Origin of the sequence: Streptococcus sp. HMSC076H09, assembly GCF_001811765.1 — a bacterium.
GTDB lineage: Bacteria > Bacillota > Bacilli > Lactobacillales > Streptococcaceae > Streptococcus > Streptococcus agalactiae.
The window spans coordinates 78679-184537 of record NZ_KV806601.1 but is presented as its reverse complement, the minus strand read 5'-3'; the positions used below and the strand labels follow the sequence as shown (position 1 = coordinate 184537).

95 protein-coding genes, 2 tRNA genes and 4 pseudogenes are annotated in these 105859 nt (G+C 35.5%); 23 read left to right on the top strand and 78 right to left on the bottom strand.

The features are described from left to right. Positions 1 to 49 precede the first annotated feature (49 nt). Positions 50 to 1090, bottom strand: a complete 1041-nt coding sequence (tsf, locus tag HMPREF2818_RS04560) for a translation elongation factor Ts (protein WP_000808080.1) — start codon at positions 1088 to 1090, stop codon at positions 50 to 52. Between the two features lie 93 nt (positions 1091 to 1183). Beyond that, the gene (gene rpsB, locus HMPREF2818_RS04555; RefSeq protein WP_000268454.1) at positions 1184 to 1954 is read right to left on the bottom strand and encodes a 30S ribosomal protein S2; all 771 of its coding nucleotides are present in this window, start codon (positions 1952 to 1954) and stop codon (positions 1184 to 1186) included. Between the two features lie 276 nt (positions 1955 to 2230). Here rpsB and ahpC point away from each other — a divergent pair, with 276 nt between their 5' ends. From ahpC to HMPREF2818_RS04540, 3 genes are all read left to right on the top strand, one after another. After that, positions 2231 to 2791 (top strand): alkyl hydroperoxide reductase subunit C, encoded by a 561-nt coding sequence (gene ahpC, locus HMPREF2818_RS04550; protein ID WP_000060536.1) that lies wholly within the window; start codon positions 2231 to 2233, stop codon positions 2789 to 2791. Positions 2792 to 2808: 17 nt separating this feature from the next. Beyond that, positions 2809 to 4341, top strand: coding sequence for an alkyl hydroperoxide reductase subunit F (gene ahpF / locus HMPREF2818_RS04545; protein WP_000242129.1), 1533 nt, complete (start codon positions 2809 to 2811; stop codon positions 4339 to 4341). Positions 4342 to 4475: 134 nt separating this feature from the next. Beyond that, positions 4476 to 4546, top strand: a tRNA-Cys gene (locus HMPREF2818_RS04540). Between the two features lie 71 nt (positions 4547 to 4617). On the opposite strand, the gene HMPREF2818_RS04535 is transcribed toward HMPREF2818_RS04540, so the two are convergent. Both HMPREF2818_RS04535 and HMPREF2818_RS04530 read right to left on the bottom strand, forming a co-directional pair. Beyond that, on the bottom strand, positions 4618 to 6687 hold the full coding sequence (locus tag HMPREF2818_RS04535) for a cation:proton antiporter (protein WP_000393084.1): 2070 nt from the start codon (positions 6685 to 6687) through the stop codon (positions 4618 to 4620). A gap of 1 nt (position 6688) precedes the next feature. Next, a pseudogene (locus HMPREF2818_RS04530) lies at positions 6689 to 6925 on the bottom strand (hypothetical protein). Between the two features lie 166 nt (positions 6926 to 7091). Between HMPREF2818_RS04530 and HMPREF2818_RS04525 the strand changes: the two are divergent. Continuing rightward, the gene (locus HMPREF2818_RS04525) at positions 7092 to 8045 is read left to right on the top strand and encodes a S66 family peptidase (protein ID WP_000737084.1); all 954 of its coding nucleotides are present in this window, start codon (positions 7092 to 7094) and stop codon (positions 8043 to 8045) included. Between the two features lie 49 nt (positions 8046 to 8094). On the opposite strand, the gene HMPREF2818_RS04520 is transcribed toward HMPREF2818_RS04525, so the two are convergent. Next, positions 8095 to 9990 (bottom strand): M13 family metallopeptidase, encoded by a 1896-nt coding sequence (locus HMPREF2818_RS04520; RefSeq protein WP_000599038.1) that lies wholly within the window; start codon positions 9988 to 9990, stop codon positions 8095 to 8097. Between the two features lie 147 nt (positions 9991 to 10137). Here HMPREF2818_RS04520 and HMPREF2818_RS04515 point away from each other — a divergent pair, with 147 nt between their 5' ends. After that, complete coding sequence (locus HMPREF2818_RS04515; RefSeq protein WP_000570859.1) at positions 10138 to 11121, top strand: Gfo/Idh/MocA family protein; 984 nt, start codon at positions 10138 to 10140, stop codon at positions 11119 to 11121. A 45-nt stretch (positions 11122 to 11166) separates the two neighbouring features. Here the strand turns inward: HMPREF2818_RS04515 and HMPREF2818_RS04510 are convergent, their stop codons facing one another. Further along, a complete protein-coding gene (locus HMPREF2818_RS04510) occupies positions 11167 to 12330 on the bottom strand; it encodes an MFS transporter (RefSeq protein ID WP_000689135.1) in 1164 nt (387 codons plus the stop codon). Between the two features lie 111 nt (positions 12331 to 12441). Between HMPREF2818_RS04510 and HMPREF2818_RS04505 the strand changes: the two genes are divergently transcribed. Continuing rightward, positions 12442 to 13086, top strand: coding sequence for a cyclic nucleotide-binding domain-containing protein (locus HMPREF2818_RS04505; protein ID WP_070508687.1), 645 nt, complete (start codon positions 12442 to 12444; stop codon positions 13084 to 13086). A gap of 65 nt (positions 13087 to 13151) precedes the next feature. Next, positions 13152 to 13766: a peptide deformylase gene (gene def / locus HMPREF2818_RS04500; RefSeq protein WP_001272875.1), complete on the top strand. Its 615-nt coding sequence runs from the start codon at positions 13152 to 13154 to the stop codon at positions 13764 to 13766. Positions 13767 to 13836: 70 nt separating this feature from the next. Here def and HMPREF2818_RS04495 read toward each other — a convergent pair whose 3' ends face one another. The 7 genes from HMPREF2818_RS04495 to HMPREF2818_RS04465 form a co-directional block, all read right to left on the bottom strand. Beyond that, positions 13837 to 14838 (bottom strand): LacI family DNA-binding transcriptional regulator, encoded by a 1002-nt coding sequence (locus HMPREF2818_RS04495; protein WP_000038821.1) that lies wholly within the window; start codon positions 14836 to 14838, stop codon positions 13837 to 13839. A 79-nt stretch (positions 14839 to 14917) separates the two neighbouring features. Further along, on the bottom strand, positions 14918 to 16822 hold the full coding sequence (locus HMPREF2818_RS04490) for a heparinase II/III domain-containing protein (RefSeq protein WP_000654953.1): 1905 nt from the start codon (positions 16820 to 16822) through the stop codon (positions 14918 to 14920). Between the two features lie 79 nt (positions 16823 to 16901). Then, positions 16902 to 17717 carry a PTS system mannose/fructose/sorbose family transporter subunit IID gene (locus HMPREF2818_RS04485; RefSeq protein ID WP_000147945.1) on the bottom strand — a complete coding sequence of 272 codons (816 nt, stop codon included), beginning with the start codon at positions 17715 to 17717 and terminating at the stop codon, positions 16902 to 16904. After that, entirely contained in the window at positions 17704 to 18570 is an 867-nt protein-coding gene (locus HMPREF2818_RS04480) for a PTS mannose/fructose/sorbose/N-acetylgalactosamine transporter subunit IIC (protein WP_000355267.1), read from the bottom strand. The genes HMPREF2818_RS04485 and HMPREF2818_RS04480 overlap by 14 nt, the downstream gene beginning before the upstream one ends. A gap of 35 nt (positions 18571 to 18605) precedes the next feature. Further along, positions 18606 to 19100, bottom strand: a complete 495-nt coding sequence (locus HMPREF2818_RS04475) for a PTS sugar transporter subunit IIB (protein ID WP_000718802.1) — start codon at positions 19098 to 19100, stop codon at positions 18606 to 18608. Positions 19101 to 19154: 54 nt separating this feature from the next. Continuing rightward, a complete protein-coding gene (locus tag HMPREF2818_RS04470; protein WP_000975716.1) occupies positions 19155 to 20351 on the bottom strand; it encodes a glycoside hydrolase family 88 protein in 1197 nt (398 codons plus the stop codon). Between the two features lie 2 nt (positions 20352 to 20353). Beyond that, the gene (locus HMPREF2818_RS04465) at positions 20354 to 20788 is read right to left on the bottom strand and encodes a PTS sugar transporter subunit IIA (protein ID WP_000590444.1); all 435 of its coding nucleotides are present in this window, start codon (positions 20786 to 20788) and stop codon (positions 20354 to 20356) included. Positions 20789 to 21065: 277 nt separating this feature from the next. On the opposite strand from HMPREF2818_RS04465, the gene dhuD reads away from it, so the two are divergent. From dhuD to HMPREF2818_RS04440, 5 genes are all read left to right on the top strand, one after another. Continuing rightward, positions 21066 to 21878, top strand: a complete 813-nt coding sequence (gene dhuD / locus HMPREF2818_RS04460) for a monomeric 2-dehydro-3-deoxy-D-gluconate 5-dehydrogenase DhuD (protein ID WP_000139169.1) — start codon at positions 21066 to 21068, stop codon at positions 21876 to 21878. Between the two features lie 16 nt (positions 21879 to 21894). Then, positions 21895 to 22533, top strand: a complete 639-nt coding sequence (gene dhuI, locus HMPREF2818_RS04455) for a 5-dehydro-4-deoxy-D-glucuronate isomerase DhuI (protein ID WP_000684791.1) — start codon at positions 21895 to 21897, stop codon at positions 22531 to 22533. Between the two features lie 25 nt (positions 22534 to 22558). Then, positions 22559 to 23566, top strand: coding sequence for a sugar kinase (locus HMPREF2818_RS04450; protein ID WP_000034943.1), 1008 nt, complete (start codon positions 22559 to 22561; stop codon positions 23564 to 23566). 11 nt (positions 23567 to 23577) lie between these two features. Beyond that, positions 23578 to 24216 (top strand): bifunctional 4-hydroxy-2-oxoglutarate aldolase/2-dehydro-3-deoxy-phosphogluconate aldolase, encoded by a 639-nt coding sequence (locus HMPREF2818_RS04445; RefSeq protein WP_000597408.1) that lies wholly within the window; start codon positions 23578 to 23580, stop codon positions 24214 to 24216. 1063 nt (positions 24217 to 25279) lie between these two features. Continuing rightward, positions 25280 to 26776 carry a hypothetical protein gene (locus HMPREF2818_RS04440; RefSeq protein ID WP_001034735.1) on the top strand — a complete coding sequence of 499 codons (1497 nt, stop codon included), beginning with the start codon at positions 25280 to 25282 and terminating at the stop codon, positions 26774 to 26776. 170 nt (positions 26777 to 26946) lie between these two features. On the opposite strand, the gene HMPREF2818_RS04435 is transcribed toward HMPREF2818_RS04440, so the two are convergent. From HMPREF2818_RS04435 to HMPREF2818_RS04380, 12 genes are all read right to left on the bottom strand, one after another. Further along, a complete protein-coding gene (locus tag HMPREF2818_RS04435; protein ID WP_000008878.1) occupies positions 26947 to 27561 on the bottom strand; it encodes a nitroreductase family protein in 615 nt (204 codons plus the stop codon). Positions 27562 to 27693: 132 nt separating this feature from the next. Continuing rightward, positions 27694 to 28119, bottom strand: a complete 426-nt coding sequence (locus HMPREF2818_RS04430; protein ID WP_000526288.1) for a MarR family winged helix-turn-helix transcriptional regulator — start codon at positions 28117 to 28119, stop codon at positions 27694 to 27696. Between the two features lie 126 nt (positions 28120 to 28245). Next, a complete protein-coding gene (locus tag HMPREF2818_RS04425) occupies positions 28246 to 32652 on the bottom strand; it encodes a PolC-type DNA polymerase III (protein WP_001292137.1) in 4407 nt (1468 codons plus the stop codon). A gap of 122 nt (positions 32653 to 32774) precedes the next feature. Continuing rightward, a complete protein-coding gene (locus HMPREF2818_RS04420; RefSeq protein ID WP_000842268.1) occupies positions 32775 to 33359 on the bottom strand; it encodes a glycoside hydrolase family 73 protein in 585 nt (194 codons plus the stop codon). 124 nt (positions 33360 to 33483) lie between these two features. Continuing rightward, positions 33484 to 35337 carry a proline--tRNA ligase gene (locus HMPREF2818_RS04415; protein ID WP_000814045.1) on the bottom strand — a complete coding sequence of 618 codons (1854 nt, stop codon included), beginning with the start codon at positions 35335 to 35337 and terminating at the stop codon, positions 33484 to 33486. A 91-nt stretch (positions 35338 to 35428) separates the two neighbouring features. Beyond that, positions 35429 to 36688, bottom strand: a complete 1260-nt coding sequence (gene rseP / locus HMPREF2818_RS04410) for an RIP metalloprotease RseP (RefSeq protein WP_000900647.1) — start codon at positions 36686 to 36688, stop codon at positions 35429 to 35431. A gap of 30 nt (positions 36689 to 36718) precedes the next feature. Further along, positions 36719 to 37513, bottom strand: a complete 795-nt coding sequence (locus HMPREF2818_RS04405; RefSeq protein ID WP_000664686.1) for a phosphatidate cytidylyltransferase — start codon at positions 37511 to 37513, stop codon at positions 36719 to 36721. Positions 37514 to 37527: 14 nt separating this feature from the next. Next, entirely contained in the window at positions 37528 to 38280 is a 753-nt protein-coding gene (locus HMPREF2818_RS04400; protein ID WP_000469562.1) for an isoprenyl transferase, read from the bottom strand. Between the two features lie 166 nt (positions 38281 to 38446). Continuing rightward, positions 38447 to 38788 carry a preprotein translocase subunit YajC gene (gene yajC, locus HMPREF2818_RS04395; RefSeq protein ID WP_000056607.1) on the bottom strand — a complete coding sequence of 114 codons (342 nt, stop codon included), beginning with the start codon at positions 38786 to 38788 and terminating at the stop codon, positions 38447 to 38449. Between the two features lie 76 nt (positions 38789 to 38864). Next, positions 38865 to 39209 carry a DUF6568 family protein gene (locus HMPREF2818_RS04390; protein ID WP_000286792.1) on the bottom strand — a complete coding sequence of 115 codons (345 nt, stop codon included), beginning with the start codon at positions 39207 to 39209 and terminating at the stop codon, positions 38865 to 38867. Between the two features lie 190 nt (positions 39210 to 39399). After that, positions 39400 to 40563 (bottom strand): NAD(P)-dependent malic enzyme, encoded by a 1164-nt coding sequence (locus HMPREF2818_RS04385; RefSeq protein WP_001293702.1) that lies wholly within the window; start codon positions 40561 to 40563, stop codon positions 39400 to 39402. A 24-nt stretch (positions 40564 to 40587) separates the two neighbouring features. Beyond that, complete coding sequence (locus HMPREF2818_RS04380) at positions 40588 to 41907, bottom strand: 2-hydroxycarboxylate transporter family protein (protein ID WP_306341182.1); 1320 nt, start codon at positions 41905 to 41907, stop codon at positions 40588 to 40590. A 223-nt stretch (positions 41908 to 42130) separates the two neighbouring features. Here HMPREF2818_RS04380 and HMPREF2818_RS04375 point away from each other — a divergent pair, with 223 nt between their 5' ends. Further along, on the top strand, positions 42131 to 43606 hold the full coding sequence (locus tag HMPREF2818_RS04375; RefSeq protein WP_046052134.1) for a cache domain-containing protein: 1476 nt from the start codon (positions 42131 to 42133) through the stop codon (positions 43604 to 43606). Between the two features lies 1 nt (position 43607). After that, entirely contained in the window at positions 43608 to 44297 is a 690-nt protein-coding gene (locus tag HMPREF2818_RS04370; RefSeq protein ID WP_000382775.1) for a response regulator, read from the top strand. A gap of 12 nt (positions 44298 to 44309) precedes the next feature. On the opposite strand, the gene galE is transcribed toward HMPREF2818_RS04370, so the two are convergent. The 13 genes from galE to HMPREF2818_RS04305 all read right to left on the bottom strand — a co-directional run bounded on the left by galE (position 44310) and on the right by HMPREF2818_RS04305 (position 58346). After that, the gene (galE, locus tag HMPREF2818_RS04365) at positions 44310 to 45305 is read right to left on the bottom strand and encodes a UDP-glucose 4-epimerase GalE (protein ID WP_000279626.1); all 996 of its coding nucleotides are present in this window, start codon (positions 45303 to 45305) and stop codon (positions 44310 to 44312) included. An 87-nt stretch (positions 45306 to 45392) separates the two neighbouring features. Further along, positions 45393 to 47000 (bottom strand): glycoside hydrolase family 13 protein, encoded by a 1608-nt coding sequence (locus HMPREF2818_RS04360; RefSeq protein WP_000716723.1) that lies wholly within the window; start codon positions 46998 to 47000, stop codon positions 45393 to 45395. Positions 47001 to 47127: 127 nt separating this feature from the next. Then, a complete protein-coding gene (locus HMPREF2818_RS04355) occupies positions 47128 to 48261 on the bottom strand; it encodes an ABC transporter ATP-binding protein (RefSeq protein WP_000229966.1) in 1134 nt (377 codons plus the stop codon). 100 nt (positions 48262 to 48361) lie between these two features. Continuing rightward, a complete protein-coding gene (locus HMPREF2818_RS04350) occupies positions 48362 to 49213 on the bottom strand; it encodes a helix-turn-helix domain-containing protein (protein WP_000345946.1) in 852 nt (283 codons plus the stop codon). Between the two features lie 94 nt (positions 49214 to 49307). After that, positions 49308 to 50204, bottom strand: coding sequence for an aldose 1-epimerase family protein (locus HMPREF2818_RS04345; RefSeq protein WP_001018631.1), 897 nt, complete (start codon positions 50202 to 50204; stop codon positions 49308 to 49310). Positions 50205 to 50257: 53 nt separating this feature from the next. Further along, entirely contained in the window at positions 50258 to 51235 is a 978-nt protein-coding gene (lacD, locus tag HMPREF2818_RS04340) for a tagatose-bisphosphate aldolase (RefSeq protein ID WP_000524689.1), read from the bottom strand. Position 51236: 1 nt separating this feature from the next. Further along, positions 51237 to 52169: a tagatose-6-phosphate kinase gene (locus HMPREF2818_RS04335; protein ID WP_070508684.1), complete on the bottom strand. Its 933-nt coding sequence runs from the start codon at positions 52167 to 52169 to the stop codon at positions 51237 to 51239. 10 nt (positions 52170 to 52179) lie between these two features. Next, positions 52180 to 52695, bottom strand: coding sequence for a galactose-6-phosphate isomerase subunit LacB (gene lacB, locus HMPREF2818_RS04330; protein ID WP_000686152.1), 516 nt, complete (start codon positions 52693 to 52695; stop codon positions 52180 to 52182). A gap of 20 nt (positions 52696 to 52715) precedes the next feature. Beyond that, positions 52716 to 53141: a galactose-6-phosphate isomerase subunit LacA gene (lacA, locus tag HMPREF2818_RS04325; RefSeq protein ID WP_000152527.1), complete on the bottom strand. Its 426-nt coding sequence runs from the start codon at positions 53139 to 53141 to the stop codon at positions 52716 to 52718. 247 nt (positions 53142 to 53388) lie between these two features. After that, positions 53389 to 55839: a sialidase family protein gene (locus HMPREF2818_RS04320; RefSeq protein ID WP_000176333.1), complete on the bottom strand. Its 2451-nt coding sequence runs from the start codon at positions 55837 to 55839 to the stop codon at positions 53389 to 53391. Between the two features lie 238 nt (positions 55840 to 56077). Beyond that, positions 56078 to 57526, bottom strand: coding sequence for a PTS transporter subunit IIC (locus HMPREF2818_RS04315; RefSeq protein ID WP_001195834.1), 1449 nt, complete (start codon positions 57524 to 57526; stop codon positions 56078 to 56080). Between the two features lie 39 nt (positions 57527 to 57565). Then, complete coding sequence (locus HMPREF2818_RS04310) at positions 57566 to 57871, bottom strand: PTS sugar transporter subunit IIB (RefSeq protein ID WP_000590543.1); 306 nt, start codon at positions 57869 to 57871, stop codon at positions 57566 to 57568. Position 57872: 1 nt separating this feature from the next. After that, positions 57873 to 58346: a PTS sugar transporter subunit IIA gene (locus HMPREF2818_RS04305; protein WP_000458431.1), complete on the bottom strand. Its 474-nt coding sequence runs from the start codon at positions 58344 to 58346 to the stop codon at positions 57873 to 57875. A 209-nt stretch (positions 58347 to 58555) separates the two neighbouring features. On the opposite strand from HMPREF2818_RS04305, the gene HMPREF2818_RS04300 reads away from it, so the two are divergent. Next, entirely contained in the window at positions 58556 to 59332 is a 777-nt protein-coding gene (locus HMPREF2818_RS04300; RefSeq protein WP_000919197.1) for a DeoR/GlpR family DNA-binding transcription regulator, read from the top strand. Positions 59333 to 59613: 281 nt separating this feature from the next. Here HMPREF2818_RS04300 and HMPREF2818_RS10130 read toward each other — a convergent pair. The 4 genes and pseudogenes from HMPREF2818_RS10130 to HMPREF2818_RS04275 form a co-directional block, all read right to left on the bottom strand. After that, a pseudogene (locus HMPREF2818_RS10130) lies at positions 59614 to 62195 on the bottom strand (pneumococcal-type histidine triad protein). A 26-nt stretch (positions 62196 to 62221) separates the two neighbouring features. Beyond that, positions 62222 to 63145, bottom strand: coding sequence for a metal ABC transporter solute-binding protein, Zn/Mn family (locus HMPREF2818_RS04285; RefSeq protein WP_000822457.1), 924 nt, complete (start codon positions 63143 to 63145; stop codon positions 62222 to 62224). A gap of 254 nt (positions 63146 to 63399) precedes the next feature. Beyond that, a complete protein-coding gene (gene dtd, locus HMPREF2818_RS04280; protein ID WP_000691430.1) occupies positions 63400 to 63843 on the bottom strand; it encodes a D-aminoacyl-tRNA deacylase in 444 nt (147 codons plus the stop codon). Between the two features lie 9 nt (positions 63844 to 63852). Continuing rightward, on the bottom strand, positions 63853 to 66069 hold the full coding sequence (locus tag HMPREF2818_RS04275; RefSeq protein ID WP_000237872.1) for a RelA/SpoT family protein: 2217 nt from the start codon (positions 66067 to 66069) through the stop codon (positions 63853 to 63855). A gap of 259 nt (positions 66070 to 66328) precedes the next feature. Here HMPREF2818_RS04275 and HMPREF2818_RS04270 point away from each other — a divergent pair, with 259 nt between their 5' ends. From HMPREF2818_RS04270 to HMPREF2818_RS04255, 4 genes are all read left to right on the top strand, one after another. Then, positions 66329 to 68731 (top strand): bifunctional 2',3'-cyclic-nucleotide 2'-phosphodiesterase/3'-nucleotidase, encoded by a 2403-nt coding sequence (locus tag HMPREF2818_RS04270; RefSeq protein WP_000033934.1) that lies wholly within the window; start codon positions 66329 to 66331, stop codon positions 68729 to 68731. Positions 68732 to 68887: 156 nt separating this feature from the next. Then, complete coding sequence (gene nrdI / locus HMPREF2818_RS04265; RefSeq protein ID WP_001125401.1) at positions 68888 to 69343, top strand: class Ib ribonucleoside-diphosphate reductase assembly flavoprotein NrdI; 456 nt, start codon at positions 68888 to 68890, stop codon at positions 69341 to 69343. A 10-nt stretch (positions 69344 to 69353) separates the two neighbouring features. Next, complete coding sequence (locus HMPREF2818_RS04260; protein WP_000450417.1) at positions 69354 to 70391, top strand: M42 family metallopeptidase; 1038 nt, start codon at positions 69354 to 69356, stop codon at positions 70389 to 70391. Continuing rightward, positions 70391 to 70888 carry a kinase gene (locus tag HMPREF2818_RS04255; RefSeq protein WP_000226648.1) on the top strand — a complete coding sequence of 166 codons (498 nt, stop codon included), beginning with the start codon at positions 70391 to 70393 and terminating at the stop codon, positions 70886 to 70888. Before HMPREF2818_RS04260 ends, HMPREF2818_RS04255 begins: the two co-directional genes overlap by 1 nt. A 221-nt stretch (positions 70889 to 71109) precedes the next feature. On the opposite strand, the gene HMPREF2818_RS04245 is transcribed toward HMPREF2818_RS04255, so the two are convergent. The 25 genes from HMPREF2818_RS04245 to HMPREF2818_RS04125 form a co-directional block, all read right to left on the bottom strand. Further along, complete coding sequence (locus HMPREF2818_RS04245) at positions 71110 to 72147, bottom strand: extracellular solute-binding protein (protein WP_000660662.1); 1038 nt, start codon at positions 72145 to 72147, stop codon at positions 71110 to 71112. A gap of 11 nt (positions 72148 to 72158) precedes the next feature. Beyond that, entirely contained in the window at positions 72159 to 72932 is a 774-nt protein-coding gene (locus HMPREF2818_RS04240; protein WP_000286068.1) for a response regulator transcription factor, read from the bottom strand. 3 nt (positions 72933 to 72935) lie between these two features. Then, positions 72936 to 74585 (bottom strand): sensor histidine kinase, encoded by a 1650-nt coding sequence (locus HMPREF2818_RS04235; protein WP_001215127.1) that lies wholly within the window; start codon positions 74583 to 74585, stop codon positions 72936 to 72938. 137 nt (positions 74586 to 74722) lie between these two features. Further along, complete coding sequence (locus HMPREF2818_RS04230) at positions 74723 to 75550, bottom strand: PTS system mannose/fructose/sorbose family transporter subunit IID (RefSeq protein ID WP_000841957.1); 828 nt, start codon at positions 75548 to 75550, stop codon at positions 74723 to 74725. Beyond that, positions 75547 to 76356 (bottom strand): PTS mannose/fructose/sorbose/N-acetylgalactosamine transporter subunit IIC, encoded by an 810-nt coding sequence (locus tag HMPREF2818_RS04225; protein ID WP_000605775.1) that lies wholly within the window; start codon positions 76354 to 76356, stop codon positions 75547 to 75549. The genes HMPREF2818_RS04230 and HMPREF2818_RS04225 overlap by 4 nt, the downstream gene beginning before the upstream one ends. Positions 76357 to 76371: 15 nt before the next feature. Then, the gene (locus HMPREF2818_RS04220; protein WP_000632643.1) at positions 76372 to 76863 is read right to left on the bottom strand and encodes a PTS sugar transporter subunit IIB; all 492 of its coding nucleotides are present in this window, start codon (positions 76861 to 76863) and stop codon (positions 76372 to 76374) included. 16 nt (positions 76864 to 76879) lie between these two features. Continuing rightward, positions 76880 to 77305, bottom strand: a complete 426-nt coding sequence (locus tag HMPREF2818_RS04215; protein ID WP_000823120.1) for a PTS sugar transporter subunit IIA domain-containing protein — start codon at positions 77303 to 77305, stop codon at positions 76880 to 76882. Positions 77306 to 77551: 246 nt separating this feature from the next. Then, the gene (locus tag HMPREF2818_RS04210; RefSeq protein ID WP_000369172.1) at positions 77552 to 78586 is read right to left on the bottom strand and encodes a hypothetical protein; all 1035 of its coding nucleotides are present in this window, start codon (positions 78584 to 78586) and stop codon (positions 77552 to 77554) included. Between the two features lie 228 nt (positions 78587 to 78814). Beyond that, positions 78815 to 79969, bottom strand: coding sequence for an ABC transporter permease subunit (locus HMPREF2818_RS04205; RefSeq protein ID WP_000623419.1), 1155 nt, complete (start codon positions 79967 to 79969; stop codon positions 78815 to 78817). A gap of 5 nt (positions 79970 to 79974) precedes the next feature. Continuing rightward, the gene (locus HMPREF2818_RS04200; RefSeq protein ID WP_000926588.1) at positions 79975 to 80823 is read right to left on the bottom strand and encodes an ABC transporter ATP-binding protein; all 849 of its coding nucleotides are present in this window, start codon (positions 80821 to 80823) and stop codon (positions 79975 to 79977) included. 122 nt (positions 80824 to 80945) lie between these two features. Beyond that, a complete protein-coding gene (locus HMPREF2818_RS04195; protein WP_000002567.1) occupies positions 80946 to 81245 on the bottom strand; it encodes a GHKL domain-containing protein in 300 nt (99 codons plus the stop codon). Positions 81246 to 81313: 68 nt separating this feature from the next. Continuing rightward, on the bottom strand, positions 81314 to 82066 hold the full coding sequence (locus HMPREF2818_RS04190; RefSeq protein ID WP_001019932.1) for a response regulator transcription factor: 753 nt from the start codon (positions 82064 to 82066) through the stop codon (positions 81314 to 81316). 276 nt (positions 82067 to 82342) lie between these two features. Beyond that, entirely contained in the window at positions 82343 to 83158 is an 816-nt protein-coding gene (locus tag HMPREF2818_RS04185) for an endonuclease/exonuclease/phosphatase family protein (RefSeq protein ID WP_001029868.1), read from the bottom strand. A gap of 53 nt (positions 83159 to 83211) precedes the next feature. After that, a complete protein-coding gene (locus tag HMPREF2818_RS04180; RefSeq protein WP_000795063.1) occupies positions 83212 to 85395 on the bottom strand; it encodes a PTS transporter subunit IIBC in 2184 nt (727 codons plus the stop codon). 157 nt (positions 85396 to 85552) lie between these two features. Then, entirely contained in the window at positions 85553 to 87208 is a 1656-nt protein-coding gene (locus HMPREF2818_RS04175) for a sensor histidine kinase (protein ID WP_000162279.1), read from the bottom strand. Then, positions 87201 to 87878 (bottom strand): winged helix-turn-helix domain-containing protein, encoded by a 678-nt coding sequence (locus HMPREF2818_RS04170; RefSeq protein ID WP_000638639.1) that lies wholly within the window; start codon positions 87876 to 87878, stop codon positions 87201 to 87203. The genes HMPREF2818_RS04175 and HMPREF2818_RS04170 overlap by 8 nt, the downstream gene beginning before the upstream one ends. Next, a complete protein-coding gene (gene phoU / locus HMPREF2818_RS04165) occupies positions 87878 to 88534 on the bottom strand; it encodes a phosphate signaling complex protein PhoU (RefSeq protein ID WP_000621376.1) in 657 nt (218 codons plus the stop codon). Before phoU ends, HMPREF2818_RS04170 begins: the two co-directional genes overlap by 1 nt. Next, entirely contained in the window at positions 88531 to 89280 is a 750-nt protein-coding gene (gene pstB / locus HMPREF2818_RS04160; protein ID WP_000041121.1) for a phosphate ABC transporter ATP-binding protein PstB, read from the bottom strand. Before pstB ends, phoU begins: the two co-directional genes overlap by 4 nt. Further along, positions 89273 to 90151, bottom strand: coding sequence for a phosphate ABC transporter permease PstA (gene pstA / locus HMPREF2818_RS04155; RefSeq protein ID WP_000427927.1), 879 nt, complete (start codon positions 90149 to 90151; stop codon positions 89273 to 89275). Before pstA ends, pstB begins: the two co-directional genes overlap by 8 nt. Position 90152: 1 nt before the next feature. Continuing rightward, positions 90153 to 90998, bottom strand: a complete 846-nt coding sequence (gene pstC / locus HMPREF2818_RS04150) for a phosphate ABC transporter permease subunit PstC (protein ID WP_000814831.1) — start codon at positions 90996 to 90998, stop codon at positions 90153 to 90155. 14 nt (positions 90999 to 91012) lie between these two features. Continuing rightward, on the bottom strand, positions 91013 to 91894 hold the full coding sequence (locus HMPREF2818_RS04145) for a substrate-binding domain-containing protein (protein WP_000716331.1): 882 nt from the start codon (positions 91892 to 91894) through the stop codon (positions 91013 to 91015). A gap of 200 nt (positions 91895 to 92094) precedes the next feature. Continuing rightward, positions 92095 to 92682 (bottom strand): AAA family ATPase, encoded by a 588-nt coding sequence (locus HMPREF2818_RS04140; protein WP_000582354.1) that lies wholly within the window; start codon positions 92680 to 92682, stop codon positions 92095 to 92097. Continuing rightward, positions 92679 to 93419 carry a 16S rRNA (uracil(1498)-N(3))-methyltransferase gene (locus HMPREF2818_RS04135; RefSeq protein ID WP_001188234.1) on the bottom strand — a complete coding sequence of 247 codons (741 nt, stop codon included), beginning with the start codon at positions 93417 to 93419 and terminating at the stop codon, positions 92679 to 92681. The genes HMPREF2818_RS04140 and HMPREF2818_RS04135 overlap by 4 nt, the downstream gene beginning before the upstream one ends. Further along, positions 93419 to 94372, bottom strand: a complete 954-nt coding sequence (prmA, locus tag HMPREF2818_RS04130; protein ID WP_001099294.1) for a 50S ribosomal protein L11 methyltransferase — start codon at positions 94370 to 94372, stop codon at positions 93419 to 93421. The genes HMPREF2818_RS04135 and prmA overlap by 1 nt, the downstream gene beginning before the upstream one ends. Next, the gene (locus HMPREF2818_RS04125) at positions 94369 to 94821 is read right to left on the bottom strand and encodes a MepB family protein (protein ID WP_223295891.1); all 453 of its coding nucleotides are present in this window, start codon (positions 94819 to 94821) and stop codon (positions 94369 to 94371) included. Before HMPREF2818_RS04125 ends, prmA begins: the two co-directional genes overlap by 4 nt. A 129-nt stretch (positions 94822 to 94950) precedes the next feature. On the opposite strand from HMPREF2818_RS04125, the gene HMPREF2818_RS04120 reads away from it, so the two are divergent. Then, positions 94951 to 95667: a MerR family transcriptional regulator gene (locus tag HMPREF2818_RS04120; RefSeq protein ID WP_000859572.1), complete on the top strand. Its 717-nt coding sequence runs from the start codon at positions 94951 to 94953 to the stop codon at positions 95665 to 95667. A gap of 38 nt (positions 95668 to 95705) precedes the next feature. Here HMPREF2818_RS04120 and HMPREF2818_RS04115 read toward each other — a convergent pair whose 3' ends face one another. The 3 genes from HMPREF2818_RS04115 to HMPREF2818_RS04105 all read right to left on the bottom strand — a co-directional run bounded on the left by HMPREF2818_RS04115 (position 95706) and on the right by HMPREF2818_RS04105 (position 97212). Then, on the bottom strand, positions 95706 to 96176 hold the full coding sequence (locus HMPREF2818_RS04115) for a GNAT family N-acetyltransferase (protein ID WP_000631752.1): 471 nt from the start codon (positions 96174 to 96176) through the stop codon (positions 95706 to 95708). Continuing rightward, positions 96148 to 96606, bottom strand: a complete 459-nt coding sequence (locus HMPREF2818_RS04110) for an NUDIX hydrolase (RefSeq protein WP_000350744.1) — start codon at positions 96604 to 96606, stop codon at positions 96148 to 96150. The genes HMPREF2818_RS04115 and HMPREF2818_RS04110 overlap by 29 nt, the downstream gene beginning before the upstream one ends. A 135-nt stretch (positions 96607 to 96741) precedes the next feature. Continuing rightward, complete coding sequence (locus HMPREF2818_RS04105) at positions 96742 to 97212, bottom strand: DUF3013 family protein (protein ID WP_001051348.1); 471 nt, start codon at positions 97210 to 97212, stop codon at positions 96742 to 96744. Between the two features lie 326 nt (positions 97213 to 97538). On the opposite strand from HMPREF2818_RS04105, the gene HMPREF2818_RS04100 reads away from it, so the two are divergent. The 3 genes from HMPREF2818_RS04100 (at position 97539) to HMPREF2818_RS04090 (ending at position 99645) form a co-directional block, all read left to right on the top strand. After that, a complete protein-coding gene (locus HMPREF2818_RS04100) occupies positions 97539 to 98030 on the top strand; it encodes a GNAT family N-acetyltransferase (RefSeq protein WP_000586891.1) in 492 nt (163 codons plus the stop codon). Beyond that, complete coding sequence (locus HMPREF2818_RS04095) at positions 98023 to 99291, top strand: replication-associated recombination protein A (RefSeq protein WP_000774761.1); 1269 nt, start codon at positions 98023 to 98025, stop codon at positions 99289 to 99291. The genes HMPREF2818_RS04100 and HMPREF2818_RS04095 overlap by 8 nt, the downstream gene beginning before the upstream one ends. A gap of 281 nt (positions 99292 to 99572) precedes the next feature. Further along, positions 99573 to 99645: transfer RNA gene (locus HMPREF2818_RS04090), tRNA-Lys, on the top strand. 100 nt (positions 99646 to 99745) lie between these two features. On the opposite strand, the gene HMPREF2818_RS04085 is transcribed toward HMPREF2818_RS04090, so the two are convergent. From HMPREF2818_RS04085 to HMPREF2818_RS10310, 8 genes and pseudogenes are all read right to left on the bottom strand, one after another. Then, complete coding sequence (locus HMPREF2818_RS04085) at positions 99746 to 100867, bottom strand: site-specific integrase (protein ID WP_000257254.1); 1122 nt, start codon at positions 100865 to 100867, stop codon at positions 99746 to 99748. A gap of 49 nt (positions 100868 to 100916) precedes the next feature. Further along, on the bottom strand, positions 100917 to 101243 hold the full coding sequence (locus HMPREF2818_RS04080; protein ID WP_001188031.1) for a DUF771 domain-containing protein: 327 nt from the start codon (positions 101241 to 101243) through the stop codon (positions 100917 to 100919). Between the two features lie 192 nt (positions 101244 to 101435). Beyond that, positions 101436 to 102068 carry a hypothetical protein gene (locus HMPREF2818_RS04075; RefSeq protein WP_000578744.1) on the bottom strand — a complete coding sequence of 211 codons (633 nt, stop codon included), beginning with the start codon at positions 102066 to 102068 and terminating at the stop codon, positions 101436 to 101438. A 75-nt stretch (positions 102069 to 102143) separates the two neighbouring features. Next, positions 102144 to 102687, bottom strand: a pseudogene (locus HMPREF2818_RS04070) (hypothetical protein). Positions 102688 to 102909: 222 nt separating this feature from the next. Beyond that, positions 102910 to 103038: pseudogene (locus tag HMPREF2818_RS10460) on the bottom strand (cell wall anchor protein); the annotation flags it as partial. A 134-nt stretch (positions 103039 to 103172) separates the two neighbouring features. Then, positions 103173 to 104489: a type II restriction enzyme gene (locus tag HMPREF2818_RS04060; RefSeq protein ID WP_000813279.1), complete on the bottom strand. Its 1317-nt coding sequence runs from the start codon at positions 104487 to 104489 to the stop codon at positions 103173 to 103175. 1 nt (position 104490) lies between these two features. Then, positions 104491 to 105360: a DNA adenine methylase gene (locus HMPREF2818_RS04055; protein ID WP_001168338.1), complete on the bottom strand. Its 870-nt coding sequence runs from the start codon at positions 105358 to 105360 to the stop codon at positions 104491 to 104493. A gap of 95 nt (positions 105361 to 105455) precedes the next feature. Then, on the bottom strand, positions 105456 to 105859 hold a 404-nt coding region (locus HMPREF2818_RS10310), incomplete at its 5' end, for an LPXTG cell wall anchor domain-containing protein (protein WP_257378949.1).

Here is a 105859-nt window from a genome sequence, read left to right as displayed (position 1 = left end):
TTGTACCATATTTTGTTTCGCAGGAAGTCTAATATAAAGCGAGTGTTAATTATTTTTCAAGTGCTGCTGCCATTGTAGCTGCAACTTCTGCTTCAAAGTCGTTAGAAGCTTTCTCAATACCTTCTCCAACTTCAAAACGTACGAAAGCAACTGCTTTAGCATTTACTGACTCAAGATAAGCTTCAACTGTTTTGCTATCATCCATGATGTAAACTTGAGCAAGGAGTGTGTACTCTTGGTCAACTTTAGTGTTGTCAAGCATGAAACGATCCATTTTACCTGGAACGATTTTATCCCAGATTTTTTCTGGTTTACCTTCTGCAGCTAATTCTGCTTTGATGTCTTCTTCTGCTTGGGCAATAACTTCATCAGTCAATTGAGCTTTTGATCCATATTTAAGGAATGGAAGAGCTGGTTTGTTAACCATAGCACGACTCTCGTTGTCTTGCTCAATTTTGTGGTTCAACTGTGCTAATTCATCATGAACAAATTGTGCATCAAGTTCAGTATATGAAAGAACAGTTGGCTTCATAGCTGCAACGTGCATTGATACTTGTTTAGCAAGTGCATCGTCGCCACCTTCAACAACAGTAATTACTCCGATACGTCCACCATTATGTTGGTATGCACCAAAATGTTGCTCATCAGTCTTTTCAACTAAAGCGAAGCGACGGAATGAAATTTTTTCACCAATTGTAGCAGTTGCAGTTACAAATGCTTGTTCTAAAGTTTCACCTGAAGGCATTGTTAAAGCAAGTGCTTCTTCATTGTTTGAAGGACGTCCTTCTGCAATAACTTTAGCAGTTTCATTAACTAATGTTACAAATTGGTCGTTTTTAGCAACAAAGTCAGTCTCAGCGTTAACTTCAATAACTGCTGCAACGTTACCATCAACATAAACACCTGTTAAACCTTCAGCAGCAACACGGTCTGCTTTTTTAGCTGCTTTAGCCATACCTTTTTCGCGAAGTAATTCAATCGCTTTATCAAGGTCACCATCAGTTTCTACTAATGCTTTTTTAGCGTCCATAACGCCTGCACCTGATTTTTCACGCAATTCTTTTACAAGTTTAGCTGTGATTTCTGCCATTTTCGTTCTCCTCTTAATTTCAAATAATGATTAAAAAAACGAGACAGAGCGGTTTGCATCTGCCCCGTTTTAGGATTTACAATAAATTAAATATTAGTCGTTGTTTGATCCTTCAACTACTTCAACGATTTCTTCAATTGAATCTGCTTGTGCTTCTTGAGCGAAGTCAACGTCAGCATCTTCACCTTGACGACCTTCAATAACTGCATCAGCTAATTTAGAAGTAATTAATTTAACGGCGCGAATAGCGTCATCGTTTGCTGGGATGATAACATCGATATCATCTGGATCAGCGTTAGTGTCAACCATAGCTACAACTGGAATACCAAGTTTTTTAGCTTCTTTAACAGCGATTTGCTCTTTATGTGGGTCAACAACATACATTACATCTGGGATGCGTGGCATATCTTCGATACCACCCAAGAATTTTTCAAGACGTGCACGTTGTTTGTTTAACAATGCAACTTCTTTCTTAGGAAGAAGTTCAAAAGTTCCTTCTTCTTCCATACGTTTGATTTCTTTCAAACGAGCAATACGTTTTTGGATAGTTCCCCAGTTAGTAAGAGTTCCACCTAACCAACGGTGGTTAATGAAGTATTGACCAGCACGTTTAGCTTCTTCAGCAACAGCTTCAGCTGCTTGTTTCTTAGTACCAACAAACAAGATAACTGCATCGTTTGCTGCAGCATCACGAACAAATTCGTAAGCTTGGTCAGCTAATTTTACAGTTTGTTGAAGGTCGATAACGTGGATACCATTACGTTCTGTGAAGATGTACTTAGCCATCTTAGGGTTCCAGCGACGAGTTTGGTGACCAAAGTGAACACCAGCCTCAAGAAGTTGTTTCATTGAAATTACTGCCATGAGTAAGTTCTCCTTTAAAAATGTTTTTTCCTCTCTCAGACTTCGACTTGCAGCCTAACCTTTCGGCAACAAGACCACAATTGATCTAAGATGAGTATTTGTCACTTTAAGCAACTATAATAGTTTATCAAAAAAAGTTAGATTTGACAAGCTATAAAATCTTCTACTCTATTAGAAAAATCATACTTTTCTTAGAAAAATGTAAACGTTTTTATTGGAGATTTAAAAGTATTTCGTTTATAATTAGGCTATTAAAAAATAAAGGAGGACATTATTATGTCATTAGTCGGAAAAGAAATTATTGAATTTTCAGCTCAAGCTTATCACGATGAAAAATTCATCACTGTTACAAATGAAGACGTTAAAGGAAAATGGGCAGTTTTTTGTTTCTACCCAGCAGACTTTTCATTTGTTTGCCCAACTGAACTTGGTGACCTTCAAGAGCAATACGAAACACTTAAATCTCTTGATGTAGAAGTTTATTCTGTCTCTACTGATACTCATTTTGTTCATAAAGCATGGCATGATGACTCAGATGTCGTTGGTACTATCACATATCCTATGATTGGTGACCCTTCACACCTTATTTCACAAGGTTTTGATGTCCTTGGACAAGATGGTCTAGCACAACGTGGTACATTTATCATTGATCCAGACGGTGTCATCCAAATGATGGAAATTAATGCTGATGGCATCGGACGTGATGCAAGTACTCTCATTGATAAAGTCCGTGCTGCTCAATACATCCGCCAACATACAGGTGAAGTTTGTCCAGCTAAATGGAAAGAAGGAGCTGAAACTTTAACTCCTAGTTTAGACCTTGTAGGTAAAATTTAATAACCAGGAGGTAATCCATGGTCTTAGATAAAGAAATCAAGGCTCAATTAGCGCAATATTTAGATTTGCTAGAATCTGATATTGTATTACAAGCTGATTTAGGAGATAACGATAATTCTCAAAAAGTAAAGGATTTTCTAGATGAAATTGTCGCTATGTCTGATCGCATCAGCCTTGAATCAACACATTTAAAACGTCAACCTAGTTTTGGAATTGCAAAAAAAGGGCATGAAAGTCGCGTTATTTTTTCAGGCTTGCCAATGGGGCATGAATTCACATCTTTCATTTTAGCTTTGTTGCAAGTCTCTGGTCGCGCACCAAAAGTTGATGAAGATATTATCAAACGAATTAAGGGGATTGAGAAAACTATCAATCTAGAAACTTATGTTTCATTAACTTGCCATAATTGTCCAGATGTCGTTCAAGCCTTTAATATAATGGCTGTTTTGAATCCGAATATCACTCATACTATGATTGAAGGAGGCATGTATCAAGACGAAGTCAAATCAAAAGGTATCATGTCTGTTCCTACTGTTTATAAGGACCAAGAAGAATTTACTTCTGGCCGTGCTACAATTGAACAGCTTTTAGAACAACTAGATGGACCTCTTGATGCTGAAGCATTTGCTGACAAAGGTGTCTATGATGTTCTAGTTATTGGTGGTGGTCCTGCAGGTAACAGTGCTGCAATTTATGCCGCCCGTAAAGGGTTAAAAACAGGTATTTTAGCAGAAACTTTTGGTGGACAAGTTATCGAAACAGTTGGTATTGAGAACATGATTGGTACACTGTACACAGAAGGCCCTAAATTAATGGCTCAAATTGAAGAGCATACCAAATCTTACGATATTGATATTATCAAGAGTCAATTAGCAACTGGCATTGAGAAAAAAGAATTAGTTGAGGTAACACTGGCTAACGGAGCTATTTTACAAGCTAAAACTGCTATCCTAGCTCTGGGTGCTAAGTGGCGAAATATCAACGTTCCTGGCGAGGAAGAATTCCGCAATAAAGGTGTTACTTACTGTCCACATTGTGATGGCCCTCTTTTCGAAGGAAAAGATGTTGCTGTTATAGGTGGTGGTAATTCAGGTATGGAAGCTGCTTTAGATCTAGCCGGTGTCACTAAACATGTTACAGTCCTAGAATTCTTACCTGAGCTCAAAGCAGACCAAGTACTGCAAGAACGAGCAGCTAAAACTGACAATTTAACTATTCTTAAGAATGTTGCTACTAAAGATATCGTTGGTGAAGATCATGTCACTGGTTTAAACTATACCGATCGTGATACAAACGAAGAAAAACACATTGATTTAGAAGGTGTTTTTGTACAAATTGGTCTTGTACCAAGTACATCTTGGCTCAAGGATAGCGGCATTGAACTCAATGAACGTCAAGAAATTGTCGTTGATAAATTTGGCTCAACAAATATCCCTGGTATTTTTGCTGCAGGTGACTGTACAGATGCTGCCTACAAGCAAATCATTATTTCCATGGGGTCTGGTGCCACAGCTGCCATTGGCGCATTTGATTATTTAATCAGACAATAATCTAAAAGAGATTGATACAATGGGTATCAATCTCTTTTTTTGGGTAATATGAGGAAGTTTAAGGGCTAAAATTGGCTATTTTACGAAAGAGGCTTGACGAATCTTTTTTTTTTCGATAGAATATTATCTGTTATGGCGGTATAGCCAAGTGGTAAGGCACGGCTCTGCAAAAGCTTGATCGTCGGTTCAAATCCGTCTACCGCCTTAAATATAAAAGATTTTATCCAAAGATAACAAAAAATCAACGATTGTTCGTTGATTTTTTTGTTATCAGAATTATTTTTTTAAATCCAATAATTGATAAGGTATAGAAGATTGACTATCTCTTAATGAATAGCTTTCTAATTCATTGACATTATCCCTTAAAATTTGAGACTCTTTAGAACTAATTAAACCGTCCCTTTCAAATTCAGAGATTGTTCTGCGTTCCAAGTAATATCCTCTTAGGGTTTCATTTAAAATATCTGGCGTTATGCGTGCAATGACACGTTCTACAAATAAACCTGATTTAATTAATTCTGCGTCTCGAATGCGTTCATTTTGTAAGAAATCTATCAAAGTTGCATTATAATAACCTTCCATATCTTCTAGCGTTTCTAAAATGAGGTCATTATTTGATAAGTACAAATCTGTTAAGTGCTGACGATTGACTTCTGCTAACAACCGTTTCCTGTTTTTGAAATGTTTTTTCCGATTTCGTATTCCTTGTCCAAATGTTAAAAACTCATGAACAATACCACGAATAACACGCATAAGAATCGTTAAACTATAAGTGATATTTGACACAAAGCTACGATTAACTTGGCGTTCTAAGTATTTTAAATAACGTTGGTAAATACGATATTCTTTGATAGAAATATTGCCATAACGATAAGCAGCTTCAAGTCCATCGCTTTCTATACTAAGCATCATCAGTTGCAATTCAGCTAAGTCCTTCTTAATGTCACTAGATTCTTGTTCTAAAATGAGATGACGAATACGGCTATTATAATTATCTATAACTGCATAAAATGAAGCTTGATTTTCAGAACTCTTACCATCTTCTTCTAAGACAGATAATACTTTTGTTAAAATCGATAGACGTATTAAATAATCATCTTTCACCTGTAAGGGAGGCGCTAACTTTGGTAATACTAAAAGTCCCGTTAAAAAACTCATTAGCGTTACTGCACCAACAGTGAAAAGAATCAAACTATACCCCAACTCTCCTATGACTGAGTGCTTGGGTAATAAGAGTATTGTTGCTATGGAAACACTTCCTTTAACTCCTGAAAAAGTCAACAGTTGAATCTCTCTCCAATACTTTTTAAATGATTTATGGTATTTGAAAGATCTCCAAGCATAAAAGCAAGAAACTGCTAGAAAGCGAACTAGAAAAAGTGTGCAAGTAACTAAAACAACAATACTAATAAGATCAAAATTACTATAAGCGTTACTTGTTAAAAGAGGACCAATGATACGTGTCAGTTCTCTTCCAAATATTAAGAAAACTAAACCATTTAAAATAAAATTTAAGGTTTCCCAAATAACAGAGGTAACGCGATCTACTTGAGCATCAAAGAGAGTCACTTTTTTCAAACGATTTGCTTGCATTACTCCTGCCACTACCACCGCAATAATAGCTGAAAATCCCAACAAATCAGCAACGAAATAAGCAACAAAAGGTAAGGTTAATTCCAAAAGTAGAGCCCCTGTAACATCAGCAGCATCAAATTTCTCTAGGACAGTGAGACATAACCTCATTAGAAAAGCAAAAAGCAAGCCAATTAAAAAACCACCCATTATGGCCAATGCTAACTTGAGACTAGCTTTTGCTAAGGAGAAATAACCTGTTACAAGGGCTGTTAAAGCAAACTGGAAGGAAACTAGACCACTAGCGTCATTTAAAAGACCTTCCAATTTGAGGATATTTTCTGCCCGTTTAGGAAATTGAAACCTCTTAGCAATCGATATAAAGGCAACGGCATCTGTTGGGCCTAAGGCTGCTCCAAGCGCAAAGCATGCCGCAAGTGGTAAACTAACTGGCAAAAGGTGCCCTGCTACATAACCAACGACAATAGCTGTTAAAAATACCGTTGGTAAGATTAAGTAAAGAATAATAGCCCGATACTTTATAAAACTACCAATATCACTTTCTTGACCTTCCCTAAAGTTCAAAGGAGCAATAACAAAGGCAAGGAATAACTCAGGATCGATATGGACTTGTGACTTATGAAAAACTAAGCCAGAGAGAATCCCAAAGACCAACTGGATAAATGGTAATGGTAATTTAGGAAATATCCTATTGATAACATTAGATAAAATCAAAAACAGGAGAAAGCTGACTATTAGAATAGTTTCTTCCATATTATTCCTCCTTCATAACATCTATCAATTCTTTCTTCAATTTCTCAATTTTATCATCGATTTTTTTAGTATCTTCTCTCTCCAATCGACAGCGACATCTTTCTTTTTCAAGTATTATTAATTTCTTCTTTTTCTTCTTTACTTTACTTCAGTGAACATTTGAAAATTCTTGATTTTTAGAAGAAAGGTATTTATCTTTTAGTCGATTCAATTGTTCTTCCAAAGATAATTGAGACATCATGACCTCCTATTTAATGACCAAATTATTAATAATAAGTATTTTTTCTTTCATCGGCTATCTCTAGTATAACACGCATTTCTTAAATTGATAGATTTTAAGAATATCGTTGCTCATTATCTCCATATGTGGTAGACTAACAACAATTTAAATAGGAGGTTAACCAATGAAAAAATTAACAAAAGGCAGCCACATTCGTGTTCTTAGTCCCTCTTCTTCCATTGAGCGTCTGGGTGGTTTTGAGGCTAACCTATTAGCCAAAGAAGTACTAGAAAAGCTGGGATTTCAAGTGTCATTCTCTAAGCACTATCTAGAAAATGATATCCTCTATTCTGCTTCGATTGCTAGCCGTGTAGAAGATTTACATGAAGCATTTGCCGACCCTTCTGTTGATGCCATATTAGCAACCATTGGCGGATTCAATTCCAACGAGCTTTTACCATATTTAGATTATGATTTAATCTCTAAGAATCCCAAAATAATTTGTGGTTACTCAGATTCAACGGCCTTCCTTAATGCTATTTTTGCCAAAGCAAAAATCCAAACTTACATGGGCCCTGCTTATTCTTCTTTCAAAATGAAGGAAGGTCAACCTTACCAAACACAAGCTTGGCTTACTGCCATGACAGAAAACCACTATGAACTTTGGCCTAGTGAAGAATGGTCTAGTGATCCCTGGTATGATCCCAGCAAACCACGCCAATTTTTCCCAACAGAATGGAAAATTTATAATCACGGAAAAGCTTCCGGTACGATTATCGGAGGTAATCTCTCTACGTTTGGCCTACTTCGAGGTACTCCTTATGCACCGAAAATTGAACGCTATGTCCTCTTGATTGAAGAGGCTGAGGAAAGTAATTTTTATGAATTTGACCGCAACCTTGCTGCAATTTTACAAGCTTATCCTCATCCACAAGCTATTCTTATGGGGCGCTTTCCTAAAGAATGCGGCATGACTCCACAAGTCTTTGAATATATCCTTTCAAAACATGCTATTTTCAAGGAAATTCCTGTTATTTATGATATGGATTTTGCGCACACCCAACCTCTTTTGACAGTGACTATTGGAGCTGAGCTAAGCGTTGACACTACTACATTATCTCTATCTATAAAAGAATAAAAAAATACTCCTGCTACTCATCTGAGTAACGGGAGTTTATCATTTAGAGTTACCAAATAATAACACGTTTTTCAACTGGACGCCACATGTTATCACCATCTTTAACATCAAACTCTTTATGGAATTCTTCAAAATTCGTTACTGTAATATTAGTTCGCCATTGTGCTGGGGCGTGAACATCTACACTAGCTAACATTTGCATATACTCATCACGTGCCTTCATACGCCAAATTGTCGCAAAGTTAATAAAGAAATCCCTCGCTGAAAAATCTGACTCACGCTGCGCAGCTTCTAAAGCACAAGCAACTCCACCTAAATCTGCAACATTTTCTGATACTGTTAGTTTACCATTGACTTTTGCGCCATAAGATTCCAGTCCATCAAACTGCTCAACTACTTTATCTGTAAGTTTTTTGAAAGCTTCAAAATCTTCATCAGTCCACCAATTATTCAAACTTCCATGTTCATCAAATGAAGCTCCATTAGTGTCAAAAGCGTGTGATATTTCATGTGCAATCACTGCACCAATTCCCCCATAATTTGCTGATGAACTTTGCTCTAAAGCATAAAATGGTTCTTGTAAAATGGCTGCTGGGAAGACAATTTGGTTTTGTTGTGGATCATAATACGCATTGACCATGTGGGCAGGCATATGCCATTCACTTCTATCAACTGGTTTATTCCATTTACTCCAACCATAGGCTATTGAAATTTTGTCTAAATTAGTAGCATTTTCGACAAGCGATAGTTTAGGATCAATGATTTTTTTAGTATAAGTCTCTGGTAGTTTCTCAGGGTATCCAATATGTGGTGTGATAACATTAAGTTTCATAATAGCTTTTTCTCGCGTTGACTGTGCAAGCCAATCCGCCTTTTCTAAGCGTGACTTATAGACATCAATCATCGTTGCAATCTTATGCTCAACATCAGCTTTAGCTTCTGGAGAGAATTTTTCTCCTGCATACCACAAACCTAGAGCTTGATTGTAAGGTCCTGAAGCAAGGTAGTAAGCTGCTTTTTTCTTATCCATTGCTTGTGGTGTGCCTGATAAAGCTCGACTGTAAACTCCCGATTTGATACGAATATCATCAGTTAAGTAAGCATTATAGGCATTCGCAGCTGATAAAATAAGATCTGCCTTTAATAATTCCCAATTAGATTCTGAGTAATAGTCAGATGCAAATTCTGTCCAGAAACGTTCTTCAGGAACAATAACTTTATCTGGTTTTTGTCCTAATATCTTTTGGAAAATAGCATCTAATGGAAGTTCAGGTGCTAATTTTGTGAAATCTTCCCAGTTATAAGGATGGTAAAGTTTAACATATTCCGAACTCTCTTCGCGAGATAAGACATATTGTGCCAATTTTGCATCCAATGCTAAAACCTTATCCAAGATATCTTTAATTTCCTGTTCTGAAAGGCCAAACAAAGGCAGTAGGTCTTCTTGACTTTTACGCCAAAAAGCAAGGAGTTCCTTTCCTTTTTCATTATCTTCACTATAATAAGTTGTATCTGGTAAAATAATCCCAGGCGCTTCAGCCCAAAGTACATTCAATTGAGCATTCATAAAGTCAGGAGCCACACCAAATGGAAATTCATTTGGTTTACCCTCTAGTTCATATTCTGCAACTTTTGATGCAAACTCAGAGAAAGATTGTAGGCCTTTATATTCTTCAATTAATGGTAATACTGGTGATACTCCTACCTCTTCACGTTTTTGATAATCAGCTGTCATTTTATGAAAAGCAATAAAATGATTTAAAATCGTATCACTTGGTTTATTTTCATCAGCCAGCCACTTATCTGTCGTTGACAGCATTAATGCTTCAATGTCATCAGCAAGATCAGAAAAACCACCTGTCCTTGGTTTGTCATCAGGAATAACAGCTGTCTTAGCCCACTCCCCATTAACCGCTTGGTAAAAATCATCTTGATATTTTATCATTATTTTCTCCTTAATATCTCATATGTAATCTCTTACAGTCTAACAGAAAATTCAGAGTTTGACTATTAAAAATACTCTCATATTGGTGCTTTCTCTAAATATCATTTTGTTATTTTTGCTATACTATAAACCAACAAGGAGGTTGTTATGATTGAAAAATATTATAATTGGGCAACGCTTGGAACCGGCGTTATTGCCAACGAATTAGCCCAAGCACTAGAAGCACGTGGACAAAAATTATATTCTGTAGCTAATAGAACTTACGACAAAGGACTTGAATTTGCTACCAAATATGGTATCCAAAAAGTTTATGATCACATAGATCAAGTATTTGAAGACCCTGAAGTGGATATCATTTATATCTCTACTCCCCACAATACTCACATCTCATTTTTACGAAAGGCTTTAGCAAATGGTAAGCACGTTCTTTGCGAAAAATCTATTACTTTAAACAGCACTGAACTTAAAGAAGCCATAGATTTAGCCGAAACTAACCATGTTGTCTTAGCTGAAGCCATGACTATTTTTCATATGCCAATTTATCGCCAATTAAAAACATTAGTTGATAGTGGAAAATTAGGACCGTTAAAAATGATTCAAATGAATTTCGGAAGTTATAAAGAATATGATATGACTAACCGTTTTTTCAGTCGTGACCTAGCAGGCGGTGCTTTGCTGGACATTGGTGTTTATGCACTTTCTTGTATTCGCTGGTTTATGTCAGAAGCACCTCACAACATTACCTCTCAAGTTACATTTGCACCAACAGGAGTTGATGAACAAGTTGGTATCCTACTAACCAATCCTGCAAATGAGATGGCGACTGTCAGCCTTAGTTTACATGCAAAACAACCTAAACGAGCAACTATCGCTTACGATAAAGGCTACATTGAACTTTTTGAATATCCGCGAGGACAAAAGGCAGTTATTACTTATACTGAGGATGGGCATCAAGATATTCTCGAAGCTGGCAAAACTGAAAATGCCCTCCAATATGAGGTAGCTGATATGGAAGAAGCCGTTTCAGGAAAAACTAACCACATGTACTTAAACTATACCAAAGACGTTATGGATATCATGACACAGCTACGTCAAGAATGGGGATTTACCTACCCAGAAGAAGAAAAATGAAGAGAGCTTGACAATGATTGTCAAGCCCTTTTTAGTTAATATACACTACATTTTCTTAAAAAATAGGCGTTTAAAGAAATAAATCATACCAACTGCTAAACTTAAAATAGCATAAACATAGAAAACTGCATTTATTTGTCCTAGTAAATGATCAAAACAAGACAGAAGAATAGCCGCACTAGCTCCACCAATATTACAAAATACTAAAACTAATGTCGTTGCAGAACCAACCAACGAATATTCAACACGGTCTGCTACTAGGCTAAACACAGCAGTGACCATCAGGCTGTAAAGGAAACCTGATGCCATCGCACTAATTGTTAGTACCATTAGATTAGAAGGCAATCCAACTCCAAGCAATGTTAAAGAAAATAAGACGAGGCAGATTGGAATTAATTGTTTATGAAACATAGCTATCAACTGACCAAAACTCATACCTGCTATTATTCCCATAAGCATCATCGCACTAAGAACAAGACTAGCTTGAGCTGGCGTACCCAAACCAAATTCTACTACTAGCAGAGGTATCCTAAGATTAATCCCAGTATTTATAGTTATGACAAATCCTGCTAAAATAGCTAAGGCGACAATATAAGTTAAATCAGCTTTAGGGATTTTTTGACCTTTAGTTTTAATCTTGTCATTTGTATCTTTCACCACTTTCTTAGGCGCAAAAACAAGATATAGAACTAAGATTGGTAAAGCTAAAAAATAAATCATAAATGATTTGGACCAACCAAAAGTCAACAACAGCCCAACTAAAGCTGTCAAACCAGCATTTCCTAAAACTTCAAAGGACCCCCTTAATCCTAAGAGTTTTCTTCTTTCTTTGCCTTGATAATATTCACTAATCACACTAATGGCCCTAGCATTAATAAAACCAATACCACTCCCCAATAAAAGACGCGATACAAATACTAAAAGGTAGTTCTGACTGACAACCGGCAATCCTCCCCCTAATGCTGTTAGCAATAGCCCAAAGATAATCATATGTTTCTCAGAAAGTTTTTTACTTAACCAAGGTGTGATAAGCAAGATGAAGATAATAGCCATCGAAGGAATTGAAAACAATAATTCAACTTGGGGTGATGGTAAGCCCTTATCTCTATAATAAGATATCATTTGTGGTAGGGCTGGTGATGTCGAAAAAGTTGATAGCAAGATAAGTGATAAAGAGAGTAAACTTAGCTTCTCCATAAAGATTTTCAAGTGACAATACCTCTTTCTGATGTCTTTTTTTAGATAAATAAAGTATAATCAATATTAAACTAGAAATATATGACATATGTCCTAAAACTATCTCAAATAGGGAGTCAATACATGGATATAGAAAACTACTGCCAAGACTACTGTTTGGAGACTATCTTTCCAAAACATTATTTCAAGGATTTACAAGTAATCACCCTAATTGCCGGCCAATCCGTCTGTAAACAGGGAGAACAATTAGAATACTTGCACTACATCGTCAAGGGACGTTTTAAAATTGTACGTCGACTCTTTAACGGCAAAGAACATATTTTAGATATTAAAACAAAACCAACACTGATTGGTGATATTGAACTTTTGACTAATAGACAAATTGTATCATCTGTTATTGCCTTAGAGGATCTTACAGTCATTCAATTATCACTTAAAGGACGGAAAGAGAAACTGTTAACAGACGCAACTTTCCTCCTAAAACTTAGTCAAGAGCTAGCTCAGGCTTTTCATGATCAAAACATCAAAGCGTCTACTAATCTAGGGTATACCGTCAAAGAGTTACTTGCAAGTCATATTTTAGCAATTGAAGAACAAGGTTACTTTCAACTTGAGTTAAGTAGTTTAGCTGATTCGTTTGGCGTCAGTTATCGTCATTTATTAAGAGTTATCCACGATATGGTCAAAGAAGGCCTTATCCAAAAAGAAAAACCAAAATACTTTATCAAAAATCGTTTCGCACTAGAATCATTAAATATTCAGCCATGAAGCGTAGCTTTATCATTTAATTATTTTATGCTAAACTAAATCAGAGAATACAGTTAGGAGAAAATATGTCTGCTATTGATAAATTAGTAAAAGCTAGTCATTTAATTGACATGAATGACATTATCCGTGAAGGCAATCCAACCCTTCGCAAAGTGGCTGAAGAAGTCACATTCCCACTTTCTGAGAAAGAAGAAATTCTCGGAGAAAAAATGATGCAATTTTTAAAACACTCTCAAGATCCAATTATGGCTGAGAAGCTAGGCTTACGTGGTGGTGTTGGTTTAGCCGCACCACAATTAGACATCTCAAAACGCATCATTGCCGTCCTTGTTCCAAACGTTGAGGATGCTCAAGGAAATCCACCTAAAGAAGCTTATAGCCTCCAAGAAGTAATGTACAACCCTAAAGTTGTATCGCATTCTGTTCAAGATGCTGCTTTATCTGACGGGGAGGGATGCCTATCAGTAGATCGTGAAGTACCTGGCTATGTCGTCCGCCACGCGCGTGTAACTATTGAATATTTCGACAAAACTGGTGAAAAACATCGACTCAAATTAAAAGGTTACAACTCTATTGTTGTTCAACATGAAATTGACCACATTGATGGTATTATGTTTTACGACCGTATCAATGAGAAAAATCCTTTCGCTGTCAAAGAAGGCTTACTTATTTTAGAATAAGGACAAATAACCTAGAGATAATTTTCTCTAGGTTTTATTTTTTAATAGCAAATAAAATAAGAAATCTTTTTTAAAAAGTCGACTCTTTCCAAAACATCTGGCAATCTACAATCTGTTGGTTATCGACGGAGTCATCTCCTTCAATACGATTAATCAAAATCTGTGCTACTTGTTCACCTTCTTCATAAGCCGGCTGGACAATTGTTGACACTTTAGGAGATGAAAAGTCTGTCCATTCAATATTGTCAAACCCAACTAAACCAACTCGTGGCATATCAAAATTGAGATTCTTCATGGCAGTAAAAACCATTGGTAAAGCCCAACAATTTGGTGCAAATACTAATGTCTCCTCCTTATCTGGAACTACCGCTTTTAGAAAGTCTTCTATATCACTTTTTGAATGATCATCATCTTCAATCACCAAAGTGTCATAACCGAAACCATTGTCCTTTAAAGCATCCATGAATCCCGAAGCTCTCTCAATACGTGTACTAAGCAAGCTCGTATCACCAGTAATCATAATAAACTTTTTATACCCTCGATTTAGACACTCCTGTGTCATATCATAAACAGCATCATAGTTATTAGCCTTAACCCAACTCGTCTTATGTTCATAAAGTTGACTATCAAAAAATACCATTGGTTTCTTTTTTTCTTTTAAAATACGAGAATACTTTCGAAAATTTGATGTAGGCTGAATAATGAAACCATCAACACCTAAATTTAACATATTTTCAATATAATCTTCTTCACTTTTGGCATCGTAATTACTATTACCCACAATAATTTGATAGCCTTTTTGTTTGGTGATGTGCTCAATTCCTTTTACAATTTGATTTGAAAATGTGTTTGTTATATCTCCAATTAAGACACCTAGTAGTTTTGTTTTTTTAGAATTTAGACTTCTTGCTATCGTACTTGGTCTATAACCTGTTTCATCAATCACCTCTTGAATACGTTGCCTCGTCTCATCCGACATTTTTTCAAATTTTTGATTCAAGAAAAAAGAAACCGTTGTTTTGGAAGTTTTTGATAATTGAGCGATGTCATTAATGGTCATTTTTTTAGACATAACAAACCTCCTTTCTAATTTTACTAATTTTATTTTTTTATGGTTAATATAGTACTAGTATAGCATAATAATAGCCCTCTTAATTTTTTAAACGACTCATTTTGCCATTATTTTTATCATATACAATGACTTTTCCTTTGCATTTTATCCCTTGCATCAAATAGAGTTTATCCCCAAAGATAATATCATCCATAAGCACTCCAATTAAATAATGAAAGTCTTGAGACCTAATATCAAATGCAATGCTATTACTTAGTTCCTTATGACTGTTCGTTTGCACTAAAGGAACACATTTCACCTGACAGTTCCGATCAACTATCAAGGTATAATCCATCACCTCATCAACAAATTTTATTTTCTTAACTAATTTATGACTTTCTGTCAATTGATTATACCGCTTAGAAATAAGGCAATCTTCTAGATTAAAGGTCGTAGGACTTACTAATTTCAAGTCATTAACAAACCCATTTTCATAAATGACCTGATCATCTAAAATATATTGATTTGTTAAGACATGCTCTCCTGGACAACTCACCTTATCAATAACTAAGGTAATGGCCTGCGGTAAAGTTAACAACCATCGCTTATGGTAATAGATATCAGAAGCTCTTTGGACATGTAGTTGTCCTTCGACTAAATGGTACCTATCCTTTGAAGTCAACTGACAATAGTCACATTTTGGATAAGAATTGTATGTCCAAGAGTCCTTGATCATTTCTAAGGGTTGCCCATCAAGGGTACATGTTGAATGACTAGTCGAACGTTTAAAATCATACCTTAGTTGTTCTTCTTTGTAAGTATATCTTCCTGCATCAATGAAAATAGGTTTCTTTTTATCATAGAGACAAACACTATTATTATCACTATGAGTATGAGCGCTACCAAATGGACCGTTCTTAAAAAATATATAACGCCTATCATCACGTAAACACACATGACCAGAATCTGGAAAAAGATAAGCAGACTCTCCTATTGTCGCACGCGGTATTTCTTCAAAAAGATAAATTGATGGCTTCCCAAACAAAAGTAAAGTTTCTAAATTAACATTATCAAAAGAAAATGATTTTGTTTTAGAAGATTTCAACACAAGTGTTGCCAAAGTTAGAATATCACGAGTATCGGTCACATCACTGTCCCCTATAGCTAGTTGACAATAATCCGGACCAGTCATAGCAATTAGATAGGTAACCATTTTTTCAATAGTTTCTTCTAATGGTAGATAATATTTAGGCGCAAGGATAACTAGTTCCATTAAGGACTTCAAGACTTCTACATGATACATAATTGATTGTTCATACTGGCTCCCGTCATCTAAAATTTGAAGCTTGATTTGAAGTAATAATTCTTCTTCAGCAAAACTCTGAATTTCAGGTAGATTTAATTCATCTTCATAATAGTATAAACACGCCAATATTGCTGTTGTTTGTAAAATTCCCCAGTTACTTAGACTATCTTTTTCACGATAATAGTCCCTCATATAAGTTATCTGCTCCCGTAAACTAGTTAATAGTTTAATTTTTTTAGTTTCTGTTATTAATCCAAAATAATCTAAAAAAATCAAAACTTTGAGCCATGACATGCAACGTATCCCAGTGTCAATAGTACGACTTACCGCCCCTTCTGGCTTTAGTGTAAATTGACAATCAATCCAATGGTACATAAAATATTTCATTTGTCTAAGGTAAGACTTATCGCCTTCAACAATGTAGACCACCAGGAATTTAAAAAGATAAGTTTGACGATTTAGCATATACAACCATTCTGGATCATCTGTTACTGGCTTATCCCACTCCAAAGGATCAAGACAATATGCTTTAGAACAAGGTTCCATATCCCAATTATCATTAAATACAAAAGTGTTCCTCATCATCAAATTAACAGAGGCTTTCATTTCTTGATAGGCATTAGATTGGTATGTTTTAATATACTTTTGACAAAATTCCCTATCAAAATCCTTGAATTTATTATATAAGCGATCTTTCATTTTTTTACAAAACGTCCTCGTCCGATATAAAAAGGACTATGTCATTGATATGTCATAATCCTTATTTATCAAAATTTTATTAAGCTAAAATACCTAACCAGCTACCAAGGATACCAATAATAACTGTAAGGATAACTAACTTATAAGTTGTCCATTTTTTATTTTTAATAAGGTAAAACATAAGGAAAGTGTAGAGTGCTGGAAGTAGAGCTGGTGCAATTTTATCAAGCATACCTTGGACAGTAACAATCTTTTGCGTTGTACTAGTTACTTTTTCTGGAGCAAAAGTGTAAGGGATTGTAAGCTTAACTTGTGTTGCAGCTAAACTTGAGATGACCGTTACACCAACGATATTAGCTGCCCGTGAGATAACTGACATTTGTTCACTCAATTTATCAATAAAACTGGTCCCAAGACGATAACCATACATGCCAGTAACTAATTTAATTCCCGTTAAAATAGTATTCATAGCCACAAAGAACAGAATCGGTCCCATCACCAAACCATCTGTCGCTAAAGAGGCTGCAATCGTTGAGAACAAGGGTGCTAAGCAAAATTGTGATAAAGAATCACCGATACCTGCAAGAGGCCCCATAAGCGCCATCTTAATACCGCGAATTTCTTCTTCTGGCCGCTCATTATCAAGCATTGCTAAATGTAAGCTAGTTACAAAAGGTAAGAAATGAGGGTTTGTATTGTAAAACTCCACATTTTCTTCTAGAGCTCCCGCTAAAGCTTTTTTGTCATCTCCATAATATTTTTTGAGAGCTGGATATATGACATTAGCATAACCAAGACCTTGATAGTTACTGTAATTAAAGCCATTTTGTAAATAAAAGGCACGTAAAGCTGTTTTAGTGTAATCACTTTTTGCTAATTTTTTAGATCCAGTCATCTTGGTTGTCTCCTTCTGTCTTAGTTTCTTTAGTAGGTGCAGCTGGTTTTCTGAAAATATCAAGCAAAGCAAATATTGTTGCAATTATAGCTACCCCGATAGTTGGAACCCCAAGCACACTGTTAGTAGCCACTGATGTTAAAACTCCGTCTCCATTTGCTGTTGGAGTTAGAACTGGCAAACCAAAATAAACAGCTAGAACATATCCAAGTAGGATATAAGGAATGAGTTCTTTTTTAGCCATTACAGAGAGAATCATCGCAAAACCAATTGCAGGAAGCATTTTCCCAGCTAAGGTTAGACCATTAAGCAAAACAGGGGGAATGAGAGCAAATAAATCTGTCAAAGTTTGCGTTGAAAGAGCACCCAGTACTCCTAAACCAAATCCCAATCCAGCGAATGCCCAAATTGTACCATTTGCTGCAATTTTAAATCCTCGGAAATTACCTGCTTGCAAAGCTTTTTTAGCTGTTTCAGGCGCCCCTGCAAAAGCAGTATAAGTTGCTGTTTGAAGAAATTGAATACCAACTGCAATTGGGGTTGATAATGCAAGAGCAGCTTCCGGTGTGATTTTTCCTTTAGTTCCAGCTGTTGTAATAGCCATCAAAGTTCCAAAAATCCCAGGACCGATTGGGTTTGGAGGAACTGTCCCTCCCGCTCCCACACCAAATCCCATGTAAGCCAGTTCAGATATTGCTCCAACTGCCAAAGCTGTTTGAATATCTCCTAAAATAACACCAACGCCTAGAGAGAGAACGATACAACGATTTGTATAGAGGCCAAGCAACATGCCACTAAAACAGAAAGCCGTCCACAGTCCAATTAAGACAGCCTGAAGAATACTAATATCCATATTTTTCTCCTTTATATGATAGTAAGTTTGTCCAACTAAATATAATCTAAAATATTAACTTCCACAGCACCATCGTTACCTGTTGGAGTTGTTTTAGTATTAAATGCAATGTGATATTCTTGGTTTAATTTTCTAATTATCTCTTTATCCTTCATCCCTAAGAAGATAGAGCGACTTACCTGCTCTTTACCTTCTCCATTATGAATATTTCCAATATTAATCTCTTTAATTGGGACGCCCCCTGCTACAAGTCTATAGACATCTTTCAAATCTTTAACAATTATAAAAATCGTCTGTGCTGGGTTGGCCTTGTGAATAATATCAATAACTTTTTGAATATCAAAAAATCGCAATGCTATTGATTCTGGCACCACCGTCTTCATTAACGTTTGTTGAAGATGATCTTTGGAGACATCATCATTTGCCACAATAACAGTATTACAACTTAAAAATTTCACCCAAAGTTGTCCTTGTCCATGAATAAGACGCTCATCAACACGTGTCATTACAATATTTGGTCCTGCTGCCATTTCTGACCTCCTCGTTTTCTATTATTTATTGTTTATTTTGTTAGTAAAATACTCTTACCAATAAAGTTCCCAGTCTTTATAGAATCTTATTAAGGCTTCTAAGTAATAATAATCTCCCCAAATATTACCTTCATCTACTCCTTTACCTGAATGCCACGAATACACACCGTGCAATAGAAGAGGACGTCCTGCTATAAGTTCATTATTACTATACTGTTCAATCAGACTACGAAGCATTGTATGCATAGCATATTTGTATGTCTCTTTATCAGGATCTACTTCTGGTAAATATTTAAGCATCTCATGAATTCCACACACAGCCGTTGCTGTTGCGGATGTATCTCTAGGCTGGCCCGAGCCATCCGTAAAAATAAGGTCCCAATAGGATACCTTGTCTTCAGGTAAACGATTTAGAAAATAGTTTGTCATACCTTTAAAAAGGATAATCTGCTGATAATCTTTCATTTTCCGGTAACTAAGCGGAATACCGTAGATGCCCCATGCTTGCCCTCTTGCCCAAGATGACTCATCACTATAACCCTGTCGTGTGACACCTTTTAACGGTTCTCCAGTTTCTGGGTCGAAATAAAAAGTATGAAAAGCAGAAGAATCATCACGCACCACATTGTTAGCTGAAGCGTAGAAGTGATTCACCGCAACTTGTCTATACTTTTCATCACCTGTCTGTTCATAAGCAAAAAATAAGAGTTGGATATTAAGTAAGCAATCGATAATTAAGCGATAGTGTTCCTTATACCCGAGTTCTCCCCAAGCCTGAATAAATCCACCTTTTTCTTGATAGCGCTCCATCAATTTATCTGCAGCTTTTATAGTGGCTTCTAAAGCTTTAACATCACCATTGATACGATATTCTGCTGTACAAGATGGTGTGTAAAGAAATCCTAAGTCGTGGTGATCTAATGCTATACGATTATTAATACGATTTAGAAATGACAATACATTTTTGTGGGCTATGTTTTTTAACTTTTTATCCTGATTATACTCATAAGCTAACCACAAGCACCCTGTCCAAAAACCATTTGTCCATTCTGTGTTATCCATAACTTTATAAATATTATTGAATGTTGCAGGCGTTGGATACTCTTCACCAAAGTAATCAATATTAATATAAAGTTGCTTCAAGGCTTTTTCAATCGCTTCCTCAACTTCAATCTTAGTTAATAATCTACTGTTTAAAAAACGCTTTGGATTTTCAATTGACTCAACCTTGACCGGTTTTATTTTCATCATTATTAAATGCCTCCCTCAAAAGTTGCTTCTGCAGTTTGTGTAGCAAGGCAAGTAGAAAAATCAACAATTCCTTCATGAGATGATGTTATAACTTTATCAACAAGATCATCTACATGTTCAAACATCGTTCTAGATAAAACAGCTTCCATTAACATTGAAAGGTTCAAGCCCGATAAAACTTTTATCTTTTTATCTGTATATTCTACTGATAAGGCGGAAGAAACATTGAAAGGAGTCCCACCTAGCAAATCAGTCAATACTAAAATTTCTTTGAAATCGATAACCTCTCTTTGCAAAGCAACTCTAACATCATTAGAAGACATGCCTGCAATAAAGTTAATACCAACAACATATTCCTGATGCCCAGCAATAAGTTCTAAAGAGCTTAAAATACCATCTGGAAAGTTGCCGTGTGCTACAATAATAATTTTTATCATATTTTCTCCTCTTGAGTTTACCGGTTTACTTTTATAATCAGATTATAGCGCTTTCATTTTTAGGTGTCAACATCTTTTTTATATTTTTTGAGCAGTTTACTTGATTTTTTATAATGATGTCTTTTTTATCTTTAAGAATTATAACCTAGATAAATCTTTGTTATATATGTTGCCAAGTTTTATAGAAGAAGAACTCTATAGTTGACAAAACCGGTTTACTTTGTTACTATTCATGTAAACAGGTTTACTTCCTGAATTTTTTTACGGAGGTCATATTATGACTGAACAATTCTTAAAAGACAACTTTTCACTAGAAGGTAAAGTCGCCTTAATAACAGGCGCTTCTTACGGCATTGGTTTTTCAATAGCAACTGCTTTTGCTAGAGCTGGAGCAACTATTGTCTTCAATGATATTAAGCAAGAACTCGTTGACAAAGGCATCTCCGCCTATAAAAAACTTGGCATTAAGGCCCATGGCTATGTTTGTGATGTTACAGATGAAGATGGAATCAACGAAATGGTGGACAAAATTTCTCAAGATGTTGGGGTAATTGATATTCTAGTTAACAACGCAGGTATTATAAAACGCACCCCTATGCTAGAGATGAGCGCTGCAGATTTTCGACAAGTTATTGATATTGATTTGAATGCTCCCTTTATCGTATCAAAAGCGGTATTACCTGGAATGATCCAAAAAGGACATGGTAAAATCATCAATATTTGCTCCATGATGAGTGAGCTTGGACGCGAAACAGTTGCTGCCTATGCTGCTGCCAAAGGGGGACTTAAAATGTTAACCAAGAACATCGCTTCTGAATACGGTTCTGCTAACATCCAATGTAACGGTATCGGGCCCGGCTATATTGCCACACCACAAACAGCTCCCCTTCGTGAACGTCAAGATGATGGTTCACGTCATCCATTCGACCAATTTATCATCGCTAAAACACCTGCCGCTCGCTGGGGTGAGGCAGAAGATTTAGGTGCACCAGCTATCTTCCTTGCTAGTGATGCATCAAACTTTATCAATGGTCACATACTCTATGTAGATGGCGGTATTTTAGCTTACATCGGTAAACAACCTCAATAATAAAGGAGTAATATAAATGAAAATTGCATTAATCAACGAAAATAGCCAAGCAAGTAAAAATACTATTATCTACAAAGAATTGAAAGCGGTTTCTGATGAAAAAGGATTTGAAGTTTTCAACTACGGAATGTATGGCAAAGAAGAAGAAAGCCAGCTAACTTATGTACAAAATGGTTTACTGACTGCTATTTTACTTAATAGCGGTGCTGCAGATTTTGTTATTACAGGCTGTGGGACAGGAATTGGAGCGATGCTTGCTTGTAATAGTTTTCCTGGCGTAGTCTGTGGATTCGCTGCTGATCCTGTCGACGCTTACTTATTCTCTCAAGTAAACGGAGGAAATGCTCTTTCCCTTCCTTTTGCTAAAGGATTTGGTTGGGGAGCTGAATTGAATCTGAGGTATTTATTTGAACGTCTTTTCGAAGATGAAAAAGGAGGGGGATACCCTAAAGAGAGGGCTGTACCTGAGCAACGCAATGCACGTATCCTTAGCGAAATAAAACAGATTACTTACAGAGATTTACTCTCTGTTTTAAAAGAAATTGATCAAGATTTCTTAAAGGAAACTATTTCTGGGGAGCATTTCCAAGAATATTTCTTCGCTAATTGCCAAAATCAAAATATAGCAGACTACTTGAAATCTGTCTTAGACTAAAGCGTCTGTTTTAGAAAGGACTTTTATGTCTAAGATTCTTTTTTTCGGTGAACCTCTCATTCGCATCACTCCAAAAGAAAATGACTATTTTGCAGATAGTATCTCAACTAAACTATTCTATGGTGGCTCTGAAGTTAATACCGCAAGAGCTCTACAAGGCTTTGGGCAAGATACTAAACTCCTCTCAGCCTTACCCAATAATCCCATAGGTAATAGTTTTCTTCAATTTTTAAAAGCACAGGGTATTGATACTCATTCTATTCAGTGGGTTGGAGAACGTGTTGGGTTATATTTTTTAGAAGATTCCTTTGCTTGCAGAAAAGGTGAGGTGGTCTACGACCGCGATCATAGTAGTTTACATGACTTTAGGATAAATCAAATTGATTTCGATCAATTATTTGAAGGAGTTTCTCTCTTTCATTTTAGTGGTATTACACTATCATTGGATGAGTCTATCCAAGAGATAACACTGCTTCTTTTAAAAGAAGCTAAAAAAAGAGAGATAACAATCTCCTTAGATCTCAATTTTCGCAGTAAACTAATTTCTCCTAAAAATGCCAAAATCCTTTTTTCTCAGTTCGCTACCTTTGCGGATATTTGTTTTGGTATTGAACCTCTTATGGTTGACTCACAGGACACTACCTTCTTCAATCGCGATGAAGCTACAATAGAGGACGTCAAAGAACGAATGATTTCGCTTATAAATCACTTTGACTTTCAAGTCATTTTCCATACTAAACGTCTACAGGATGAATGGGGACGAAACCACTACCAAGCTTACATAGCAAATCGTAAACAAGAGTTTGTCACTTCAAAAGAAATCACCACAGCTGTAAACCAGAGAATTGGAAGCGGAGATGCTTTTGTGGCGGGAGCGCTATATCAACTACTTCAGCACTCAGACAGCAAGACAGTCATTGATTTCGCTGTCGCTAGTGCATCTTTAAAATGTGCTTTGGAAGGGGACAATATGTTTGAGACCGTTACCGCAGTTAACAAAGTACTAAATCAATCGAAAGACATTATTCGTTAGAAGGGAGAATTATGATAAAATCAAAGATTTTGTTGCAATTAATGCAAGGAAAAATAGTTGCTGTCATTCGTGGAAATAGCCAAGAAGAAGCTTTTCAAGCTGCTCAAGCATGCATAAAAGGTGGTATTTCTGCTATCGAAATCGCCTATACTAATAGCAAAGCTAGCCAAGTCATTGAACAACTAGTCACACAATATACTAACCAAGAACAAGTTGTCGTTGGGGCAGGAACTGTTCTAGACTCAGAAACTGCCCGAATGGCTATTTTAGCAGGAGCAAAGTTTATTGTATCTCCCGCATTTAATCTACAGACTGCTAAACTATGTAATCGTTATGCTATTCCTTATTTACCAGGTTGCATGACCTTATCAGAGGTAACAACAGCACTTGAAGCCGGTTGCGAAATAATTAAAATATTCCCAGGAGGTACTCTAGGAACATCTTTCATCTCATCACTAAAGGCACCTTTACCTCAAGTACAAATTATGGTGACTGGTGGGGTAAATCTCACAAATGCCAAAGACTGGTTTCTATCTGGAGTAACAGCCATTGGTATTGGTGGAGAGTTCAATAAACTAGCAGCTTTGGGGGAATTTGATAAAATCACAGAAATGGCTAAACAATACAAAATACAGCTAAATCTGAATTAACACAATAAAAAGACAAGGCACCCCCACACCTCAATCATGAGACAGAAGAAAAGAACTTTTATAAAGCCATTTTTCTGTAGTACCGTTTATCTTAATCAGACTCATTATCTCGATTTTCTTATCAGACCGAGATAATTTTTAGCTAATCTTCCTGTAGACATAACCGTTCTACTTCCGACAACTGATCCATGTCTTCACCAAAGATATACTACTTGCCCGCAGATTGATATAAGTAGTGAAGCTCATCATTCTCATATCATTTCAGCAAATAATAGATTTGATATCATTTTTATATCCAAAAACTTAGCAATGACCTATCAGGCTTACCCGCTTTTCCTATCTCAACACAGACTAACTTAGCTCCTATCAAATACATTTTTTAAACATAATTAAAAACATTTCTGATTATAGTTTATTAGATTTCAACAGAAGTATTTTTTCTGCGTCTCAGCTTTTGAGTGTACCGTTATTTTGAAGTTTTGATAGTTGAGTGATATCATTAATAGTCGTTTTTTAGACACGCTAAACCTCCTTTCTAATTTGACTGATTTTATTTTTTATAACGACTCGTTTTACTGTTACATCTCTTTATAATCACCTATTTAAATAGACGCATTTAAAATCAAAATTAACCCAAGATTTTTATTGAAAAACATTTTTTAATATGTTATTATTTATTTATTAATAAATTAGGAGATTTTTAAAAAATGAAGAAAAAAGATTAAAATTAACTTGTGTCTTATCATTTGCTGTAGCTTCAACATTATTCAACCTATCTGATTTAAATATATCATATGCTAATCAAAATAATATTCAAGAAACTAATCTAGTTGAAAAAAACAGTGAAGATAAGTTTATTCAAGAGTTAAATAGGTATAAAACAGAGATACCAAATTTCAAAGGTTTTAATGTTTGGATTTTAGGTGATAAAGGCTATTACAAAAACCTTATCAATTTAGAAGAAATTAAAAATATCCAAGCTACATTAAAAAAAGAAAGAAATGAAGAATATGTCTTTGTCAAATTAAATGGGAAAATCGCACATGATACAACCGTATTCTTGATGAATAAAAAACATAAATTACTTAAAAATATAGAGGAATTTAAGACGATAACCCAAAAAAGGCTAACTGAGAGAGGAAAGTTCCCATATGATACCGTTCATTCTACGTTTGAAATTAAGGATGAAAACTTTATCATGGAAAGATTGAAATCATCAGGGTTATCTATGGGTAAACCAGTTGATTATATGGGCGTAAATGGTATCCCTATTTACACTAAAACATTATCTATAGATAATAAGTTTGCCTTTGAAAATAATTCAAAAGATTCTTCATATTCTTCAAACATTAATATTAGTGAAGATAAAATAAAAGAAAATGACCAAAAAATTCTAGATTTAATAGTTAAATCTGGAGCTAATAATCAAAACTTAACAGATGAAGAAAAAGTAATTGCTTTCACTAAATATATAGGTGAAATAACTAATTATGACAATGAAGCTTACAGAGCTAGAAATGTCGACACAGAATATTACAGAGCTTCAGATTTATTTTCTGTAACAGAAAGAAAACTTGCTATGTGCGTTGGCTATAGTGTAACAGCCGCTAGGGCATTTAATATTATGGGGATACCTAGTTATGTCGTTTCTGGTAAAAGTCCTCAAGGAATATCTCATGCAGCTGTGAGAGCGTATTATAATAGAAGTTGGCATATCATAGATATCACAGCCAGTACATATTGGAAAAATGGTAATTACAAAACAACGTATTCCGATTTTATTAAAGAATACTGTATAGATGGTTATGACGTTTATGATCCCGCAAAAACAAATAATAGATTTAAAGTTAAGTATATGGAATCAAATGAAGCGTTTGAAAATTGGATACATAATAATGGAAGCAAATCTATGTTATTTATTAATGAATCTGCAGCTCTAAAAGATAAAAAACCAAAAGATGATTTTGTACCAGTAACAGAAAAAGAAAAAAACGAGCTGATAGATAAGTATAAAAAATTATTGTCACAGATTCCTGAAAACACACAAAATCCAGGAGAAAAAAACATAAGAGATTATTTGAAAAATGAATATGAAGAAATATTAAAGAAAGATAATTTATTTGAGCATGAACATGCAGAATTTAAAGAAAGTCTAAATTTAAATGAATCATTCTACCTACAATTAAAGAAAGAAGAAATGAAACCGAGTGATAATCTCAAAAAAGAAGAAAAACCAAGAGAAAATTCAGTAAAAGAGAGGGAGACTCCAGCTGAAAACAATGATTTTGTTTCAGTAACAGAAAAAAACAACTTGATTGATAAATATAAAGAATTATTATCAAAAATCCCAGAGAATACACAAAATCCTGGGGAAAAGAATATACGAAATTATCTAGAGAAAGAATATGAAGAACTACTACAAAAAGATAAATTATTCAAGCATGAGTACACAGAGTTTACAAAAAGTCTAAATTTGAATGAAACATTCTATTCACAATTAAAAGAAGGAGAAATGAAACTAAGTGAAAATCCCGAAAAAGGAGAAACGAACACGAATTAACCTTTCAAATATCTACATCAAATAACAGAAGTCTCTGTATCAAGCGAATTGTAGCTTTTTTGAATATACTAAAAACACTCCTACCTCTATTTTACTAGAAGTAGGAGTGTTTTTTCATTTTAGTTCATAGATGCAGTGTCATTGCTATCCTTGCCTTTTTTTGTACAGTATTATCCGATGACTTTAAAGCGGTCATCATCATTCATGAATTCTTTTTCTCCTGTTTCAGCTTCGATTGAACCAAAATTTAGTTGTCCACGAAGTTTCCAACTAGCTGGAACACCATAAACAGCTTGTACTGATGCATCAATAACTGGATTGTAATGTTGTAAATTACCACCAAGTCCAAGTTCTGCAGAAAGGGCTGTCCAAGTATTTACTGAGGCAATACCTGTTGATTGCTCAGACCAAACTGGAAAGTTATCCGCATAAAGAACGAATTGTTCTTGAAGAGATTTGACAACATCTTGATCTTCAAAGAAGAGTACTGTTCCCTTTGAAGCTCCAAAACTAGCTAATTTTTCCTTAGTTCCAGCAATAGCTGTCTCTGGAGCACCTTGTACTTTCATTGTTTCTACCAAATCATTAGCAACCAATTCATCCCAGAACTTAGTAACTTCATCATTCAATAAAATGACAACACGGGAAGTTTGACTATTAAAAGCAGATGGGGATTGGCGAACTGCCTCTTTAATAATCTCTACTATTTTCTCATCAGAAACTTCTGTATTGCGACCAAGAGCGTAAATAGAGCGACGGTTTTTTAATTCTTCCAAAAATGACATATTTTTTCTCCTTGTTCTTCAATCTCAGATATCTTACTACATTTGTTCTAGTGACATATGAATTAGATTAAAGTTATTTATTACTATGTAGTAATTATATTACCACTATATCGTAAAGTCAAAGAATGTGACTCACAAGGTTTTAAATTTTTTTAAAAGGTTAATCAAGTCTTCTTGCTCTGTTTCTGTTAAGACTGAAAAAGCATCTTCTACACGTTTAATATGCTCTGGTAGAGCTTTTTTTATCACTTCTTCTCCTTCAGTTGTTAAACTCACCAAAAAGGCTCTCTTATCATTCGGACAAGAATGGCGTAATACCCATCCCTTTTTTTCCATATTTTTAATAACAACAGTCATATTACCTGATGTAGCAAGCATATTTTCAATCAATTCTCCAATTTTCATTGTGCCTTTAGCATAGAGAACATCCAAAACTGCAAACTGAGTTGGTGTTAATTCAAATTCTTTAAATGATTCTGAGACTTTTCCGTCTATTGTTCTAAATGCTTTTCGCATGACAACCATAGATTTAACCGCTGAATTTTTAAAGTTTCCCATTTCATCTCCCAAACGTATTTTTTCTTATTTTATCACTAATTAGTTATTTCAAGCAAGAATATCATCTTTGCCCTATCAAAAGCAGCTGGCAAATAATAAGGTTGAGTAACTACTCAACCTTATTACTTAGAAGAAATCATCAAAAAGACTCAACTGATTGTCTTCTGGTAAATTTCCCAAAATACCCATCTCATCAAATTTTTCAACTAAGGTACTTGAGACTCCTCCTCGTTTACGAAGCTCTGTTTTTGATAAAAATTCACCATCTTCACGTGCCCGAACTATCTGTTTTGCAACGTTTTCTCCCAAGCCTTCCATAGCAACAAATGGAGGGATTAGCGTATCCTCTTCAATAATAAAGTCAGTCGCATGGCTACGATAAAGATCTAATTTCCCAAATTTAAAGCCACGCTCAAGCATTTCATTAACCAACTCTAATGTCGTAAAAAGATCATTTTCGACATTCGTCGCCTCATTACGCTGACGCTTCTCAGTGATATCCTTCATGCGCGCCTTAACGGCATCAAGTCCAGCACTCATTGTGCGTAATTCAAAAGCTTTGGCGCGAATAGAAAAATAAGCACAATAATAAAATATTGGATAATGTACTTTAAAGTACGCCACACGTAATGCCATTAAAACATAGGCTGCTGCATGGGCTTTAGGGAACATATACTTGATTTTTCCACACGATTCAATATACCAATCCGGGACATTATTATCACGCATTGCTTGGATATAACCATTACGCTCATCTTCTGAAATTTTCAACCATAACCCCTTACGCACGCGCTCCATGATTGTAAAGGCCATCTTTGGTTGTAGGCCAGCGTGCATTAAATAAACCATGATGTCATCACGACAACCAATAACAGTTGATAAGGTAGCAATACCTTCCTTGATTAAGTCTTGAGCATTACCTAACCAAACATCCGTACCATGTGATAGCCCTGACAGTTGCAACAATTCTGCAAATGTGGTTGGATGGGTTTCGTTCACCATACCACGAACAAAGTTCGTACCAAACTCTGGAATACCAAGCATTCCTGTAGGAGTTCCAATTTGCTCTTCTGTCACTCCTAAAACTTCCGTACCAGAAAATAACTTCATAACGTCTGGATCATCTGGAAGGATATTTGATGGATCAATTCCTGATAAATCCTGAAGTTTACGAATCATAGTAGGATCATCATGTCCTAGAATATCTAACTTCAAGACATTCTCATCAATATCATGGAAATTGAAGTGAGTTGTCTGCCAAGCAGCTGTCATATCATCTGCTGGATATTGAACCGGAGTAAAATCATAAACATCCATATAGTTAGGAATAACAACAATACCACCGGGGTGTTGACCTGTAGAACGTTTAACTCCCGCAGCACCAGTCGCTAACCGTTCGACCTCTGCATCGTTATAAAATTTATTGTAATCTCGTTCGTAACCTTTGACAAAACCAAAGGCAGTTTTTTCAGCTACGGTACCTACCGTTCCTGCACGAAAAGCATATTCTTCTCCAAAGATATCACGAACGTCTAAGTGAGCAGAAGGTTGATCATCTCCAGAGAAATTCAGATCAATATCAGGAACCTTATCTCCATCAAATCCTAAGAAAGTTTCAAACGGAATATCCTGTCCATCTTTCTTGTACAAAGTACCACATTTAGGACAATTTTTATTTGGTAAATCATAGCCTGAACCACAAGAACCATCTGTGATAAATTCAGAATGCTGACAATTTGGGCAAACATAATGAGGTGGCATTGGATTAACTTCAGTAATTCCTATCATGGTCGCTACAAAACTCGACCCAACAGACCCACGTGATCCTACTAGATAACCACGTTCATTAGAACGTTGCACCAACATTTGCGAAGCAAGATAGATAACGGCAAATCCATTACCAAGTATAGATGCTAACTCTTTTTCGATACGTAAATCAATAATATCAGGAAGAGGATTACCATATATTTCGAATGCTTTAGCATAAGTTAATTCAGCAACTCGTTCTTCAGCACGATCAACAAACGGAGTATAGAGATCCCCTTTTACAACTTCAACGTCTTCAAATCGATCTGCAAAAGTATTCGTATTGGTTACAACGATCTCATAGGCTAAATCTTTACCAAGAAAGGCAAATTCATCTAACATCTCATTTGTTGTGCGGAAATGTGCTTTTGGCAAAGGCGCTGGCTGAGCATCCTCCCCACGACCTATAGTCCTATTAATCATGGCACCTTGTCCAAGACTACGAACAATAATCTCACGGTAAATCTCATCTTCAGGCTCAATATAATGAACATTTCCCGTAGCTAAAACAGGCTTATCTAAACGCCGACCGACCTCTATTAGGTCTCTAATAATTTGTTGAATCCCCACCTCATCTTTAATTAAATCACGTACTACCAAGGGGCGATAAATAGCAGGTGGCATGACTTCAATAAAATCATAATATTTAGCTAGGGTCACTGCTGCATCAATTCCATTTGATAACAAGGCATCAAAAACTTCTCCATCAGAACAGGCAGTACCTAGCAAGAGACCTTCTCTGTGAGCATCTAAAACTGACCTAGGAATTCTTGCCACCCCTTCAAAATATTTAACATTTGAAAGGCTAACTAACTTAAATATATTTTTAAGTCCAACCTGATTTTGGACATAAATGGTTGCATGCTTTATGCGTGCCTTTTTGTAAGAGTCTTCAGCTACCAATTTAGTATTGAGCTCCATCAAATTAGTCACATCACGATTTTCCCGCGCCTCTTTTAAGAAAATAAAGAGTAAGCGACCCGTTGCTTCAGCATCGTAGTTGGCCATATGATGATGTTCCAAAGCAACTTGGAAACGTTTGGTTAGAGGCCCCAAACCATGACGCTTATATTCAGGATAAAGATTTCTTGCAAATTCTAAGGTATCAATGACCGGCTGTGTGATCAAAGGCAGATTATGACGTTCATAATTCGCATTCATAAAACCAACGTCAAAGGTTGCATTATGCGCAACTAAAACCGTACCTTGACAAAAATTCTGAAATTCCTGAAGGACTTGTAAAATAGGTTTTGAACCTCTGACATGATTATCCGTAATACCTGTCAATTCAGTTGTAAAGGCAGAAAGAGGATGACCTGGGTCAATAAACTCATCAAATTGCTCAATAATATTACCCTTGAACATTTTTGATGCTGCAATCTGAATTAGGTCATTATTAGCTGCAGAAAGACCTGTAGTTTCCACATCAAATACAACATAAGTTGCTTCGTGCAAATTCATATCAACTTCGTTGTAGGAAATAGGCACTTTATCTTCAACAATATTTGCCTCTAATCCAAAAATTGCTTTTATACCTGCTTTTTTTGCTCTGTGGTAGCCATGCGGAAAACTTTGAACATTGGCATGGTCAGTAATTGCAATAGCTGGGTGTCCCCACTTAGCTGCAGTATCAATGAGGCTCTCGACAGTTGGTAAAGCATCCATCGTTGACATATTGGTATGAGCATGAAATTCCACACGTTTTTGATCTGCTGGCATTAAGTCTTTACGTTCATGATGCACAATCTCTTTGATATCTTGAACATTCATTGTCAAAGATTTAGTAAAGTTATTGTTCTCAATATTCCCTCTGACTCGCAACCACGAACCTTTAGAAATCATATCGTACTTCTTCAATTCTTCATCATCTTTAGCCCACTTTTGCATAGCAAAACTTGAGGTATAATCAGTCATCTTAAAATTAATGATATGACGTCCAGTGCGGGTTGTTTTTCGTTCAACACTAAAAACCATTCCTTCAAAAACGATACGATTTTCTTCTGTTGTCACCTCAATCATGGGTGTAATCTCTGCTTTTTCAAAGCCAGCTTGACGTTGTTTGATACGCTCTTTGAAATCATAATTTTGAGTTGGGGTCACTTCTTCTGATGGAGGCGCTGAATCTTCTAGTGATTTTTGTGCTTCCAAGGCTTGCATAGCTTCTTGGTTAGCTTTTTCAAGCAATTGCTCGCGATTAGTTTCAAATGATGATTTTAAGTCTTGCGTCATTTGTTCATCAGAAACCATATCAATAGCAAGTTTACCAAATCCAAACAATGAAAACTGTTGTTCCAAACGCGGCAAATGATTCTGACGAAAATGATTATTATTGACAAATTGAGGTGCTGAAATAATCATCTGACTGCCATTGTAATGAACTTTTAATTGTGAAAAAGAACTCTTAAAACTTGCACTATTACACAAGGGTTCACAAAAAGCTTGTTGATAATAATCCTGTAGCAGATCATCAGAAAAATCAATAGTTTCTGCTCTTATATCAAAAGTAGCCTTTATATCTGCTTTTTCAAAACTATTCACTAAACGAGTTTGTAATTCACGATACACCTCAATTGGCAATAATTCTGGAAATGAAAAATGAAATTCCCATAAGCGTGATAGAGAATGAACCTTTACCTCGATAATATCAGCAGACGAAAAAACACTTGAATTCTTAATTTCAAGCGGCATTTCAATCTGATCCATAAGTTTCTTGAACAATTCTGACATAGTTTTCTCCTGAATATCTTACTTCCATTTTATCACATATCTGTAAATATTTCGAGATAACAAAAGGAGGCTGTTAAAAAAGGAATTTATTAGCCTTCTTAACAACACTCTCTTAACTGAAACTATTTATCATAAGCATCTAGACTGTAGGTTTCAATAATTTGGTTTAATTTACTAGCATAAGCAGTATCTGTCGCATAAAGACCTGTTAGAGCTGCAGTAGCATCCTTATAAGAAGAGGTATTTGATTTCCAAACAGATGCATACTTTTGACTAGATACTAACTCAGCATAATCATATAGTGAAGCAGAATAATTTGGATAGGCGCGAAAAGGAGCTTGGATTTGAGTCATATTGCCTTTCCCATCATCTTCTAAAGTAGGCATTTGGACAGATTTACCTTTATATTCTCCTTTGATGCCAAAGAGGTTATAATTAGGAGCCTTAGACAAATCTGATTGTCCACTGGATGATTCCAAAATAGCTTGTGCTAATAAGACTGACGCATACAAATCATAGGTCTTAGAAATTTCAATAGCTGTTGGAGAAATCGTTTGAATAAAAGTCGTCGTTTGATCCGATGCACTAGTGACTGTCGGTTCGACATTATCATTTTTATAATTATAAAACCAAACCCCACCCAAACCAAAAACCAATAGTGTTGTTGTTAACCTCAATACCAATTTATCTTTTTTTCGACTTTTCATGATGGCTCCTTTCTAAAATATCATTTCATTATAACAAAAGGCAGTTGCTTTTTACCAATAAGAACCATACTAAATTTCACTCCATATAAAAAAGTTAGCACATCAGACTAACTTTTTTATCGGCTTATTTTTTTGTTAGAATCTCTAAAGTTTCAATTAAGTTATCAGCGTGAACCTCAATCGTATCACCACTTGCTTTAATTTTCACTTCAACGATACCTTCAGAAGCTTTCTTCCCAACAGTTACTCGAATTGGAAGTCCAATTAAGTCACTGTCTGAGAATTTAGAACCAACACGTTCATTACGATCGTCTGTCAGGACTTCATAACCTTTAAGCATCAAATCAGCTTCAATTTTCTCAGTAAGGTCTTGTGACTCTTGATCTTTGACATTGACAGTAATCAAATGTACATCAAATGGGGCTAATTCTTCTGGGAAATTAATCCCCCAAGCAAAGCGATAAGCTCCTTTTGGTGTCTTATTCACAAAAAGTCGGGCATGTTGTTCAATGACAGCTGAGAGAATACGACTAACACCAATACCATAACACCCCATAACAATAGGATTTGAGCGGCCATTTTCATCAAGGATGTTCGCTCCCATACTATCTGAATAACGGGTACCTAGTTTAAAGATATGTCCAATTTCAATACCACGAGCAAATTTCAGAGTACCTTTACCGTCTGGAGAAATCTCCCCTTCTTTTACTTCACGAATATCAACGTATTCAGCTGTGAAATCACGTTCTGGATTAACTCCAGTAAAATGATAACCATCTTGGTTAGCACCAGACACAGCATTAGCAAGGTCTTGAACTTTACGATCAGCAATAATTTTAACAGAGTCAGGTAGGTTAACTGGCCCAAGAGAACCAAAACCTGCACCAAAAATCTCTTTTGCTTGCTCTTCACTTGCAGGCTCTAAGAAATCAGCCGCTAAATAATTTTTTAACTTCACATCATTGACTTGATCGTTACCAACTAGTAAAGCAACCACGGGCTGTTCATCAGCAATAAACAATAGTGTCTTGATAGTTTGATTTTCATCAATTGATAAAAATCCAGCTACCTCATCAATTGATTTGCAGTTAGGAGTTTCTACTTTTGTTACTTCTTCAAAGGTAGCAGCCTTAGTAGATGGTTTGTACTCATTCGTTGCCATCTCAAGGTTAGCAGCATAGCTTGATTCAGTAGAGTATGCAATAGTGTCCTCACCAGAAACTAGCCAAGCCGAGAGTTCTACCTTAATTTCTTCTAAAACATCCTCTGGAATATCATCAATAGAAGGAATAGTTTTATCAAGGACTAACCAACGATTTAAATCTGTACGATTGGGAGTTACTGCCATAAATTCTTGGCTATCTTTACCTCCCATAGCACCTCCGTCACCTATAATGCCTTTAAAGTCAAGTCCAGCACGTGTGAAGATGGCTTCATATGCTTTACGGTAATCTTCGTAAGTGACATCAAGGTCTTCATAATCTTTGTGGAAGCTGTATCCATCTTTCATGATAAATTCACGTGTTCGAAGAAGTCCATTACGAGGACGCTTCTCATCACGATATTTAGACTGAATTTGATAAAGGTTTAGTGGTAATTGCTTATAAGATTTTACTGCATCACGAACAAGAGTTGTGAAAGTCTCTTCATGAGTTGGTCCTAAGATAAAATCCGATTGATCACGATTCTTTAATTTATAAAGGTCTTCACCATATGTTTCGTAGCGCCCAGATTCACGCCATAAATCTGCTGTAAGAAGAGCTGGAGCTAACATTTCAACTGCACCAATCTTCTCAAATTCTTGACGCATAATTGTTTTAAATTTTTCAATAGTACGGTTAGCTAGAGGCAAATAAGCATAGATTCCAGCCGAAACTTGGCGGACATATCCTGCACGAACCATAAGAGCATGGCTGATAACCTGAGCATCACTTGGCATTTCGCGAAGTGTTGGAATAAGCATTTTACTTTGTTTCATTACAATAAGATACGACTAATCAAAGTTGATTCTTTTTCAATTGAGAATTGCAATTGAAAAATTCGTATTTCCTTTCACGTTTTATTATCTTTTAGAAGAAAGCTCGCATGATATCGTTCCAGGTCACAGCAATCATTAATACTAACATAACTGCTACCCCAGCGAGCGTAATATAAGTTTCTGTTTCTTGTTTAAGTGGTTTGCGACGAATGGCTTCTAAAATATTCATCACTATCTTACCCCCGTCAAGGGCTGGTATAGGGATGAGATTCATAATACCTAAGTTGATAGAGATTAATCCCATTAAGTTGAGAACTGTGACGAAACCATTTTTAGCAGCTTGGCTACTAGCCTGATAGAGAGCTACTGGACCTCCCAATTTATTAATACTAAAATGAGCAATAAGTTTCTTTAATTCATTTAAAATTCTAAAGAAACTTTCCCATGCTAGTTTTAATCCACCTAAAAGTTTGTCTTTAAAGCTTGTCTTTAAAGCTGGCATAATGCCGATGATGTAGGATTTATCAACTTTCTGTGGCTTAACGTTGATCGTTTTCACCACCTCTTTGCTCTTAATCTTAAGGGCAAGTTTTTGTTTTTTTTCTAAATGCCTAGTTGACTTTTCTACTGCTGCTGTCAACTGTTCCCAGTTAGAAACTTTGTGCGACCCTATTTGTAAAATACGATCATTATTTTTTAAACCTGCACTAGCGGCAGGACCATTTTCTGATACACGGACCTGATTGGTTGATAAGTCTTGAACACCTCCTTGAATAAAAGCAAGTGCAATAAAGACTACAAGACCTAAAATAAAATTATTCATCGGACCTGCAAAATTGGTAATTAAGCGCCCCCATACAGAAGCATTCTGATACTGCATATCTAAGGGAGCAATACGAATTTCAGTACCATCCTCCTCAATGATAGTAGCATCGTGATCAACACTATAGGTTTTTGTCTCACTTAAGACCAATCCTGTGATAGTTAGTTTATCTTCTAAATCATAAGCTGTTACATTGATTGGTAAAGAAGTATTGTCTAATTGTTTTCCTGATAAATTAATACGAGTTACAATGCCTTCTTTATTTAAAGTAAGGCTAGCCGGCGTCCCTGTCTTAATTTCAGTCTTATCATCACCCCAACCAGCCATACGGACATAACCACCTAGCGGTAATATACGAATAGTATAGGTTGTTCCTTCTTTATCAATGTGAGAAAAGATTTTTGGACCCATACCAATAGCAAATTCACGAACAAGAATTCCTGATTTCTTTGCAAAATAGAAATGCCCAAATTCGTGAACAACTACAATGACACCAAAAATAATAATAAAGGTTAAAATTCCTAGCATTCAATTCCTCTCTAAATACAATATATTATTTTAGAATAAGCCAAAGAAGTGCATGATTGGGAAAACAAAAATCATACTATCAAAGCGATCCAAAATCCCCCCATGACCCGGAATCAATTTACCCGAATCTTTAACACCAAAATGACGTTTAATACTACTTTCAACTAAATCTCCAAATTGACCAAAAATGCTAAAGATAGCCACTAAAACTAACATGACTAGGAAGCTATGAGGCGCATAGACGGTCTTATCAAAAAGCATAAAAAAGAAAGCTACCACAATGGCTGAAGCAATCCCTCCTAGACTCCCTTCAATTGTTTTATTTGGAGACACTGAGGGTAGTAGTTTGCGTTGTCCAAATTGACGACCAATCATATAAGCACCGATATCAGTCGCCCAGACAATAAATAAAGCTAACAACACCTTATCTATTCCAGCCATACGAGCACTGACTAGATTTTGAAAGCCAATACCCACATAAAAACTAGACGCAATTGGAAAGGCAGCATCTTCAAAACTGTAAGAATTACTGTTCAAAACAGTACCTGCCAAAATCATAAAAATAACAATACCGTATGCTGATAAACTAGCGTCAACTGGTAAAAAGGACAAATAACTATCTAAAGGAACTGTTAAAACAAAGGCTCCTATCATAGCTAATGCACCTTCAAAGGAAAATATTTCTAAACGACGCATACGAAGTAATTCAGAAACACCAATCATAGCTAAAAGTCCAACTAAAAATTGGAAAGGCAAACCACCCATTACTAAAAAAGGGATAAATATGGCAAGCGCGACAGCTCCCCAAATAACACGTTCTTTCATTTTCTCTCTTCTTTCTATACACTACCAAATCGACGATGGCGTTGATTATAATCCACAATGGCCTTATGTAGTTCGTCTTTTTTAAAATCTGGCCATAAAACGGGAGTAAAGTAAAATTCACTATAAGCTGATTGCCAAGGTAAAAAGTTACTCAAGCGTAACTCTCCACTAGTTCGGATAATCAAATCAGGGTCTCTATAAAGATAGGGTAAGCTATTTGTCATTAAATGATTTGCTACTAAATCCTCTGTAATATCGTCAGGATTCAACTTAGCTTCCAAAACATCCTGAGCAATTTCCTTAATGGCATTAGTGATTTCTGAACGTCCGCCATAATTTAGCGCAAAATTCAAGACGAGCCCCGAATTATGTTTTGTCCTCAAACAAGCGCGTTGCATTGCATCGTATGTTGCCTTAGGTAATTTATGAGTATCTCCGATGACCTGTACACGTACATTATTTTTATCTAACTCTGGTACATATTTATCAAAAAATTCAACCGGAAGGTTCATAATAAACTTAACTTCATCATCTGGACGTGACCAATTTTCTGTAGAAAAGGCATAGACAGTTAGTACTTTAACACCTAATCCTGAAGCTGCTATTGTAACTTCTTGAAGAGCATCCATCCCCGCCTTATGTCCCATAACGCGTGGTTTTAAACGTTTTTTTGCCCAACGTCCGTTACCATCCATGATAATACCAATATGTGCTGGTATTTTCTCCAAAGGCATTTCTACTTGTTTTTTTCTTTTAAATATAAACATAATGTTCCTTAATTTAGCAATCGTTTTTCTTATCAGCCCTTTTAAAAGAGCTGGAAATATCCCATACTATAACATTTTACCACATTTCAACTTATTTTTGAGTATTAAAATGCCATTTGTGACAGCAAACTAAAAAGACCAGAACAATCATCTGGTCCTACATATCTTATTCAGTTTCGATGGCTGTTTCTTTATTTTCGTCTTCATTGACTTCAATAATCTTAACATCTTCAACTGGTTCTGTTGGTGTTGCTGCCTTAGAGACAACAGATTTGATAGCTGCCAACTCAAACGTCAAATAGACACCATCAACATCTAAAACCATTCGTTGTGCTTCAGTATTAACTTCATCAACTACTCCAAAAAGACCACCAATTGTGACAATTTCATCACCTTTTTGAACAGCATTCAATTGTTTTTGACGTTCTTGTGCTTGTTTCTTTTGCTGACGTTGCATGAAGAACATCATACCAACCATAACAACAAGCATAATAATAGGTAAGCTCATTTGATTCTCCTTTCCGTGTTCTACGTAATCATTACTATAGCAGATTTATGCTATATCTGCAAGGAGATACTGTCTCTTAGCCAATAAATTCACGGATTTCTTCTTTTGTCATTTTTGAATCGCACTTCACCTTGATAGTTCCGTTTTTAACAACCATCAAACCTGGCACTGTAGGAATGTCATATTTATTTCGAAATTCTTTATTTGCAGTCCAATGATCAAAATCTTCACTATCTAAATGGAATAATTCAAATTCATCTTCATCAGCTACTTCTACAATTTTAGGAACAAAGAGGTGACAAAATGGACAAGAAATACGACCAATGAACAGTACAAAATCTTGATTTGAATCAATTTTATCTTCAATTTCGGCAGCCGTTATCAAAGTCATGGTTGCCAAAAGTTCTTCAAAAGAATACATAGTTAACCAACTTTCTAAATCTTATATTTAAAGAATAACCTATGATGGCAAAACTTGCAAGGCAAGAGTAACAACGATCCTATCAAAATCATTAACTCACTTCTCGCTTCAAACTATCCTCAAAAATGCTCACTCATATTTAAATGACTCATCAAAAAAACTGAGCATAGCTCAGTTTTTATTTTACACCTTATTTTTGTACAGCATTACTGACGCTTTTAGCAACTACATCGGCCACATCATTTTGAAAAGCATTTGGAATGATGTGAGTTGTGCTTAATTCTTCCTCCGGTATTAAACTAGCTATGCCTCTCGCTGCCGCAATTTGCATTTCAACAGTTATCGTTTTTGCTCTAGCATCTAATGCTCCTCTGAAAATACCCGGAAATGCTAAAACATTATTAATTTGATTTGGAAAATCACTACGACCAGTTCCAACTATGTAAGCTCCGGCTTTTAAGGCTTGATCTGGATAAATTTCTGGAATAGGATTCGCCATTGCAAATACAATAGGTTTATCAGCCATCTTGGAAATCCATTCTGCATGTAATGCTTCCGGAGCAGAAACACCTATAAAAACATCGGCATTCTCCAAAGCATCTTCTAAGGATCCAGATTGGAATTCTCTATTAGTCAATTTTGCAATCGCTTTGTGATGAGGGGCTAATGACTCCCGATCTTTATCGTTAATAATGCCAAATCGATCAACTACCGTTACATGTTTTGCTCCTGCTGATAGAAGCTTCCTTGTTATAGATAAGCCCGCTGAACCTCCACCATTAACAACTACTCTGATGTCTTCAATGTCTTTTTTAACTAGCTTCAAACTGTTAAACAAAGCCGCTAATACTACGATTGCTGTACCATGTTGGTCATCATGGAAAACTGGTATATCACATTCTTCAATTAGGCGTTGTTCAATTTCGAAACAACGTGGTGCTGAAATATCCTCTAAATTAATCCCTCCAAAAGTCGGCGAAATAGCTTTTACTATAGAAATAATTTCCTCTGTATCATTTGTTTTCAACACAATTGGCACAGCATCTACATTTGCAAAACGTTTAAAGAGTGCTGCTTTACCTTCCATGACTGGCATTGCTGCCTCAGGACCAATATCTCCTAATCCAAGAACAGCTGAACCATCACTCACTACGGCTACTGTATTTTTTTTAGTCGTCAACTCATATGCAAGCTCCACATCCTCTGCAATAGCTGATGATACTGACGCCACCCCTGGGGTATAGGCAATACTAAGATCCCTCTTATCTTCCACCTTAACTTTTGAAATTACTTCTAATTTTCCACCATTTTCTCTAGCTTGGTTGATAGCTAATTGACCTAAATTTTCACTCATTTTGATAACTCCTTTTGATAAATATTAGAATAACATGCGTAAAATGGCTGTCATTGTGATAACAGTAATAGCTCCTCCTAAACGCGTAGCAACTTGAGCAAATGGCATCAAGTTCATTCGGTCTGCTGTACTTAAAATGGCAACATCTCCTGTTCCTCCCATACCACTTTGACAAGCTGAAATAATACCTGCTTCAACAGGATTCATATTAAGGAATCGCGATACAAAGAATCCAACAGAAATAACTGTAAATACAACACTAATAACAACTATGAAATATTGTATGCTAAGCGTTGCCACAACATCTTTTAACGGGATATAAAGCAATCCTAGACCTGCCATTAGAGGAAATGTAAAATTACCAGAAATAAATTTATAAAGTTGCTTAGCTCCATTTTGTGTTTCTCTGGGAATAACATTAATATATTTCAAAATAGCTGCTGCAACAATCATTAATACGGGACCAGGAAATCCAGTTAATTGCTGCAACAAATGTCCAAAAATAAAGAGACTACATGCTGTTAAAACACCTCCACCCATTTTCTTAACGTCAATTGGGCCAGAATGATCAGCAATAATATCTGACATGTCCTCTCCTTTATTTAACCTTACTAATTGCCCTTGACCAGACAAGTGTGGTTTCTTTTCTCCCAAACGATTCAATAGTGCAGTACATAAAATGGCAAAGAAATTACCAATAATAGTGGCTGGGATGAGTTGAGCAACTAGTTGTTCACTAGCTACACCGGTAATTGAACTATAGCCTAACGATAATGGTAAAATACCTTCACCAATACCACCAGCTAAAACGGGTGTTACGATATAAAACAAAGTGTGTCGCCACTCTAAGCCTAAAATAACACCGACAAATGTCCCTACCATCATCGCACAAACCATTCCTAATAACATGGGGAAAATCATTCTTAGCAATCCCTGAATCAACATTTTCCGATTCATCCCTAAAATACTACCGGACACTAAACAAGCAATATAAAAATAAAGAAAGTTAGCTTGCTTCATCAACATATTTGTTGATTCTAAAACATTTTTATTAATGAGGTTGAAAAACACCAAAATAGATGGTACTAATAAAGATAAAATAGCTGGGCCACCGAAGTTTTTAAAACCAGGAATGCTAGCTCCGATAGTCCCTAAGAACCACCCCATTGTTAAGATAACTGCAAATCCTCCTAGCATATTGACTGGCAATTTTTGTAAAAAGCCTGCTAGAAGAATCAATAATGCTAAACAAACATATACTGGTAGGGGAACTGACCCTATCTTAATATGAAATAGTTTAGCCTTTAAGTCTTGCTTTTGACCTCTAGAATCCTCATTATTCACTACCTTCACGTCTGCCATGAAAGCACCTCCTTTTACTTCTTATGTACAGTTTACTTTGGGACTTAGTGATAAGGAAGTTTATTTAAGTAATTGAATTATTTCAACTTATTTAATTAATTTAAGCTGGATTCTAGTTTTTAGGCTATGTTATACTAAACTCGGAGGGTGCTGATGAAAAAAAAAACTATCTCTTTGGGCATTTCTATCATTGATTTTAGTCACTATGACCATTTGTATATTTTCTATTTTTTATTATGTCACTATACATCAGTCCTATCGTATGGTAAGGGTACAGGAAGAAAAAATCTTAAAAAATACTGGTTATGCTTTATCGAGAAATCCACAAGTTATACAAACACTCAAAGATAATCACTATGATCAAAGTCTCCAAAAACAAATGTTATTCCTTAGCAAAAAATCAAATTTAGACTATATTGTCCTTATAAATTTAAAAGGGATCCGTTTTACCCACCCTGACTCCACTAAGATTGGTAAACCATTTCAAGGGGGTGATGAACAAGCTGTTTTTAAGGGAAAAGCTATTATGTCTACTGCAGAAGGTTCTTTAGGAAAATCTTTACGATACTTAATTCCAGTATATGATCACCAAAAACAGGTTGGGGCAATTGCAGTTGGCTTAAAATTAACGACACTTGGAGACTTATCTCAAAGTAGCATAAAAGAGTTTAGTAAGCCTCTCTTGATTAGTATTTTGATTAGCTTAGTCGTCACAAGTATAATTTCTTATGGCTTAAAAAAACAACTTCACAACCTCCATCCAAGTGATATTTTTCAACATTTAGAAGAGCGCAATGCAACACTGGACCAAATTCAAGCCGCTGTATTTGTTATTGACCAGAGGCATATCATCAAAAGAAATAATCCTGCAGCTAGTTTATTATTCAAAAAAGAGGGGCAACGAGACCTATTTTCAGGTAAATTATTAGAATCTTTAATTCCTCAACTCAAGCAGGATCATTTTTCAAAAAAAACTGAACAAGTATTACATTTTCAAGGACAAGACTATTTACTATCTATCTCGCCAATTACGGTTAAAACACAAAATAGAGGCTATGTTGTCTTCTTAAGGAATGTTACTGAAACACTTTTCACTTTGGATCAATTAGCACACACTACAGCTTATGCTTCTGCGCTACAGGCCCAAACACATCAATTTATGAATCAACTTCATGTTATTTATGGACTTGCAGACATTGAATACTACGACGAGTTGAAAATTTATTTAAAAGAATTATTGGAGCCACAAAATGAATTTTTAGCACGCTTATCAATGTTAGTTAGAGAGCCTCGACTGGCTAGTTTCATTATTGGCGAAAGAGAAAAATTCGCAGAAAAACACATCAATCTATCCACAGAAATTTTAGTAGAAATCCCTACCAAGTCAACTGTTGAGGATGTTAATAACTATCTCTTGCTCCACAGATATATTAATACGAAGATACTCACGCTATTAAATTCAACGACTTTAGTTTCTTTACGTTTAAATTATCAAAATAACCTCATTGAAACAGATTATCAATGGGAGAATGAGAAGTGGTTACTCAATGACTACCATCAGTATTTCAACGACGCTTATTTTCAACAGTTACTTGTAGATTCAAGAGCTACTTATAAGATCTCTTTAAAACAAAATAAGGTTATTATAAGAACAAATATTATCTACTCAGAAGGGCCTTAGTATGGACGTATTAATTATCGAAGATGATCCTATGGTGGAATTTATCCACCGCAATTACCTTGAAAAACTCAATTATTTTCAAAACATCTATTCAACTGCTAGTCAAACACAAGCTATTGCTTATCTTAATGACATTAAAATCCAACTTGTTCTTTTAGATATTCATATTAAAGAAGGCAATGGTCTAGAATTATTAAAGTTATTACGCAATCAACACCAAAATACCGAAGTCATTGTTATTTCAGCAGCCAACGAGGCGCACACTGTCAAAGAAGCATTTCATTTAGGTATTGTAGATTACCTGATAAAACCATTTACATTTGAACGCTTTGAGTCTAGTATTGAAAAATTCCTAAATCATTATCATACATTTGAAGCTGATAAAATCTATCAAGACAACATCGATCACTTTCAAAAAATAGATTCTGGATGGCTAGAGGGAGAGGTTAAACTTGATGAGAAAGGGCTCTCTGAAATTACCTATCAGCATATTCTTGATGCCATTCAAGAGTTAGAGCAGCCTTTCACTATCCAAGAGTTAGCAAAATGCAGTCAATTTTCTCATGTCTCTGTTAGGAAATATATTGCCTATATGGAAGAAAAAGGCCTTCTGACAAGTCAGCAAATTTATACTAAGGTCGGTCGTCCTTACAAAGTTTATAAGCTTATAAAAAAAAACTTAGGCCTGTAGACCTAAGTTTTTTTAATCTTCGTAGCCATTTGGATGACTAGAATGCCATGCCCATGCCGATGAAATAATTTTATCAATATTATCAAATTTAGGCTCCCACCCAAGGATTTGACGAGCTTTCTCTGAGGAAGCAATAAGCGTATCTGGATCTCCTGGACGACGAGCTGCCTTTTGAGCAGGAATTTCTTTCCCAGTAATACGACGAGCTGCCTCTAACATCTGAAGGTTAGAAAAACCTGTCGAAGATCCGAGATTAAACACGTTTGATTCATTCCCTTGGCGAAGGTAATCAACTGCTAATATATGAGCATCTGCCAAATCAAATGGATGCACATAATCTCGAACATTAGTTCCATCTGGAGTATTGTAATCATCTCCAAAAATCATTATTTTGTCACGTACTCCTTGAGCAACTTGAAGAATGATTGGTAACAAATGTGTTTCTGGTTTATGATCTTCCCCAATTGAGCCATCCGGTTTATCTCCAGCAACGTTGAAGTAACGTAGAGCGACAAACTTAATACCGTAGGCTTGATCAGCCCATTTCATAATTGTTTCCATCATAAGCTTACTTTCGCCATAAGGATTAATAGGATTTTGAGGAGCTGTTTCTAAAATAGGAACTTGTTCTGGAATACCATATGTTGCAGCTGTTGATGAAAAGACAATATTTTTGATATCACATTCATTCATTACTTCTAAAAGTTTTATCATTCCAGCAGTGTTATTATCAAAATATTTTAAAGGATTTTCCATTGACTCAGCAACTAGTGAAAATGCCGCAAAATGGATAACAGCATCTACATCAGGATTTTCCCTAAAAACTTGACGCATAAACGTTTTATCGGATAAATCTCCTTCATAAAAAATCGCATCTGAATGCACCGCTTGACGATGACCTGTTACCAAGTTATCAACAACAATAACTTTCTCTTTTCCTTGTGTGATTAACTGATCAACCATATGCGAGCCAATGTAGCCGGCGCCACCTAAAATCAGAACTGCCATATTTTTCTCCTATTTCAATACTCTTTTAACATCATTTGTTACCTCATTATACTGAGAATAAGCTTTTTTTGCAAATATCTACCGAAATTAGAATAGCTCTATGCAGAAGGCATCCCACGGCTTGAGAGTGTTACTTGATAGTACTTCTTGAACCTCTGTATTTGAAATAATAGTTTCTTTAACAGCTTCTGGAAATTCAAAAGATTGGTTTTGATCGGATAAGTTCGCAACTATTAAATAACGTTCTTTATCTGTTTGACGAACATAAGCAAATACCTTATCTGCTGTTTCCAAAAGTTTAAAATCAGCATCAACTAACCAGTCGTGTTCTTTACGTAAAGCAACTAATTTTTGATAAGTATAAAAAATACTTTCCGTATCATTTAACGCTGCCTCCACATTAATTTCCTGATAATTGGGATTGACTGCTAGCCATGGGGTACCTTTAGTAAAACCAGCTTGATGTTCTTGACTCCACTGCATTGGAGTACGAGCATTATCACGACCGACTTTACGAATACTATCTAAAATTGTTGCTTCAGATACCCCATTATCCATGGCTTCTTTAGCATAGTTAAGGGATTCAATATCATCTACATCTGCTAAACACTCAAATGGATAATTAGTCATACCAATTTCTTCACCTTGATAGATATAAGGCGTTCCACGCATCAAATGTAGTAGGATTGCTAGAGCCTTGGCAGATTGTTTTCTGTTATCACTATCATTTCCCCAGATCGAGAGCACTCGAGGAAGGTCATGATTATTCCAGAATAAAGAATTCCAACCTTGGCCAAGCTCCAATTGTGTTTGCCATTTTGTAAAAATATCTTTCAATGCTGGAACATCTAATCCGTCACTGTAATCCCACTTAGGAGCGTCAGGTTTATGTTGAAGACCTACATGTTCAAATTGAAAGACCATAGATAATTCTTCATTATCGGGATTTGAGTATTGTTTTGCAATGTCTGGCGTTGCTCCCCAAGTTTCACCCACCGTCAATAAGTCATGCTTTCCAAAACTAGCTCTGTTCATTTCTTTAAGATAATCATGAAGTTTTGGTCCATTACCAGTAATGCCCTTATCTGGAATTTTCCCAATTAAATCAATGACATCCATACGGAAACCACCAATACCCTTATCAATCCAGAAATTCATCATATCATAAATTTTATGACGTAAAGCTTCATTCTCCCAGTTGAGATCTGGCTGACGTTTGCTAAAAAGGTGCAAATAATATTGACCTGATACTTTATCATATTCCCAAGCTGAGCCACTAAAAATAGAAGTCAAATCGTTAGGTTCATCTCGCCAAATATAAAAATCACGTTCAGGACTATTAGGGTTTTCTCGCGCTTCTACGAACCAAGCATGTTCATCAGAGGTATGATTCACTACCAAATCCATGATGATTTTAATCCCGCGTTGATTTGCCTCTTGTAACAGTTGGTCCATATCATTCATATCACCAAAAATATCTGCAATGGCTTGATAATCTGAAATATCATAACCATTGTCATCCATTGGACTTTGATAAACAGGTGATAACCAGATAGCAGTAATCCCTAATTTTTCAAGGTAGTCTAGTTTGCTAGTAATCCCTTTAATGTCCCCCACACCATCACCATCTGAATCCATAAATGAACGTGGGTAAATTTGATAAATCGTAGCTTTATGCCACCAGTGTTTCTTCATTATTCTTCTCCTATCAATAATTCATTCATCTTTTATTTTAACGTTTTTCCTCTTTTAGTGCAAGCGTTTGCGTAAAAACATTATAAAAAGGCTGGAACCCAACCTTTTTATGAATATCGCTTATACCTTAACGAATAGCTTGTTCAGTATCTGCATCAAAGAAATGCCCCTTAGCAACATTAAACGTTAGGTTAACTTTTTCTCCTGGATTATGGAAGTCACGCGCTTCAACACGAGAAGCAAATTCTGTTTGACCTAACTTAACATAAAGCATAGTTTCGCTACCGAGTAATTCAGAAACTAAAACTTCTGCTTCAACATTGGCATTTGGATAAGTATCTTGGACAAGAAGATTGCTTGAAATGTCTTCTGGACGAATACCAAAAATCAATTCTTTTCCTTTATAGCCTCGTGATTCTAAAAGTTTTTCTTGACCTTCAGGGATAGCGATTCGAAGACCATCTTCACTAATAATCATACCATTTTCAACTTTAACTTTGAAGAAGTTCATAGATGGGCTACCAATGAATCCCGCAACAAATTTATTGGCAGGAAGATTATAGAGTTCTTGTGGTGAACCAACTTGCTCAATTTTACCAATTGTACCATCACCATCAGGGTTCTTAGTAGCTGACATAATGACAATACGGTCTGCCAAAGTCATCGCTTCTGTTTGGTCGTGGGTAACATAAATAGTTGTTGAACCAATACGTTGATGAATTTTTGCAATTTCAGCACGCATTGAAACACGTAATTTAGCATCTAAGTTAGATAAAGGCTCATCCATTAAGAACACTTTGGCATCACGCACAATAGCACGTCCCATAGCAACACGTTGGCGTTGTCCACCTGACAAATCCGCAGGTTTGCGCTCTAAGAATTCAGTAAGGCCAATATTAGCTGCTGCTTCACGAACGCGCTTATCAATTTCTTGTTTTGAGAATTTACGCAATTTGAGCCCAAAAGCCATATTATCGTAAACAGTCATATGTGGATAAAGAGCATAGTTTTGGAAAACCATAGCAATATCACGATCTTTAGGTGATTTGTCATTGACAACTTCGCCATCAATCTTGAGCTCACCTTCACTAATATCTTCAAGACCTGCGATCATACGAAGTGTTGTTGATTTCCCACAACCTGATGGTCCAACAAAAACAATAAATTCTTTGTCTTTAATATCCAAGTCAAAGTCTTCAACAGAATAATGCGATGCACTTGGATATTTTTTGTAAATATGATTTAAATTTAATTCTACCATTAGATTGACCTCTTTTATTATTGTGATTTTATTATAGCAAAGAAAGGGTTTTCATATAATGGTAACCTTGCCTAAATTTCTTGTGCAAACTAACTAAATTTTAGGTATCCATCGAAATCAAATAGGCATAGGCTAAATCATCTAATATTTTTAAATTAAGTCCCGAAGATTGGGTAAATTTATCTAATTTATATTGCAATGAATTCCGATGAATGAAAAGTGCCTTAGCCGTTTTAGCAAGATTTCCTTGCTCTTGCCACAGGGCTTTTATTATAGCCGAAGTATCACTCGTATCAAGGATATGTTGTAAACATTTTGCTTTAATAGAAGGCATGGGCGATTGATTTGCCAAAGCCCATAAAGCCATCTTTGGAAATCGACAGTAATGTTGTTCGGCCTTGTGACTAAGAAAAAGCGTAAAAAGTTTATATTCTTCTTCATATAATTCTTTCCAGTCCACTGCTTGTAGATGCGTCCAACTATTTCCAAAATAGCACCTTAAACGCGTGTTAAAGTCATTTTCAATCGTTGGTAAAATATCTGTTAGTAATTCCGTAGCATTAAAGAAATTATCCTGATTTAAAATCATGACACTTTGGGTTTGATTAATTGTCATAATTGTTTCTACGTTTATTACTAAAGGCGACAAGAAATCCTTAAGTTCTTCTGATAAGGTAAATTGATGCTCAATAAAAATAAATTGGACTGCCGAATGAGATTGGGGCAACCTTCCACGACCTTCAACTAGATAGCGGTACCAAGGATTCTGAGAATCCACTGAACTCGCATCTTCCAGGCTTGGTGTCATTTGTAATAAGTATAGTTCACGCTTAGTTAGCGAAGATTTTGGAAAGTGGAGGACATGACCATCTTGCTCAACGATGATATAATCCTCACTCTGTTTAACTTCCTGTTTAGTAATAACTTCTGGAAACAGTTCCTTAAAATCCATGGCATCCTCCACTACAGTTTTGTTCATTATATCATATTTATAACCTCTTTTTGAGCACAGAAAAAGAGGAGAATGTCTCCTCAGAAAATTTCTGTTATAAAATAGTGATCCGAATAGAATGCTGTTTCGACTGCTTTGGATTAAGCCGTACGATATTTTGTTTATCTTCTAAAATATCAGACTCTTCAATAGAAGTTGACAAAGAACTCCAGGGTTCCAAAGCCAAAAAAGGACCACCATTGTTACTTGTCCAAAGAATAAGATTCTCAAAATCATCAAAGTCAAGTTGGATTCCTTTTGCATGATTTCTAGATTTTAAGTAAACCGTCTTAGATCGTAGTTGGTCTAAAGTAATAGCATCTTTTTCAAATAAAGCATGATTAAGAGATAATTGTTTTTGATTTTCTAAAAAAGGATGTCTAGCTTGTAAATCTAACAAGCCTGTATCCGGAAACGACTCAGGAATTGTGCAAGTTTCAAACTGTTCAAACTCTAGATAGTAATCACTAAATACTTCCTTTTCAAACAAAGGGCAATTAAAGCCTGGGTGAGCTCCGATAGCATATGGCATATTTTTTTCTGATTCTAAGTTTTTGACAATATATGTAATGGCAATGCTTTTATTTCTTAAGGTGTAAGTTATTTCTAAACTAAAACGATAAGGATAATTTATCAACATTTCTTTACTACTTTTAATTGTAAAACGAACAGAAGAATCCGATATGTAATCATAGTCGAATGTTTTGTGACGTACAAAGCCATGCCTTGGTATGATACCCGTAAAATGTGGAGCTTGAGCTGGTCTGTAAATGACGCAATCATTTCGAACACTTCCGCATATAGGAAATAAAATAGGAGCTTGCCCACCCCAATAAGTGGCGTCCCCTTGCCAAAGGTACTCAACGCCTTGACTATCTGTAATAGAAGTCATTGTTGCACCTAACGCTTTTAATGTCACTTGCAACTCATGATTTTGTATCGTAATAGCCATTATTTTTCCTTTCATAAAGAACAATAATTGCTTTACCAGCTTTTCTCTAGCAATTATCTTTCCTTCCAAGAAGTTGCTGTTTTTTGCAAAATTTTATTTAGTTCATCAATATTTTGAAAACCTATTGTACGTAACCATTGACGTGCACCAGCTTCTCCTTTTTCAACATACTCTTTAACACTTCCAGCCCAAGTTGCTCTACCACAAAGGACACCGTTAAATTTAGCACCAGCTTCTTTAGCAAACACAAGAGTCTCTTGAAAAAGCTGAGCAGGAACTCCTGCACTCAAAAAAATGTAGGGGAGTAGTGTCGCCTGATCTTGTTCTCTAAAATATGCCGCAGCTGTCGCTTTATTATAAGCAGTCTCTCCTTGCGCAAAACCTTCTACATAGTCCATATTGACAGGCACTTCCACCTTCAAGACATCAATATTAAATCGAGGATTTGAAAAAACTTTCATAGCTTCAATAACCTTACGTGGCTTAATTTTGGCATACTCAATACCTGAGCTATCCGTAATCTTTTCATCATATGACAAAATTTCAAGGAAAAAAGGAATGTCTTCTGCAACACATTCAGAACCAATCCGTTCAATATAAGCTTCTTTTTCTTCGTTTACTTCATCCGAACTATCAACATCATAATAAAGTAAGAACTTAACTGCGTCTGCTCCCTCTTCTTTAATGCGTTTCGCAGACCAAATGTCTAAACAGTCTGGGAGTCGCTTGGTACTACTGGTATCATAACCCGTTTTTTCGTACGCAAGTAAAAGACCGGCATTGTCATCTAAAACTTTCGTAGCTGGCAACCCATATTCTGGATCTAACAACATTGATGAAGCGTAAGGGGTTAATTCTTCAGCTACCAAAACTTTAAGTGCTTCTATTTGAGAAACAGTGGGCTCCTCAGATTGATATTTTGCCATTAATCGCTTCAATGCTCCACGTTGGTCAAAAGCCAAGGCCGAAATAATACCATTTTTATCACTCAATTGTTCCATATGTTTTTGTTTTTGTTCTGTTAATCCCATCCTATACCTCTTTCACTTGGATTTGACTGATTAATTCTTGATAGTAGGTCAGATTGATATGCCCTGTTAATGTTTCTTGTGCATTAAGCATACCCAAGACATTAGCTCTCTTAAGCAAATTTGTATCATCTAGTTGATGTTCCAAAGCAGACGCGATTCCTGCAACCGTTGCATCCCCTGAACCAACTGGATTAATAACTTCTATTTTTGGAATCGTCACTTGATAGTAGTGATTCCCATGTTTAGCAAAAGCTCCCCTAGCACCTAAAGAAACAATAACCCAATCAATTCCTCTAAAAAGATCTTGCTGTAAGGTAGATTTTAATTCGTCTAAACTATAGCTAATTGGTTTTCCAATTAATTGTGTTAATTCTTCAAGGTTAGGTTTAATGACGGTCGGCTTAGCACTAGATTTTAAAACCGAACGTAATGCTTCTCCTGAACAGTCTAAAACAACTTTCTTATTAAAGTGATTCGCTAGGGAGATTAACCTAGCATAATAATCTGAGGGGAGTCCCTTTGGTAAACTTCCTGATACTGTTATGATAGTTGCAGCATCAAAGATAAGTTTTAGATGATTCAAAAAGGCGTCTGCTTCATCTTTAGTAATATGTGGACCTTTTTCTAGAATTTCAGTCTGCTGACCCTCATGTAAAATTGCAATACAATGACGTGTTTCTCCACCAATACTTAAAAATTGGTGTCTGATTTCCAATGCATCTAAGCCACTTCGGATGAAATCTCCAAAATCCCCCCCTAATAGACCAGTTGCCACTACATTATCGCCAAGTTGAGAAAGAACACGAGTCACATTTAACCCCTTACCCCCAGGTGTTTTGGAGACGTCGGTAACTCGATTTACAGTATCCATGTTAAAGTTTTCTAAGCAGTACGAAATATCAATAGAAGGGTTCAAAGTTACTGTTAAAATCATAGATATCTCCTTAGTCGTGATATTCACCACGATTCCATTTATCTAAGAACTCTGTGAAAAAGTCATTCTCTTCTTGATGGGCATTATGAGTCTCAACCTCGGCTATCTTTTCAATTAATACTTTGTTTTCTTTTGTTGGTTTATATTTAGCTCTTATAAACGCCTCGATGATATCTGTCATTAACAGCCCACCAGTAATTTTCCCACCAAATCCGATAACGTTAGCATTTAATTCTTCTTTAGCATAGATAGCTGATGTCAAATCACGTACCAGAGCTGAGCGAATTCCTGGAACTTTATTAACAGCATTATTAATACCAACTCCAGTTCCACAAATACATACACCTAAGTCGGCTTTTCCACTAGCGACAGCTTCTCCTACTTTCTTACCATAAATAGGATAGTGAGTACGGATATTATCATAAGTTCCACAATCAATAACCTCATACCCTTTTGTTTTTAAATAATCCACAACTGCAATTTTGTCATAAGTTACAATATGATCACAACCGACCGCAATTTTCATCTGCTTTACCTCTCTTACGCTTAGCACATTTTATTCAACATATCGACCCGAATTTGATGACGACCTGCATCGTAAGTCCCATCAACAAAACCCTCTACTATATGTTTAGCAACTCCTGGACCAACAATCTCTGAACCTAAAGTAATCATCCTAGCGTTATTATGAGCTCTAGTCATATAAGCTGAGCGTTCATCTGAAACTTCTGCTGCAATCATCCCCTTAACCTTAGTGGCTACCATAAAAGGACCAACACCGTAAGCATCAACCATTATTCCTAAGTTATCTTCTTTTTGATTCACTTTAGCAACGATTGCTAAGGTATTATCAACGAAATCTTTGCTAGTATCCGTTAAATCAATAATTTCCTTACCTAAACTTGTAAGGTGTTGTCTAATCACTTCCTTAAGTTCAACACCATGCGCATCCGCCCCAATAATAATTGTCATTTCTTTCTCCTTATTTCACTTTTAATACAATTGTATGTAGTTGGAAGATATTGTTTGTTTTTGTTTGTAATATCATCATATATCTTATTTTTGTTTTTGTCAATGTTTTGTTTTGTTTTTGTTTGAAATGAACAAAAAAAACTCCGTGATAACTATGTCAACTAAAATTCACTACTAGCTAGCTATCACGAAGTTTGATACTTCTTATTATTTTTATTTGTAGGAACGCTTATTCCGCAAGCCATAATCATAAATAAAATTTAAACAAAACATGCCAATTTGCTGCCATTTTCTCCCATAAAGTGCCTTGCTTCTCTGTATTTTGACTAAGAAAACTCCAATTAAAAACTTTGTAATTTAAAGTAAAACTATTTTGATGTTTTTCTCTATGTTCATAAAGGACACCAAATTTATCATTATTAAGTTGTTGAACAGAGTTGTAAGCAAACGAACCATCTTGAATGTGATGGTGATATAACCACTTAAAACTACCATTTCGATTAACTTGCGCTAGACGTGCATATCCATCTTGACGCTTCTTACCTGGCCCATTAGCATTCACTAATAAAATATACTCTTTTTTGTCATGCTCAAAGCGAATAGCTGATAATTGGACGTAAGCATCATGAACTTCCTTATATCGTTTAACATGGTTTTGCCAAGTCTCCCCGCCGTCTTTACTTGTGGCTACTTCTAGGTTACCAGTTAGATTCCTCATAAATAACTTAATGTCCCCATTTTTCAATTGAACGGGTACGGATTCTGTATTTTGTTCTTTTTTATTATCCATTGTTAAGGAGTGAATTTTTTCACCATTAGAAAGTATACGGTTATCATTGACTGCTTTTCCAGTATGCCACGTTTTTCCATGGTCGTCTGAATAAATTAGGCGTGAAGATTGTGAACCTCTTAGATGAGATTTCCAATTCGTAGAATAGGCAGGAATAATAATACGACCAGCGTGTGGCCCCCATTTTAAAACTATACCTTTTCCAGGTCCTATTCCTAAAAATTTCATGCCTTTCTGACGAAGACTTGCTGTTATATCTCTAGGTGATGACCATGTCCTACCATCATCATCGCTATATGACATCCACACATAGCTTGATTTTGCTAAACGAAATGGTGACGTTTTATGTTTTGTAAAATATATATTTCCAAGTAGCTGTTTTCCCTTATAAATATCCCCTAGATTTGAATGGTCACTTTTAGTAGTTTCTGTTATAACATGATAATCAGTCTTTTTCCCTTTAAAATTATATACAATACCTTTGTCACGGATAGTAAAAACCTTCGATTTCTTTCCATTATTATATAAATTAAGATAAGACTGTCCTCCGATTTGGGTATATTCTTTTTCAGGTGTGTTAGCAATACTAATAACGCCTCTTCCTTCTGGAAACATATCATATATTGAAAAAATACGTTTCGTCTTAGAGCTAGTATCTTGAACTAATGCCATATCCATATTAATAGGTGAGCCACTATAGTCACCACTAGTAACTAGCGGAACTCTAGGGTTATTACGGAGATTGACAATAGTTTCTCTTTTTCCCCAAGTGACACCATCATCCTCACTACGGCGAATAACCATTCCTATGTTTCCCCAATCACAAGCTTGCTCAATTCTTTCATCAGCTCCCACAAGTAAAGTTCCTTTTTCCGTTTTTAATAATGAGGGGATACGGTAACCAAACACATTATCTTTATTTTTTCTCCCAAAATCTCCTCCCCTATATACTTCTGTTTTAGCAGAAAGTATAGCACCTTTAGGTAATTTGAGCTGATGGTTTAGATGACAATAATATTGAAAATAAGATTTTATATCTTCAAAATTCAAATTATCAACACAGCAAACAAGGCAGTGTGCCTTAGCTTTTAATTTTTGCCATAAATTACCACTATATTTTATTTCCTTCTCTACTTTCTCTTTGCCAATAGCAAGCATCCCCTCTATAACAGACGATAACTTTCCATCCTTTTGAGAGAATGTTTTAGTAAGATGGTGTTCCTGTATCGCATTCTTTTTAAAGCCCAACGATATCTGACTAGCAATGTCCGTATTACCTATGACATTACTTGTCGATAAATCTCCCTTAGGAATGATATCCAAAGACCTCAACTTATCCCTTTCAAAACCTCTATCCTCTCTCGCTGTCTTTCTAAATTCATCGCTATTAAGTAATGCAACCGAATAACCCTTTGATTCTATCAGGAATCTCTGTTGTTCTGCAATGGAATGACTGCTTTCGGGTATAATATAGGTAGTTCTATTATTAGGTTGAGTTGCATTTAGTTCTGCTAAATTTGCCTGTTTACGATTTTCTTCTGTCGCTATTTCCGATTTTAGAGGAGGTGACAATTTTTCTTGACTGTCAGAATCACCTAAGACTATTACCATATCTTTATCTTTTTGATCATCTACTATTAAACTGTCCGATGTATCAGAATCTAATTCTAACTGCCTCTCCTCTATTGAATTAGTAAGCTTATCTAAAGTAGAGTCAAATATGGGAACAGTAGTTTTTTCATCATCTATTGATATAAAAGAGTTTATATCAGATTTTATTTCCTCACTATAAATTGTACTAGGATGCAAAAATCCACATAATAAGATAAAACCTAGCATCATATATGTACTAGTTATCACTCCTAGACGGCGTATCGTTATAGAAGGTTTCCCAAAGGTTAATGTCATAGAAACTCCAAGTCTTAAAATATTGGTTGCATACATCAACTCTAGAAAAATGGGAGTTCAGTAATGTTTCCAAAAAGGATTGTATACCAACTTATCACTATTTTCAATATATTTTTATAATTTTACTAGTTTTTTATTATTAAAATGAGCGAAAATTAATTATATATGTTATTTTTAAAATCTTTAATATATCAAAAACCTAGAAAATATAACATTCTCCTAGGTTTTTTTATTCTATTTATTTTTGATTAGCTGCATATTCTGCATTACGGCGTTTCATTTGTTTAGCATACCACATAAACAAACCAAGATAAGCTGTCGCAAAAATAATTAATGTTATAATCGCTGATAATTGACCTGTTGTCGCTTTACCAATAACGTAACCAAAGATTTTCTCCATAGGGCCTTCTAGTGTAGAGTGAGTGATAAGTGAACCTGCTCGCGCCCCAGCTGGGAATGCGCCTACCTTTTTAGCTAATTCAGTTGCAAATGGGGCAATCATTGTTCCTGATAAAAGAAATAGCGGTAATAGCAATGTTCCAAAGGTAATCATACGAATTAAACGGCCACGTGTAACAACCAGTAAAGCAGGGGTTACGCCCATTGCGATAATACCAGCAAGCGGTAGAATACCATTACCAACTTTAGAGAGTAAAATAGCTTCTACTAGCATAATCGGTGCAAGAATGTTAGCACATGCCCAAATCTCTGCACGTCCGGCAATAAATGGCCAGTCCAAACCAATATTGAAACGACGACCATGCATTTTACCATTAGCAAAATTAGTAATTCCTTGAGAAAGTGGTTCTACTGCAGCAATGAACCAAGAACCAATCAAAGAGAACAACTCTAAACAAGCACCTGCTGTAAAACCGAGAGAAAACCAGCCACCTAATGCTGCAAATGAGAACACGGGGTTGCCCATAATCCCTATGACAAGTCCTAAAATCATACCAATAAAGAACTTAGAGCCCCAGAATCCAATGGCTTTATTTAATTTAGCCGCGTCAAAGTCATATTTATCTAGCCCTGGAAAAACTTTATCAAAAAGCTTATCCAAAACCATAATAATGGGGTTCATCATATAATTCATATGCGTTGAAGTCATGGGAGAAGTTGGACCTGTCCCCAATAAATCATCAAAGGTAGGTTTCATCAAATCAGAATTGATAATTTTTAGAACACCAACGAAGATAATAGCTACAGTTGCAATAATGACAGATAAAAGTGTTGGTAGATTATTTTTTTTAGCATACCACATAATTAAAAGACCTGTGATAGATAAATGCCAAATATCAAAAATATCAACATCTAAGGTATCCGTTTTTTTCATAACAATCATAACAATATTGACAATAAGCATGATTAATAAGAAGTAAAGCGTATATGGTGATCCCCATGTAATAGTTGCTAATGGAGCCCAACCAACGTCAATAATGCTTAGATTGATTCCTGTATTTTTAACAAAAGCTTGAAGTGATTCAGAAAAAGCACCAGTTAAAATACCAATAATAGCACCAATACCCGTAAGAGCAATAGCTAACTTAATACCACCTTCAAGTGCTTTAGAAAACTTCACTCCAAATATCATGGCTAAACCTGTCATGACAATTAGCATCACAACTCCCGAACCCATATGGATAATTGGATCAAAGAATTTATTGACAATATTTAAAAATACCTGCATGTTCCTTCTCCTTTAAGACTAATTCCAATTTTAAATATGTTATGATAGATTGTGTTCTTTGATAACTTGTTCTAAAGCAGTAAAGACCGGTTCGCTCATAACTGGTATGCGATAAAGAATAGGTCCTGCTTCTACAACTGGAATTGGTACATTAAAACCTAAATCAGTTTTAGCAATAGGAGTAAAGATATCATATTTGTTGACCATTTCCTCAGTGATATCCTTAACCATAACAGCATCACAATGTACATTGTAACCTCTATCTCCTAATTGTGTCTCGATAGCATCTTTAATTTGATGACTTGAGTTTACGCCTGCACCACAAGCTGCTAATATTTTGATCATGTTAAAACACTCCTTTTTCTATTAAATAATGATTAATTTTTTCTTTATTGTCGCCAAGCTCATGTAGCCGATCTAGGTTTCCTTTTGTAATAAAGAAGGTAATCAAATTAGATAAAATATCACTTTGGTTACTATTCCTACTATTAATGATGAAGAAAAAATCCTGAACCCTACACTCCTCTTCTGGATTAATCATATGTTTGAAAGTAATTGGCTGACTATTTTTGACATAAAAGATTCTATCTACTAGACAATACTGCGTTTCAGTGTGTGGAATAGCAACATATTGAATAGGAGTCCCATCTTTTAAATCAATTTTTAACCCCGTTGGAAACTCTCTCTCCCTTTCTTTTACTGCCTGTCGGTAGTTAGGACTAACATAGTGTTGTTTTATCAATGCTTTTGATACTAAGTCAAATAATTCTTCCTGAGAATGGGCATCAATAAATAAAATATCTTGAGTCACAGCAAACACCTTTCTTCTTAGTTAAGCGGTTACATTTTTGTTGTAAGGCAAACAAGCCTTATCAACTTATCTACATCAATATTATACAAAACAAAATAAAACATTACAAGACATTTTTTATTTTATTTTGTTTATTATTGTTTATTTTTTCAAAATTATTATTATTTTAGCTCTATTTATGGTATGATATATATAACGAAGAGGTAGGAGAGGTCATTATGTTAAAGCGAGAAAGATTACAAAAAATAATAGAAAAAGTCAATATAAATGGCATTGTCACTGTTAATGAAATCATGGAAGAACTTGATGTATCAGACATGACTGTTAGGCGTGACTTGGATGAATTAGATAAAGCAGGACTGTTAATACGCATCCATGGTGGTGCACAAAAAGTAAATGCATCACCAACTCCACAAAATTATGAAAAATCAAACACTGAAAAATACGATATTCAAACAAATGAAAAATTAGAAATTGCCCAATTTGCAAAACAATTCATCAATGATGGTGAAACAATCTTTATTGGGCCTGGAACAACCTTAGAGAAATTAGCCACGCAATTACTTGATTTTAAAATTAGGGTAGTAACCAATAGCCTTCCTGTTTTCAATATTCTGAATCAAAGTTCAACACTTGACCTTATCCTTGTAGGGGGAGAGTACAGAGAAATTACTGGTGCTTTTGTCGGTTCTGTTACTATTAACTCTATTAAATCACTTAATTTTTCAAAAGCTTTCGTTAGTAGTAATGGTGTTTTTGAAAAGTCTATCGCTACTTACGACGAGGGAGAAGGTGAAATTCAGCGCATTGCTCTTAATAATTCCTTTGAAAAATTCCTTTTAGTTGATAGCCAAAAATTTGGTAAATATGATTTTTATACTTTTTATCAATTAGACGATATTGATTTTGTATTAACAGATCATAATATTGATAATGTTGTTAAGGAGCAATACAGTAGCTTCACCAAAATTTTAACTAATAACAATTACATGTAATAAAACAAGTGAGCCACTACTAGAAACCTGTTATACAGCTTTTAGTAGTGGCTCTTTATTTAGTGATTATAACTTTAGTCGTTTTATAAAAGTCAAAACAAGAAAACTTCCTCAAACAAAAATATATTAACTCTCTTTTTAAGCGTAAAACAATGGTTGTTCAAAAGAAGAATTAGATATATCATTAAAAGCTTCGCACGCTAGAAATCATAACTAAAAAACAAACAAGTACGGTGACTTGTTTGTTTTTAGTTGTCAGCTAAGTTTACTCAACTCTTTTATTATTTCACTTCTGTTAGTGTTTTAATATCAACAAGCACTTTAGAGCCATCTTTTTTAGTAACTTGAACTTGACTACCATTAATATAATTAAAGCTTTCAAAACTTACACTATATTTATTTGATAATTGGATGAGTTGCTTTTCAAAAGATTGTCTATCCATACCATATTTCTTAGCGTTTTGTGCCATTCCTAGTTCATATTCATCTAGCTCTGATTCATCTTCTTGTTTTTCTGGTTCTTCTTCGTCTGAACCTTTATTAACATCATAAAAACCATAGTTGTGAGTTACTTTCCCTGAATCTTCAGGTTCTTCATCTGGAGCATAATTTTTGGCTTTATTGTCTTTATTTGAGCCTTTGTTATGATCACTGTCGTGTCCCCAACCTTTTTCTTTTGGTAATTCATTAGGATGTTCCATGTAGTATTTAATTGTTGAGAAGAGTTGTTGTAATGTATAGCCTTCTGGTGCTTTCCATAAACCACCCTTGTCAAACCATGCCATAGGAACATTATGATAATGATCATGATGAGGAACAATCAATTGATCATCTTCAAATCCAACTGCATATGCCATGTGAGCAGCAATTTTATCAAGCGGTACAATTTTTTCTGGTTTTGCTTGTTTGAATACTTCTGCAGCACTTAAGTTTTTGTCACTAGAATTTGATGTTGATTTATTATCAGTTGGTGCAGGACTTGGTTTATCTGCTTTATTAGAGTCCTTTTCCTTATAAATTTCAGCATCTTTACCCCATCCTTCAACTTTAGGACGTTTTTCTGGGTGCATCATGTAATATTTAGCCGTAGCTAAATAGTCTTCTAAAGAATATGTCTTATCTGAATCAGCTAAAAGATCTTTTTCTTCATCAAACCATTTTAATTCCACATAATGGTAATGATCTTTATGAGGAATTACAAATGTACCATTCTTATAGTCTGTCGCTTGTGCAATTCCAAATAATAAATCTTCAGATTTAACAATTGCTTTTGGTTCAATTGCCTCATAGATTTCTTGAGCTGTTTTACCTGTTTTTGGTTTGTCTTGATTTGCTTCAGATTTTCCTGAAAGAAATTCTTGAGCTGCTTTTAATTCCGACTCTGATAAATCTTTCTTTGGTACCCAATGCTCATGTGTCATATGTGGAATGACATAACCTGTACCTGTATCTTTTTTAATATCTTTGGCATCAAAAATGTAACCATCAGATGTTGTGTATTTACCAGCTTTTTTGCCTCTTCAATTTCTTGAGCACTGTAGACAATCTGGCTATTTGGTTTGCCTTTACGTTGGTCTTTCGGTGTTACTGCATGGTGTTCTTCCTCTGTGTGAGGTTCCTTATTAGGTTCATGAGAAATATGCTTTGGTTTCTCTGTAGAATCTTTTTTCCCTAATGCATCAATATGATGTCCTCTATGCTCTGCCACCATCCTTGTTGCTTCTAACTCTAATGGAGACATATCCTTATAGTGAATAAAGTGGAAATGATTACCGTGCGGAATAGAAACACCGATTGCTGTGAAAGCATTAACTTGTGCTGGGTCATAAACCAAACCATCACTTTCTACGTGACGAGCATATAACGGTTGAGCATATAAACGTTTCAACATTTTGTCTAAAGCAGAATCTTTGTTGATTGGTTTGGTTGTAGGTGCATGGTGTTTTGGTGCCGTAGCATGATTACCAGCTGGTTTTGACCAGTGATTTGCGTGAGTGACTCTTGGAATAGAAATAGGGGCATTAGCATGTCTTCCTGTTGATACATTACCGCTTGGTGCACTTGCATGAATGTATGAACTTGAATTTGATGGTTTTGAGCTATTACCTGATCGGCCAGTCTTGCGGTTCCAATATGCCTGTGCGGCTGATAACTCTGATGGAGATAAATCAGCTTTCGGGATATAATGGAAATGATCGCCATGTGGTACTAAAAAGGCATCTCCCATGTCATCAATGACATCTGTTGGACTAAAAACATAACCATCATCTGTAGTATAGCGACCGCTAGCTTTCGCTTCACGTACGCTGGCTGATAAAGCTTGAGTTTTTGCACTACTATGCTTTCCTGATTCTCCCTTAGAACCACCCTTAGACCATTCTTCGCGTTGCTTTTGGATTTGTTCCTTTGTACGAACATTTGTTCGTTTGCTACCTTCTTTAAGATAGAGGTAATACTTACCGTTAACTTTGATAATATAACCATCTTTGACTTCATTAATGACATCAGCTTTATTAAAGACATAGCTAGGGTCTTTCATAATCAATTCTTCACTAATGATGGCATCATATGGCACTTTCCCATTGTAATAATGGTAATGGTCTCCATGAGAAGTCACATAACCGTCGTCAGTAATTTTAACAACGATTTGTTCTGCAGATATGCCTTCTTCTTTACTGATTTGGTCGGGCGTTTTATTTACAGCTGTTGCTTGTGCTTTGCTATCAGATTTATCTGTTTTCACATAAGAAACACTATTGTCTGATTTTTGGGCATTATAGCTACCTAATTGGTAAGCACCTACACCAGTACCAAATAGAGCTACTGATAAAGCACTAATAATAACTGTTTTTTTACGATTCATCCTGCGTCCTTTCTTTATATAACTACCTATTGATTTAACGATTTGACAAGTACCTTAAGATTAGTTTCCAAATTTTCTAAGTAATCTTTATTGTTTTTGGGAACTGCTTCTAAAGGACTTAAACTTGCAATTTTAACTCGAGTAGCTGAAGCTACTGCTTGAGCTAATTTAGGTGAGACTCCTTCTTCAACAAAAATAGTCTTAACCTTATATGTTTTCACAAACTCCTGAATTTCGGCTAATTTTTTAGCACTAGGTTCTTGCTCGGTTGAGACACCTGCAATACCTAACTGAGTCAATCCGTATCGCTTAGCTAAGTATGAGAATGCTGTATGTGAAGTCACAAAGTATTTAGACTTTGCAGCTTTAAATTTTGGCTTATACTTCTCTGCAATAGCCATTGCCTTGTCACTAAATTGATCAGCATTTTTTTGATAAACCTTAGCGTTTTTAGGATCCTTTTTAGCTAATTGTGTAGCGATGAGTTGTGCTTCCTCAGATACTTTTACAGGGTCATTCCAAGTGTGAGGGTCATACAAGGTTGACTCATCTACTCCTTTTTCTGCCTCTACATCTTCTAAGCCATGAACTTTATCCAAAGTCATACCTTTTGAAGCTTCAATTACAGATACTTTAGAGTGATGCAAACTAGGTTCCAAACGTCTCGCCCAAGCTTCTAGTGTGTGCGAATGATAAAGAAATAGATCAGCATCATAAATGGCAGCAACATCACTTGATGAGGGTTCAAAACCATGAATACCTGACTGTGATCGAATCATTTTAATATCATTCAAATCACCAGAAACTGCTTTTGTAATGGAATATACTGGATAAAAGCTAGTCACTACTGACAAGCCATTTTTTTGCTGGCTTTGTTTAGTACAAGCACATAAGCAAATTAGGGTAACTACTCCGAGAACAAAAATAAGGCTTTTCCGTATCCTTTTCATTAAACCTCCTTTAAAATAAAAAATACTTAACCAGTTAACATTTTAGAGTATTCTTATTTTAGTGTCAACGAAAAACCATAAATCTAATATTTTTCTATTTTTAATATTGTTAAGTGCACTTAATTTCATATCAACAACCTTTATTCATGCCTTTCCAAGCTACAGTAAATCTTTTCATAAACATGAATGGGTTAAGGAGTATAATTAGAACCACAATAAAAAGAGCCAAGCATTCTGCCCAACTCTTTGGTTTTTTATTTATTTTTAGTATCTAAAACGATAGTTACTGGTCCATCATTAATCAGACTGACTTGCATATCAGCTCCAAATTGACCTGTTTCTACCGAAACATGATTTGCTAATTCTTGATTAAAGATATCATAAAACTGATTCGCTTTAACAGGATCAGCTGCCCCAGTAAAAGCTGGACGATTTCCTTTTTTGGTATCTGCAAAGAGTGTAAATTGTGAGATAGATAAGACGCTTCCTTTAATGTCTTGAATTGAAAGGTTCATTTTCCCCTCATCATCAGAAAAAATACGCATGCTAGTAATTTTACGAACTGCATAAGCAATATCTTCTGTTGTATCTTCTGGAGCAATCCCAACTAGAAGTACTAAACCCTTCTCAATAGATCCGACTACATCATCTTCAATAGAAACACTTGCTTGATTAACACGTTGAATAATGATTTTCATTTTGCTCTCCTAACCATTCGTACGTTTAACAGAATAAACATCTGGGATAATTTTGATTTTATCAACCACAGTTGTCAATTGTGCTAAATTTGAAATTCCAAAGCTAACATGAATATTAGCAAATTTCATATCTTTTGTTGGTTGTGCATTTACTGTCGATACTAGCTTTGTTGCATTTGATAAGGTTTGAAGAACATCATTAAGGAGGCCACTACGATTCAAACCATAAATATCGATTTCAGCCATGTACTCTTTTTTAGATCCATCATCATCCCACTCAACATCAATCAAACGTTGTTCGTAGTTCTCCTGACTCTTTAAATTTTGACAATCTGAACGATGGATAGCCACGCCTCTACCTTTAGTTATATAGCCTTCAATGAGATCTCCAGGAACGGGATTACAACATTTTGCAATACGCATTAATAAACCTGAAGCTCCTTGAATGATAACACCATTTTCACTCTTAACTTTGAGAACATCACGCTTATCGGTTTTGATTTCACCACCGTTAATAAGTTCGTCTGCTTCCGCTTTAGCCTTAGCACGTTCCTCCTCACGGCGTTCTTTTTCCGTCAGTTTATTAAAAATACTAATCGGACTCAAATCACCAAAACCTACGGCTGCATACAAAGCTTCCTCACTTTTAACACTGACACGTGGAAGGATTTCTTCAATATGTTTCTTATCTAAATATTTGTTAGGCACATAACCTTGTTCTTGGAAATAATCAACCAGTAATTCTCTACCTTTATTAATAGAAGTTTCTTTATCTTGGTTTTTGAAGAACTGACGAATTTTATTGCGAGCTTTATTGGTCTTAACAATCTTAATCCAGTCACGACTTGGTCCAAATGAATTAGGGTTTGTGATAATCTCAACAACATCTCCTGTTTTTAACTTAGCAGTCAATGGAACCATACGTCCATTTACTTTAGCGCCAGTAGCTTTTTCTCCAACTTGCGTGTGAATAGCATAAGCAAAATCAATTGGTCCAGATTCCCTTGGCAATTCCTGAACAGCACCATTTGGGGTAAAAACATAGATGCGTTCTGTAAAGATATCTTCCTTAACAGAGTCAACAAAATCCTTGGCGTCTTTTGATTCATCTTGAAGCTCAACTAATTCTTGAATCCATCCCATACCAACCGATTGCTCTGCTTGATTAACCTTACTGGTGATTCCTTTTTTATAGGCCCAATGGGCTGCAACACCAAACTCGGCAACTTGATGCATTTCTTTAGTTCGAATCTGAATTTCAATTGGCCCTTTAGGTCCATAAACCGTCGTGTGAATAGATTGATAACCATTGGCCTTTGGTGCCGCAATATAATCTTTAAACCTTCCTGGCATAGGACGCCATAACTCATGGATATACCCCACCATGGCATAAACATCACTAGCAGTTTCCATGATACAGCGTATCGCAATTAAATCATAAATCTGATCAAAGCGTTTCTTTTTATCACGCATTTTTCTGTAAATAGAATAAATGTGTTTTGGTCTACCATAAATATCACCATATAAACCCTGTTCCTCAGTATAGGATCTGATTTTATCGACAATTATATCAACCAACTCTTCGCGTTCACGACGTTTTTCACTCATCATATGAGAAATCTTATAAAATTCCGTCTCATTCAAGTAACGAAAAGATAAATCTTCTAATTCCCACTTGATACGACTAATCCCCAAACGATGCGCTAAAGGAGCGTATATTTCCATAGTCTCACGTGAAATACGCTCTTGTTTATCTTTTCTGAGGTGTTTAAGGGTTCTCATATTATGTAAGCGGTCAGCGAGCTTAACCAAAATAACACGGATATCCTTAGACATAGCCATTAACATTTTACGGTGATTTTCTGCTAACTGTTCTTCATGAGATTTGTACTCCACTTTACCCAATTTTGTTACGCCGTCAATAATATCGCGAACATCCTTGCCAAAATCAGTTTCAATCTCATCAAGGGTAATTTCCGTATCTTCTACAACATCATGTAAAAAACCACAAGCTACCGTAACGGCATCAAGGTGTAAATCTGCAAGAATACCTGCTACTTGAATTGGATGAATAATGTAGGGCTCGCCCGACTTTCTTGCTTGATAATAATGAGCTGCGGTTGCGTAATTTAAGGCAAATTTTACAAAAGCAACATCCGTCTCACTCATGTACTGGGATGTGATTGCAACAACCTCTTCTCCTGTTAAATTAATTTCTTTGACCATAGTTATCCTCTTTAATCATAGTGATAGATTGTACCTATTTTATCACTTTTTAACCTAAAAATAAAAGAAGTTAGAGGCTCAAAAAGAATTAAATACCAAGTAAATGTGTCTAACTAAGTTATCCTTTATAAATAAACGATTGTTTTTGGTGTAATCACTAAAAATAATTCGTAAATGAGATTGATTAAACGTTTTCAATAAGCTATAATAGTTTTTAGATTAGGATAATATACATGTAATGTTTTAATGGAGGAGATTTATGTCAAAACATTATTTTTCAAAAAGCGTATTCGCTTTAACTGTCTTAACAGCTACAGCAACAAGTGGTTTAGCTGTTCAAGCAGAAGACATTGTTACAACACCAAGTTCAACCTCTACAAAGGTTGAATCAACTACCCCCACTAGCACAATTGCAGAGGAAAAGTCAAACGTTACTTCTACTCCAACTGCAATAACTGATGCTTCAACAGCCACAAGCACAAATACCACTACCAATAACCAAAATCCACAGCCTGTTGCCACAGAAGCCACAACTAGTGATCTCAAACCTATTGAAGGTGAAAAAGTTGACCTTCGCATCATGTCAACCACAGACCTACACACCAATTTAGTTAACTATGATTATTATCAAGATAAAGAATCTCAAAAAATAGGGTTAGCAAAAACTGCTGTCCTTATTGAAGAAGCAAAAAAAGAAAATCCTAATACCGTCTTAGTTGATAACGGAGATGTCATTCAAGGGACACCTTTAGGAACTTATAAAGCAATCGTTAAACCTGTCGCAGAAAATGAAGAACATCCTATGTACCAAGCCATGAATGCTCTTGGTTATGATGCATCAACACTAGGTAATCATGAGTTTAATTACGGTTTAGATTACCTCAAAAAAATCATTGCTACAGCCAACCTTCCAATCCTCAACGCAAATGTTTTGGATTTCAAAACACATCAACCAGTTTTTAAAACTTATGACATCATTACTAAAACCTTCAAAGATTCAACAGGAAGAGCTGTTGCACTAAATATTGGGATTACAGGAATTGTACCTCCTCAAATCTTAAACTGGGACAAGGCTAACCTAGAGGGAAAGGTTATTGTCAAAGATTCAGTTAAAGCAATCGAAGAAATCGTTCCTACTATGCGTGCTAAAGGAGCAGATGTCATTCTCGTTTTATCACACTCTGGCATTGGAGATGATCGATATGAAGAAGGTGAAGAAAACGTTGGCTATCAAATTGCCAGCATCAAGGGAGTGGATGCCGTTGTTACGGGACACTCACACGCTGAATTTCCATCAGGTAACGGTACTGGCTTCTATGAAAAATACACTGGAGTTGATGGTATCAATGGAAAAATAAATGGAACACCTGTTACAATGGCAGGCAAGTACGGGGATCATCTTGGTATTATTGATTTAGGACTTAGTTATACTAATGGAAAATGGCAAGTCTCCGAAAGTAGTGCTAAAATCCGTAAAATTGATATGAACTCAACAACTGCTGACGAGCGTATCATTGCATTGGCTAAGGAAGCACACGATGGCACTATCAACTATGTTCGCCAACAAGTAGGTACAACAACTGCGCCAATTACAAGTTACTTTGCACTAGTTAAAGATGACCCTTCAGTTCAAATTGTTAACAACGCTCAACGTTGGTACGTTGCAAATGAATTGAAAGGAACACCTGAGGCAAATTTACCACTTCTATCTGCTGCAGCACCATTTAAAGCTGGAACACGCGGCGATGCTACCGCATATACTGATATTCCAGCTGGACCTGTTGCAATTAAAAACGTAGCTGATCTTTACCTTTATGATAATGTTACTGCACTTTTAAAAGTGACCGGAGCAGACTTACGTGAATGGTTAGAAATGTCCGCTGGTCAATTTAACCAAATTGACCCTAACAATAAAGCACCACAAAATATTATCAATACCGAATATCGTACCTATAATTTTGACGTTATTGACGGCTTGACTTATAAATTTGATATTACACAACCTAATAAATACAATAAAGATGGAAAAGTTGTTAATAGTCAAGCTAGTCGAGTACGCGATTTAATGTACAATGGTAAGCCTGTTGCAGACAAACAAGAGTTTATGATTGTGACCAATAACTACCGTGCTAGTGGTACCTTCCCTGGGGCTAAAAATGCCACAATGAACCGTTTGCTGAACTTAGAAAATCGCCAAACTATTATCAACTATATTATTTCAGAGAAAACCATCAATCCTACAGCTGATAATAACTGGGGCTTCACAGAGTCTATTAAAGACCTTGATTTACGATTCCAAACAGCCGATAAAGCTAAAAATCTTGTTACTAATAGCAAGGATATTCAGTATATCGCTAGTTCTACCAAAGATGAAGGATTTGGTGATTATCGATTTGTCTATACTGAACAAGAAAAAGTAGACCTTACTGAGCCATCACATCAAGAAAAGTTAAGCCAAATAGAAAAACAAAAAATTCACCACATGGTTGCAACTGCTTATACAAAAGCAAAAGCTTCTCCAAATATTACAGGCACTGTCTATACACAACAGAAAGAAAAAACATTACCTAAAACTGGACAAGAAAAACAATCTTATCTGGCTTTCTTTGGTGTCGCAATACTTGGACTCGTGGGAAGTTTACTTAAAAAGAAACAAATATAGTCATCACTAAAAACTGAGGCCAATCAACCTCAGTTTTTAGTCTCAACAATAGATTTTCTCTCTAAATAGTCAGATATTGAGATACCACTCTAGCTTGTTTATCTGACATGATTTTGCTAAACTGATAACAAGAAATTTAGATTTAAGGAGTACTAAATGCCTAAATTAACCCTAGTCTATATCAGTCTTAGCGGCAATACTCAAAGCTTTGTCAAACGTCTTAGTGAACAACTGTCAACTTGGCATAACTGTCAGGTTTCGACTATTAATATCAAGGAACAAAATCATCAAACCTTTCCTGTTGACCAACCTTTCGTAGCACTATTACCCACTTACCTTGAGGGAGGAAATGGCATTGACAATGGCGATCAAGAAATTCTTACCATTCCACTTGGTGATTTTATAGCTGCACACAATAATGTCAAAAATTGTATCGGAATTGTTGGCTCTGGAAATAGAAATTTTAACAATCAGTACTGTTTAACTGCAAAACAATACTCTGAACGGTTTGGATTTCCTATGTTAGGAGACTTTGAATTGCGAGGAACTTCTAGCGACGTTGAACGTATCGCAAATATTATCGTTGAAACATTATCGAACTTTAAAGCCTAAAGGAAATAGTATGGAAACAACATTAAACTACATTAAAACCCTGACATCAATCCCTTCACCAACAGGGTTTACCCAAACAATCATGACCTATATCATCAAAGAATTGGAAGCGTTTGGCTACTCACCAATTCGCACAAACAAGGGAGGCGTCATGGTTTCTCTAAAAGGAAAAAATGATACTAAACATCGCATGATAACTGCTCACCTTGATACACTTGGTGCTATGGTTAGGGCCATCAAACCAGATGGTCGGTTAAAAATTGACCTTATTGGTGGATATACATACAATGCCATTGAAGGAGAAAACTGTACTATACACCTCTCAAAAAATGGTAAAGAAATTTCTGGAACTGCTCTTATTCATCAAACTAGTGTCCATGTTTACAAAGACGCTGGAACTGCTGAACGTAATCAAACAAATATGGAAATTCGTTTAGATGAGAAAGTAACAACTGCTGACGAAACACGTGCTTTAGGCATCCAGGTCGGTGATTTCATTTCATTTGATCCGCGTACAATCATAACAGACAGCGGCTTTATTAAATCACGTTACCTAGATGACAAGGTATCCGCTGGTATCCTAATGGAACTTCTTTCTGTTTACAAGAAAGAAGACATTCAACTTCCTTATACTACTCATTTCTACTTTAGTGCCTTTGAAGAGCTAGGACATGGAGCAAATTCAAGCATCCCAAATGAAACTGTAGAATATCTAGCAGTTGATATGGGAGCTATGGGAGACGATCAAGAAACTGACGAATATACTGTCTCTATCTGTGTTAAAGATGCTTCTGGTCCTTATCATTATGAATTACGTCAACATCTTGTTTCTCTAGCTGAAAACAATAATATTCCTTATAAACTTGATATTTATCCTTATTATGGTAGTGACGCCTCCGCTGCCATGCGTGCTGGTGCGGAAGTTAAACACGCGCTACTTGGTGCAGGTATTGAATCTAGTCATTCTTATGAACGTACCCATATCGATTCTATTCAAGCAACTGAACTCTTAGTGGATGCCTATCTCAAAAGCAATATGGTGGACTAATGGTAGCCACGCTCATTATTATCAGGGGAAATTCAGCTAGCGGAAAGTCTACAATAGCTAAGCAACTTCAAGCCGAATTAGGGGAAAATACCCTTCTCTTATCTCAGGATTACCTTCGTAGAGAGATGTTAGGAACTAAGGATGGTGAAAATACTACTACCATTCCCCTTTTGATCAATTTACTAAATTATGGTTACCATAACTGTTCCTACATCATCCTTGAAGGCATACTTCGTTCTGATTGGTATACGCCTGTTTGGAAACATATTTTAAAACATAACCCCAACAATACTTATGCTTATTACTATGATTTAAGCTTTCAAGAAACTGTTAAAAGACATTCAACTCGACTTAAATCTTTAGAATTTGGAGAAGATTCTCTTGCAAGATGGTGGCTTGAGAAAGATTTCTTAAAAGAGATACCTGAAAAAATATTAACAAAAGCTATGAGTTTAGAGGATGTCAAAAAACTTATAATGACCGACGTTTTACCTTAACATTATTGTACGCACTATAAACAATAATGACTTCTTATCATTGGAGTATATTGCCCATGGATACAGTGATTGACCTCTTATTTATTATCGTTCCCATTATAGCCGGATTTCTGGCATGTATTAGTCTTTATCGTTATTGGAAAAAAGATTTCGAAAGCGACGAAGACGACGATTAAACTCCTCGGAATCAATGATTCCAAGGAGTTTTTCTATATTCTCATTTAATCAGCATTTCTACGAATACGATTATAGGTTTTAAGGATTTGGCCCTTATGCTTAGTGACATAGCGATAATCTTCTTTAAGAGTAGCAATATCCTTTAAAGCTTTCATGCCATTACTCGTTTGGGCATCTTTACGAATAGGTCGGTTACTCGTTGACTGCCCAAAGGCATTTTGAACATCTAAAGAAAGCATAAAATTAATAAATAACTTTGCTTCTTTCATAGAAGGAGCATTCTTTATAATTGCAACCGAAGATGGGACAAAAACTGTCCCTTCTGTCGGATATACAATAGAAACATTGGCACCACTTTTTTGCAAATTGACACTAGGGTCTTCGTAAGTCAGCCCCACAATCATTTTTCCTTCTGCAACTGATTGATAAACTTCTGAAGAGCTAGAAGATTTGATAGCATTAATATTATGTTGTAGCTTTTTAACATAGTTCCACGCTTTTGGATTGGTGTAACCACCCTTGGCCAAGAGTATATTAGTGAGTTGTGAGAAAGCACTAGAGGAAGTATTCGGATCTGCAAAGGCAATTTTACCTTTTAAGGAAGGCTGTAATAAATCTTCATAACTCTTGATGGTAAGTCCCTTAGCTAATTCGTTATTTACAATCAAGACACTCCCATTTATAGTATAAGGTGTCGCCGTATCACTTGGATGGATATAGTCTGGAATAACAGTATGAACATTCTTTGATACGTAAGACTCAAACAATGCCTTATGACTTTCAAATTGCGTATAATTTCCTCCAAAGAAAATATCCGCCTTCAACTGCTTACCCTCCTTACTTAATCTATCTATTAGTTGCCCTGTCCCACCTTGAATAAGCTTAACTTTTATACCGTATTTTTCCTCAAAAGCTGGAATCGTTCCTGTTAAAATGGCTTGACTATTTGGACTTAGAATAACTAATTCTTTTGGTGGAAGTAGTTTAGAAGGCTGGCTAATACTGTATGTAAAAACACTTATAAAAATAATGGAAACAACCAGTAGTATATAAATAAGCCTTTTCGACTGTTTTTCTTTCATCTTTCACCTACCTAATCCATTTGTTTAAAAATATGTTCTTCCTTAAACGCTTTTACTGTCTGACCCAAGTACTTTTTAAAAACCCTATCAAAATAACGATAATCATAAATACCAACAGCTTCTGCAATTTGGTAAACCATTAGGTCTGGTTCTCTAAACATCAACTGAATGGCTTGATTAATACGATATTGATTTATATAATCACTCAAAGTTATATGAAGGTGCTTTTTAGTGACTGTGTAAAGATAACTTTCACTGTAACCTAAATCGTGAGCTAACTGGCTAATCACAATTTTCCCATGAAAATGGCTATGAATCCATGCTAGCATATCTTTAATAACTTCAGGAACTTGGTCATTAGCTTGTGGTAGAGGTAAATACAATTCTGTATGCTCTTGTAGGTGCTTCTCCTTATGTTCCTCAATTCTAGCCATAATTGTTTTTAAACAATCAATCAAAGCTTGCTTTTCTAGTGGTTTTGTTAAAAATTCAAGAACGCCATAGTGAATAGCTGATTGCGCATTTGGAAAATCAGCATAGCCAGATAAAATAATTTTGGCATAAGATTGTCCTTTGGTTGCCTCAAACATATCGAATGCTGTCATAATTGGCATATTAATATCACTTAAAACAATGTCTGGCTGCTCTTCCTGAATTAATTGAGCTCCTTCTTTACCATCTTTTGCTTCACCAACCACTAAAATATTCAATGATTGATAATCAATAGCATAGCGTAACCACTTACGAATAAGGTGCTCATCCTCAACGATAAGTAATCTATACATAACTCACTCCTTTACTATATAGCTAACTCGAAAAGCATCATCTGTCTTCGTAAACTCTAACAATACTGTTGAAAATTGATATTGTAATCGTCTATAAGAATTAATAAGCCCATGATGCGAGTGAGTTGATCTTAACATTGTACGTATGGCTTGTTGCCTAGCCAAACTAATACCTGATCCATTATTTGAAACAGTAAACCAAATTCCATCACTATCTTGCCAAATATCTATGTTTATTGCTACATCATGACGTTCTTTTAAGCCATATTTAATAGCATTCTCAATTAGCGGTAACAAGAAAAGTTTTGGTACACGCATGTGTTCAAGTTCAGGAGATACTGAAATAGTGTAAGTTAATTCTTCAAATCTCACTTGATTAATCAAAAGGTAGGATTCAATGATTGCTAAATCATCCTTAAGCACAGCTGCTTCTGTGCTACCACTAAGGCTATAGCGCAATAATTTTGTTAGTTGTATAACGATTCTTTCTGTTAATTGTGAATCATAGTGACTGGTTATTAAAATTGTCTCAAGGGTATTATAAAGGAAGTGAGGATTAAACTGAGCTTCTAACATCCTCTTTTCAAACAACAACTTTTGTGTTTCCAAATCAAGAGTTTTCTCATGTAAATCTTTTAACTGTGAAACCATCTGATTGATTTGCACAGATAGATATTGAAATTCATCTTGACTATCAAGCTCAATACTAGATTTTTCTTGGCGGGAAATGGCATCCATATCTAGCACCATTTGATTTATGGCGCTAGAATTTTTTACTGCGATGCGATCGGCTAGAACTCTAGATTTTTGTCGTAAAATCACAAAAATAATAACTGATGATACTAGAGAAAAAAGGACGACCAGAGTTACTGGTATCAGGGGACGATACATGTAAAGTAGGATATTGTCTTGCAGAGCTACTTTCCTAACAACAAAAGCTCGATGATCGTGAAAACTAAAATATCTAGTTAAGAATTGACTATCTACCTTATCTAAACTAGAGGAGATAAAATCACGATTAGTAAAAGTAAAGCTATTATTTAGCTGATCGGCAATAATCAAGTCTGAGTTAATAGCCTTCGTTGGAAGTAAAAAGTCTTTCCCATTCATCAATAAAAAGGCATAACCTGAAACTTTTTTATTAACTATAATTGGCTTAATGAGTGCAAGGTAATGCCCTCCCTCACTATCCACAATAATTTTTAGTAGCCTTTGATTTATTTTAGCCTTATCTAAAACTTCACTAATGTAAATAGACTTACTAAAAAAATTACCTAAATGTGAATTACTAGCAAACAAAAGTTCTTGATTAGGTGAGAATACTAAAAGTTCTGTTTGACTTTGTAAATGATTCCTTAAATGATAATATTGCTTACTCAAATCAGCACTTCCTAAGTGTCCTGAGACAAATGGTTTCAAACTATTTTTACCTAAGTCATCTAATAAGGTATCATGTTTTTGAATCAATTGCTTATAACTATAGGAAACTGAATTAACATCTTTATAAAGACCTATCTGTTGAGGCGCTAAAGAAAAAAGGACGAAAAGTGCAATCAATAACAAGGATAAAATTAAAGACTGGCGGGAAAAATGTTTAGAGATATCATCTTGTAGTCGTTTCTTAAAGCGTTCTTCCATTCTATATCCTCTCATTTCCATCTCCTTTTATTATAGCAAATAGCTATCCAATAAAGATAGTCAACTCCTTTCATACAATAACTTTCAAAAGAAAAAAAGATAAGCTAAACAAGTATCGTCTTGTTCCACTTACCTTTAATGCTAGGAGATTATTAGCAAATACCTAAGAGACCAAGTACAATACCTAACACCATAATACCAAACATGATCCAGTTGATATTGACTTTTTTACGTAGAAGCCAGAAGGCTAATATCGTTACCAACAGTGGCACTACGCCAACAAATAATTGGTCAAGGTAACTTTGTATGGAAGCTGCTTCCTTAGCTCCTTTAGCTGCTACCGTTAAGATTGTCTTGAATTTAACATTTGAAGCAGTCATTGAGCCTACCATCATTAAACCAAGCATACTTGAAGTCTTAGTAACAATTTTAATACCACCTGATTCATACAATTTTTTGATAAACCCTGCACCTACAGAGTAACCTCCATAGAGACTATAATAATGAATCAGAAAAGCTGGAATGTTATACAAGAGTAGAAAGACAACAGCTCCCATGGCTGAGCCTGTACTTGCTAAGGAGATACCGATACCTGCCGCAATAACCCTTAGAATTCCCCAAAAGAATGAATCACCAACACCAGATATAGGTCCCATCAAAGAAGCCTTAACTGCGGTGATAGCACTAGCGTCAAAATCAGGATCTTCACTGTTTTTCTTTTCCATAGATGCAACAAGACCCATAATAAAATTATTAATGTGCATGGTGGCATTAAACCATGTTGTATGACGGACCAGTGCCTCTGCTTTATCCTTATCAGTCTTATAAAAACGATTGATGACTGGTAGTAAAGTATAAATAACTCCTACTGCGTGGTATTGTGTTGCCCCAGTACGACTGGCATTCATCGTCCATGAGCGCCAGAAGACTGAGCGAAGCATTTTACGGTCTTCTTTAGTCAAATTATCCTGTGATTTCATGCGAAGAAGTCCTCCTCTTCTGATTCTTTAGAGTCAAAGGTTGTCTGTTTACTGATCGCACCTCTAGTAATTGCGTCTAATTCTATATCACGTTGTGAACTAATGACGCAAATAACTGCTCCTAGGGCAGCAACTGCAACCGCTGGTAATTTTAAATAAGCTGTTAAAACAAAACCAAGCAAGTAAAAAACAGCTAATTTATTTGTCCATAATAATTTCATCAGCATGGCAAAACCAACAGCTGGAAGGAGGCCTCCCGCCGCACTCAAACCATTCATCAGGTTTTGAGGAATATGATGGACAAAACTATTAACAGGCCCACTACCTACTAAAATACCAATGAAAGAAATAGAAGCGATAATGAGATAGTAAATAATCCATGTACCATAGTGAAGCATCACAAGTTTACCTTGATGGTTTGCGGCTGCAGCTTTATCCACCATCGGTGCAAAGATATTCATGAAGACGTTTTTCAAAAACATAACAACAAATGCTGCCAACATTCCAATCGGAACAGCTAGAGTCATTGCTGCTTTTTGATCAATGTTTGAAATAATGGTAAAAGTTGTTGCCATCGCTGTTGCTGTTACTGGCTCTGCGGCAATAACACCCCCAATATTAACGTTTCCCAAAAATAGCGCTTCTAGGGAGGCTCCCATTAGGATACCAACCTTAATATCACCTAGTAGCATTCCTGTTACAAGACCAACTACAAGTGGTCTCTCCATCATACTTTGACCTGTTAAGTAATTTCCCCCAAAACAAATCAATACAGCTAAAGCTGCCATCGTCGCTGGCATTATCATATGTCATACCTCACTTTATTTGACTAACTGACTCAAGTTAACCTTAGTATTTGAAGGCAATACTTGGTTAAAGACGTCTAAATCTGGTAAGCTGGCTAATTCTTTTGCGGCTTCCAACTCTTCTGTATTTAATAAGAGACTTGATGTTAGTTTGACTTTTGTAGCTGGATCAGACTTATCAAAGCGTCCTACATTAGCGACGTTTACTGCTTCTAAATCGGTTATATTTTTAGCAATTGTACAGGCATCTTTAACAGAATTGACAATCACAAAAATGCGCTTGTCAGTTGCACGTGGATCTTTAAATAGAGCTATTGATTCTTCAACTGAACGGATTAATAATTTCATGCCATTAGGCACAGCCATTTTAAGAGTCATCTGTGTGATTTCATTTTTTGCAGCTTCATCATTAGCCACCACTAAAAGTGGTGCATTTAATTCTTTAGTCCATACAACTGCCACTTGCCCGTGAATCAAACGGTCGTCAACACGAATTTGAGTAATCATTTTTTCCTCCTAATTATTAATCGAAAAAGTCATCTTCTGAACCCGCTTTAAAGCTAAGATCTACCAGCTGCACTTGAGATTCATTGATAACGGTTACAATTTCTTCTTTAGTTAATTCCTCTTCAGGTTTCAAAAATAGTAATGACAACAAGGTCGCTAAATTGCTGTTCGTTATTAAAAAAATATTATTTTTCCCACTATTCATTACAGCAGTCGCCATTTTCTGATTAACGCTGCCACCTAACAAATCTGTAAAAATAAGCCCCTGTTCATCTGGTGCAATCTCATCAATAAATTCTACAATAGACTTAGTATAGTCACTATCATCAATGTAAGCATCTATTGTCTGAATCTCTTGTCCCTTGCCTGTCAGAATATCAATAGAACTCTGCAACCCACTCGCAAGTTTTCCGTGACTGCCGATTAGGAATTTCCGCTTCATCTTTCTCCTCCTATTTATTACATTACCCTAAATTAGTTCTGAAAGTTTTATCAATACTTTGAATAAGATAACCTTTACTATCATTCTAACAAATGAAAGCGGTTTAAAAATGGACTATTCTACTCTATATGTGGACTATTCTACATAATTAATATTTAAAAACAGAACAATAAAAAGGTCATGTATCCTAATAGTTTACACAACCTTTACATCACTATAACTTTAAACTTTCTCTTATATGCATCACTATTTCGAAAGAGATAATGGAATAATTTTTTGATAGGGTATCTTATTAACAACCTTTATTATGAGTAGAGCACAAGCATGTGTTAATGCCAAGGTCACCACAAAAATCACTTTTCCTTGATGGTGTGCAACTAAGGAAGTTGATTTTAAACAGTAAGACACTATGCCAATAAAAAGAGGGGGAAGGAAGAAATAATAGACACTCAACTGTTTTAAAGGACTTAAACGATATTCCTTAAACAGTGATGTACGTATACTCCAGTTAAATAAGAATACTGCACATAAAGGAGCTAATAAGAAGAAATTTTTATCCAACCCTTGATTAAAATAAATAAGAACATTCTCTAAAGCTAGAAGTAAAAGGAAGAGAATATACTTAAGACCACGCGATTTGGTAAATAGGTCAGTATTAAAATAATCATAGAGTAAATATCCTGCTAGAAGATAAACTGGAGTGTAAAATAATCCGTTTCGTGTTGTCTGAAAAATTGACATATAAGTGGACATCAGGGGATAAAATTTTGTTGACTGTATAAAGACAGAATAGGTCTCTACTGCTCCAATACAATAGAGTACAACAACTGTGATAAATGTCCCCCTAGTTCCTACATACTTCAATAATCCTTGAATAATGACCCAACCTAGAATAACAGCAGGGATGTACCAAAGGGTATGTGACATACCTAAATACAAAAATGCCACAATAAACCCCGGCAACAAATAGATCTTCGCTATATTTAGAGATTCAAAAAAGAAATAACCATAAGGCAAATAAATGATAGTCCACATGCTATACTTTTTAATCAGTTTACGAAAGTAGGAGTGATTACACAAACCTTGCTGTATACGACCTCTCAAAAAGAAAGCAGTACAAATCAAAAAATAAGGAACAGCCATCCGACCTAGGAAACTTTTAAAGGTAAAATGAATGACATCCTGACTAAATAACCTCCCACTATGAACTAAAATGACCAGTATGGAAAAAAGGTATTGTAGCAAACTAATCATTGATGTATTATGCTGCTTATTATCCACGCACTGACTTCTCTTCATCCTTAACATTACTTTCTATAAGTTATCATTACTATGATACCAATCTCTTCAGAAGAATATCTCAATTATCCCAAAAAGTCATTGAAACGCCTTAAATGGTATCTGATAATTATTGTTAATACCTTATCAACCATATTAGGAAATAAAAAAGCTGATTTCGCAAAAGAAAATCAGCTTAGAATAATTTCTTGTTCAGATAACCAGTGGGAACTATAAACTTCTTCGTCGCATTAAACGATAGGTATAGGCTATCAATAACACTGCAATTAACATACGTAGACTAATCAGACAGATTTCATTAGCAGAAAAACTATCAAAGAAAAAGCCATGACTACCATTACGTGATAATTTTAAAAGTGAAGCTGAAGTGTCTGTCGTTGATACTGAGAAAATAGTTAATAACTTGTTTATCACACCTTTATTAAACATAGCCATTAAAAAGCTAGGAGCAAAAAAGGCAAGCGTTGAAACAGCAAAAGATGTTAATGGCGAATTTGTGATACTTGATATAAAGAAATTAAGACTGGCTATAAAAAGGAGTCCAACAAATTGTAAGACAATAATATGAACAAAAGCAGTTGATATTGTCATAGGTACAGGAAATCCCATAATATTAGCCAAAGGTGATGTCCAGTATAAATTCAGTTGAACGCTTGTCTCCCAACCACTAAAACCAAAATAATCTGCAAATACCGTCAGAATGAGGGCATATGCTAGGATAAATGTGGAAATACCGATGGTCATTGTACTAGCTAACTTAGCCCAGGTCAACTGACCACGTCCATACCGAGTCGTCAGTAGTATAGGATTAATCTTCTTAGCCCTATCTCCTGAAAAAAGAGGAGCTGATAAGAATAGAGTAAATAAGACAATTAAAATATAAGTACTATTACTTACTTCGAAAAGTTGATTCCAAGGAGCAAAGTTACCTAGCTTTAGTTGTTTTAGTGGTAGCGCAGAACCCAACTGTTTTTGATCTTTAATATTTATTTTATTAAAATCAATTGTTTTATCATCTTTCAATTGGTTATAGTAAATTAAAAAATCACGATCAAAAGTGTCTGCCACATAATAACTAAAAACATCAAATATAGGGGGGCGTCCTGCTGGCGGATTAACATAGTTTTTAATAATATTTGTTACTCGTTCTTCAGATAAATCCCCTGAATATTTTTCAGCTATTCTACGATTAATGGCAACCGCTTCTCGACCATGTATTTTATCTGCAGAATAGCCACTAATTTGCCCAACAAAAAAATGCTGGTAAAATAGACCAAAAATAGCAAGAAGGAAGATAATAAAAGCCCCAAATGCTGCCTTACGTTGTAGAAGTTTTTTTAATTCAAAAGGAAAAATTGATATCATCTTACTTACTCCCCTCTAAAATGATAGATGTAGAAATCTTCTAGAGTCGGAACAACCAACTGTGCCGAATCACTCGGACAAATATCACTCACTACACGAAATACCCGACTATCTGAAAAGACTTTTTCATTAACAATAGCAATATTGGGTATCTGAGATAAACCTGGTTCAGTCGTTATTTCCCACACTTTTCCCTCAATAGTTTTCAACAGCTGTGCGGTGTTGCCATGTTCGATAAATTTACCATTTTTTAATACTATAATTTCTTTGGCAACAGCTTCCACATCCGACACAATATGCGTTGATAAAATGATAATTTTATTGGTGGATAACTGACTCAAAATATGGCGAAATTTAACCCGTTCCTTGGGATCAAGTCCAACAGTTGGTTCATCCAGAATGAGTATTTCAGGATCATTGATAAGTGCTTGAGCAATGCCTAAACGTTGCTTCATACCACCGGAGTATGATGAAATCTTCTTTTTACCTACATCGCCTAAACCAACAAGCTCTAGTAATCTAGGAATTTCTTGTTTAGCTTTCTTTTTATCAACACCTTTTAAGGTAGCGATATAATTTAAGAAAGCAATGCCAGTAAATTGATCATAATAGCGAAAATGTTGCGGTAAAAAACCAATGTGACGATAAAATTCTTCCGACTGCTCCTGTCCATTCCAATAAATATTCCCACTATCTGCGAATGTAAAGTGGCTCATCAAATTTAATAAGGTTGTTTTGCCAGTACCATTTGCTCCTAAGAGTCCATACAAACCAGGAGTAAACTGGTAGGAAATCTGGTTAAGTACTATTTTTTTTCCGTAGCTTTTAGTGATATTATCTAGCTGTAATAACATAGTATTGTCTCCTTTCAATAATTAAGACAGTTGAAAAATCAATTACTAAAATATAGCGACTGAGCTAAAGGTTAAAAATGAGCTTTCTCACTTACTCTCTAAATGATTGTAAAGTAATATAGCTAAAAGATTATTTCTAAGCCCTGACGGAAAGTATGTTGTTCACTATTTGTACTAATAGATGCATTGGGATAACGGTCAATAACTTTCATGACATTATAAAGGCCTAACCCTCTATCTTCTCCCTTGCTACTTGCTCCATAACCAAACAAACGTGAAGCATCTATTCTTTCCTCGACTATCGAATTTTCTATGATAAAAATTTGCTTATGGTTTAATGTAAAATAAGACATGGCTATCTTAGGTTCATCTGTCTCTAAAGAAACTTCAATATGGTGGCTATAATCTATCATATTAGCCAATTAGAGTTTTCTTTGAACAACCAACCTCTCCTGTAAAGAAGTTTTGAAGTAACGGTCTAAAATAGAACTCATCTTTTTCTATCCTTTTGATATTTATCCACTATAGATACTATATCTCTCACTTTATTGCGTGAAACCAGACAAGTCGTTCCATTTTGGAAGTAAACTAATCTATCTATCCTATCCACTTTAAAAATATTTAAGGGATTTACTAAAAAAGAGCGATGACATTGAAAGAGCCTAGGTTCTTGTTTTAAAATATCCCCCAAAGTGGCTGTGAATTCCATTCTATCTTTTTCAGTATAAAGGACAACTCTATGTGATCTTGAGGATGTTTCTATATAAAGAAGATCGTTAAAAGGTAATTGTACCTGGCTGTAACGCGACTTAAAGTAGAATGAATTTTCCACTAAGGGCTTATTGCAAATGCCATCTACGTACAACAATACTTCCTCAATCCTTTGGCTAAACTCTTCCTGTGAAAGTCCTTTATCGATATAGTCTAAAGCTGATACCTGATAACGAAAGGTTAAAGGCATTAATTCTGAATGAGTTGTAACAAAAACAATCTGAGCATATGGATCAACTTGTCTAATTTGTTTTGCTACCTCTAAGCCCATCTGCTCATCATTTTTTATTTCAATATCTAAGAAAAATAAATTATGTAAACCTATTTCATAAATTGATTCCAATAATTGAACTGGTTTAGCAAACGTTTCTACTGTTTTGAAATGCAGATTGTACTGTACTCTAATCTCTTTAATGATTTTTTCAAAATGGGCTTGTTGAACAAAATCATCCTCAAGTATAAAAATATTCACCTTATATCCTCTATCTTATTACTTGAATATTAATAGTCACAATAGAGCCACTACGATATTCTTCTCATAGGTATCGTTTATGAGTTATCCCGTCTTAATATGTGACGTCCATGAGGCTAATTTTAAAAGCATAATAAATATATGCTAATTTTAACATATATATAACTATTTGAACACCTAATTAAGTAGTTAAGTATTAAAAATAAATTATTTCTATTAAAATACCCTTAGATACAGACTTTATCTGAACCTAAGGGTATCTTTTATTATAAGATATTAGAAATCCATGGTAATTTCCAAGCCGTAATGATCACTAACGACAGGTGCTTCACCACCTTCAAAAACTACTTGACTTGAACTGATTGAAAGGTCTTCGCTAGTAAAAATATGGTCAACTTTAAGAGCCTTTTTATTCCCTTCCCAACCATCAATATCAGCCATAATAGTATGGTCCCCAAATACATGATTGGCTATTTGGTGGCTATCCTTTAATGCTAATGGACTATTAAGAACAAGTTCATAACCCTGATTTCCAGTAGGATTATTAAAGTCACCCATGAGTAAAAGTGGAGTTTCTACCTCAAGTAGGGTAGTTTCTAGTCGTTTCCACTCCTCCGCAAATCCTTTCTCAAACCATGATAAATGGAGGCTAACTACTGTAACGACTTTGTCATTCAGAGTGGTCTCAGCTACCAGAGCACGACGAGTATGATAATCAGTCTCATCGTCTACAGCTGAAACTAAAATATCCTCTGGCTTTAATGGTTTCAGAGAAAGTATCGCTACCCCTTCATGGTACTTACTATAACCAATATGATTATAAGCCCATGTCCAATGATAGTGTAGACCTTGAAGATTTAGGTAATGCACTAATTGCAAGGCAAAGTTATCTTGATGAAGAGCTGGTGTACCTTCAATCGGATGATAATTTGGACTACTCTTAGCAAGAGGGGAAGATATGCTCTGGTTCACCTCTTGTAGGCAGATGATATCATATTTTTCACGGAAGATATGCTCTGCTAAATCAAATAATTTCTTTAGAGCATTTACTTCCATCCATGAATGAGTATTTAACGTTAAGCATTTTGCCATAGAGTATCCTTTCATCAGAAAGAAGCTGAGACTTGCCCAGCTCCTATCGTTTGTTACAGTTCGACTTTTGCCACAACTGTTTTAGCTATTTGTGGACCTGATTTTTCAAGTTTAACAGTTTTTATATCTGAAACATTTGTAAAGACGATAATCACACTTGTCTCTTTACCAGCTGCTTTGATAGCTTCCAAATCTGCTACTACAGCAAGATCGCCTGCTACCACTTTTTGACCACTAGAAATTTTAACCTCAAATGGTTGACCATCAAGAGCTACTGTATCTAGACCGATATGTACTAAAACTTCTAGGCCACTTTCTGTTAATAAACCAAAAGCATGTTTTGTTGGAAAGACACTAGTAACTGTACCTGAAACTGGAACATAAATATTGCCATCAGTTGGTTCCACAGCAAAGCCATCACCCATCATTTTTTGAGAAAAGACAGGGTCTTTAACAACATCCAATGCTTCTACTTGACCATTAGCCACCGAAACAATTTCTTCTGTTATTCCTTTATAAGTTGTAACTGGGGCTGCTGCTACAGGTTGACCTGTTTCTAAATCAACTATTGGAATAACTGTACCTGAATCTAGCAAATCTTGAATGTCTGATTTAAGGACATCTGCTTTAGGTCCGTAAATAGCTTGAACGCCATTACCTTTTAACACCAATCCCATTGCACCAGCTTTTTTCCAAGCTGCTTCAGAACCCACGCTATTTCCATCTTTAACTGTGACACGAAGACGAGTCATACATGCATCTACATCTTCAATGTTATCACGACCACCAAGTAAATTAATAACTTGTACAACTTGAGAATTTGCATCAGCAGAACCAGAAGCTGTTGAAGGAGCATTATCAACCTCTTCGTTATCATAATTACCATTACGTCCTGCTGTTGCTAAATTGAATTTTTTAATCATAAAGTTTGCAATAAAGTACATCAATACTGCAAAAAGAAGTGTCACCCAAACAAAGTTGAAAATATCACCACCAAGGCCCGCTTTTATGCCCATAGGAACACGTGTTAAAAATTCTATATTACCAAATGAATGAACGCGGAGGTTAACAATATCTGCCATAGCAAACGCACATCCTTGAACGACAGCATATACAAGGTAGAGTGGCATTGCTGCAAACATGAACATGTACTCAATTGGCTCAGTAACACCTGTCAAGAAAGTAGCCGCTGCTGCTGAAATAAACATTGACTTGTATTTCAATTTTTTATCTTTATCAACGTTACGATACATAGCATAAGATAATCCCATCAAAATACCTGAAGCACCAATCATTTGCCCCACTTTAAAACGTGCTGGAGTGACACTTGTCAATAAGTGATGGTATTGACTTGAATTTGAGCCTTTTAAGTTAATTAAATCACCAACCCATGCTAACCACAGTGGATCTTGTCCCAACACCTGTGCTCCTTTAGTTGCACCTGTAAGGACAGTGTATGTGCCACCTAGTTGCGTGTAGTTCATTGGAATAGTTAACATATGGTGTAAACCAAATGGGAGCAATAAACGCTCTAACGTACCGTAGACAAATGGTGCTAATATTGGAGCACTGTCTTGTGAACTTGCAATCCATTTACCAAAGCCATTGATACCTGATTGAACAACCGGCCAAAATACTGATAAAATTAATGCAACAATGACTGAACGATAAATAACAACAAATGGAACAAAACGTTTTCCATTGAAAAAAGTTAAAGCATCTGGTAATTTACGATAGTTATAATATTTATTAAAGGCAGTTGCACCAACGAAACCTGAAATAATACCGACAAATACACCCATATTAAGAGCAGGTTGCCCAAGAACGTTAACAAAGTAATCTGAAACTCTGATGGTTGCACCAAATACCGTTTGAACAGTTGCTTTACTGTCTGCTAACATATCTGTTTTAACACCAAAAAAGTTCCCTGTAATAAGGTTAATAAGAATAAAGGATAAGCCAGCCGCAAAAGCACCACCGGCACGTTCTTTAGCCCAGCTACCACCAATAGCCAATGCAAATAAGATGTGTAAGTTACCAATAACTCCCCAACCAATTTGAGCAATAACATTAGCTATGCGCCCTAATAAAACATTTGATGGATCCAATAGACTAATGGAGTTACCAATACTAACCATCAATCCTGCTGCTGGCATAACAGCAATAACAACCATCAAAGCCTTCCCAAACTTCTGCCAAAATTCAAAACTAAAGAGCTGTTTGACATTATTTTTCATCTTCAATCTCCTTTTATGCACTTAATAGTGCAATCGTTTGCGTTATTATGGTTTTATTATAGCACTTATTTGTTTTTTGTAAACCCTTACTTATATATTTTTTCTGAATTACTAAAAAAGTCTAGATAATATCATCTAGACTTTTATTTGTGAGTTTTTATTGTTTGTGAAGTAAAACGGTCATTGTTGTTCCCTGCCCCAAATGGCTGTCCACTTTTATACTACCATTGTGAAAATCTAAAGCACTCTTTACAATAGACAAACCTAAACCAGTCCCCCCAACTATTTTTGAGCGACTTTTATCGACGCGATAGAAACGTTCGAAAATACGTTTTTTGTCCTTCTCTGCAATGCCTAGTCCCGTATCACTAACTTCTAAGGTAATTGTATCAGGTGAATTTTTCAAAGTCACATTTACTTGACCTTTCTCATGGTTATAGGTGATAGCATTGTCACACAAGTTGTACACCAAGGAATTCAATAAAACTGGATTCCCTCGCAAAATAGCTTCTTCTCCATTAAAATTGATTTGTATGTGCTTCTTATCTGCTTTAGCTTGTAAACCTTCTAAAACTTTTTGTGTTAAGTCATACAGATTTACTGTCTCTTGCGGTAATTTTTCTTGTTCATCAAGGTGAGAAAGGTTGATAATATCCTCAACCAATTTAACTAATCGTTCAGATTCTTTATGAATTTTAGCTGCAAATTGTGGGACTTCTTCGTTTGGAACCATTTGATTAGCTAACAGTTCTGAGTAACCAGAAATAACATGAAGCGGGGTTTTCAATTCATGAGAGACATTGGCAGTAAATTCACGTTGAAGTTGTTCCATTTGGAGTTGATCAGTCACATCAAACAGTAGAACAACCAATCCTGTTACTCGGTTGTTATCTGTAGTTGGTCTTACCAAGACGCGGTAATGATTATTTTCAATGCCAATATTAGCCTCTTTCTTTTTCCCTTTTAGTCCTTGATCGATTAAGTCTTTGAGAGTTAAATCTCGGCTAACTTCCATCATAAAGCGCCCATGCCAATCATCATTAATTTGGAATAACTTTAAAGCTTCTGCGTTGATACTAACGATTCTTGCTTGATCATCTAAAAGAATCATTCCTTCCTTAATTTTAGAAATAATGGTATCAAATTCTTTTTGACGCTTTTGTAATAACAGTTTTTGATGTTGAATCTTAGCCTGATGGCTATCAAGACGCCTTAATAATGGTGTTATCTCCTCGTAACTATCATTTGATAAAGGATGATCTAAGTCAATATTGTTTAAAGGCTCTGATACTTTTTTTGCTATATATCGTGCAATTAATACAGATAAAATAATAGCAAGTAAGATGATAATTGCTAAGGGACTTATCATACCAAGGAGAAGATAAAAAATAGTTTGTTGCGCAACTGATAAACGAACTATCGTTCCATTATTTAAACGTTGCGCAGCATAGATAGACTTCTCAGTAAGTGTCGCTGACCACCTCGTGCTCTCACCATAACCACTCTTGATAGCTTCTTTAATTTCTTGACGATTGGCGTGATTTTTCATATGTTTTGCATCTGATTGGGTATCATAAAGCACTTGTCCCTTATTATCTACCCAAGTAATACGCACATTTGAAGTTTTAAGATTTTCAAAATAATCTTTACCTTCAAAGGAAATTCCTTGTGACGCCAGTGCCGTTTGTGTTCTCAACTGTTCTCGCTGAATGTGATTGAAGTAATTATAGAGAAATCCCATAATCATCAAAATTGTAACTAAAACAATTCCCAAACTAGCAGATAAAGTTGTACGGAAAATTTTTTTAGTCATGTCTTTCCTCCAAACGGTATCCAACTCCCCTTACTGTAGCAATCAAATAGCCATCCTCACCAAGTTTTGTTCGCAGTGTCCCAATGTGAACATCCACAGTTCTAGTTTCTCCTAAAAATTGTTCTCCCCAAACCTTATCCAGAAGTTCTTGCCTTGTAAAGACTCTATTGGGATTACGGAAGAATAATACTAATAACTCAAATTCCTTTAGGGTTAAGTGGATTTTTTCCGTTCCCCTTTTGACCCAATAATTAGTCGGATCAATCTCTAAATTTCCAATGATAATATGAGCTTTTGAATCTACTTGGCGGCTACGTCTCAAGACTGCTTTTATTCGTGAAATCATTTCCATCATCCCAAAAGGTTTGACGAGATAATCATCTGCTCCAAGATCTAACCCTTTAACTTTATCATACTCACTACCTTTAGCAGTTGTCATGATTACTGGTATCATTTCCGTTTGATGTTTTCTCCTTAAACGCTCTAAAATAGTCAAACCATCATCTCCCGGCAACATAATATCAAGCAAAATCAAGTCTGGAACTTTCTCCTGAATAGCTTCCCAAAAAAGCTCTGAACTCGAAAATCCTTGAGCTTTAAAACCTGCCATTTGCAAAGTATAGAGCATCATTTCGCGAATATCAGCATCATCTTCAACACAATATATCATTACGCTTCTCCATCTAGGTTACCTGTTATTGAGAAAAGCACCCACTTAGCAATATTTACTGTATGATCACCAATACGCTCTAGGTACTTGGCGATCATTAAAACATCTATGGGATATTCACCATCAACATCCTGTACCGAAAAATATAACACTAACTGTTTCTTTATTGTATCAAATTCCTGGTTAACTGTCCTATCTTGTTCAATTACTTGATGCGCTTGTTCTTCATTGTCATAAATAAAAGCATCTATACTCTTAGTCAGCATACTAATGACATTATTAGACATGCTGTTAAGTTGATCCCTTTCAGAACCTGCACCTTGGATAATATGACCTAAACTAACAATTTCCGCAATTTCATAAGCTTGAGCACCAATACGTTTCATATCATAAACCATTTTTAATGCAGAAGAAATACGGCGTAAATCCTTGGCAACTGGTTGCTGACGGAGTAAAAGTTTTAAACATCTCTCCTCAATATCCCGTTCCATTTGTTCAATCTTGTGATAAGTTTCAGAAATATCGTCAAGGTAAACGTCATTACTATTTGTTAGAGCACCTAAGGACTTCCCAATGATGTCCTCACACAATGCCCCCATAAAAATAATTTCTTTATTAAGGTCATTAAGTTGACTTGCAAATCGTGAACGAATCATCCGAATCTCCCTGTAATGTAGTTTTCTGTACGCTCATCTTGTGGCAATGAAAAGAGTTGGCTCGTTTTGTTATATTCAACCACTTCTCCCATCAGAAAGAATGCTGTTTTATCAGAAATACGAACAGCTTGTTGCATATTATGTGTCACTATAACAATAGTGTAGTTCTTCTTCAGTTGGATAACCAATTCTTCAATTTTTGCTGTTGAAATAGGATCCAAGGCACTTGTGGGTTCATCCATAAGTAAAACATCAGGCTCAATAGCAAGAGCACGCGCAATACACAAACGTTGCTGCTGTCCGCCAGACATACCCAGAGCAGATTTGTGAAGACGATCTTTAACCTCATCCCATAGAGCCGCCTGTTTAAGGGAACGTTCAACGATATCATCTAACTCTGCTTTGGAATGAATACCGTGCGTTCTTGGACCAAAAGCAACATTATCATAAATGCTCATTGGAAACGGATTAGGTTTTTGAAACACCATTCCAACCTTTTTACGCAATTGGTTAATATCCAATTGTCTATAGACATCCTCGCCTTCTAAAGTAATATCCCCTGTGATTTTGCAATTTTTGACCAAATCATTCATACGGTTAATACTTTTCAAGAGAGTAGACTTTCCGCACCCAGAAGGTCCAATAAAGGCTGTGATTTCTTTTTCTTCAATGTCTAAATTAACATCCTTCAGAGCGTGAAATTCTCCATAATACAAATCTAAATTATTAATTACTAATTTACTCACTGTTCGACTCACTTCCTAATCGTTTGGCTACTAGTCCAGATACAAAATTGACAATAATAACTAAAAGCAATAAGATGACCGCAGTCGCATAAGTTTGGTCAACATATAAGCCCTCACCCGAAATAGCATACATATGTACTGCTAAAGTACGAGATGAACTAAATACCGAATGTGCTACTTTTGCAACTGTTCCAGCTGTGAAAATAAGTGCTGCTGACTCACCAATGATACGTCCTACCGCTAAAATAATACCAGCAAAAATACCAGACATAGCACTAGGTAATACGATTTTAAATATGGTTCTCAATTTACCAGCACCAAGCGCAAAGGCTCCTTCTCGATAAGAATCCGGAACAGATAGTAAAGCTTCTTCAGTTGTCCTCATAATCAAAGGTAAAATCATGATGCTCAAAGTCAGAGAACCCGATATCAAAGATAAGCCTAAGTGTGTGTATTTTACAAAAAATAATGCACCAAACAAACCATAAATAATTGAAGGTATCCCTGCCAATGTCTCGGTTGCAACACGGATAATTTTGAGATAAGGATTATCACGTCTAGCATATTCCGTTAGATAAATTGATCCACCAATACCAAGTGGAACTGCAAATAATAAAGTTAAGGCGATGATAAAGATAGTGTTAATGAAAGCTGGTAATAGTGAAACGTTCTGAGTATTATAAGTCCATGCAAACAAGCCAGTATTCACATGAGGAAGCCCCTTAACTAAAATATAAATAACAACAAATGCAATTGTAGCAAAACTTAGAATTGCTCCCAAATAGACAATAGCAAAAAGAAAGAAGGAAAGGGGATCTTTTTTTAAAGATGCTAAATATTGTTTTGACGTTCTTTGGTTAATATTTTCCATCTTATTCCTCTTTCTGTAATGCTGAAAAACTGATATTAATCATTAATATAAAGATAAAGAGTACCACAGCTGTACCAATTAAGGCTTGACGATGCAAACCAGAAGAATAGCCCATTTCCATAACAATGTTAGTGGTTAGAGTTCTAACGCCTGATGTCAGCGATTGAGGCAAGACAGCTTGATTACCCGCTACCATGATGACAGCCATTGTTTCACCAATAGCACGTCCAATTCCCAAAACAACCGATGCTAAAATGCCACGTTTAGCAGCTGGTAAAACAGCAAAGAAGACACTTCGTTCATGAGAGGCACCAAGGGCAATACCGCCTTCATAATAGCTCTCTGGAACAGCTCTTAAAGAAGATTCTGAAATGCTAACAATTGTTGGTAAAATCATAATTCCTAGCAAAATTGAAGCTGCTAAGACTCCCATACCAAAGCCACCAATATATTGCCTTATCATAGGGACAATAACAACGAGTCCAAAGAAACCATAAACAACTGAAGGGATTCCCGCCATTAAATTGATAGCTGACTTTAAAGGCTTATAAATATTTTCTGGGCAGAAATAAGCCATAAAAACAGCAGTAAGGATACCTATCGGTCCTCCTAAAAGTAAAGCTCCCGCTGTAACATATAAGGAACCTACAATCATTGGAAAGATGCCAAAAATATTATTACTAGGATGCCAGACTTTACCAAATATAAAATTTCCCCAGCCGATTTTCGTAATAGCTGGAAGACCACTAGAGAAGAGAAAGAGGCAAATTAAAATAGCTGATATAACACTGACGCAAGCCGTGATGAAAAACACAGCTTGCATAAGACCTTCTTTTGTTTGTTTCATTGTTTACTCTTACCTTACTTTGATAAGTCAGACCAAGACGTTGTCTTTCCAGTAAAAATGTCTTTTACTTGTTTTGTTGATAGATCATTAACTTTATTTTTCTTATTAACAACTACTGCAATACCATCTGTTGCAATAACAGTAGCTTTGACCCCTTTGGATGACTCTGTCTTATCCAATTCACGTGATGCCATACCTATATCTGCTGATCCATCAATTGCGCTTGTAATCCCAGTTGAAGAATCACTTTGTTGAATTTCAACATCTACTTTTGCATTTACTTTATGATAGGCTTCTTTAATCTTTTCCATAACCGGCGTTACTGAACTTGAACCTGCTATAACAACTTTACCAGATGACACTTTTGCTTGATATGCTTTAGCATTGTCAAGTGGAATATAGCCATTTTTCTCAACGACTGCTTGCCCATCTTTGCTTAAGATATAATCAATAAAATCTTTTGTTGCTTCTTTTTCCTTACCTTCTTTTGTTACAATATTGAAAGGACGAGAAATCTTATAGCTTCCTGATTTAATATCTTTTACAGTCGCATTTTTGCCATCAATTTTAAGCACTTTAACGCTACTATTTAATGAACCTAGTGAAGAATAACCAATAGCTGACGGGTCTTTAGAGACAGTGGTTAGCATAACTGAAGTTGAATTGGTAACAGTTGCTGCATCAGAAGTATGGTCTACTTTTTCGCCCTTTTTATTTTTTGACTCGATCCCAAATAACTCTATGAAAGCTCCACGAGTTCCAGACCCTTCCTCTCTAGAAACAATGTTAATTGTCCCTTTAGATGAAGATGATGAATCATTTGAGCATCCTGCTAGGATGCCAATTCCCATAAGACCAGATACCGCCAAAAGAGATAGCATTTTGTGTTTTTTCATGATGAACTCCTAAATATTTTTTGATTTGATTTTATTATAGTTAAGAAATATCAAATCTCTTTGAGGATTTTTGTAAAATCAATGTAAAATTAAAAAGAGTTGGAAAATTATCCAAACTCCTTTTTTCTATTATGGTAATTCAGCCAGTAAGTCGGATTGAAACAGTTGTTACATCACATAATTGGAGTATAACTATCCCATTATAGAGTTAACTTACGAATGATGTCAATGATTTTTTCAGCCACTTCCTCAGCATTTAAATGATTTGTATTAATATGAATAACATTGGAAAATGTGTCTAAATAATGTTTTTTAGCAGGCAGCAGGTGATGAGTATACCATTTGAAAAAATGACGCTGTCTATTAAAATCATTTTTTTGACGTTGGTATAGGACCGTCTCATCTGCATCTAGAAAAATAATATAATCAGCAAAACATTCCTTTAGCCTATTTACCTCTAGTAACAAATTAGAAGGTAAAGTCCAACTATAACCCGCCACCTTTGGAAAGTATTGTGTATAAAAAGCAATTTCCTCAGCTCCATAATCCATTAACACTATTTCATTATCTCTAACAAGTTCGTATCTATCTCGCTCATGCTGAATAAATAGTTGTTGAATTTCACAATAATCGTCTAATTTATTGTTATCAAGCTGATGTTTATTAATCTTATCAACTACTGGAGAAATATCCTCAAAACTAATAGCGATTTTGGGGTAAACATTCTCAATGATTTTCAAAGCTGTGGTTTTCCCTACAGCCATACCACCTTGAATAGCAATAATCATAATAACTCCGCTGAGTAACTAATAACACTTAGAGCATAGAGCGGCGCTGTTTCTGTGCGCATGATGCGTGGCCCCAAGCCCACCTTGATAGCTCCAACCTCTTCAAAAGCTGCGATTTCTTTTGGAGAAATGCCCCCTTCTGGTCCAAAGATGAAGAGGAGCTTGTCACCTGCTTTTACAGTCTGCAAGTTCTGGGCTAGCGCTGACAATTCACCCTCCTTGGCAGACTCTTCATAGGCGATAAAAATCTTATCAAAGCCTGCAAGCTCCGCTTGAAAATCAGCCTTCTTCTCAAATAAACGAACCTGAGGAAGACGATTACGCTTGCTCTGCTCCGCTGCGCCCAGAGCAATTTTTGCCAGCTTATCTTCTTTTTTAGCTAGTTTCTTGCCGTCCCACTTGACGACTGACCAGTCAGCTGGGAATCCCCAGATAGCCGCAGCACCCAATTCTGTTGCCTTTTGCGTCACAAAATCCAACTTGTCTCCCTTGGGAAAACCTGAGGCAATGGTCACTTGAACTGGCATTTCAATATTGTTGTCTAGCTCTTCTAGAATTTGGAAGCGATGAGCAGAGCTGTCCACCACCTTTGCCAGACGCTTGATGGCATCATCAAAAACCAAGACCACTTGGTCATCTTCTGTCAATCGCATGACATTGAACATGTGCTTGATGGTATCCTTGTCCTCGATGGTCACATAGGCACCTGCTTCGCCATTTACAAAATACTGTTGCATTAGCCGCCAATCACTCCTGAAATATCATCTGTCTTTTTGAAAACGCAGGCATTCCACTCACCTTGAACCATGTGAGTCTCAAGGAAGAAACCAGCTTTTTCAGCACTCTCACGCACCATGTCCCACTTCTCAGAAATGATACCAGACATGATGAGATAGCCCTCATCCTTGACCAAACGGTAGGCGTCGTCTGTCAGATGGATCAAAATATCCGCCAAAATATTGGCAACAATAACATCTACCTCTTGCTGGACACCTTTGAGCAGATCACCAGCAGCCACATGAATATTTTCAGTGCCAGGGTTCATATCGATATTTTCCTGAGCCACGCGCACTGCAACATCATCCAAATCATAGGCATAGATGTCCTTGGCACCCAAGAGAGAGCTAGCAATAGACAAAACGCCAGAACCAGTCCCCACATCGATAACCGTCTCACCACCACGAAGCACTTGCTCCAAGGCAAAAAGACTCATCTTAGTCGTTGGGTGAGTCCCAGTCCCAAAAGCCATACCAGGATCCATCTTGATAATCTTCTCACCAGCCTTAGCCTCGTAGTCCGTCCATGACGGCACGATGGTCAAATCATGGGTAATGCGAGCTGGCTCATAGTACTTCTTCCAGTTATCAGCCCAGTCCTCTTCGACCAATTCCTGACTGTCAAGGTTGACGCTACCCGTCGCAAGACCAAAGCCTTCAAAATTAGCTAAACGATCAGCCAAATCAGCCTTAACCGCCTCAATATCAAGCGTATCAGGATAATAAGCAGTAATAGCAATCATATCAGACTGCTCCACCTCAGGATAAAGCTCACCGAAACGATCCTCCTGTCCAAGGTAGTCAGCCGAATCGCTAATGGCAACCCCCTGACTGCCAGTTTCAATCAATAAATTCGAGACAGCTTCCTCTGCCTCACGATTCACGTGAACCGTTAGTTCATTCCATGTGTTCATGTAGTAACTCCTTCATTATTTCTACTTAAATCAATAAAATAGTTCAACTGCCATCGCTGTGTCACCAAAGCTGTTCTATTTAAATCGCTACACCAAGGAGGGTAAAATCGCATAGCCATCTTTCCTTGAGAGTTAGCAGATGAAAGAATACCCTTACTCACTGCAACCTCTTTGGGAATGATGAACAAACCTTTCCACCTACCATCTTTAATGACAATAATCAAATCTTCCACTTCATCTTGTTCATAAAAAGGAATATTTTTACCATTTCCATCTTTCTGCCAAAATACTGTAAAATACCCCATCTTGCTAGCTGTCTTATGAGCTAAACGACACCTTTTATAGTTTCCATCGCCTTCAATTCTTATGAGGATACCTTCATATTTTTCATTCCACTTTTCTTCTTTAACTTCAAAGGAAGAATACCATTCCCTAAGTAGCTCAACTATTTCTATAACTATCCCTCCTTTATCTTCAAATCAATATGATTAACCATACTTTTCAAAATAATTTATTTTTTGCTTGACCCTGACCTTAGGTTATCCTTTATACTATGTAAGTGAGAGGAGGTTATTACCATGAAAACAGTTAAAGAAGTCAGTATCTTAAGCGGTGTAAGTGTGCGCACCTTGCATCACTATGATAAAATCGGTTTATTCCCACCTACCGCCCTATCCGAAGCAGGCTATCGACTTTATGACGATGAAGCATTGATTCGCCTGCAAGAAATTTTGCTATTTCGTGAGTTGGAATTCCCTCTCAAAGATATCAAATACCTGCTTGAGCAAGCAAAAGAGGAAAGGCAAGACTTATTAGCCCAACAAATCAAATTGCTTGAATGGAAAAGATCGCACCTTGAGCAGGTTATCACCCATGCGAAACGATTACAAGAAAAAGGAGATGATTATATGAATTTCGATGTTTATAATAAAACAGAATTAGAACAATTACAAGCTGAAGCAAAAGAAAAGTGGGGACAAACAGCAGCCTACAAAGAATTTGCTCAAAAACATGCTTCAGATGACTTTGCACAAATTAGCCAAGAAATGGCAAAAATAATGGTACAATTTGGGCAATTAAAGACACAAAATGTATCTGATGAATCTGTTCAAATGTGTGTGAAACGGCTACAAGACTATATCTCTCAGCATTTTTACACCTGTACCAATGAAATCCTTGCTGGACTAGGACAAATGTATCAATCAGATGACCGGTTTAGTCAATCAATTGACAAAGCTGGTGGAGCAGGAACAAGTGAATTTGTCAGCCAAGCTATTGCTTACTATTGCCAATAAACTATCAGAAAACTAGACAATCATCTAGTTTTCTTTTTTTATTCTATCTTCTTTGTCATATAGACCATATCCATTCCTTCTTGCTCAGGTTCGGTATGGGTTGAATGATAACCACATTTTTCATAAAAACTGACCATTAGTTTTTCTTGCGCAATCGTACATAAATCCCACTTTGTAAGCTTAGGATAGGTTTTCTCTAATAAAGCCATCACTGCTGAGCCGTAGCCCTGCCCTTGATATTGGGGAAGAATAGCCGCCGTACCAAGCCAAGCACGCTTCTCCTCGTCTTTGATAACCAATCTAAGAAAACCAACAATTGTCTCATCAACAAGGACAAAATGATAGAAACAATCTGGTCGCTCCACTAGTTTCCATCGAATCTGCTCAACTTCTTCCACATAGGGATCGTATTGATCGTGGTATTTCTCATAGACTGCCTTAAAGCTAGCTCTCTGAATGGCAATAATCTTCTCTAAATCACTAGCTTCCGCCTTTTGTAAAGTAATCATCTTCCACCTCCAAATAATCTCTCAACCTCTCCTGCAACTGAGGAATGACCTTTTTATGGCTTAAAAATTCGTCAATGGACATGAGTTTGTAGTCTTGTCCTTCATCGCCTAGAACAATGCTATCGTACTCTTTCTGACTGATATGTCCAACCATAAAAACTGATAATTTATCAGGCTTCAACATACCCCTATAAGTCTTGACCCAATCAATATGGTTTCGAGTTAAGGTCAGACTTAATTCTTCATCAACTTCACGAAAAAGACATTCCAAAGGTGTTTCATTGTCCTCACGACCACCGCCTGGTAAGTCCCAAAAGCCTGCATAGGGCAAATCTGGAAAATCATCTCTTAGGCTGGTCAAAATCTTTCCCTCGCAGAAAAGAGCGATCTTTGCACCTGAGAAATCAAATAACTCATCAAAAATATCCATGCAATAACCTCAATTCTATTCCTAAAGCTCCATATTTTCTGATTTGTTCAGGGGCATAATAACGTTCCATATCCTCTGGTCTGGCTGTTTCTATATCATCCAATGTATATCCACATTTTAGCAAATCCATCAAGTCTAATATCTCGGATAAGGGTAAAACTCTGTCTCTTTCAGTTCTGCTCTGCCATTTTCAAAAGCATCCGTATCCCAAGAAAGACCGAACTCTTCGATACTGTCATCGGTGAGGAAGTCCATGAGGTCGCTCAACCCTTCAGTGGCAACCTCGTTGAGAGTCTCCGCAAAATAAGCCAGAAACTCACGCGACAAGCCCTTCTTAGGCTCATAGGGGATAGTCACCAGATAGTCCTCAGCATCAAAGCGAGACTTGACAGGGTTGTAAAAGAGTACATAGTCCTCAAAAACGATGTCCTCGCTACTCGTCTCCCCCTGGTCGTCCACGGTTTCAATAGCAGAGCTGTTTTGTGCTTCTAATATAAAAGTGACTTCTACAGTATGATTTTTCTTATCCCAATCCATGGCAAAGTCATACTGTAAATGCTTATCCAATTCTTCTTCTAGTACCGATAAAAATCCAAATTTAGCCATCTTATGTCCTTATTTTCTATTTATTCTTTCTTATTATAACATGAAATAGAAGAAAAACGTTACAGACTCAGGTTAATCAAAAGGTAGTTCCTACTTATTTTTATGTTACAATAGTCTCAAAGACTAGCCGTTTTTGACTGACTTCATACTATGTTAAAAGCGTCAGCCAAGAGAAAAACTCTATATAGAAAATAGAAAGGATTTGAATACGGGACTAATTTTCTAGAAGAAAAGATGAACTTCCTAATGTCTGACGACACTTCGTCGTTCCCTATTTCTTTACGAAAATTTTCGGTAAACCGAACCGTCCCTTTGTATCATCAATTATGATTATCAGACCTATGCAGGACTGCGACCGTGAGGCAGTTCTGACCTTACAAAATACTGGCTGGACTGCTCTTACCTCTCCTGTCTATGACCGCAAGTGGACTGAGAGTGATTTGGAGAAGAATCTGGCAAATGGCATGTCCTTCTTTGTCGCTGAGGTCGATGATAAGATCGCTGGCGTCTTGGACTTTGGTCCCTACTATCCTTTCCCAGCTGGCAAGCATGTTGCCACTTTCGGCATTCTCATCGCTGAACCCTACCAAGGTCAGGGACTGGGTAAAGCTCTCTTGAAAGCTCTGCTAACTGAGGCTAAAGCTCAAGGTTACATCAAGATTGCCATGCATGTCATGGGCAATAACAGCAGAGCCATTTCCCTCTATCAAAAATACGGGTTTACCGAAGAGGCTCGAATCACTAAAGCCTTTTTCATTGAAAATCATTATGTTGATGCTTTAATTTTCGCAAAAGATTTGGAGAATAATCATGGCTGACAATCTTGCTCTACGTATGCGTCCTCGCAATATTAATGAAGTTATCGGGCAGCAACATCTCGTTGGTAATGGCAAAATTATTGATCGAATGGTTGCAGCTAATATGTTATCTTCCATGATCCTATATGGCCCACCAGGTATTGGGAAGACTTCTATTGCTTCTGCTATTGCTGGTACTACTAAATATGCCTTTCGTACTTTTAATGCCACTGTTGATAGTAAAAAACGTCTTCAAGAAATTGCAGAAGAAGCTAAATTTTCTGGTGGCTTAGTTTTATTACTTGACGAGATTCATAGACTTGACAAGACAAAACAAGATTTTCTTTTACCTCTACTTGAGAATGGCAATATTATTATGATTGGAGCAACAACTGAAAATCCTTTCTTTTCAGTAACTCCTGCCATTAGAAGTAGGGTACAAATTTTTGAGTTAGAACCTCTTTCTAACGAGGATATTAAAAAAGCCATTCAGCTAGCAATTTCCGATAAAGAACGGGGATTTCCTTTTTTAGTGACAATTGATGATGAGGCGCTAGATTTTATTGTTACCGCCACAAATGGAGACCTACGATCTGCTTATAATTCCTTGGATCTAGCAGTCATGTCTACTTCTCCTAATGAAGATGGTAGCCGTCATATTAGTCTAGAGACAATGGAAAATAGTCTGCAGCGTAGTTATATTACAATGGATAAAAACGGAGATGGGCATTATGATATCCTATCAGCCTTACAAAAATCAATTAGAGGTTCTGATGTCAATGCCAGCCTGCACTATGCCGCTCGTTTAGTAGAAGCCGGAGATTTACCTAGTTTAGCAAGACGTTTGACCATTATTGCTTATGAAGATATCGGCTTAGCTAACCCCGAAGCACAAATACATACTGTGACTGCATTGGAAGCTGCCCAACGCATTGGTTTTCCAGAAGCTCGTATTCTTATTGCTAACATTGTTGTGGATTTAGCTCTATCACCTAAATCAAATTCAGCCTATTTGGCTATGGATGCAGCTTTAGCTGATTTACGTCGTTCAGGAAATTTACCTATTCCACGTCACCTAAGAGATGGACATTACAGCGGTAGTAAAACCTTGGGCAATGCAAGGGATTACAAGTACCCTCACGCCTATCCTGAAAAATGGGTTAAACAACAATACTTACCAGATAAACTAGTAGGACATAATTACTTTGAAGCCAATGAAACTGGTAAATACGAACGCGCACTTGGTTCAAATAAAGAGCGCATTGATAAGCTCTCAGACTGATTGCTAGTTTTAAAAATCGCAATCGATTTCAAAAATCGATAATTTTGCTTGAAAATTTTATAAAAAGTGGTATCATAAAGACATAGAAACATTGCTGTGGCATACGAATCCACATCTAAGTGTTGACCGACTATTTCTTTGTATTTCGGGAAACGAAGTCATCTCTAGTGCGCAAGCCGTTAACACGCGGAAGCCACTTAAAGAGGTGCGAGTTACCCACCTGCTTATTTTGTGCGGGATCAATACAAAAAGTGGATCATCGGTGCCAATACAGCTTCCTAGCCTCCTTAGCTCAGTTGGTAGAGCAGTAGACTCTTAATCTATGGGTCACAGGTTCGAGCCCTGTAGGGGGCACTAATAATATAGTTGAAAACCTTGATTTTAAAGGTTTTTTTCTTTGTTTCAGCAGATTTGTTCTAAATTTGTTCTAGAAGATATTCTTTAAAAATTAGCTTTAAGATACTAAACTTCTGACCGTTTCATATTCCTTATTTATTACTTCTGTCAAGACGTGACCATAAGTTTCAAGTAACTGTGTAATATCCTTATGACCCATTAATCTTGCAACTACCCAAATATCAACACCCTTAGCCAATAAATAACTTCCATAGGTATGTCTCGCACCTATTGCAGTCATTTTTGAATCAATATTTAATAAATGTAATACATTTCTCAAACTTTTATTAATGGCACTATTTGACGACACACCGTACCTATAGTCATAAAATATTTGATTATTAATATTTACAATTTTTAAGTTTTTCAACATAACTTGCTGATCATCCTTCAAACGTCTTAAGGTTAATGCCAAAGATTGACTAATAGGAATAGTACGAATTGAGGTTTTTGTTTTAGGTGGACTAAAAGTTCCCTTATCCCCACTAAATCTTCTATACGTCTTGATTTCTAGATCTTCAAAATTAACATCATCCCAAGTTAAAGCTAAAGCTTCCCCCACTCGTAAACCTGTTTTAAATAGCACCAGTAATAAATAATAAACAATACTATTTGAATAATCCAAATTGTTTTCTAAATAAGATATCACTTTCTTGTAATCAGAAATACTATGTAGATATTTATCATCTGCATCCTTAACAAATTTCCTACCAGCTATGACAACTCCATCAGTAAAATCAGATAATAAGACACCATCTCTTTTAGCAAATTGGATAGCTTTTTTTATATCTGAATTTAACCTTCTAACATGGTTTTTAGTGTATTTTTCAGCGTACATATTTAATTTCCTCTGATACGCACTATGCTTTATTTTATTTACTTTCTGATTTCCAAAAAGTTTACGAATAACAGAACCTCTTGTAAAATATTTGTTCTTTGTAGTCTCTGCTAGATTGCTAGGCTTTATAATTAAACTGTACCATTCAAACCACAAATCATACAATGTTATATCAGAAGATATAGAATTTACTAATAACTTTTGTTGCTCTATCCTCATAGCTTCATTCATAGCTTCACGCTTTGTCTTAAAACCTGAACCAGAAGCAACTAACTCACTTTTTTCATTGAATATTCTATAATCCCATAATTTCTTTTTACCTCTTTGTCTATATGTTGCCATTTTACTCCTTTCTTAGACATCAAGGAATTTATCCTCAATATTATACCATTTAACTATTTAATAAAATAGAACCAAAATTATCTTCAAAATATTTTCTAGCTTTTGTTGCTAATATTTTATATCGACTACCTTTACCTTTCGGATAAACAATAAAACCATTTGGATTAATTGATAAATCTACTTCTTTTTTTATATCTGGATTTAACAAAATATCATTAATCAATTTTGACCTTCCAATTCCCAATAACTCTTGTAAGTTATCAATATCCCACCACTTGCCTTGTTCATTATCACTTAACAAATTTAAATATTCTTCTTTTGAAATAATAACAACATCATCTGGTACAGGAACACTCACATTAAAAACCTGTTGCATACTCATCCTCCTTATAACTTGCTTAATCCGAACGTTATTTGTTCCAGGTAATTAGGTTTTCCACTTTAAAACCGAACTATTTTTCAATTGCAGTTTTAATTTAAAATCCATATCCCCCGAACATTACGCTTTAATAAAAAAACAAACAAAAAAAGCCATGAAATTAATCACAACTTTATTTCTATCAACTTCTTATCCTTCAAGATCATTTAATATTCTTCTTAAAGTACTTTTTATTTCTTCTGCTTCGCTATAACCGCCATCCTCAAACCTAGATAATTCCCTTTCAAAACTTGAAATTGATTTACGTAATTTTGATATTTCATCATTTTTAGGTTGATTTGATAAATCGACTATTTTTTCCTCTAAAGAATTAACTTTTAAGCCTAACATTTGATTTTCTCTGCTTACTTCACCAAACTTCAAAATTAATTCATTAGCAAAAGCCATTTTTTCAATAAGTTTATCTCCATTTTTCACATGATTATAAACTTCTTCCCTTGACTTTTTCTCAATAAGCATTTCATCACGGATATATTTAGTATCTTCTTTAACATATGAGTTTTTTTGAACTAATTCTTGTTTATTCTTTTCAATATTGTTTGATAAATTGCTTTGTATCAGAACATATTTATCATATTGATTTGTCGAAATTTTGGAAAATTCGTCTACCAATTTCTCTTGACCTTCTTCTAAAAGCTCAAGTTCTCGTTGAATAGCTTTATTATCCCTAGAGTTTGAAATCAAAACTCCCACATTTGTAAAAATAATTCCTACAACACCACCTAAAGTAGCCCAATCCATTACTGAATAATCCCCTATCATTTTTTCTCCTATTCTATCACATTTTATTCCATTCTGTATTATTTAATTAAAAAAGCCATGAAACTAATCATGACATCAATGTTTCTCCATATCTAATAAAATATCATTTATCAAAAATAACAAATACTTTCTAACTTCTCTTTTTTTAGAATCATGCAAAAAGAATTCTTTAAAACCTACATAATAAATATATAAAACAAATATCCATACAATTAATAAAATACTAGATTTAAAAGTTTTGGCATTTAACCAAGAAGTTACAACTCTCTCTATTGAATTATAACCTAATATTACTGGAATTAAACCTACTACAATCACACCAAAATAATTAAATATCTTTTGTAAAAATGCTTTGAATTCTAAACCAATCCCTGTTGTCTCTCTATTTTCAATTATCATTCTTAAATGCTTCAAATCAAGTTCTGATAGTCCCATTAATTCTTTACGAACACTTTCGATTTCTTGAAATGTAGTTCTTGAATTTTTAATAGACAATTTTTTTATTATAAATCTAAATTTAGAATACTTTTTTTCCTTTTTTTAAATCTCGTAATACAAAATCTAACCAAACATTTAACTCATAACTATCATTTAGAGTAATATACTTATAGTTCAACACAATAACATCCCTTTATTTGTTATTATATCAATCGTGCAAAACTTTTTCTAGTAGTATAATTAATATTAGTAATAATATTGTCAGTATTAATCTGCTAGATATTGTTTCAATTAATTTCAATAAAATAATACTATAAATTAATGCTATGAAATAATATACTAGTCTTTTCAATTTCGCTCCTTTAAACAAAACTAAAGCCATGAAATTAATCATGGCATTATCTTATTTTTCACTTTTCTTTTTGAAAAAGGTTAAATACTTTTTTATATTATCTTTAAAACCAATCCAAACTGCTCCAGCAAATCCAAAAATGGCAATAAACACAATAAATATTATTGTCAATGTAATCTTCATAACTGGTATCATAATAAAATGAATTAACAAATAACTGTGACTTTAACATCTCTAAATATTCTAAACATAATTCTCCTGCATTTATACAAAATAAAAAACCATGATATTATCATGATTTCACTTATTAACTTTTATAATTTGGTCAAATTAAATATCCAGCTTATCCAAGCTCTTATTGATCTAGCCCTTCGTTCCGCTGTAGACCTACTATTAACCATTTCATATTCTAACTCCAAATCAGTAATATAGTCTAGTTCTGGCAATTCTCCGTTCACAAGTACCTGCTCAAATAAAGTTCTAAAAATTTTATGTTTAAAAATCTGTCTTACTAACAATAATTGCCTTTTTTTGTAATGAGATAAATATATCTTATTTCCTATTTCAGTCAGTGTATAAACTATTCGCTTTTCATTGTTTTTCTTTTTACAAAATATTTCTAAGTATCTACCTGCATTAAAATAATATCCCACCTGTCTTTCTGAAAAGTGCATCAACTCTTGAATATCTTCTTTTGACATCTCATTCTGATACATATTTTCAAGTAAAGAAATTACTCTTTCAAAACTATCTGCTTGTACAGATGGAACATCATCTCTTGATTTTCCATATTTATCTAAATAAACACACTCAGTAGAATAAAAAACTTCTTTAAGGTCATCAATTGTTATTGTTGTATCTTCTAAACTATAGTATTTTTCTTTAATAAATCTTATTGAAGAATAATTATTTAAATCTTCAAATTCATATTCCAATAATCTAAAAATCATGTTTGAATAAATAGAAAATACTAACCTAATTGGTTTATTAACTAAGGATGTCCATTTTCTATAAGGATAATATAACTGTCGAACATGAAAATCTGTATGTATTACATTTTTTGCTTCAACAATTATAACAAAATTTTCAGACTCAAAACCGCCATCAATTTCTATCTGTGCATTTTCAACTGAAATAAATTGTCTAGATTCATCAAAAGTATCAACATAAAAATCAAATATACCAGAACCCATTCTACTATTGAATGTTGGATAAAGCTTTTCACTTTCTGGCAATTCTAAAAAATCTTCCAATATCCCAGAAAGCTGTAATACATTTATCGCATTAGCTTCCGAAGTAATTTTCTCGATATCAATTGTTTCCAATTCTGGTAAATCTATTTGTGGTAACTTAGTATTGAAATTTTTCAGGTCTGGAAAATTTTCATATAATTTAAATCGTCCTAGTATATATTTAGACCTACTAATAGGCAAAATGTTTAACTTATTATTTTTAAAAACATCAGGTAAATATTTAGAACTATCAAATTTAGCCATCAGTCGAGGTTCTCTAAATTCTTTTATTTCATTCGAAGAAATTTTAAAGTATCCTTCATTCTCAATAGCTGTTAAAATATTATACTTCTCTATAAGATTTTGCCATGCAGTATCAGTTAATTTTTGCTGTTTCATATTATTGTTTTACATTAGTTATTAACACTTCATTAATCTCACCACGCTTTTCAGAAACACTATTTACATTTCTTGTAGCTTTCACAACTTCAATTTCAAATAAAGATTTATCTGAGTATAAATCAAGTATCTCTGAACTATAGGAATTTGATAATAAAAAATTTATACCTCGTTTTGCTAATTTTTTACACTCATCACGTAATTCTATCTGTTTATCAATATCAAAACCATTCTCTGTATATCCTGTAAATGAAGATGACGACGAAATTGGTAAATAAGGTGGATCAAAATAAACAAAAGCTCCTTTTCTTAAATTTTTAAGAGCTTCTTTATAATCACCATTCATTAATTTAATACTGTTTTTATTCAAGTACTTAGACATTGCTCGAATTGTAACCTCATTTACAATATTAGGGTTCTTATATTTACCATAAGGCGTATTAAACTGACCAGATCGATTTACTCTAAACAAACCATTATAGCAAGTTTTATTTAAATAAAGAATTCTTGATGCTTTTTCAACATTTGTTAAATCATCAAATCCTTCTGTACGATCTAATCCTCTTATTTTATAATAGTAATCTTCATTATTTAGCTGTTTATGATTTTCCAAGGAAAATATTAATTCCTCTGGATTATCCTTAATTACTTGATAAACATTAATCAGCTCCGAATTAAAATCATTCACTATGGCTTTTTTAGGTTGTAACTCAAATAATACTGCTCCTCCCCCTAAAAATGGCTCGACATATGTTGAAATTTTTGACGGAATATATTTCTTTATTTCAGGTAACAGTTGTCTTTTGCCACCTACCCACTTAACAACTGGTGAAACTAATATATTCTTTTTGTAAGATTCTTCTTTTTGCATAGCACTCCTCATTGTAAAATTATAACATTTTTAAAAATTAATTCTACGAATTTAACATATAAAATAAAAGCCATGAAATTAATCATGGCATTATCTTATTTTTCACTTTTCTTTTTGAAAAAGGTTAAATACTTTTTTATATTATCTTTAAAACCAATCCAAACTGCTCCAGCAATTAACAAGAGACCTACTATTGTAAAGATAGTCTTACCCTCACCAGTGTTTGGCAATACTTCTATTTTTCCATCTGATTTTTTAATTGCTACAGTACCGTCTTTTTGTACCTCACCACCAACCTCTTTGGCATCCTTTAGTATTGTTCCAGATGCACTTTGAACAATCACTTTTCCATTTTCAGTGCCAATTACTGTATCTCCTGTAACTGTTGAAATTGGAACATCAACAATAGGTTTTGTAATAGGCTTAGGCGCATCTGGTTCTTTACTAGGTGCTGGTTTTTCTGCTTCTGTACTTGGTGCTGACGTACTTGAATCTGTCG

Excerpts from the sequence above, each read along its gene's own strand:
- tsf (WP_000808080.1), bottom strand. The coding sequence starts at position 1,090 with ATGGCAGAAATCACAGCTAAACTTGTAAAAGAATTGCGTGAAAAATCA.
- rpsB (WP_000268454.1), bottom strand. The coding sequence starts at position 1,954 with ATGGCAGTAATTTCAATGAAACAACTTCTTGAGGCTGGTGTTCACTTT.
- ahpC (WP_000060536.1), top strand. The coding sequence starts at position 2,231 with ATGTCATTAGTCGGAAAAGAAATTATTGAATTTTCAGCTCAAGCTTAT.
- ahpF (WP_000242129.1), top strand. The coding sequence starts at position 2,809 with ATGGTCTTAGATAAAGAAATCAAGGCTCAATTAGCGCAATATTTAGAT.
- HMPREF2818_RS04535 (WP_000393084.1), bottom strand. The coding sequence starts at position 6,687 with ATGGAAGAAACTATTCTAATAGTCAGCTTTCTCCTGTTTTTGATTTTA.
- HMPREF2818_RS04525 (WP_000737084.1), top strand. The coding sequence starts at position 7,092 with ATGAAAAAATTAACAAAAGGCAGCCACATTCGTGTTCTTAGTCCCTCT.
- HMPREF2818_RS04520 (WP_000599038.1), bottom strand. The coding sequence starts at position 9,990 with ATGATAAAATATCAAGATGATTTTTACCAAGCGGTTAATGGGGAGTGG.
- HMPREF2818_RS04515 (WP_000570859.1), top strand. The coding sequence starts at position 10,138 with ATGATTGAAAAATATTATAATTGGGCAACGCTTGGAACCGGCGTTATT.
- HMPREF2818_RS04505 (WP_070508687.1), top strand. The coding sequence starts at position 12,442 with ATGGATATAGAAAACTACTGCCAAGACTACTGTTTGGAGACTATCTTT.
- def (WP_001272875.1), top strand. The coding sequence starts at position 13,152 with ATGTCTGCTATTGATAAATTAGTAAAAGCTAGTCATTTAATTGACATG.
- HMPREF2818_RS04495 (WP_000038821.1), bottom strand. The coding sequence starts at position 14,838 with ATGTCTAAAAAAATGACCATTAATGACATCGCTCAATTATCAAAAACT.
- HMPREF2818_RS04490 (WP_000654953.1), bottom strand. The coding sequence starts at position 16,822 with ATGAAAGATCGCTTATATAATAAATTCAAGGATTTTGATAGGGAATTT.
- HMPREF2818_RS04485 (WP_000147945.1), bottom strand. The coding sequence starts at position 17,717 with ATGACTGGATCTAAAAAATTAGCAAAAAGTGATTACACTAAAACAGCT.
- HMPREF2818_RS04480 (WP_000355267.1), bottom strand. The coding sequence starts at position 18,570 with ATGGATATTAGTATTCTTCAGGCTGTCTTAATTGGACTGTGGACGGCT.
- HMPREF2818_RS04475 (WP_000718802.1), bottom strand. The coding sequence starts at position 19,100 with ATGGCAGCAGGACCAAATATTGTAATGACACGTGTTGATGAGCGTCTT.
- HMPREF2818_RS04470 (WP_000975716.1), bottom strand. The coding sequence starts at position 20,351 with ATGATGAAAATAAAACCGGTCAAGGTTGAGTCAATTGAAAATCCAAAG.
- HMPREF2818_RS04465 (WP_000590444.1), bottom strand. The coding sequence starts at position 20,788 with ATGATAAAAATTATTATTGTAGCACACGGCAACTTTCCAGATGGTATT.
- dhuD (WP_000139169.1), top strand. The coding sequence starts at position 21,066 with ATGACTGAACAATTCTTAAAAGACAACTTTTCACTAGAAGGTAAAGTC.
- dhuI (WP_000684791.1), top strand. The coding sequence starts at position 21,895 with ATGAAAATTGCATTAATCAACGAAAATAGCCAAGCAAGTAAAAATACT.
- HMPREF2818_RS04450 (WP_000034943.1), top strand. The coding sequence starts at position 22,559 with ATGTCTAAGATTCTTTTTTTCGGTGAACCTCTCATTCGCATCACTCCA.
- HMPREF2818_RS04445 (WP_000597408.1), top strand. The coding sequence starts at position 23,578 with ATGATAAAATCAAAGATTTTGTTGCAATTAATGCAAGGAAAAATAGTT.
- HMPREF2818_RS04440 (WP_001034735.1), top strand. The coding sequence starts at position 25,280 with ATGAATAAAAAACATAAATTACTTAAAAATATAGAGGAATTTAAGACG.
- HMPREF2818_RS04435 (WP_000008878.1), bottom strand. The coding sequence starts at position 27,561 with ATGTCATTTTTGGAAGAATTAAAAAACCGTCGCTCTATTTACGCTCTT.
- HMPREF2818_RS04430 (WP_000526288.1), bottom strand. The coding sequence starts at position 28,119 with ATGGGAAACTTTAAAAATTCAGCGGTTAAATCTATGGTTGTCATGCGA.
- HMPREF2818_RS04425 (WP_001292137.1), bottom strand. The coding sequence starts at position 32,652 with ATGTCAGAATTGTTCAAGAAACTTATGGATCAGATTGAAATGCCGCTT.
- HMPREF2818_RS04420 (WP_000842268.1), bottom strand. The coding sequence starts at position 33,359 with ATGAAAAGTCGAAAAAAAGATAAATTGGTATTGAGGTTAACAACAACA.
- HMPREF2818_RS04415 (WP_000814045.1), bottom strand. The coding sequence starts at position 35,337 with ATGAAACAAAGTAAAATGCTTATTCCAACACTTCGCGAAATGCCAAGT.
- rseP (WP_000900647.1), bottom strand. The coding sequence starts at position 36,688 with ATGCTAGGAATTTTAACCTTTATTATTATTTTTGGTGTCATTGTAGTT.
- HMPREF2818_RS04405 (WP_000664686.1), bottom strand. The coding sequence starts at position 37,513 with ATGAAAGAACGTGTTATTTGGGGAGCTGTCGCGCTTGCCATATTTATC.
- HMPREF2818_RS04400 (WP_000469562.1), bottom strand. The coding sequence starts at position 38,280 with ATGTTTATATTTAAAAGAAAAAAACAAGTAGAAATGCCTTTGGAGAAA.
- yajC (WP_000056607.1), bottom strand. The coding sequence starts at position 38,788 with ATGAGCTTACCTATTATTATGCTTGTTGTTATGGTTGGTATGATGTTC.
- HMPREF2818_RS04390 (WP_000286792.1), bottom strand. The coding sequence starts at position 39,209 with ATGTATTCTTTTGAAGAACTTTTGGCAACCATGACTTTGATAACGGCT.
- HMPREF2818_RS04385 (WP_001293702.1), bottom strand. The coding sequence starts at position 40,563 with ATGAGTGAAAATTTAGGTCAATTAGCTATCAACCAAGCTAGAGAAAAT.
- HMPREF2818_RS04375 (WP_046052134.1), top strand. The coding sequence starts at position 42,131 with ATGACCATTTGTATATTTTCTATTTTTTATTATGTCACTATACATCAG.
- HMPREF2818_RS04370 (WP_000382775.1), top strand. The coding sequence starts at position 43,608 with ATGGACGTATTAATTATCGAAGATGATCCTATGGTGGAATTTATCCAC.
- galE (WP_000279626.1), bottom strand. The coding sequence starts at position 45,305 with ATGGCAGTTCTGATTTTAGGTGGCGCCGGCTACATTGGCTCGCATATG.
- HMPREF2818_RS04360 (WP_000716723.1), bottom strand. The coding sequence starts at position 47,000 with ATGAAGAAACACTGGTGGCATAAAGCTACGATTTATCAAATTTACCCA.
- HMPREF2818_RS04355 (WP_000229966.1), bottom strand. The coding sequence starts at position 48,261 with ATGGTAGAATTAAATTTAAATCATATTTACAAAAAATATCCAAGTGCA.
- HMPREF2818_RS04350 (WP_000345946.1), bottom strand. The coding sequence starts at position 49,213 with ATGGATTTTAAGGAACTGTTTCCAGAAGTTATTACTAAACAGGAAGTT.
- HMPREF2818_RS04345 (WP_001018631.1), bottom strand. The coding sequence starts at position 50,204 with ATGGCTATTACGATACAAAATCATGAGTTGCAAGTGACATTAAAAGCG.
- lacD (WP_000524689.1), bottom strand. The coding sequence starts at position 51,235 with ATGGGATTAACAGAACAAAAACAAAAACATATGGAACAATTGAGTGAT.
- HMPREF2818_RS04335 (WP_070508684.1), bottom strand. The coding sequence starts at position 52,169 with ATGATTTTAACAGTAACTTTGAACCCTTCTATTGATATTTCGTACTGC.
- lacB (WP_000686152.1), bottom strand. The coding sequence starts at position 52,695 with ATGAAAATTGCGGTCGGTTGTGATCATATTGTAACTTATGACAAAATT.
- lacA (WP_000152527.1), bottom strand. The coding sequence starts at position 53,141 with ATGACAATTATTATTGGGGCGGATGCGCATGGTGTTGAACTTAAGGAA.
- HMPREF2818_RS04320 (WP_000176333.1), bottom strand. The coding sequence starts at position 55,839 with ATGACATTAACCTTTGGGAAACCTTCTATAACGATACGCCGTCTAGGA.
- HMPREF2818_RS04315 (WP_001195834.1), bottom strand. The coding sequence starts at position 57,526 with ATGCAGGTATTTTTAAATATTGTCAATAAATTCTTTGATCCAATTATC.
- HMPREF2818_RS04310 (WP_000590543.1), bottom strand. The coding sequence starts at position 57,871 with ATGATCAAAATATTAGCAGCTTGTGGTGCAGGCGTAAACTCAAGTCAT.
- HMPREF2818_RS04300 (WP_000919197.1), top strand. The coding sequence starts at position 58,556 with ATGTTAAAGCGAGAAAGATTACAAAAAATAATAGAAAAAGTCAATATA.
- HMPREF2818_RS04285 (WP_000822457.1), bottom strand. The coding sequence starts at position 63,145 with ATGAAAAGGATACGGAAAAGCCTTATTTTTGTTCTCGGAGTAGTTACC.
- dtd (WP_000691430.1), bottom strand. The coding sequence starts at position 63,843 with ATGAAAATCATTATTCAACGTGTTAATCAAGCAAGTGTTTCTATTGAA.
- HMPREF2818_RS04275 (WP_000237872.1), bottom strand. The coding sequence starts at position 66,069 with ATGGTCAAAGAAATTAATTTAACAGGAGAAGAGGTTGTTGCAATCACA.
- HMPREF2818_RS04270 (WP_000033934.1), top strand. The coding sequence starts at position 66,329 with ATGTCAAAACATTATTTTTCAAAAAGCGTATTCGCTTTAACTGTCTTA.
- nrdI (WP_001125401.1), top strand. The coding sequence starts at position 68,888 with ATGCCTAAATTAACCCTAGTCTATATCAGTCTTAGCGGCAATACTCAA.
- HMPREF2818_RS04260 (WP_000450417.1), top strand. The coding sequence starts at position 69,354 with ATGGAAACAACATTAAACTACATTAAAACCCTGACATCAATCCCTTCA.
- HMPREF2818_RS04255 (WP_000226648.1), top strand. The coding sequence starts at position 70,391 with ATGGTAGCCACGCTCATTATTATCAGGGGAAATTCAGCTAGCGGAAAG.
- HMPREF2818_RS04245 (WP_000660662.1), bottom strand. The coding sequence starts at position 72,147 with ATGAAAGAAAAACAGTCGAAAAGGCTTATTTATATACTACTGGTTGTT.
- HMPREF2818_RS04240 (WP_000286068.1), bottom strand. The coding sequence starts at position 72,932 with ATGTATAGATTACTTATCGTTGAGGATGAGCACCTTATTCGTAAGTGG.
- HMPREF2818_RS04235 (WP_001215127.1), bottom strand. The coding sequence starts at position 74,585 with ATGAGAGGATATAGAATGGAAGAACGCTTTAAGAAACGACTACAAGAT.
- HMPREF2818_RS04230 (WP_000841957.1), bottom strand. The coding sequence starts at position 75,550 with ATGAAATCACAGGATAATTTGACTAAAGAAGACCGTAAAATGCTTCGC.
- HMPREF2818_RS04225 (WP_000605775.1), bottom strand. The coding sequence starts at position 76,356 with ATGATAATGCCAGCGACGATGGCAGCTTTAGCTGTATTGATTTGTTTT.
- HMPREF2818_RS04220 (WP_000632643.1), bottom strand. The coding sequence starts at position 76,863 with ATGATTACTCAAATTCGTGTTGACGACCGTTTGATTCACGGGCAAGTG.
- HMPREF2818_RS04215 (WP_000823120.1), bottom strand. The coding sequence starts at position 77,305 with ATGAAGCGGAAATTCCTAATCGGCAGTCACGGAAAACTTGCGAGTGGG.
- HMPREF2818_RS04205 (WP_000623419.1), bottom strand. The coding sequence starts at position 79,969 with ATGATATCAATTTTTCCTTTTGAATTAAAAAAACTTCTACAACGTAAG.
- HMPREF2818_RS04200 (WP_000926588.1), bottom strand. The coding sequence starts at position 80,823 with ATGTTATTACAGCTAGATAATATCACTAAAAGCTACGGAAAAAAAATA.
- HMPREF2818_RS04185 (WP_001029868.1), bottom strand. The coding sequence starts at position 83,158 with ATGGCAAAATGCTTAACGTTAAATACTCATTCATGGATGGAAGTAAAT.
- HMPREF2818_RS04180 (WP_000795063.1), bottom strand. The coding sequence starts at position 85,395 with ATGAAAAATAATGTCAAACAGCTCTTTAGTTTTGAATTTTGGCAGAAG.
- HMPREF2818_RS04175 (WP_000162279.1), bottom strand. The coding sequence starts at position 87,208 with ATGACTAAAAAAATTTTCCGTACAACTTTATCTGCTAGTTTGGGAATT.
- HMPREF2818_RS04170 (WP_000638639.1), bottom strand. The coding sequence starts at position 87,878 with ATGATATATTGTGTTGAAGATGATGCTGATATTCGCGAAATGATGCTC.
- phoU (WP_000621376.1), bottom strand. The coding sequence starts at position 88,534 with ATGATTCGTTCACGATTTGCAAGTCAACTTAATGACCTTAATAAAGAA.
- pstA (WP_000427927.1), bottom strand. The coding sequence starts at position 90,151 with ATGGAAAATATTAACCAAAGAACGTCAAAACAATATTTAGCATCTTTA.
- pstC (WP_000814831.1), bottom strand. The coding sequence starts at position 90,998 with ATGAAACAAACAAAAGAAGGTCTTATGCAAGCTGTGTTTTTCATCACG.
- HMPREF2818_RS04145 (WP_000716331.1), bottom strand. The coding sequence starts at position 91,894 with ATGAAAAAACACAAAATGCTATCTCTTTTGGCGGTATCTGGTCTTATG.
- HMPREF2818_RS04140 (WP_000582354.1), bottom strand. The coding sequence starts at position 92,682 with ATGATTATTGCTATTCAAGGTGGTATGGCTGTAGGGAAAACCACAGCT.
- HMPREF2818_RS04135 (WP_001188234.1), bottom strand. The coding sequence starts at position 93,419 with ATGCAACAGTATTTTGTAAATGGCGAAGCAGGTGCCTATGTGACCATC.
- prmA (WP_001099294.1), bottom strand. The coding sequence starts at position 94,372 with ATGAACACATGGAATGAACTAACGGTTCACGTGAATCGTGAGGCAGAG.
- HMPREF2818_RS04120 (WP_000859572.1), top strand. The coding sequence starts at position 94,951 with ATGAAAACAGTTAAAGAAGTCAGTATCTTAAGCGGTGTAAGTGTGCGC.
- HMPREF2818_RS04115 (WP_000631752.1), bottom strand. The coding sequence starts at position 96,176 with ATGATTACTTTACAAAAGGCGGAAGCTAGTGATTTAGAGAAGATTATT.
- HMPREF2818_RS04110 (WP_000350744.1), bottom strand. The coding sequence starts at position 96,606 with ATGGATATTTTTGATGAGTTATTTGATTTCTCAGGTGCAAAGATCGCT.
- HMPREF2818_RS04105 (WP_001051348.1), bottom strand. The coding sequence starts at position 97,212 with ATGGCTAAATTTGGATTTTTATCGGTACTAGAAGAAGAATTGGATAAG.
- HMPREF2818_RS04100 (WP_000586891.1), top strand. The coding sequence starts at position 97,539 with ATGATTATCAGACCTATGCAGGACTGCGACCGTGAGGCAGTTCTGACC.
- HMPREF2818_RS04095 (WP_000774761.1), top strand. The coding sequence starts at position 98,023 with ATGGCTGACAATCTTGCTCTACGTATGCGTCCTCGCAATATTAATGAA.
- HMPREF2818_RS04085 (WP_000257254.1), bottom strand. The coding sequence starts at position 100,867 with ATGGCAACATATAGACAAAGAGGTAAAAAGAAATTATGGGATTATAGA.
- HMPREF2818_RS04080 (WP_001188031.1), bottom strand. The coding sequence starts at position 101,243 with ATGCAACAGGTTTTTAATGTGAGTGTTCCTGTACCAGATGATGTTGTT.
- HMPREF2818_RS04075 (WP_000578744.1), bottom strand. The coding sequence starts at position 102,068 with ATGATAGGGGATTATTCAGTAATGGATTGGGCTACTTTAGGTGGTGTT.
- HMPREF2818_RS04060 (WP_000813279.1), bottom strand. The coding sequence starts at position 104,489 with ATGAAACAGCAAAAATTAACTGATACTGCATGGCAAAATCTTATAGAG.
- HMPREF2818_RS04055 (WP_001168338.1), bottom strand. The coding sequence starts at position 105,360 with ATGCAAAAAGAAGAATCTTACAAAAAGAATATATTAGTTTCACCAGTT.